This is a genomic window from Curtobacterium pusillum, from assembly GCF_013359865.1.
GTDB lineage: Bacteria > Actinomycetota > Actinomycetes > Actinomycetales > Microbacteriaceae > Curtobacterium > Curtobacterium pusillum.
This window is the reverse complement of the sequence record NZ_JABMCE010000070.1, coordinates 1-113,000: the sequence shown is the minus strand read 5'-3', so window position 1 is coordinate 113,000 and position 113,000 is coordinate 1. Positions and strand designations below refer to the sequence as shown.

Sequence of the window (113,000 nt, the reverse complement as noted above, 5' to 3'; positions counted from 1 at the left end):
CGACGCCGCTCGTGACCGCCCGTTCGAGCGCGAGCCGCGACGAGCTCACGACGGCGACCGCGGCCACCCGGGCGGCGCGCTCGTCGTGATCGGTCGAGAGTGAGCGGATCACCGCGGCGATCCTGGCCTCGCTGACCTCGAGGACCTCGAGGAACACGGCCCAGTACTCCGGATCGGCGCGGATCAGCCGGTAGAGCCCGAGCGACCGTTCCGTGTCCGGGCCGTACACGGACTCGCTCCACGCCGCGACGACCGAGTCGACCGACGGCACGCCACGGCTGCGCAACGAGGTCATGAACGCCTCCGTCACCGCCGCGTAGACGGGGTGGATCCAGCGCGCCTTCGACGGGAACCACCGGTGGAACGTCCGCCGCGAGACGCCCGCGGCCTCGCGGAGTTCCTCGACACCGAGCGCTGTCGTGCCGGCCGCCAGGACCGCATCGGCGCAGCGTGCAGCCGCGGCGAGCTGGCGGGCATCGAGCAGATCCGTCACACCAGGACCGTACCGGAAACTCCAACTGGCACTTTGTGCCAAAAAGCGTATCGTGGCAGTCGGCCGCGAGACACGCGGCCGTCTCGATGTGGAGGACACACCATGAACGCAACCGCCGGATTCGACCGGGTCGACCTGAGCGGCAAGAGCATCATCGTGACCGGCGGCGGCAGCGGGATGGGGCGAGCGGCGGCGCAGCTCATCGCCTCGCGCGGCGCCTCGGTCACCGTCGTCGACCTCGCCGAACCGGGGGGCAACGAGACGGTCGCCACCATCACCGCCGCGGGCGGGACCGCGCAGTTCGTCCGCGCGGACATCACGAACGAGGACGACACCGCCGCCATGGTCGAGGCAGCCGTGAGCGCGTACGGCAGCCTCGACGGCGCGTTCAACAACGCCGGCATCATCGGAGCGGGAGCCCCCATCACGGAGTTCTCGCTCGCCGACTGGAACAAGACGATCACGATCAACCTCACCGGCGTCTTCGTGTCGATGCGTGCCGAACTGCGCTGGATGACCGAGCACGGCGTCAAGGGCTCCATCGTCAACACCTCCTCCGCGGCCGGCGTCATGGCGTACCCGAACCTGCCGGCCTACGTCGCGAGCAAGCACGGCGTCGTCGGACTGACCAAGCAGGTCGCCGTCGACTACGCCGCGAAGGGCATCCGCGTCAACGCGGTGCTCCCCGGCTCCACGATGACCCCGCTCGCAGCCGAGTCGTTCGCCGACCCGGAGCTCAAGGCCAAGGCCGAGTCGGCGCAGCCGATCGGCCGCCTCGGCGAGCCGGAGGAGATCGCCGAGATGGCCGCCTGGCTGCTCTCCGACGCCTCCTCCTTCGTCGTCGGCAGCGCGATCGCGGTCGACGGCGGCGTCACCGCCGCGTGAAGCCGCCCATGTGACGGACTGGAGGCGCGGTGCCGGCCGGTGCCGCGCCTCCAGTCCGCCCCGTCCCGCGTCGCGACCCGGGCTGCCTTCGCCCGTCAGCTCGCCTCGTCCGGACCGCCGGAGGGTGCCCCGCCGCCCATCCCGCCGGTGGCCTCCTGCTGCTCGACACTGTTCGCGTAGTCGTTGCTGGGATCGCGGTAGATGGTGTGCACGTGGCCCCAGCCGGAGGTGCTCACACCGTCGACGTCGGCACCCGCGGAACCGCTCTGCGACTGGAAGCCGACGGAGACGTTCGGTCCGGAGATCGAGAAGTCGATCCCGTCACCGGTGCTCAGGTCGTAGGTCGTCTCGCCGGACCACGGTACGGGCGCAGAGCGCCGGTCGACCGAGCCCCTGCCCCGCTGCTACGGCCGGTCTGGACCTCCGTGGCGGCGCCGGCGGCGCACCGCCGTGCCGACGAGACCGGCGAGGAGCAGGGCGGCCGCGACTGCGATCGGGATCCCGATGGAAGACCCTGTGTAGGCGAGGGGCCCGCCCGACCAGGCGGGAGACTCGTCGGAGGCGGCGGTACCCGAAGCGGAACCGCCCGAGTTCGGTCCGGCGGGAGTGGTCGGCGTCGGCGTCGGCGTCGGTGTCGGCGTCGGCGTCGGTCCTGGGTCGTAGACGTTCGTGAACCGGCAGTCGGCATCACCGAGTGCGGCGACCGTGACCGAGGTCGCGGCTGTGAAGTCGCCCGCCGATCCCGCGGCGCACTCGAGCGACCCGAGGCGGTACCCACCCGGCCCGGACTCGGAGAGGTCGTACCGAGTGCCGGGTCGCACGAGCAGCGATGCGCCCGCTTCGGAGCCGGTGACGGTCGTCGGCGCCAGCCCCGCCGGACCGTCCACCGGCACGGCGGTGAGCGACCAGTCCGACGCGGACGCGCTGCCGCCGTCGACCACCTTCGCCAGCGTCAGTCGCGCGGTCTGGTTGACGGCGACGCATCGCACCCATTCGCCGAGCGCGACGCTGATGCCGCCATTGGTGCCGTCGTCGTCGGTGCCGATCCAGGCCTCGCCACCGGTGTCCTGCGGGTCACAGGTCCAGCTCCCGGTCGAGCCCGCAACGGTCGCCGCAGGATCCCGGTAGTCCAGTTGCGCGTACCTGGGGTCACCGTCGGACTCAGAGAGGGCGTACTCGACGTCGGGCGTCACCGTGCCCGTGGCAGCCGGCGTCCCCGTCGCACCGCTCGGGCCGGCGGCTGCACCGCTCCCCGTCGGCGGGGTCGCGGTCAGCGTCCACGACGTCGGCGCTGCATCGCCGCCCTCGACCTCCTTCACGAGGGTGAGGCGGGTGTCGCACTGCACGGTGTTCGTCACGATCGCGGAGTTGTCGCCGGCCGCGAGCGCGGTCGGCCCCAGCGGCCGCGGACTGCCGTTGACCGTGAGCGCCGTACCGGTGACGGTGCAGAGCGGGAGGGAGATCTCAGTGTCCTCGCCGATGTCGACGACCTGCCCCTCCTGGTACCCGCCGTACTCGGCGCCGAAGTCCGCGGCGGCGCCGTCGAGACTCAGGGCGGCGCCGATGCCGGTCGGCTGCTGACCGTGCGGGTAGGTCCTGCCGTTCACGTCCCAGACCTTGTCCACGTGCAGCGTTGCAGGGACGACCGTGGGAGGAGCCTGGTTGTACACGACGCAGCTCACCCCCTGATCGCCGCGCATGGACAGGCTGAACCCGGGACCGGTGGATGCGGCGGTGGCCGTGACGCTCGCGCCCGTGGCGATGTCCCGGCAGGCCGTCGCCGACGGGATGAAGCTGTACCCGGCCTGCCCGGCGGTCGGCTGCTCGGTGACCTGGAGCGTCGTGCTGCTCGCGGGCGTGGGGAACTCCAGCGGGATGTTCACCGCACCGGTCCCCTCCGCGGTGGTGCCCGCCCCGCCCTGCACCGTCACCCCGGCGGACGCGGTGACGCCGAACGTCCACCCGCCCTCCGGGACGGCGTCCGCCACCGTTCCGCCGTCGGGCACGACCTCCTTGACGACGGTCAGCGTCGGGATGCAGTCGCCCTGCGCGACAACCTTGAGCTGCGCGCCCACTGCCGCGTAGTCCGCGGTCTGGAAGTAGTCCTGTCCGGCCACGGGTCCGGAGACGGCGGCGAGGTTGTCCGCGGAGGCGCTGGTCCCGGAACCGACGCCCATGGCGACGACCCGCGTGCCCTCGGCCTTCAGGGCGTTCGCCGAGAAGATCCCGTTCTCGACGGCGGAGAAGCGGGTCGAGCCGGTCGTGGTCTCCGACCCGGAGACGGTCGGGTTCCCGTCGGTCACCATGATCGCCTCGTCGAAGCGCTGTCCCGACGACGCGACCGAGTTGAAGGCCGCGTCCCAGTTCGTGTACTGACCGGGCGGTTGCGTCAGGGCCTGGATCCGGGCGTTCACCGCCGACGCCTGCGCCGCGGTCGCGACCGGGGTGGAGGGGATGCTCTCGGTGGCACCGGTGCCGAAGGTGAACACCGCGACCGAGGACGGTGTGCCCTGGAGCGACGAGACGAGCGTCTGGGCCGCCTGCTTCAACTGCACGAACTGCGCCGGGGTCACGGACGCGGAGAAGTCCAGGATGAGTGCGACGTCCAGTCCACAGACGCCCTTCGGCGTCGGGTCGACGCGGGAGTCCTGCCAGACGCCCGTGGACGCCTGGTACTGCGCCGACCCTCCGGCGGTGTTCGGGCTCATGAACGCGGTCCCCGACGAGTACGTCTGGCCCGGCTGCATCGCGGGCGTCACGAACCGGTACGGCGACGAGGTGAACGGCCCCGTCAGTGCGCCGAGGGTGAGCGTGTCGTTCGCGACGAACCCGGCCGGCGCCGCCGCCTGACGGACTGCGAACCGCCGGCCCGCGTTCGCGCCGCCGGGAGCGGTGTCCGGCACCGTGAAGGAGCAGTCCCCGTCGGCGTCCGACGTGCAGCGGGCCCACGGCTCGTCGATCGCGGTCCCGCTCGTGGGGTCCGCGAGCTGCAGCACCACTCCGGGAAGCGCGGTCGCCACCGTCGTGGCGTCCCGGTCCGCCCCGGTCGGCACCGTGATGACCGACGACGATTCGGTCGGCGTCGGCACGGCCGCGCCCGCCGGGACCGCGATCCCCAGGGCGGCGCCGAGCGTCGTGACGAGCGAGACGACAGGTAGCGCGAATCGCAGCCGCCGTCGTCCGGAAACCAGTTCGTTCTGCCCCCGCATGGGCGACACCATAACCCCGCGGAGTGCGTGAGGAAAGGGTTTGCGGACAACGAGGAGAACCGCCCGGGGGCCGAGGACGTTCGAGCGTGTTCTGGGAAGATCGACCGATGCGCGTCGATCGAGTCGTTCCGAACCTGACGGTCACCGACCTGCGGCGGGCGGTCGCCGAACACTCGGAGGTGCTCGGCCTCCGCGTGCTCATGGACCATGGGTGGATCGTGACACTCGGCGACGACGACGGCCATCAGCTCAGCGTGATGACGCGAGACGCCTCGGCGCCGGTCAATCCCGACGTGTCCGTCTTCGTCGACGACGTCCACACTGCGCTGTCACGGGTGGAAGCAGCCGGCCTGGATGTGGTGCATCCGCTGACGAACGAGCCCTGGGACGTCACACGCTTCTTCTACCGCACCTCCGACGGCCGGGTCATCAACGTCGGGACGCACACGGACTGACCCGGCCCCGACCGCAAGACGGTCGAGGCGCAGAAATCGCGTAGTTGCTTGCGGCGTCGTGGGCGATCCTGGAGGCAGCGACGGCCGCGCGGGCTCCTCGAACCCGCTCTGGCACATCTCGACCGCATGGACCGGGGCTAGTTCGACCCCCACAGCTTCTCGAACCGCGTCGTGAAGTCGGCCGGCCCGTACCATTCGCCGGATGCTTCGGCCGCTGACGTCAACGCGATGTCGCCGACGTTGTCACGGGTGAAGAGCCGGAACGGGATGTCGTAGGACGGGACCGTCTGCTTCGTCATCAGTCGGAGCGCCGCGTCCGCCTCGGCCCACCCCTGGTACGCGACCGCCTGGCCGGCGTCGACGGAGAGGAAGTTCTTGTTCTTGAGCATCGCGAGTCCGCCGCCGATGGTCGCGGCCGTCGAGGCTCCCTTGATGCTCGCTGCACGCCCGCTCTGCTGCACACCGCCCTGGACGGGTTGCAGGAACTGGTCGAACTCGGAGATCACGTAGTCCGCGTCGGGGTTCTTCAGGAGCACCGAGCTGGTCGAGGACGGGATGAGGGAGAAGTTCGCCGACGACACCGGGTTGGTCGTCACGGTGCAGGCGGGGCACTGGGACGCGAACTCCTTCTTCGCTGCGGCGATGTACTGCTTGGTCGAGGGCGAGTCGGTGTCCTGGGTGACGACGACGTCGGCCTTCCCGCCGGAGTCGACGATGATCCAGTCCGCGATCGCCTTCAGCTCGTCGCTCGCAGGGTCCGTCAGGTACGCGAGCGTGCTGGAACCCGGGTGCGCCCCGTCCGGCACCTGGTCGGTGACGAGCACCGGGATGCCCTTCTGCTGGGCGGCGGTGAGGGTGTTCGCGGCGAGCGCGTACGGGACCGATTCGGTGATGATCGCCCCGGCGTCCGCACTCGTCGCCTGGCTGATGCAGCCGTTGATCGTCGACGGGTTCGAGTTGCCGTTGCAGATCTGCACGGACACGCCCACCGACTTGAGGGCCGCGGTGAGCGCCTTGCCGGTGACCAGGAACTGCGACGTCTCGACGAACGGCACCCAGTAGACGGTCTTGCCGCGCAGGGAGGCGATGTCGGGGATCGAAGCCGTCGGGACCTTGTAACTGCTCTGCGGGGATTCGAGCTTCTCGACCTTCGCCGACAGCGTGCTGTCGGCGGTGCTGGACGATGCGGTGCTCGACGCGGAGGACACGGTGCTGCACCCGGCGAGCGCCGTGAGCAAGGCTGTTGCGAGGGCGATCGCGGCGATCCGCTGACGGGCGCCCTGGGTGTGTTCGGTGGTCATTGCCGGCCCTTCTGACTTCGTTGGCAGATCGGTGCGCATGACCCGGAGGCGACGTCGATGTCGTTCCGCCTGGGCGGATCCGGATCACTAGTAATGTTAATGTAACTATATCTACTGCGTTCCGCAACGGTCGTCCCGGCCGCGTCCACGCGGTCGCGCGGGTCCAGGCGGTCGCGCGGGTTCAGGCGCTCACGCGAAGACGACCGTGTGGTTCCCGTGGCGGATGACGCGGTCTTCGCTGTGCCACTGCACGGCGCGTGCGAGCACGGAGCGCTCGACGTCCGCACCCCGTCGTCGGAGATCGACGGCGGTGTCCGCGTGCGTGACCCGGACGACGTCCTGCTCGATGATCGGCCCCTGGTCGAGGTCCTCGGTCACGTAGTGCGCCGTCGCGCCGATCAGCTTCACGCCGCGTTCCTTCGCCTTCGCGTACGGCCCCGCACCGACGAAGGCGGGGAGGAAGGAGTGATGGATGTTGATGATCGGCACGTCCACCTGTTCGATGAACTCCGCGGAGATGATCTGCATGTACCTGGCCAGGACGATGAAGTCGACGTTGCCCTGCAGGAGCCGCAGGTGTTCGGCTTCCGCCGCGGTCTTGTCCGGTCCGCCGGACGGGACGTGGAAGAACGGGATCCCGAAGCCGCGGACCTCGTCCGCGGTGTCCGTGTGGTTCGAGATCACCATCGCGATGCTGACGGGCAGCTCACCACGACGGTGCCGCCAGAGCAGTTCGAGCAGGCAGTGATCCGACTTGGACGCGAAGATCGCGACGCGTTTCGGGGCGCTCGTGTCGCGCAGCGTGAACCGGAGGTCGAACCCGTCGGAGAGCCGCGAGGACAGGGCCTCGTCGATGTCCGGCAGGACGGCGCTCAGACCGGGAACGCTGAACTCCGTGCGCTGGAAGAACTGCCCGCCGTCGGGGTCGTCGGAGTACTGGTCGAGCGAGACGATGTTCGCGCCGAACCGGCCGAGGACGCTCGCGATGCTCTCCACGATCCCCGGGCGGTCCTGACCGTCGACGATGAGCGTGGCGACCGCGGCCTCCCTGCCGCTGTCGCTCGGGACGCTGGTGACCGTTTGCGCGATCGTCATCGTGCGGACTCCTTCCGGAACTCCTGGATCCACTCCGCGGTCGCACGCAGGCCGCCGAACGTGTAGAAGTGCAGCGCGATCGCGCCGTGGCGGTGCTCGTCGTACTTCGCCGCGAGCTCGGTGATGAACCGGTCGGGCCCCGCGGTGCCGAGCAGGTTGGTGATCGAGAACCCGTACTTCTTCGCGATCCCCGCACTGGTGCCGACGCCGAAGCGACGGGCGTAGCCCACGAGCCGCTTGATGCCGGCGGGACCGGGCACGCCGATCCGGATCGGCAGGTCGATGCCGCGCTGCCGGACCCCGTCGACCCAGCGCAGGACGGCGTCGACATCGAAACCGAACTGGGTGATGATCTCGCCTTCGGCTCCGGCCTCGGCGATCGCGGCCACCTTCTGCTCGAGGGAGGACCAGAGGTCCGCTTCCGGGATCAGGGGATGACCCTCCGGGTACCCGCCGACGCCCACGCACCGGACCCCGTACCGTCCGACGATCCCCGAGGTGATCACGTCGATCGCTCCGTCGTACGGTCCGATGGGTTCAGGGGGGTCGCCCGCGATCACGAACAGCGAGTCGCTCGTGCCGTCCGCGTGCAGTGCGCCGACGAAGTCGTCGAGTTCGTCGCGGTCGGCGATCCGCCGCGCGGAGATGTGCGGGACCGGGCGGAAGCCGGCGTCGCGCACCGCCCGTGCCGCTGCGCGCCGCATCCCGGCGTCCTCGTTGCCGAGGAACGTGACGTTGATGCGCGTCCCCGGTGGCAGCGACGGTGCCGCTTCGAGCATGGCGTCGACGTCCTTCGCGGTCATCTCCACGGAGAAGTCGGCGAGGATCGGTCGCACGTCGGTGCCGGTGCCGGTGGTCGGACTGCTCATGCGCTCGGCATCCCCTGCTCGGTCACGCCACCGCGGTGTTCGCGCGGTACTGCGTGCGGGCGAACGAGTCGAACGGCGACGGCTGCACGGTGGCCCGGATGCGCGGGAACCCGAGATCTGCGTCGGCAGCGGTGCCGGCTCCGGGATGCTCGCCCCAGACGACCTCGACCTCGCTCCCGGGCTCCGCGAACGCGTCCTCGATCACGGAGAGCGCGAGGATCGTGCCGAGGGGACCGATGGTCGCCGTCCAGAACGTCATGCCGGCGAGCTCGCCCTTCGCCTCGATGCGGTACCGGCCGTAGCTGAGCCGGAAGTCGAGGCCGCCGCCGAACACGCGGTCCACGTCGTCGCGGTTCAACACGAGCGTCACCCGGCTGCGGTGCACCTCGCTCTTCGCCGCGAGGAGTGCGTCGCGTCCGATGAAGTCGTGGTCGAAGGAGACCGAGCGTCCGTACCCCAGCTCCCACGGGGAGAGGTAGTAATCCTCGATGTCCTCCGAGAAGAAGCTCCCGTTGAGCGGCTTCTGCCCCTCGTACGAGAACAGGCTGAGCGATCTGCGGTAGTCCTCGAGCGCCGGGTCCGTGTAGATCGCCGGAGTCGGCGTCGGGATCCAACCGCTCTCGATGCCGTTCGTGAAGTACGCCAGCCCGCCGACCTGCTCGATGCCCGACGGAGCACCCGCCGCGAGGAGTGCGTCCTTGACCGCCTGGTGGTCCTCGTAGCGACCGATGAACTCGTACCCCGCCTGGCCGGCCATCCCGTGCCGGAGGGCACGGATGTGCTTGCCGGCGAGCACGACCGGCTGCGAGTGGAAGAACTTGATCTCCGGCAGCGGGCCGCCGAACGCACGCGCGACGACCTCCATCGCGAGCGGACCCTGCACCTGGTAGCGGAACAGCTCCGGGTCGCGGTCTTTCCTGACCGACGAGTCCGGGTCGGTGTCGAACGCGACGTCGTACCCGCCCTCGGCGCCCCAGTACTTGACCCAGTTCTGCGCGGCCGGGACACCGCTCAACGTGTACGCGTCCTCCGCCTCGCGGAGGAGGATGCCGTCGACGATGATGTTGCCGTCGTTGGCGACGGGGATGAACTGCTTCGCCTGGTCCACGGCGAACTTCTCGTAGTTGTTCGCACTCACGTCGCTGAGGAGCCGGGTCGCGTCGGGTCCCTCGATGCGGGTGTCGAACATATGGTACGAGAGGTCGAACAGGGCGACTCCCGAACGCCACGCCTCCTGCTCCGCGCTCCAGCCGGCGTACTCGGGAGCGACCACGGGCACCGACCACGGCGACACACCTGGCTTCCAGAGGAGGTTGATCGCGGACCCGGCCTGATCGATGCCGTCCTGCACGCTGGGAGTGGCCATGGGAGTCTCCTGCTCATCATCGAGTGGTTACGTTTATGAAACCATACGCACCTCCCTCGGTAGGCTGTCAAGAGTGACGGGGCAAACAGACGACGAATCGATCGCGGACTTCGCCGATGCCGTGCTCGACATCGCGCGGAAACTGGCGCTCCGAGCTCCGGATCGGCGCGAGATCGTGCCCCTGACCGGCACCGAGGTCGACGTGATCCGCGAGATCATCCGGAACCCGGGCACCAATGCGACGCAGATCGCCGCAGCGACGAGGCTTCGGCGGAGCAACGTCAGCGCGGCCATGCGCGTGCTCGAGTCCCGGGAACTGATCATCAAGGAACAGGTCGCCGAGGACGCACGGTTCGTGCGGCTGACGGCGACGCCGTACGCGATCGAGAACGTCGAGAAGATCCGCGCGCTCTGGGTACGACGGCTGCGTGCACTACCGCCCGCACTGCTCGCGGAGGCCGCCGCCGCGCACGAGCTGCTGGAACGCGTGAACAGTCACATGGAGGCCTAGGTGTCGTTCCCCGTGAGGTTGTGAACGCGGTCTGATGGGGTCCTGCCGCCGAGGCCGGTGTGGGGTCGGTGGTGATTGTAGTGATGCAGCCAGTCAGCGTAGGCGGGACCGTTATCGGTCATCACCGCCTCGATCGCGCACCCGGCTTGGTCGAAGAACTCTCGAGCGCGCCGCCAGAACCCGATGACGGTCTCGGTGCGCTCATCGCCGTGGATCTCAGAGAACACCAGCCGGGAGTGGTCATCGACCGCGTGGTGGAGGAACGCGTAGCCGCGACCACGTTTGCCACTGTTCTTGCGTCCTTGGACCTTGCCCAGCGTAGAAAGCGTTGAGGCCGTACCCGAGCAATTCGGGTACGGCCTCTGATCAGGTGTTTCTCGGTCGGGCTGACAGGATTTGAACCTGCGACCCCTTGACCCCCAGTCAAGTGCGCTACCAAGCTGCGCCACAGCCCGTGAGTCCGGTGAGGGACCCAGCCACCCGCGTCCGACCGGAGCGCGGAGCAGCCCGACCAGCATAGCGGACGCCGGGCCCCTCCATCACCACGGCGAGTCGCACCCGGAGTGCAGGTGCGAGCGCTCAACGGCCGCCCGGCCGCACCACCTCTCGCCGCGCCGCCAGCCACGGCAGCGCGAACCCGGCGAGCAGCCCGCCGAGTCCGTCCGCCGCGAGGTCCCCGATCGTGTCGACGTACCCGACGGCGACGGCCGAGTCGACGTAGGTGTGGCCGGCCCACTCCCCGACCTCCCACACGGCACCGATGCCGAACCCTGCGATGGTCGCCAGCACCACTGCGATCGGCTGCCGCGCACGTTCCACCGTGGACACCGCGCCGACGTCGGACCCGATGACGTACGCCACCGCCGCGAGCACGCCGGTCAGCAGGACGTGCACGACCTTGTCCCAGAGGAACACCGTCGTGTACCACTCGAGGACGCTCGACCACCCGGAGACGAGCACGAGCACGCACACGAGCACGTCGAACGCCGGCCGCAGCCCGAGCATCCTCGGCACGACGACGCCGAGCAGGCACAGCGACATCACCGCGAACGAGGTGCCGCCCCACCCGATCACCGCGACGACGAGGCTCACGAGCGTCAGCGCCCGCACGACGTCGGCGACGAGGAACCGCGGCCGCAGGAACGTCGGTCCGAGCGAGGCGATCACGACGCCCACCGGACGACCGCGTGCACGGCCGCGTGGTCGGACGGCCAGACACCGCCCGGCCGGCGGTCCGACACGGCGACCCGTTCGACGGTCGCCTCCCCCGTCACGAGCACCCCGTCGATGCGCCGGCCCCCGACACGCTGACGCGCGTAGTGCGGGTACGTGCCGTAGGGCTCGGTCACCTGTCTGGAGGCGCGGCTCCAGCTGTCGACGACGCCCGCCTCCGCGAGGCCTCGCCATGGGGCGGAGCCCGCCGCGCAGTTCCAGTCCGCCATCACGACGGCGGGCAGGCCGCGTTCCCGGACGATCCGACCGAGGAGTTCGGCGGACCGCAGTCTGGCCCAGGGCGACAGGACGTCGAGGTGCGTGGCGAGTGCGGTGAAGCACGCGCCCGTGGCACGGTCGCGGACGACCGCGCCGACGACGTGCCGCGGGAACGCGGTCCCCCAGCTCCGGGAACCGCGCCGGTGCGGGCGGCGGGAGAGCGCCCACGACCGGCGCTCGACGACTTCGACCCGCGAACGGTCGAGGAACAGCCCCACCTGTTCCCCGCCGCCGCGGCGTCCGCGCCCGACGAGCACGGGTTCCCAACGCGACCCGAGGGCGGCCGTGAGGTCCGCGGACTGGGCGGGCAGCGCCTCCTGGACGGCGAGGACGGTGGGAGCTTCGGAGGTGACGAGCGCGACCACGGCGTCCCGCCGGAGCGCCCACGAATCGGGGTGCCCGGTGGGCCGCGGGACCCGGCGGCGGACGTTGAGCGTCATGCAGTGCACCTCGGGCGGCTGCACCGCGCCGATGAGCGGGCGGTCGTCGTCGGGCATGCGTCCCTTCTACGAGACGACACCCGTCGGATTCCCAGGGACGTTCGCAGACGGCTCGTAGGGTGGCTCGATGCGTTCCGGCCCCACCTCCCGTGTCCTCCTCGCACTCGCGGCCACCGGGCTGCTGCTCGGAGCCGCCGGGTGCACCGGAGGACGACCGGGAGCCGCGCGGCCGACGCTCGCGGAGGCCCGGGCCGACACCGTGACGGTCGCCGCACAGTCCGACGCCGCCGAACGCTCCGTCCGGACGAGCCGTGCCCTGTTCGGGACCGCGCCCGGGGCCGTGGTCGCGCCCGGCGACGACCCGGACGCGGTCCGATCCGCGGCGAGCGCTGCGGAGGCCGCGCACGTGCCGGCACTCCTCACCGGCTCGAGCGGTGCCGACGTCGCTCGCGAGCTGCACCGGCTCGGCGCCGACTGGTACGAGGCCGAGGGCGACGTCTCGATCGACACCGACGTGCCGGAGCGGGACGCACCGGACGGTGGTCACGCGCCGGCGTCGAGCCGGGCCTCCAGGACGGCCACCGTGGTCGTGGCGGACGCGCGTGCGGAAGCCGCAGCCGTGGCGACCGCGAAGGCCGCGGGCGCGCGGGTGGTGACCATGCCGCGCGGGGTGACCGACCCGGCAGCGGCGCCCGGTGTCGTGACGGCGCTGCACGAGCGGGCCGACCACCCGACGGTGCTCGTCGGGGCTGCCTTCGGCGCGCTCGGTGACGCGGAGTGGACCGTGCGCGCAGCGGAGAACGGCTGGCAGCTGCCGAACGGCGGGCAGCGTCCGTTCGACGGGCACCGCTACGTCGCGCTGTACGGCGCGCCCGGTGCACCCGCGCTCGGTGTGCTCGGTGAGCAGGGCCCCGAGGCGACGGTGCAGCGCGCACGGTCCGTCGCGGCCGGCTACGAGGGCCTCGGCGACGTGCCGGTCACGCCCGCGCTGGAGGTGATCGCGACCGTCGCCGCAGGCGATGCCGGACCGGATGGGGACTACTCCTCCGAGCTGCCCGTGTCGACGCTCGAGCCGTACGTGGACGCCGCGCACGACGCCGGGATGCCGGTGATCCTCGACCTGCAGCCGGGGCGCGCGGACTTCCTGTCGCAGGCGAAGCGGTACGAGTCCTTGCTGGCCGAGCCCGGTGTGTGGCTCGCGCTCGACCCGGAGTGGCGCCTCGGGCACGACCAGGTGCCGTTGCAGCAGATCGGGAGCGCGACGGCATCCGAGGTGAACGAGGTGTCGTCCTGGCTCGCACAACTCGTGCGGGCGCAGGGGCTGCCGCCCAAGGCGCTCGTGCTGCACCAGTTCCGGCTGTCGATGGTCCAGGACCGGTCCGCTCTGCAGGAACACCCGGAACTCGACCTGCTCATCCACGCGGACGGGCAGGGGTCGCAGCCGGACAAGCAGGCGACGTGGAAGGCCTTGCACGCGGACGCCCCGTCGGGCGTGCACTGGGGTTGGAAGAACTTCACCGACGAAGACCAGCCGATGCTGTCGCCGCAGCAGACGATGGCGGACGTGTCGCCGACGCCGTCGCTGGTGACGTACCAGTAGCAGGTTGTCCACGGTCTGCAGGCGCGACCCGCTTCCGTCGGTCGGTGCTGACAGCATGGGGTCATGTCTGGTCTCGGTCTCGGTTCCCCCGCTGCGTCGCCCGCTCCGCCGTCCGCCGAGATCCGGGCGGAGGCGCAGGAGGCGCTGCACGCCCTGACCGGGCGTCCGGACGCGGTCTTCCACCCCGGCCAGCTCGAGGCGATCTCCGCCCTCGTGGAGCACCGGCAGCGCGCCCTCGTCGTGCAGCGCACCGGCTGGGGCAAGTCGGCGGTGTACTTCCTCGCGACCCTGCTGCTCCGGCGCCGCGGCGGCGGCCCCACCGTGCTCGTGTCCCCGCTGCTGGCGCTCATGCGCGACCAGGTCGCCGCGGCGGGCCGCGCCGGTGTCCGCGCGGTCTCGATCAACTCCGCGAACGCGCACGAGTGGGGCGAGACCCAGGCCGCCCTCGCCCGCGACGAAGTGGACGTGCTCCTCGTCTCCCCGGAACGGCTCAACAACCCGAAGTTCCGCGACGAGCAGCTACCGACGCTGATCGCCCGGATGGGGATGCTCGTCGTCGACGAGGCGCACTGCATCTCGGACTGGGGCCACGACTTCCGGCCGGACTACCGGCGGCTCGCCGAACTCATCCGGTCGCTCCCGCACGGGGTGCCCGTGCTCGCCACCACCGCGACGGCGAACGAGCGCGTGGTCGAGGACGTCGCCGAACAGCTGACGGCCGGCCCGGACGACCCGGTCTTCACCATCCGCGGATCACTGGCGCGGGCGTCGCTCCGCCTGGGCGTCCTGACGCTCCCCGACGCCCGGCAGCGCCTCGGCTGGCTGCTCGCACACCTCGGGGACCTGCCCGGCAGCGGGATCATCTACACGCTGACGGTCTCCGCTGCCGAGGACATCGCCCGGCTCCTGCGTGAGAACGGGTACGCCGTCCGTGCCTACACCGGCCGCACCGACACCGAGGAGCGCGAGCAGCTCGAGCAGCAGCTCAAGGGCAACGAACTCAAGGCCCTCGTCGCCACGAGCGCGCTCGGGATGGGGTTCGACAAGCCCGACCTCGGGTTCGTCGTGCACGTCGGCGCGCCGTCCTCACCCGTGGCGTACTACCAGCAGATCGGTCGCGCCGGCCGTGCCACCGACAACGCGGACGTTCTCCTGCTGCCCGGTCGGGAAGACCAGGAGATCTGGCAGTACTTCGCGAGCGCTTCCATGCCGACACAGGCGCGGGCGTCCGCCGTGCTGGATGCGCTGTCCGCGTCGTCATCCCCCCTGTCGACCGTCGCGCTCGAGGGCCTGGTCGACATCAAGCGGTCCACGCTCGAACTCCTGCTCAAGGTGCTCGACGTCGACGGCGCCGTCCGACGGGTCACCGGCGGGTGGGTCGCGACCGGGCAGCCGTGGGAGTACGACGCACCCCGCTACGAGCGTGTCGCGGCCGCCCGCGCTGCCGAGGCCGCGTCGATGCTCGGCTACGAGTCCACCTCGGCGTGCCGGATGCAGCTGCTGCAGCAGGACCTCGACGACCCGTCCGCCGAACCCTGCGGGCGGTGCGACAACTGCGCCGGCGTCTGGTACCCGTCCTCGGTGTCCGACTCCGACGCATCCGGGGCTGCTGCGGCGCTCGACAAGGTGGGCGTCGAGATCGCTCCGCGGGCGCAGTGGCCGTCCGGCATGGCGGCGCTCGGCGTGCCCGTCCGCGGCAAGATCGGCCCCGACGAGCTCGTGCAGCCGGGCCGCGCCGTCGCCCGCCTCACCGACCTCGGGTGGGGTGGGCCGCTCCGGGCGCTCTTCGGATCGGGTGCGCCGGACGCTCCGGTGTCGCGCGAACTGGTCGACGGCTGCGTCCGGGCGCTCAAGGACTGGCCGTGGGAGACCCGACCGACGGGGGTCGTGGCGATGTCGTCGCGTTCCCGTCCCCAGCTCGTGGCGTCGCTCGCGCAGGCGTTGTCCTCGATCGGACGGCTGCAGTTCCTCGGGACGCTCGGGCGGAACGGTGGCACACCCCGAGGGGACGGTGCGACGAACAGCGCCTACCGGTTGTCGGGCGTGTGGGACACGTTCGTGGTCGGTCCGACGCTGGCTGCGGCCCTGCAGTCGCACGAGGGACCCGTGTTGCTCGTGGACGACCTCGTGGACAGCCGGTGGACGATGACCGTGGCGGGGCGGGAACTGCGGCGGGCGGGGGCGTCGGCCGTGCTGCCGTTCGCGCTGGCCACCGTCGCCTGACCGCAGCCGCGTCTCAGACGGCGCCGATCGCGTCCAGCTCGGCCACCGCGTCCGCCGGCAGGGCGAAGGCCGCCGACGCGACGTTGTCGCGCAGGTGCGCGACGGAGGAGGTGCCCGGGATGAGCAGCATGTTCGGCGAGCGCTGCAGCAGCCACGACAGCGCGATCGTCAGACGGGACGCCCCGAGCCGCTCGGCCACGGCGTCGAGCGTGCCGGACTGCAGCGGGGAGAAGCCGCCGAGCGGGAAGTACGGCACGTAGGCGATGCCCTGCTCGGCGGTGGCGTCCACCAGGGCGTCGTCCTCGCGGCGGGCGACGTTGTACATGTTCTGCACGCAGACGACGGGCGCGATCGTCTGCGCTTCCGCGAGCTGTTCGGCGTTCACGGTGGAGAGGCCGAGGTGTTTGATCAGCCCCTGCTGCTGGAGTTCGGCGAGCGCCTCGAACTGCGGCGCGAGGCTGCCCGGTTCCGGCGCGTCGAACCCGCCGACGCGGAGGTTCACCACGTCGAGCCGTTCGAGTCCGAGGTTGCGGAGGTTGTCGTGCACCTGCTCGACGAGCTCGTGCGGCTCCCGGGCGTGCGGCCATCCGCCGTCGGCGTCACGGCGGGCACCGACCTTCGTGACGATGTGCAGGCCGTCCGCGTACGGGTGCAGTGCCTCGCGGATGACCTCGTTCGTGACGTGCGGCCCGTAGAAGTCCGCCGTGTCGATGTGGGTGATGCCGAGCTCGACCACCGTGCGGAGGACGCGGACCGCCTCCGCACGGTCGGCGGGCGGGCCGAAGACGCCGGGACCGGCGAGCTGCATGGCGCCGTACCCGACGCGGGTGAGGTCGAGGTCGTCGGCGAGGCGGTACGTGCCGCCGGGGAGTGTCGTGTCCGTCATGTCGACCACGATGCTCCGGGACCGGACGCACGGGCAGGTCCCCCTCGACCCTGGGACCACGAGGACCAGGACCGGACCGGTCGGCGGACCGTAGCATCGACGGTGTGAGCGACAACACGCTGGGCGAGTACCTCCGGGCACGGCGCGAGCTCGTGAGCCCGGAGGACGCCGGGCTCCGCGTGACGGGTGTCCGGCGGACACCCGGCCTCCGCCGCGAGGAGGTGGCCACGCTCGCCGGCATCAGCGCCGACTACTACCTCCGGTTGGAACAGGGCCGGGACCGCAACCCGTCGGCCCAGGTGCTCGACGCGATCGCCCGGGTGTTCGGCCTCGACGCGACGGCGTCCGCGTACCTCCGGACCCTCGCCGACACGTCCCTCACCCGTCGCCGGACGCCCCGGCCGCAGTCGGCTCGGACGGTGCCGTCGGGAACGCTGCAGCTGCTCGACGTGGTCGCGCTGCCCGCGTTCGTGGAGAACCGCGCGTTCGCCGTCCTCGCCGCGAACGCCCTCGCCACCGCGCTGGCCCCGGGGATGCGGGCCGGCGAGAACCGGCTGCGCACCATGTTCCTCAGTCGTGCCGACCAGGAACGCTACCCCGACTGGGAGCACCAGATGGGCGGGATGGTGGCCTCGTTCCGGTCGTCCATCGGTGCCGACGTCGACGACCCGGCGATCACCACCCTCGTCGGTGAGCTGTCGCTCGGCAGCGAGGACTTCCGACGCCTGTGGGCGCGACACGACGTCCGGCCCCTCGGCGGTGGCACCGTGCGGATGTGGCACCCGGAGGTCGGCGACCTGGAGCTCCGCCGCGAGAAGCTCGGCATCGGCGGTACCGACGGGCAGCTCCTCGTCGTCCACCACGCCGAACCGGGGTCGCCCTCCGCCCGCGCCCTGGCACTGCTCGGAAGCCTCGCCGCGACGACCGTCTAGCGTCGGCCGGGCTTCGGGAACGTCGCCCGCATGTGGTCCGTGGTGAGCACGTCCCCGATGCCGATCATGAGCAGCGAGAACACGATCTGCTCGATGACCATCCAGAACGGGTAGAGCCCCGGGATCGCCGCCACCACGAGCGTGACGACCGGGAAGATCCGGCTGAACAACCGCAACCGCTGGTACGCCCAGTAGTACCCGAGCTGCGCACGCCACGCGAACACGTAGAGCGTCAGGGTGATGAGCAGCACGACGGTCGCCCGGAACCACACCGCCCACGGGATGGTCTGCCCGGCCCTCGTGAGCAGCACGGCGACGACGATCGCCGCGAGACCCACCACGGTCTCGGCGACGAGCAGCCAGCGGATCCAGCGGAACGACCGCACCGTCTCCGGATGCTCGAGCATGTCCTCGCGGATCACGTACCCGGCCTGCCGGCCGCCGGCGAGCCGGTCGAGCCGCAGGCGGCACCACAGGCGGTCGGCGAGGGCACCGAGCCCGGCGTTCTGCTGCGTCACCGTCCCATCGTGCCGTATCCGGCGCCATGGTCCGGCACCGCGCCTCCTGGACGGTCCTGGAGGCGCGACGCGCGCTGCTCCGCCGGCCCACCCGATCCGCGGGTCGGGTCCGTCAGTCCGTGGGGATCAGCGACGCACCGCCGATGACCTCGCCGGTGTCGGGATCGCGGATCACGAGCGCGCGGACGTCGTCGGGCAAGACCTCCGGCGTCGTGATCGAGAGGGACTGCTCCGCGGTGTCGATCGGGATGCTCCCGACGTCGACCGCTTGCCCACGATCGGCCCAGAACCCACGCTGCTCCCCCACCACGATCCCGTTCGACAGCACGACTCGCACCGTGCTCAGGTGCTGGTTCGGAGACCACACCTGGAAGTGGTCGAAGGAGATGAACAGGCCGAGGTCCGGGTCGTCCTCGATCCGCACGTGGCCCGTGATCCCACGGTCGATGGGGAGCAGGTCGCCCTCGACGGGTGGGACGCGCTGCCACCACGGGGCGATCGGCGATTCGCCGCTGCCGGAGTCCGACCCCGGTTCCGGGACGGGCGCACCGAGCACGTTCGACGGCGGGGTGAGCGCGCCGCCACCGCTCCCCTGCTCGGCGAGCGGCGTGGTGCTCGGCACCGGCCGGGTCCCACCGGCCCGCCGCTCGGTCTGCAGGGTGCTCCAGGCGAGGACGAGCGCGACGGCGGCGATCACCCCGACGGCCACGAACAGCCATCGACGTCTCGCCCCCGTCACGCTCGAACCCCCGCTCGGTCTCAGCGCTTGCGGCGCTCGCGGACTCGCATGTTGACGATGATCGGCGTGCCCGAGAAGCCCCACACCTCGCGGAGACGCCGGGTGATGAACCGGCGGTACTGCGGGTCGAGGAAGCCCGTCGTGAAGAGCACGAACGTCGGCGGCTGGCTCGACGCCTGGGTACCGAACAGGATGCGGGGCTGCTTGCCACCCCGGACCGGGTGCGGGTGCTCCTGCACGAGCTCGGCGATGAAGGCGTTGACCTTGCCCGTCGGGATGCGGGTGTCCCACGACTCGAGGGCGGTCTCGAGCGCCGGGACGAGCTTCTCGAGGTGGCGGCCGGTGCGGGCCGACATGTTCACGCGCGGCGCCCAGGCCACGTGCGCGAGGTCCTGCTCGATCTCGCGCTCGAGGTAGCGGCGGCGGTCGTCGTCCAGCAGGTCCCACTTGTTGTACGCCAGGACGAGGGCGCGACCGGACTCGAGGACCAGGTCGATGATGCGGAGGTCCTGCACGGAGATCGGCTCGGTGACGTCGAGGACGACGACGGCGACCTCGGCCTTCTCGAGGGCGGCCGTCGTGCGGAGGGAAGCGTAGAAGTCGGCGCCCTGCTGCAGGTGCACGCGCTTCCGGATGCCGGCCGTGTCGACGAAGCGCCAGACCCGTCCGCCGAGCTCGATCTGCTCGTCCACCGGGTCACGGGTGGTGCCGGCGAGGTCGTTCACGACGACGCGCTCTTCACCGGCGGCCTTGTTGAGCAGCGAGCTCTTGCCGACGTTCGGACGGCCGAGGATCGCCACGCGACGGGGACCGCCGACCTCCTGCTTGGCGACGGCCGACGTGTCCGGCAGCGTCTTCACGATGAGGTCGAGGAGGTCCGCGACGCCACGCCCGTGCAGGGCCGACACCGGGTGCGGCTCCCCCAGACCGAGGTTCCACAGCTCGTACGCGTCGAGGTCGCGGCGGTCGTCGTCGGACTTGTTCGCGACGACGATCACCGGACGGTCGGTTCCGCGGAGCATCTTCACGACGTGCTCGTCGGTGGCCGTGATGCCGACCGTGACGTCCACGACGAAGAGCACGGCGTCGGCGAGGTCGATCGCGACCTCGGCCTGCGCGGCGACCGAGGCGTTGATGCCCTGCGCGTCCGGCTCCCACCCGCCGGTGTCGACGAGGGTGAAGCGCTTGTCGTTCCACTCGGCCTTGTACGAGACGCGGTCGCGGGTGACGCCGGGGACGTCCTGCACGACGGCTTCACGGCGGCCGAGGATGCGGTTGACGAGCGCCGACTTGCCGACGTTCGGACGGCCGACGATCGCGAGCACCGGGTACGCCGGCAGGTAGGTGATGCCGTCCTCGCCGAGCTGCCCGGCTTCGAGCAGGGCGACGTCTTCCTCGTCGAGCTCGTAGTCCTCGAGCCCGGCGCGGAGCGCGTTCGCCCGCTGCTCGGCCTCGGCCTCGTCGAGTCCGGCGAGCCGCTCGCCGAGCGCGTCGTCGTACTCGGGGAAGTCGTCGTTCGCCGGGTTGTCGTTGTCCAGCTGCGCCATGGTGGATTCCTCGTGAGCGGCCCTGCGGCCGCGGGTGATCAGTTCGTGGCCGTGCTTCGGGCCAGCTCGACGACCGCCTGCACGGTCTGGTCGAAGTCGAGGTCGGTGGAGTCGAGCGTCGTGACGCCGTCCGCGGCGTTCATGAAGTCGACGACCTTCGCGTCCGCGGCGTCCCGACGGGCGAGTGCAGCGGAGGTCTCGGCGGCCGACTGGGTCGTGACCTCGGCCGAGCGCCTGGCCATCCTAACCGACTCGTCGGCCGTCAGGAGGATACGGACTTCGGCGTCCGGGGCCACCACGGTGGTGATGTCACGCCCCTCGGTGATGATCCCCCGGGCATCCGTCCGTCGCATGACCTGGCGGAACAGCTGCACGAGACGCTGCCGGACCTCGGGCAGCTTCGCGATGTGGGCGACCGCGGCGGTGACCTCCGGCGTCCGGATCGCGTCCGTCACGTCGGTGCCGTTCACCCGGACGAAGTAGTCGTCGGGGTCGGTGCCGATCTCGTAGTCGAAGGTGTCCCAGCTCCCGAGCACGGCGGCGGGGTCGTCGAGGTCGACGGCCTGCTGCAGGGCGTGCCACGCGAGGGCGCGGTAGGCGGCCCCGGTGTCCTGGTAGCCGAAGCCGAGCGCGCGGGCGGCCGCACGTGACACGCTCGACTTGCCGCTGCCCGCGGGGCCGTCGACCGCGACGACGAACTTCGCGACGTACGCGCCGTCGGCGAGGCCGGCGGGGAGCGGGTCGCGCGTGGAACCGGGTTCGCCGCCGCCCTGGCCGTCCAGGCCGCCGGCGAGGTCACCGCCGCCGATCGGACCGGGCTGGTCGCCCGGCGTCGGCAGACCCGTGTCGGGTCCGTCCGGCCCACCGGTCACACCGGAGTCCTGCGCTTCGTTCACGCCCATGCTGCTGCGATCCTCCATCCGCGGCCCTCGAGTTCCTCGACGAGCCGCTGTTCCTGCTCGGGCACGACCGACACCTCGACGATGCCGATCTGCGCGCCCGGTGAGTGCTCGAGGCGCATGTCCTCGAGGTTGATGCCGATCTCCCCGATGAACGTGAGGAGGGCGGCGATCTGCCCGGGGGTGTCGTCGACGAGGACGACCACCTGGGCGAAACGCTTCGTGGTGCCGTGCTTGCCCGGCAACCGTTCGACACCGCGGTTGCCCGCGGCGATCGTCTCGGCGATGGCGCGCGGCGCGCCGGACGCCGCGGGGTCGTCGAGCGCCTCGAGCACACGGTCGAGGTCGGCCCGGAGGTCGGTGAGCACCGGACGGATCCGCTGGGCGTTCGCGCCGATGATCTGCACCCACAGCCCGGGGTCGCTCGCGGCGATCCGGGTGACGTCACGCACCCCGCCGCCGGCCAGGCCGAGTGCACCGTCCGGAGCGTCGCGCAGCCGCGAGGCCATCAGCGTCGACACGAGCTGCGGCGTGTGCGAGACGTACGCCACCGCGAGGTCGTGCGACTCCGGGTCCATCGGCACCACGGTCGCACCCACGTCGAGCGCCAGGTCCTCGACCACGGCGGCGCGCTGGTACGTGATGTCGTCGTGCCCGGCGATCACCCACGGCTGCCCGACGAACAGGTCGGCGCGGGCGGCGGTCGGGCCACTGCGTTCCCGCCCGGCCATGGGGTGCGAGCCGATGTAGCGGCTGACGTCCGCACCGGCGGCACGGAGGCTCGCGAGCGGCCCGGACTTCACGCTCGCCACGTCCGTCACGACGGCGTCCGGGTAGGCCGCCAGTTCACGCTCGACGACGGACGCCACGACGTCCGGCGGGACCGCGACCACGACGAGCTCCGGGTCGTCGCCGTCGGCCGGCCGACGCCCGGCGCCGTAGTCCACGGCGAGTGCGAGTGCGGCCGGCGACACGTCGTCCAGGACGACGTCGACCCCCTTCTCGCGCAGCGCCAGCCCGATCGAGGCACCGAGCAGCCCGGCACCGACGACCCGCACGGGTCCGCGGAGCCGCCGGTCGATGTCCGGTTCGGCGTGCGGGGCGGTGGCGTCGGTCACCCGGCAAGCCTACCGATCGTCAGTCCGACGACTCTTCGCCCTCCGCGACCTGTGGAGAACCCTTCGCTTCACGGGCGATGCGGAGGAGCTTGCCGAGTTCGACCGTCGAGAGCTCACGCGTCTTCCCGATCGGCAGCGACCCCAGGTGCAGCGGACCGAACGAGCGACGGACGAGTTCGAGCACCGGGTGGTCGACCTCGTCGAGCATGCGGCGGACGATGCGGTTGCGACCCGAGTGCAGCGTGATCTCGACGAGCGACTCCCCGCGGGAGGACTCGAGCAACCGCACCTTGTCGGCGGCGATCGGCCCGTCCTCGAGCTCCACGCCGTCGAGCAGCCGCTGCACGGTCGCCGGGTTCACGTTGCCGCGGACCTTCGCGATGTACGTCTTCGTCACGCCGAACGACGGGTGCGCGAGCACGTGCGCCAGGTCACCGTCGTTCGTCAGGACGAGCAGCCCGGAGGTCTCGGTGTCCAGACGGCCGACGTTGAACAGACGCTCCTCGTACCGGTCGACGAACTCGGACAGGTCGCGTCGGCCGCGCTCGTCCTGCAGGCTCGAGACGATGCCGGTCGGCTTGTTGAGGAGGACGTAGCGGCGCGAGGTGTCGATCTGCACCGGCACGCCGTCCACCGCGATCTCGTCGGTCTGCGGGTCGACCCGGCGGCCGAGCGCGTCGACGACCTCGCCGTTCACGGTCACACGGCCCTCGACGATGAGGTTCTCCGCGACGCGGCGGGACGCCACGCCCGCAGCGGCGATGACCTTCTGCAGGCGCTCACCGTCGGCCTGGAGGCTCGGTGCGGCTCCGGCGGTCGCCGTCCCGTCCGCCGCGTCCCAGTCCGGGATGATCGGGCGCTCGGGCGTGCCCTCGAGCGGCTGGCCCTGCTGGTCGCGGGCGCCCTCGGGCTTCGGGGTCGTGCGACGGTCGGTGCCGCGTGGTCGGTCGCTGTTCCGCGGACTCGTGGTGCCGCCGACGTAGCGACGGCCGTTGTGCCAGACGCGGCTCTGCTGCCCGTCGGGCCCGCGACGGTCGTCACGGCGATCGTCACGGCGGTCGTCGTCGCGGCGCGGTGCGCTCCGGCGGGCTCCGCCCCCACCGCGTCGGTCGTCGTCGCGTCCGCGGTACCCACCGGCGCCACGGTCGTCTCGGTCGGTGCGGTCGGTGCGGTCGTTGCGTCCGCGGTACCCACCGGCGCCGCGGTCGTCGCGGCTGACGAACCCGCTGCGGTCGCCACCGCGTCGGTCGTCGTCACGACTCACGAAGCGGCCGTGGTCTCCGCCGGACCGCTCGTCGCGCCCGCGGTACCCGCCCCCGGCGCCACCGGCGCGATCGTCACGCCCGCGGTAGCCGCCACCGGTGCCACCGGCACGGTCGTCGCGCCCGCGGTACCCGCCACCGGCGCCACCGTCGCGCCCCCGGTACCCGCCGCCGGAACGGTCGTCGCCGCCGCGGTACCCACCGCGCTCGCTGCCGCCCCGGTACCCGCCACGGTCGTCGTCACGGCGCGGCGAAGCGCCTCGGTACCCGCCGCGGTCTCCGCCGCGGTCGTCGTCACGCCGGCCCGAGGCAGCACGGTCGTCGCGCCCCCGGTACCCGCCGCCGGAACGGTCGTCCCCGCCGCGGTACCCACCGCGGTCGCTGCCGCCCCGGTACCCACCACGGTCGTCGTCACGGCGCGGCGAAGCACCTCGGTACCCGCCGCGGTCTCCACCACGGTCGTCGTCTCGGCGGCCCGAAGCAGCACGGTCGTCACGCCCCCGGTACCCACCCCGGTCGTCGCGACCCGCGTCCCCGTACCGGCCACCCGCACGGCCGGAGCCCGCGTTGCGGTCGCGTGACGCGCCTCCAGGCCGACCCGAGCCCGCGCGGCCACCCGCACCGCCCCGTGGGCCGCCTCGTCCGTGTTCCTCATGAGCGGCCATCGGGGATCCCTTCGTTCTGCCCGAAGCCGTCGGCACCGTCGTCCAGGAGGGGCGAGATGAGCGGCAGCTCGTCGAGCGAGTTGATGCCGAGCTGCTGCAGGAGCAGACCGGACGTGACGTAGTTGATGGCGCCGGTCTCGGCGTCCGTGAACGACTCCTCGATGAGTCCTCGGGCGACGAGGGTGCGGACCACCCCGTCGACGTTCACGGCGCGGATCGAGGCGATCTGCGAGCGGGTGATCGGCTGCTTGTACGCCACCACCGCGAGGGTCTCGAGCGCGGCCTGCGAGAGGCGGGAGGGGCGTTCGGCCTCGACGAACTGCTCGACGACGGCGTCGAGGTCCTGTCGGACGTAGAAGCGCCAGCCGCCGCCGACCTCGCGGAGCTCGAACCCGCGGCGGATCGTCCCGTCGACACCGTCGAAGTCGTCGACGAGCCGCTCGATCGCCTGGCGGACGGCGGGCACCGGGGCGCCGACCGCGGCACCGAGGGCGACGAGTGACTGCGGCTCGTCCGCGATCATCAGGATGGCCTCGAGCTGCCGGTCGATCGGGATCTCCGGGTGGGCGACGTGCGCGTCCGGTTCGTCGCGCTCCTCCCGCCCCTCGTGCAGCTCCTGCTCGATCGCGCGGGCGTCGCCGATCTCGTCGGCGCCGCCGGGTTCGGCGCTGGACGTGTCGTGCACGTCATCCGTCATAGTCGGCTCCCAGGTTGGCGAGGCTCTCGTCGGACCAGTCCTCAGCGGTCCAGCGGAGCGTCAGCTCCCCGAGCGGTTCCAACTGTTCGAACGAGATGGACGCGTTCCGGTACAGCTCCAGGATCGCGAGGAAGCGAGCCACCACGATACCCGTCTCCGAGACGCCGGCGACCAGCTCGCGGAACGAGACGTCCTCGTCGGCGCGGGTGCGGAGGATGGAGACGACGATCGCGGCCTGCTCCCGGATGCTGACGAGCGGCGCGTGCAGGTGGTCGAGCCCGACGGTCGGGATCTCCCGCGGGGCGAACGCCAGGGTCGCGAGCGCTGCGAAGTCCTGCACGGACAGGGTCCACACGAGCTCGGGCGTCCGGGCCCGGAACCGCTCCTCGAGACGGACGCTCCGGACGTGCCGACGCGATTCGTCCAGCCAGCGGGAACCGAACCAGTCGGCCGCCTGCTTGAACGCGCGGTACTGCAGCAGTCGCGCGAACAGCAGGTCGCGGGCTTCGAGGAGGGCGACGTCCTCGGCGTCGACCAGCTCGCCCTGCGGCAGCAGTCCGGCGATCTTCAGGTCGAGCAGGGTCGCGGCGACGACGAGGAACTCGCTGGCCTCGTCGAGTTCGTCCTCGGACTCCGCCTGCCGCACGTACTCGATGAACTCCCCCGTCACCGCGCCGAGCGACACCTCGGTGATGTCGAGCTCGTGCTTCGTGATGAGCGAGAGGAGCAGGTCGAACGGCCCGTCGAAGTTCCGCAGCCGCACCCGGAACCCGGGCGCGGTCGTGGTGCCCGCCGGCGCGGGGCTGGTCTCGGGGTCGCCGGGGGCGTCGTCAGGCGACGGCGCCACGCTCGACGAGCTCCCGTGCGAGCTGCCGGTACGCGTGCGCGGCGGCGTGGTCCGGAGCGGTCTGGGTGATCGGCCGGGCGGAGACGGTGGCGTCCGGGAACTTCACGGTGCGCCCGATCACGGTGTCGAGGACCTTCTCGTCGAAGGTGTCGACGACGCGCTCCATCACCTCGCGCGAGTGCAGCGTCCGCGAGTCGTACATCGTCGCCAGGATGCCGTCGAGCTGCAGCGCCGGGTTGAGCCGGTCGCGCACCTTGTCGATCGTCTCGATGAGCAGCGCGACACCGCGCAGGGCGAAGAACTCGCACTCGAGCGGGATGAGCACGCCGTGCGCCGCCGTGAGGGCGTTCACGGTGAGCAGTCCGAGCGACGGCTGGCAGTCGACGAGGATGACGTCGTAGTCGTTCGCGACCTTCCGCAGCACGCTCGCGAGGATCTGCTCTCGCGCGACCTCGTTCACGAGGTGCACCTCGGCCGCGGACAGGTCGATGTTCGCCGGGATGACGTCGAGGTACGGCGTGTTCGTCGGCTGGATGACCTGGTGCGGGTCCTTGATCGACCCCATCAGCAGGTCGTACACGGTGGGGATGTCGTGCGTCCGCACGCCGAGCCCTGCCGACAGGGCACCCTGCGGGTCGAAGTCCACCGCGAGGACCTTCCGGCCGTACTCCGCGAGCGCCGCGCCGAGGTTGATCGACGTCGTGGTCTTGCCCACGCCGCCCTTCTGGTTGCAGAGCGCGATGATGCGAGCGGGACCGTGACCGTCGAGCTCCTCGGGCACCGCGAACTGCCGGACGGGCCGTCCGGTCGGACCGTAGGTGGTCTCGCCGGTTCCGGGGCTGGTCGTCGGGTTCGTGCTCACCCCGTCATCGTACCGGCGACCCGCCGTGGCGCCGGGCCGCACCGCCGCCTCGGCGAGCCGACGGGGCGGGCCTGCGCCGTGCCTCCGGGTCTGGAGGCGCGGGTCATGCCCGGCGCAGCGCCACCCGCATGCTGTCCACGCGTTCCGAGATGACGGCGTCCGCCGTCCAGCGCTGCTGGAGTCGCCCCACCAGCTCCTGCACCTGCGTCTGGTCGAGGCCCGGGTGGAGCGCCAGGCCCACGGTCAGCTCCGCACCGGCGAACCGTCCGAGCGGGTCCCCGGGCGCGAGCTCGACCCGCGCCACCGAGCGCTCCCCCACGATGGAGTCGGCGAACGCCCGGGCGACCTCCGGGTCCTCGAAGCAGGGGGTCCACGGCACGTCCTGCCCGATCGCCCACACCGCGGGACGGCGGAGCACGAACTCGGTCGGAGCCGTCGGGTCGAGCACGACGAGCTGGGTCTCCTCGCTCGCCGCAGCCATCGCGACGCGCCGGGACTCGACCGGGACGGGCCGGGCGTCGGCGTCCCAGCTCCGCATCGCGTCGACCGAGGTGAACGCCGGCATCACGCTGCGTCCGTCGGGTCCGGCGACCGTGACGATCGAGAGCTCCTGGGTCTTGTCGACGAGCTTGCCCTCGTCGGTGTGGCCGACGTCGCCGGCTTCCGCGACGAGCGGGATGAGGAGCCGCGCGGTGCGGAGCGCGTCGACGACCGCCCGCTGGGAGCCGCCGTCGCGCAGGGCGGAGATCGCGGCCACGAGTGTCGGGTCGGCGAGGCCGTCGTCGTCGTCGAAGGTGGTGTCGTGCTGCTCGAACGTCCGGCCGGCCCACGCGAATCCCGCGGAGTCGGCCGCTCCGCCGGGAGTGTGCGCGTCGTGCCGGGCACCGTCCGGGTGCCCGGCACCTTCCGGCGCGTCCGGTCCGGCGCCGCGGCCGTTCGAGATGCCCGCCACCCGGCTACTCCGAAGCGATGTCGAGGGCCGCGGGGAGCGTGAACGCCCCGGAGTAGAGCGCCTTGCCGATGATCGCGCCTTCGAGGCCGTTCGGCACGAGCTCGCGCAGCGCCCGGAGGTCGTCGAGGGTCGAGATGCCGCCGGAGGCGACCACGGGCTGGTCGGTGCGGTCGCAGACCTCGCGGAGGAGGTCGACGTTCGGCCCCTGCAGCGTGCCGTCCTTCGTGACGTCGGTCACCACGTACCGGGCACAACCGGCTTCCTCGAGGCGGTCGAGGACCTCCCACAGGTCGCCGGCGTCCTCCGTCCAGCCACGGCTCGCGAGCGTCGTGCCGCGGACGTCGAGGCCGACGGCGATCTGCTCGCCGTACTTCCGGATCACACGGGCGGCCCACTCCGGGTTCTCGAGGGCGGCCGTACCGAGGTTCACGCGCGCGGCCCCCGTCGCCAGCGCAGCCTCGAGCGAGGCGTCGTCGCGGATCCCGCCGGAGAGTTCGACGGCGACGCCCTCGACCTCGTGCACGGCGTGCGCGATGACCCGGCGGTTGTCACCGCGGCCGAACGCGGCGTCGAGGTCGACGAGGTGGATCCACTCCGCGCCCTGGTCACGCCAGGTGCGGGCCGCCGACACCGGGTCGCCGTACGAGGTCTCGCTGCCGGCTTCGCCCTGGGTGAGGCGGACCGCCTGACCGTCGACGACGTCCACGGCGGGGAGCAGGACGAGGGGCGGGGTGGCGATGAGGTCGGTCATGGTCCTGTCGGTTTCGTTGCGGGTCGTGCTGGGGGCGCTCAGAGCGAGTCGACCCAGTTGCGGAGCAGCCGGATGCCCGGCTCCCCCGACTTCTCCGGGTGGAACTGGGTCGCGGTGAGCGGGCCGTTCTCCACGGCGGCCACGAACCGCTGCCCGTGCTCGGCCCACGTCAGCCGCGGGGCACGGAACGGGCCGTACGCCTCGAGCGGGAAGTCGGTCACGCCGTACGAGTGCACGAAGTAGAACCGCTCGTCGTGGAGACCGTCGAAGAGCACGGAGTCCTCCGGCGCCTCGACCGTGTTCCACCCCATGTGCGGCAGGACCTCGGCCTGGATCTCCTCGACCGTGCCCGGCCACTGCCCGAGCCCCGCGACGTCGGCGCCGCGCTCGATGCCCCGCGAGAACAGCACCTGCATGCCGACGCAGATGCCGAGCACCGGACGGCCGCCCGCCAGACGGTGGTCGACGATCTCGCCGCCCTGCACCCCTTCGAGCTGGTCGATCACGGCGGCGAACGCGCCGACGCCGGGCACGAGCAGCCCGTCGGCCCGCAGCGCCGCCTGCTTGTCGGCGGTCAGCGTGACGTCGGCTCCGGCGCGTTCCAGGGCCTTGGCCGCGGAGTGCACGTTGCCCGACCCGTAGTCGAGGACGACGACGTTCGGCTTGGCGCCCCCGGTGTTCGCGCCCCCGGCGTTCGTGCCCCCGGTCACAGCGCGCCCTTCGTGGAGGGGATGCCGTCGACGCGCGGGTCGAGCTCGACCGCCCTGCGCATCGCCCGGGCGAACGCCTTGAACTCGGCCTCGGCGATGTGGTGCGGGTCGCGGCCCTCGAGCAGGCGGACGTGCACGGTGATGCCGGCGTTGAACGTGATCGCCTCGAACACGTGGCGGACCATCGAGCCCGTGAAGTGCCCGCCGATGCGGTGGAACTCGAAGCCGGCGGGCTCCCCCGTGTGCACGAGGAACGGACGGCCCGAGACGTCCACGACGGCCTGGGCCAGTGCCTCGTCCAGGGGCACGAGGGCGTCACCGTAGCGGCCGATGCCGGAGCGGTCGCCCAGTGCCTGCTTGATCGCCTGGCCGAGCACGATGCCGGTGTCCTCGACCGTGTGGTGCACGTCGATGTGGGTGTCCCCCGTCGAGCGCACGCGGAGGTCGATCAGGGAGTGCTTGCTGAACGCCGTCAGCATGTGGTCGAAGAACGGCACGCTCGTCGAGATGTCGGACGTGCCGGTGCCGTCGAGGTCGAGCTCGAGCTCGATGCTCGACTCGCTCGTGCTCCGGCTGATCGTGGCGGTGCGCGCGGTCATGCTGCAACCCTAACCGGCGGCTGATCGGCGGCGACGCGGCGCATGGCGTCGAGGAAGGCCGTGGTCTCCTCTTCGGTGCCGGCGCTCACCCGCAGGTGGTTCGGGATGCCGAGGTCGCGGACGATGACGTCCTGTTCGAGCAGGGCCTCGAACGCGGCGTGCGGGTCGGCCACGCCGCCGAACAGGACGAAGTTCGACCAGGTCTCGTACGTGCGGTAGCCCATCGCCCGGAGTTCCGTGACCATGCGGTCGCGCTGCTGCTTGATGTCGTCGACCATCGCGAGCATCTCCGGCGCGTGCCGGAGCGCCGCGACCGCTGCCGCCTGGGTCAGGACGGACAGGTGGTACGGCAGCCGGACGAGGCGGATCGCGTCGATGACGGCCGGGTGGGCGGCCATGTACCCGACGCGGGCACCGGCGAACGCGAAGGCCTTGCTCATGGTGCGGGACACGACGAGACGCTCGCGACCGGGGAGCAGCGTGAGCGCACTCGGAACGTCGGCCGGCATGAACTCGGCGTACGCCTCGTCCACCATCACGATGCCGTCGGTCGCGTCGTACGCGGCCTCGATCGTCTCGATCGGCAGCGGGGTCCCCGTCGGGTTGTTCGGGCCGCAGAGGAACACGATGTCGGGCCGGTGCTCGCGGATCGCGGCGACGACCGTCTCGGGTGCGATGCGGTACTCGTCGTCACGCTGCGCCGGGATCCACGTCGTGCCCGTGCCCGAGGCGAGGATCGAGTGCATCGAGTAGGTGGGCGGGAAGCCGAGCACGGTGCGGCCCGGACCGCCGAAGGCCTGGAGCAGCTGCTGCAGGACCTCGTTCGAACCGTTCGCGGCCCAGATCTGCTCGGCGGTGAGGTCGTGCTGGAGGTAGTCCGCGAGCGACTGACGCAGCTCGGTGAACTCACGGTCGGGGTAGCGGTTCACGGTCGCGAGTGCCTGTCGGATCGACGCGACGATGTCCTCGGCCACGTCGGCGGGCACCGGATGCGTGTTCTCGTTGACGTTGAGCTGCACGCGGACGTGCTTCTGCGGGGCGCCGTACGGGCTCTGCCCGCGCAGGTCGTCTCGGATCGGGAGGTCTTCGAGCGTGAATGCCACCGATCCATCGTAGGCCGCGTGGCCGGTCGGGAGACCGGCCGTCCGGACGGTGCTCAGGTCCGCTACTTCGTCGAGGCGTACTTCGCGGGGATCGCGATCTGCTCGCCGGCCTGCAGCCCGGAACCGTCGAGGGCGTTGAGGCTGATGACGTCCTGCACGAAGTCGCGCGGGTCGGCGTTCGGCGCGGTCTCCTCCGCCAGCTGCCAGAGCGTCTCGCCCGGCTGGATGGTGACGGTGTCGAAGTGGACGTTCGCCTGGGTGTTGCCGGCGGACGCCTGCCCGCCGTTCAGCACGGCGAGGGCGACGCCCAGGAGCAGTGGGATCGCGGCGAGCGTCGTGAGGACGATCCGACCGCGACGCGTGAGACGCAGGCGCGTACGCACGGCGGGCGACGCAGTGCGCTGGAGGTCAGCGATGGCGATGGTGCTCATGTCGTTCTTGCCTTCCCGTTCGGATGAACCGAAGTCCTGTACCGAACATAGTTTCGAATGCGAGGCCGCACAAGTCCTGTGCGGAGATTTCCGGGGGGATTTCTGCCGACACGCTCGAACAGGTGTTTGTCCGGTCACGATCGGTCGGATACTGTTTCGATCGACTGGGACGAGTCAAGCGGGGACCACCGACATTCCCGTGGGCACGGCCTCGGCACCGACGAAGGGCGAGACGACGTGGCGGACGAACTGCGGGGCCAGAAGCCGTTGACGGCGAAGCAGCAGGCGATCCTCGACGCGATCCGTGCGTCGATCGCCAGCCGGGGGTACCCGCCGAGCATGCGCGAGATCGGTGACGCCGCGGGCCTCTCCTCGCTGTCGAGCGTCTCCCACCAGCTCGGGCAGCTCGAGCTCGGCGGCTGGATCCGCCGCGACCCGAACCGCCCGCGTGCGCTCGAGGTCCTCGTGGACGAGCCGACCCCCGACGTCGAGGGGCCGGACGTCGACGCCACCACCCTCGTGCCGCTCGTCGGGCGCATCGCCGCCGGTGTCCCGATCACCGCCGAGCAGCACGTCGACGAGATCGTGCCGCTCCCCCGTCAGCTCGTCGGCACGGGCGACCTCTTCATGCTCAAGGTCGTCGGCGAGTCGATGATCGACGCCGCGATCTGCGACGGGGACTGGGTTGTCGTCCGGTCACAGCAGACGGCTGAGAACGGGGACATCGTCGCCGCCATGCTCGACGAGGAAGCGACCGTCAAGGTCTTCCGGCAGCGCGACGGCCACACGTGGCTGCTGCCGCGCAACACGGCGTTCGAGCCGATCCTCGGCGACGCGGCGACCGTGCTCGGCAAGGTCGTGGCGGTCCTCCGCTCGGTCTGACCCGGCGTCCGTCAGCGGAGCCGCACGGCACGACGCGGGGCGAGCGGGGTCAGCCGACGACGCCCCGCCCCACGCGGCCGCGAGCCGGCGGGGCGGACCCGCGCCGCGCCTCCAGGCCGACGCTGCTGCCGCTCAGCGCTCCCTCAGGACGCGACGGGCGCGACCACGAACGGGTCGAGCTCGGCGACCTGGCGCTGGAAGACCCGCACCTGCAGGCGGGTGCCGTCCTCGACGTAGTCGACGGCCTCCACCGCTCCCGCGTCGTGCAGCGACGACACGAGGTCTCCGCGGTCGTACGGGATCACGACGGTGAGCGACACGTCGGGTTCGGGGAGCCGGGCCTCGATCGCCTCGAGCAGGTCCCGGATGCCCTCGCCCGTGCGCGCCGAGACGAACACGGCGTCGGGGACGAGGCCCACCAGCACGAGCCGCTGCGACTCGTCGATGAGGTCGGACTTGTTGAACGCGACGACCTCGGGGATGTCCCTGGCTCCCACGTCTCCGATGACGTCCCGGACGGTCGCCAGCTGGGCGGCGGGGTCCGGGTGTGAGCCGTCGACGACGTGCACGATGACGTCCGCCTCGCCCACCTCCTCGAGCGTGGACCGGAACGCCTCGACGAGCTGGTGCGGCAGGTTCCGGACGAAGCCCACGGTGTCCGCGAAGGTGTACTCGCGCCCCTTGGCGGAGCTCGTCCGGCGCACGGTCGAGTCCAGCGTGGCGAACAGCTGGTTCTGCACGAGCACGCCCGCGCTCGTCAGCCGGTTGAGCAGCGATGACTTGCCGGCGTTGGTGTACCCGGCGATCGCGACGCTCGGAACCTCGTTGCGGTTGCGCTCGGCGCGCTTCGCCTCACGCGCGGGACGGAACGAGGCGATCTGCCGGCGGAGCTTCGACATCCGGGTGTGGATGCGACGTCGATCGAGTTCGATCTTGGTCTCACCGGGACCACGCGAGCCCATGCCCGCACCGCCGGAGACCTGACCACCGGCCTGTCGGGACATCGACTCACCCCAACCGCGGAGTCGCGGGAGGAGGTACTCGAGCTGTGCGAGCTCGACCTGCGCCTTGCCCTCCCGGCTCTTCGCGTGCTGGCTGAAGATGTCGAGGATGACGGCGGTGCGGTCGATCACCTTGACCTTCACCACGTCCTCGAGCGCACGACGCTGGGACGGCGCGAGTTCCGTGTCCGCGATCACCGTGTCGGCCCCGGTGGCCTTGACGATCATCGCGAGTTCCTCGGCCTTGCCCTTGCCGAGGTACGTCGACGGGTCGGGGTTCGGTCGGCGCTGCAACAGCCCGTCGAGCACCACGGCCCCCGCGGTCTCGGCGAGTGCGGCGAGTTCGCGGAGCGAGTTCTCGGCGTCGGCGGCGTCGCCGTGCGGGTACACGCCGATGAGGACGACCTGCTCGAGCCGGAGCTGCCGGTACTCGACCTCGGTGACGTCCTCGAGCTCGGTCGAGAGGCCGGCGACGCGGCGGAGGGCCGCACGGTCCTCGCGGTCGTACTGGTCGCCGTCACCCGTCCATTCGCGGTCGTCGACCGATCGTGTCTGGATCGCCTGCGCCGGCGCGAAGATCGATGAGGGTGCTTTCGAGTCCGCGTTGCGCAGGACCCGTTCGACGACACCGGCAGCGCTGTCGTCGATCGTTGGTCGGTCGTTCTCGTGGGAGTCCGTCATGCTGTCCACAGGGTACCGCTGCCGCGCCCGGGACACACGGGGTTCCCGGTACGGTTCATCCATGGCGAACGACCACTACTTCTCTGCGAGCCCGTCGTCGGAGACCCGCGAGCGCCAGGTCCACGTGACACTGGCCGGCCGGCCCCTCACGTTGACGACGGCCGCAGGGGTGTTCAGCCCGGACGGCATCGACCGTGGCACGCGCGTCCTGCTCGGTTCCGTTCCGCCGCCCGCGCGCGACGGCGCACTGCTCGACGTCGGCTGCGGCTGGGGTCCGATCGCGATCACCATGGCGCTCGAGTCCCCCGATGCGCAGGTGTGGGGCGTTGATGTCAACGAGCGGGTCCTCGGCCTGGCCCGGGCGAACGCGGCGGCCGCGGGAGCCGGCAACGTCACGATCGCGCTGCCGGACGACGTCCCCACGGGCCTGCGGTTCCGGACCATCTGGTCGAACCCGCCGATCCGCGTCGGCAAGGACGAGTTGCACCAGATCCTGCTCACGTGGCTCCCCCGGCTCGAGCTCGGCGGCGACGCATGGCTGGTCGTGTCGAAGGACCTGGGCGGTGACTCGCTGCAGCGCTGGCTGCGGGACGCCCTCGATCCGGGCTTCCACGTGGCACGTGCCTCGACCGACAAGGGCTTCCGCGTCCTGCGGGTCCATCGCGCCGCGGAGTAGCGAGGCAGCGGCGCCGGACGGGAGGCGCTGCCCACGTGACCGACGTCGGCGCGGCGATCCGCGCCTCCAGTCCGGTGAACGTGGTCGGGTCAGACCGTCAGGTCACCCGAGAAGACGAGTTCCGCCGGACCGGAGAGCGCGACGTGCTCGCCGTCCTCCGCCGCGAACATCCGAACCGTGACGACCCCGCCGGGCACCCGCACGCGCCAGGTGTCGGGCGCGCCGTTGCCGGCCCAGTACCGCGTGGCCAGCGCGGCCGCGACGGCACCGGTGCCGCACGACAGCGTCTCGCCGCTGCCCCGCTCGTGCACGCGCATCGTGATCTGCCCGACACCGTCCTGGACGAGCGGGTCGCCGGGCAGGACGAACTCGACGTTCGCGCCGTCCGCCGGCACGGGGTCGAGGACGGGGACGTACGTCAGGTCGACGTCGGCGAGTTCGTCCTCGGTCGCGACGGCGACGACCACGTGCGGGTTGCCGACGTCGATGCCGAGACCGGGGCGGGCGTTGTCGAGGTTCTTCGCGCGGACGAGCACGTCGTCGGAACCGCCGCCCTCGATGCCGAGGCCCCACCGACCGAGGTCGGCCGAGAAGCCGTTCGTCGTGCGCTGGATGTCGACGAGACCCTTGCGGCTGCCGACGGTGAGGGTCCCCCCGGGGGCGAGGTCGACGAGACCGGACTCGGTGAGGTACCGGGCGAAGACGCGGATGCCGTTGCCGCACATCTCGGCGACGGTGCCGTCGGCGTTGTGGTAGTCCATGAACCAGGTCGCTGCCGGGTCCTCGGCCACGAGCGCCCGCCCTTCCGGCAGTGCTTCGGACCGGACGGCGCGGATGACGCCGTCGCCGCCCACACCGAAGCGCCGGTCGGCGATCGCGCGGATCCGCTCGGGGGTCAGGTCGACCGTGGCGTCGGGGTCGGCGAACAGGACGAAGTCGTTGCCGGTCCCCTGGCCCTTGGTGAAGTGCAGCTCGGTCACGGGACGATCCTACGGGCCGCTTCCGTGAGCGCGGCCCGGTCGGCGCCGGTCACGTCGAGGACCTCGGCGTCGGCGTACCGCCGGAACCAGGACACCTGCCGGCGCGCGTACTTGCGCGTCGCGATCGCGGTGGCCTCCACCGCCTGCTCGACCGTGGCGTCACCGCGGAGGACCTCGAGCGCCTGCGAGTACCCGATCGCCGCGCGAGCGGTCCTGCCCTGTTCGAGCCCGTGCTCGCGGAGCCCGCGGACCTCGTCCACGAGGCCGGCGCCGAACATCCGCGCCGCCCGCGCGTGCAGGCCGGCGACGAGCTGCGCGCGTTCCCGGTGCAGGTGCAGGATCCGCGCGGGTCGCCATGCGCGCGGCGCGGACGGGAGGCTCGGGGTCACGACCTCGGATCGGCTCGCGATCTCGAGTGCCCGGATCAACCGCCTGGGGTTGCGTGCGTCGATCGTGGCCGCGGCCGCGGGATCGAGCGCCCGGAGTCGCTCGAGCAGGATGCCCGGGCCCAGTTCCTCGTGCTCGCGTTCGAGTCGTGCGCGCAGCTCGGGATCGGTGCCGGGGAACGCGAGGTCGAACAGGACGGCGGACACGTACAGGCCACTTCCGCCGACGAGCACGGCGACGCCGCCCCGCTGGTGGACGGCCTCGATGTCGGCGCGGGCGTCCCGCTGGTAGGCGGCGACGCTGGCTTCGTCCGTGACGTCGAGGACGTCGAGCTGGTGGTGCCGGATGCCGCGCCGATCCTCGACCGTGAGCTTCGCCGTCCCGATGTCCATGCCGCGGTAGAGCTGCATCGCATCGGCGTTGACGACCTCCGCGTCACGACCCGAGGCACGGAGACGCTCGGCGATCGCGATGCCGAGGTCGGACTTGCCCGTGCCGGTCGCTCCGACGACGGCGATCAGATCGGCGTCGAGGCGCTCGTCGGGCAGGGTCGCCGGGGCATCGCGGTGCCCGTCGGACGCCTGCTCGTGCCCGTCGCCGCGCCCCGCCGGGTCAGCGGCCGACACGGAGCGTGGGCAGACCGAGCGACACCGGTCGCGGACCGTCGCCGGGCGCTGCCGGGGTCGGGACGCCGCAGCTCTCGGCCTGCGCGCGGTCCCAGGCGTCGCCCGCACGGGTCCGGCGGATCCGCAGGGGTCCCTCGTTGTCGGCGATGAGGAAGTGCGGAGCGCTCCGCGTCACCTCGACCGTCACGACGTCACCGGGGCGCGGGACCTCGGACCCCTCCGGCACGGCGAAGTGCACGAGTCGGGAGTCCTCCGCGCGACCGGACAGCCGCCGGGTCTCGTCGTCCTTCTTGCCTTCGCCGGTGGCGACGAGCACGTCGACGCTGCGCCCGACCTGCTTTGCGTTCTCCTCGGCCGTGATGCGCTCCTGCAGCGCCGTGAGGCGTTCGTAGCGCTCCTGCACGACGTGCTTCGGGAGCTGGTCGGCCATCGTCGCCGCCGGCGTGCCCGGTCGGATCGAGTACTGGAACGTGAACGCCGAGGCGAACCGGGACCGCTCGACCACGCGAAGCGTGTCCTCGAAGTCCTCGTCCGTCTCGCCCGGGAACCCGACGATGATGTCGGTGGAGATCGCCGCGTGCGGGATCTTCGCCCGCACCCGATCGAGGATGCCGAGGAACCGTTCGCTCCGGTAGCTGCGGCGCATGGCCTTGAGGATCCGGTCCGAACCGGACTGCAGCGGCATGTGCAGCTGCGGCATCACGTTCGGGGTCTCCGCCATCGCGTCGATGACGTCGTCGGTGAACGCTGCCGGGTGCGGGCTGGTGAACCGCACGCGCTCGAGGCCCTCGATCTGGCCGGCAGCGCGCAGCAGCTTGCCGAACGCCTGCCGGTCGCCGAACTCGACACCGTAGGAGTTCACGTTCTGACCGAGCAGCGTGACCTCGATCGCACCGTCGTCGACCAGTGCCTGGATCTCGGCGAGGACGTCACCGGGGCGACGGTCCTTCTCCTTGCCGCGGAGCGACGGGACGATGCAGAACGTGCACGTGTTGTTGCAGCCGACGGAGATCGACACCCATCCGCTGTGGGTCGAGTCGCGCTTCGTCGGGAGCGTCGACGGGAAGACGTCGAGGGCTTCGAGGATCTCGATCTGCGCCTCGTCGTTGTGCCGTGCCCGCTCGAGCAGGGTCGGCAGCGAACCCATGTTGTGCGTCCCGAACACCACGTCGACCCACGGTGCCTTCTCGAGGATGACGTTCTTGTCCTTCTGCGCGAGGCACCCACCCACGGCGATCTGCATGCCGAGGTGCTCGCGCTTGATGCCCGCGAGCTGGCCCAGGTTGCCGTACAGCCGGTTGTCCGCGTTCTCGCGCACGGCACAGGTGTTGATGACGACGACGTCCGCCTGGTCGCCATCGGCGGCGACGTACCCGGCGGCCTGGAGCGAGCCACTCAGCCGTTCGGAGTCGTGCACGTTCATCTGGCACCCGTAGGTGCGGACTTCGTAGGTGCGGGGGCGCGCTTCGACGGTGGCCATGGTCGTCCCAGTGTAAAACCGTCGACCGCTACTCGAAGCGCACGGATCCGCGCGGACCGCCGGGTGACCGTCCGCCGCCGTCGAGGGCCCGCTCGACCGCGATCCGGACGACGCCGCCGTTGTAGCCCTTGCGCATCAGGAACCCCGAGAGCCGCCGCTCGGCCGTCGCCCGGTCGAGCCCGCGGAGCTGTCCCGCACGCTTCTGCGCGAGTTCGATCGCGCGGATGAACTCGTCGTCCTCGTCGTCGGCGGCCGCGTCGAGAGCGGCGTCGATCGCGACCTGGTCGATGCCGCGACGCCGGAGTTCGGCGACCACGCCCTGGCGGCCGAGGCCCTTCCGGTCGTGCAGCCGGTCCACGAGGTCGGTCGCGAGCGCGACATCGTCGATGAGCCCCACACGGGTGAGTCGCTCGATCTCGTACTCGACGACGTCCGGGTCGAGGTCGTTCCTCGTCAGCATCGTCCGCAGTTCGGACTCACTCACACCCTTGCGACCGAGCGCGCGCATGCTGAGCCGCTCGGCGTCGGCGCGCTGCTCGTCGACCGGTCGCGGCGCGTCGGCCGGGTCGATCTCGGCGCCACCGTCGATGGCGAACACGGACGCTGTCGAGGCATCCGCCGTGCCGTCTTCGTCGTAGCCGTCCTGTTCGGCCCGAGCACTCCGGCCACTGCCGTCGCCGACGACGGGCGACAGCCACTCGGCCTGCGCACGCGTGCCCTGCCACTCGGCCTCTGCCCGCGCGCCCTGGACGGGCAGCGGGACCGGTGCATCGGCGTCGGCGTCGGCGTGGACGGGCCCGGCATCCGCGCCGGAGCGGCGACGGGACCGCGCACCGAACAGGTCGGTGACCGGTGCGAGGTCCTCGTCGCCGTGCTCGGTCGTCACGCGCCCTTGCGCTCCGCGATCTTCGGCGCGATGGAATCGACCGGCGCTTCGGCCGACTCGACCTGCGCACCCCCGACACCGAGCTTGGCGAGGATCTTGCCCTCGATCTCGGCCGCGATCTCCGGGTTCTGGATCAGGAACGAACGCGAGTTCTCCTTGCCCTGCCCGAGCTGGTCGCCGTCGTACGTGTACCAGGCGCCCGACTTCTTGACGATGCCGTGGTCCACGCCGAAGTCGAGCAGCGAGCCTTCTCGCGAGATGCCCGTGCCGTACAGGATGTCGAACTCGGCCTGCTTGAAGGGCGGCGCCATCTTGTTCTTGACGACCTTGACACGGGTCCGGTTGCCGACGGCGTCGGTACCGCTCTTGAGCGTCTCGATGCGTCGGATGTCGAGGCGGACTGACGCGTAGAACTTCAGCGCCTTACCGCCGGCGGTGGTCTCCGGGCTGCCGAAGAACACGCCGATCTTCTCGCGCAGCTGGTTGATGAAGATCATCGTGGTCTGCGTCTGGTTGAGGCCACCGGCGAGCTTGCGGAGCGCCTGCGACATGAGTCGTGCCTGGAGACCGACGTGGGAGTCACCCATCTCGCCTTCGATCTCGGCACGGGGCACGAGCGCGGCCACGGAGTCGACGACGACGAGGTCGATGGACCCCGAACGGACGAGCATGTCCGCGATCTCGAGCGCCTGTTCACCGGTGTCCGGCTGGGACACGAGCAGCGCGTCGATGTCGACACCGAGCTTCTTGGCGTACTCGGGGTCCAGCGCGTGCTCGGCGTCGATGAACGCCGCGATGCCGCCGGCGCGCTGGGCGTTGGCGATCGCGTGCAGCGTCAGCGTCGTCTTACCCGACGACTCGGGGCCGTAGATCTCGATGATGCGACCGCGCGGGAGACCACCGATGCCGAGCGCGACGTCGAGCGCGACCGAACCGGTCGGGATGGTGGCGACGGGGGCGCGCTCGTCCGAGCCGAGGCGCATGACCGTGCCCTTGCCGAACTGCCGGTCGATCTGTGCGAGAGCGGTCTCGAGGGCCTTCTCGCGGTCCTGGGGTGATGGCATGGGGTGCTTCCTTCGTGCTCGGTGTCGGCCGCCTGTAGGCTGTCGCGTCCACCCCGGCCGGTGGTGCAGGGCCGGTCCTTCTGCGACAAGGCATCGGGCTGTTCCCGATGACTTCGAACCTAGGGCGGGCCACCGACATCACTGCCTGCGACCGCGCGATCTGTGGACGAGTTCCTCGAACAGCTCCGCTGTGGAGGAAGCTACCACCGATCGAACACGCGTTCGAGCAACACGCCGAACAGAGTTTCGGACGACGGTGTCCGGCCGGTTCAGTCCCGAGGCTCGGCCAGCCCCTTGCCGTGCCGCTTCTCCTGCGGCACGTCCTGCGAGTCGCACAGCGCCTCCCACACCCGTCGAGCATCGATCCCCGCGTCGAGGGCGTCCGCCGCCGATCGGCCACCGAGTTCCTCGAGCACGACGTCGCGACTGACGACGGCACCGTACGCCTCACCGAACACCTGGTCGACGGCTCGCCAGAACTCACTCACGCGCATCGTTCCAGCGTAGCCACGCCGCCCCGCCCGGTACGACGAACGCCCCCGCTGGCGAACCAGCGAGGGCGTCCGGAGAGCGGTGGCGTCAGCGCACCGCGAGGTCGTTGTCGAACTCGGCGACGAGGTCGTCGGGGAGCGTGTCGGGGACCGGGGTGAGTCCTTCGACCACTGCGAGGCGGTCGCCGACCTCACGCATGATGGTCGAGATGGGGGTGTCCAGCGCGTCCGCGACGGACGCGAGGATCTCCGAGCTGGCTTCCTTCTGCCCGCGCTCGACCTCGCTGAGGTACCCGAGAGCCACGCTGGCCTTGGACGCGACCTGACGGAGGGTCCGGCCCTTCTGCAAGCGGAAGTCCCGCAGAACGTCGCCGATTTCCTGACGAACGAGAACCATGAGAACTCCTCCTCTCTGTCGTCTCCGCGCCCGCTCGGTCTGGTTGGCCGAGTTCGGGTTCAGCAACACTAGCGTTGCCGGTTGCAGCATGCTAGCCACGCCGACTGCTCTACTGCTGGAGATTGCGTGAGATGTAACCCAGCGGAAACGGGACCTATTCCCGTGCCCGGACCGTGGACGACATCCGTGCCAGGAGTTCGGAGACGGTCGCGTGCCGGATTGCGTCACGGTCTCCGTCGATGTGCAGCTCGTACGCGGTCGCCCCGTCGGCGTCGGCGAGCCCCACGAAGACCGTCCCGACCGCCTTGCCGTCCTGGGGATCGGGTCCGGCCACGCCGGTCGTACTGATCCCCCACGTGGCGGGCTCGCCGTCGATGCTGAACGCCGTCCGCGCACCCGCCGCCATCTGCCGTGCGACCTCCGGGTCGACGGCGCCGTTCGCCTCGAGCAGCGCAGGGGACACCCCCAGCAGCTCGTGCTTGATCGGCGTCGCGTACGCCACGACTCCCCCACGGACCACGGCGCTCGCCCCCGGCACGTCGACGAGCGTCGCGACGACGAGGCCACCGGTGAGCGATTCCGCGACGGCGACGGTCTGACCACGCGCGGTCAGTTCCGCGATCAGTCCCGGTGCGACCGGGACGGGAGGCGCGGCCCGCGTCGGCAGTTCGTCGTCCGTCACGCTGTGGCCCGGTTGTGCTTCCATGCCTGCCAGAGGTAGTCGATGCCGCTCAGGAGAGTTGCCAGGAACGCCGCCGTCATGAGGATGCCGTTGACCCAGTGCGCCCAGTCGCCGACGAGGTTCCACCACGGGAACAGCGCCGCGGTCAGGGCCACGGCCTGCAGCACGGTCTTGATCTTGCCGCCGCGGCTGGCCGGGATCACCCGGTCCGAGAGCACCGCGAACCGGAACACCGTGATGCCGATCTCCCGCACCATGATGAGCACCGTCACGTACCACGGCAGTTCGGCAAGGATCGAGAGGGCGACGAGCGCACCCCCGATGAGCACCTTGTCGGCGATCGGGTCGACGAGCTTGCCGAAGTCGGTGACGAGGTTCTGCCGACGGGCGATGATGCCGTCCGCACTGTCCGTGACGATCGCCACGACGAACACCACCGCCGCCCAGATGCGCAGCGGACCGTCGTGGCCGGCGTCCGCGAGCAGCAGCACGAAGAACAGCGGTGCCATCAGGATGCGCACGACCGTGATGATGTTCGCGACGTTGCCCGTCGACGCCGGGCCGGGGCCCTTGCGGAGGAGACGGCCGCGCCACGGGAAGCGTGCGCCGTGCGTGGTGTCCGTGCTGTCCGAGGCGGTCATCGCACTCACTCCCTGCCCGTCAGTCCCCACGCGTCCTCATCGGGCTCGTCGTGCACCTCATCGTACCCGCGGGTCATGTCGCCCACCGGGTCGACGCCGTAGCGGTCACCGTCGCCGTCGTCGGACGGCGGAGGGGTCGGGACGGCCGGGGCCGCGGCCGACGGCGGCTCCTCGCCGCGCAGCTTCGCCAGCACGGCCGGGAGTTGGTCCGCCGTGACGAGCACGTCGCGGGCCTTCGACCCCTCCGACGGTCCCACGATGTCGCGAGACTCCATGAGGTCCATGAGGCGACCGGCCTTGGCGAAGCCGACGCGGAGCTTGCGCTGGAGCATCGAGGTGGACCCGAACTGCGTCGACACGACCTGCTCGACGGCCGCGAGCAGCAGTTCGAGGTCGTCGCCGATGTCGGCGTCGATCTCCTTGCGCTCGACCACGGCCTGGACGTCCTGGCGGTACTCGGGGCGGGCCTGGCGGGTGACGTGCTGGACGACCTCCGCCACCTCGCTCTCCTGCACCCAGGCGCCCTGCACGCGGAGGGACTTCGAGGAGCCCATCGGCAGGAAGAGCGCGTCGCCCTGCCCGATCAGCTTGTCGGCCCCCGGCTGGTCGAGGATGACCCGCGAGTCGGTGACGCTGGTGACGGCGAACGCGATCCGCGACGGGACGTTCGCCTTGATGAGACCGGTGATGACGTCGACCGACGGCCGCTGCGTCGCGAGCACGAGGTGGATGCCCGCCGCACGCGCGAGCTGGGTGATGCGGACGATCGACTCCTCGACGTCACGGGGGGCGACGAGCATGAGGTCCGCGAGCTCGTCGACGACGACGAGCAGGTACGGGTACGGCTTGAGCTTCCGCTCGCTGCCCGCGGGCAACACGATCTCGTTGTTCTCGATCGCCTTGTTGAAGTCGTCGACGTGGCGGAACCCGAACGAGGCAAGGTCGTCGTACCGCATGTCCATCTCCTTCACGACCCACTGCAGCGCCTCGGCCGCCTTCTTCGGGTTCGTGATGATGGGCGTGATGAGGTGCGGGACGCCCGCGTAGATGGAGAGTTCCACGCGCTTCGGGTCCACGAGGACCATGCGCACCTCGGACGGCTTCGCGCGCATGAGCAGCGACGTGATCATCGAGTTGATGAACACCGACTTGCCGGAACCGGTGGAGCCGGCGACGAGCAGGTGCGGCATCTTCGCCAGGTTCGCGACGACGAACCCGCCCTCGACGTCCTTGCCGACGCCGATGGTCATCGGGTGCTTCGACTTGCGGGCGGCGTTCGAGCGGAGCACGTCGCCGAGGGAGACGGTCTCGCGGTCGGTGTTCGGGATCTCGACGCCGATCGCGCTCTTGCCGGGGATCGGCGAGAGGATGCGGACCTCGTTCGAGGCCACGGCGTACGACAGGTTCTTCGACAACGCGGTGACGCGCTCGACCTTCACGCCCGGGCCGAGCTCGATCTCGTAGCGGGTGACCGTCGGCCCGCGCGAGAACCCGGTCACCTTCGCGTCGACCTTGAACTCGGTGAGGACACCGGTGATCGCGGCGACGATGTCGTCGTTCGCCTGGCTGCGCGCCACCGACGGCGATCCCGAGCTCAGCGTGGTGGCGGCCGGCAGGCGGTACGGCGCCGACGGGTCCTCGTCGGCGCCGGCCACCGGCGGGAGACCGTCGTCCGACGCGGCGGCGTCCGGCACGGGGTCGTCTGCCGGGAGGGACGGGGAGACCACCGGGGACACGGTCGCGTCCGGCCGGACCACGTCGGGCTCGGCGGGGCGCTCCGGCACGGTGGTGCCGAAGTCGCGGAGCGCCTGCTCCGCCACCTCGAGGTCGTGCTCGACGGAGTCGTTGAGGTTGACCGAAGCGGGCTCGGCGGGAGTGTGGTCGATCAGGCCGGCGGCCGCGCCCGCGTTCGGGCTCGCGGACGGTGCCGGGGGGAGGTTCGAGGTCGCTCCGCTGATGACCGGGCTGTCGTAGGCCGGGTCTTCCTCTCGACCGGACTTGTTCCGACGCCACCACGGGATCGTGCCGCCCTCGCCGTCGCCGTCGGCCTCGGCCTTCTGGTCGTCGAAACCGAGGTCGTCGAACAGCTGGAAGTCGGTGTCGCCCTTCGTGCCGCGCTTCTTCGGCTTCGCGCGGGCCGCAGGCGCCTCGGCAACCGCCTCGTCCGCCTCGGCCGCGGGGGCCGGCGCACCGAACAGGTAGGCGTACAGCTCGTGGAGCCGACGCCCGAGCTTGTTCGGCGGGGTCTTCGTGATGATGAAGAGCGACAGGACGAGCAGCACGATCGCGACCGGCACGGCGACCCACGCAGTGGCGATCGTCACGAGCCACCCGATGACGACCCAGCCGATGACACCGCCGGCGGCCGCCAGCGCGGGCATGCCGTCGGCCGCGCTGGGCTGACCGCCGAAGACGTGGCAGAGCGACGAGATCGACACGAGCAGGAGCCCGAGGCCGATCCCGATCCGGGTGTTGTCGTGCACCGATGCCGGGTGCCGGAAGAGCCACCCGGCGAAGACGACCATGATCACGGGCAGCGCGAAGGCCAGACGGCCGAACAGCCCGCCGAACGTGTACGCGTCGAGCGCCACCGAGACGGAGTTCGTCGGGTTGAGCCACTCGACGACCGCGCCGGCGATCGCGAGGACGAACAGCAGGAACGGGAACCCGTCGCGCCGCTGGTCCTTCTCGAGGGTCTCCTTGCCGAGCAGCCGGAACATCGCGCCGAGCCCGTGCGCCATGGCGAGCCAGGCGGTCACGAGGGGGTTCTGCTCACGGAACACCGGCGTCGGTGCGGCCTGCGGCAGCTTCTTCGTCGTGGCCTGGGTGCGCGACGTCCCGCGCGTCCCGCTCCCACGGGACGACGAGGACGCGCGCGAGCGCGTGGTCGACTTGGTGCCTCCGGCCATGGGCAGAACCCTAATCCCCACTCAGGACAATCCGAGGAAGGCCCACCGGTCAGTACCGGATCGCATCGATCACCTTCACCCGCACCGCGAGGATCGCGGGCAGGAACCCGGCGAGCGCCCCGACGAACACCGCGGACCCCACGCCGACGAGCGCCGCCTCGAGCGGGAACGGTGCGCCGCCGACCTCGACACCGCTCGTGACGAGGCCGCGGACCGTCGCGTTCCCGAGCACCGCCGCACCGAGCATCACCCCGACCGCGCCGGCGACCAGCGTGCCGAGTACGTTCTCGAGCAGCACCGCGACGAAGATCCGTCCGGCCGACGCCCCGACTCCGCGCCGGATCCCGATCTCACGGATGCGCTGCCGAACGCTCACGAGGGACACGTTCAGCAGCCCCAGCCCGCCGAGCACGAGGACGAGGACTGCGACGCCGGCGATGACGTACCGCATCGCGCCGAGCGGGTCGCCTTCCACCGAGCCGGCGGCGTCCATCCGGCTGGCGTCGACCGACACGTCGCCGCCGACCGCACGCTCGGCGTCGCTCGCGATCCGGTTCGCGAGCGCCTTCGCACCGCTCTCCGGGATCCAGACCTCGAAGGTGCGCTGGTTCCCGTCGTCCGAGCCCGGGGCGACGCTCGACGTCGCGACCGAGTTCGACAGCTGGTAGAACATCGGGTCCGTGTCCCACTCCGCGGACACGTACGAGCCGACGACGACCGCCGTCACACCGGGGGCCCCGGGCAGGCGGACCGTCGGGTGGGTGACGACATCCGCACCGCCGAGCCGGTCGAGGAAGGCCTGGTTCACCACGATCGCGGGCGCGAGCCGATCGCGGTCGGACTCGGCGAACCACTTCCCCGACGCCATCCGCAGGCGGTGCATCTCGGCCCACGGCGGGTCGACGGTCATGCCCTGGACCTCGGCGACGCCGTCCGGGAACTGGATGCGCCGCGACGTGTAGGTGGCCTCGGTGGCGTACCGCACGTCGTAGCGTTCGGCTGCGGCGCGGAGTTCCCGGTCGACCGCGTCCGCCGTGGCCGGGGCCGCCGCGCCGGTCCCGTCGCCCGAGGTCGACGTACCGGTGATGCTGTACGTCGCGGGGCGACCGCCGTACTGCTCGTTGAACGCCGCCGTCACGCGCTCAGCGAGGGAGCCGAAGCCGACGACGACCGCGAGGGACGCCACCGCGATGGTGACCCCGACGAGGCTCAGGACGACGCGGCCGCGGTGCACGCGCAGCTCTTGCCACGACTCGACGAGCGTCCCGACGACCGTCGTCACCACGCGGTTCACGCGCTCACCACCGGATCCGCTGCGGCGCCGACGGTGTCGGCCGCATCCACGATCAGACCGTGGTCGATCCGGTGCACGACGTCCGCGCGCGCGGCGACCGCGGCGTCGTGGGTGATCGTCACGAGAGCCGCCCCGGTGTCGGCGGCGACGGTCTCGAGGAGTTCCATCACGACGCGGCCCGTGTCGACGTCGAGCGCCCCCGTCGGTTCGTCGGCGAGGATCAGTCGGGGAGACCGGACGAGCGCACGGGCGATCGCCACGCGCTGCTGCTCGCCGCCGGAGAGACGGTGCGGCTGCGTGTCGGCACGGTCCGCGAGACCGACACGATCGAGCATCTCCAGTGCGAGCCGTCGCCGGGCCCAGAACGCCCGCCCCGTCGCGTAGAGCAGCGGTACCTCGACGTTCTCGAGCGCGGTGCGCCCCTGGAGCAGGTTGAACTGCTGGAACACGAACCCCACGGACTCGCCGCGCATCCGGTCGCGGCGCAGGGAACCGCCGCGGCCGACCTCGACGCCGTCGAACTCGTGCACGCCCTCGGTCGGGGTGTCGAGCAGGCCGAGCACGTTGAGCAGGGTGGACTTGCCGGACCCCGACCGGCCGACGATCGTGACACGGCTGGCCGCTTCGACGTCGAGGTCGATGCCGCGCAGGATCTCCAGCATGGATCCGTCCGGCAGCTCGACCGACTTCAGCAGACCACGCACGCGGACGAGGCTCATCCGATCACCACGGAGCCGTCGTCCACCACGGAACCGTCGTCGGCGAACTCGTCGTCCGGCGCCTGTTCCTTGCCCGGCACGAACTGCAGGACGGTGTCACCCTCGGCGAGCCCGCTCTTCACCTCGACGCTCTCGCCGTCGTTCAGCCCGAGCACGATGTCCTTCTCGATGCGCTCGCCGGCGTCGTCGACCACCGTCACGACGCCCTTCTGCGCGGTGCCGTGCACAGCAGTGGTCGGGAGCGTGAGGACGCCCTCCGCCTTGCCGGCCGGGACCGCGACCGTGACCTCGAGTCCGGGGAACACGGTGACCCCGCCCGGCACGTCGCACTCGAGCTGCGTTCCACCGGTGGAGCCCGAACCGCCCGACCCGTCGCCGGACTCGTCCGACGCGGCGCCGTCCGACGGCGCCGCGCTCGTCAGCGAAAGGTGCGTGCAGGTGAACGGCGCCGGGCCGTCCTTCACCGTGACGGTCGCCTGAGACGGCCGTGCGGTCAGTCGGTACAGCTGCGCGGCGTCGAGGGTCGCGGTCGCGCGGTAGGCCTCGGGCGCGATGCGGGCGACGGTGTCGGCAATCGCGACGGGCTGCTTCGTGACGAGGTCGAGCCCGGAGACCGTGCCGGAGGCGGGGGCGACGACGGTCGAGAAGGTCACGGTCGACGGCAGCGGTTCGCCCTGGTCGGTCGTGTCCGTGGACGGTGTCTCCACACGGACGTCGATGACCGGCGCGCCCTGCTCCACGTGTTCGCCGTTCGCGACGAACACCTTGTTGACGGTCCCCTCGACCGGGGTCCGGACGGCCGTGGACGCGACCGACCGGATCGTGCCCGTCGCCTCGACGTCGTTCACGATGTCGCCCGTGGTCACCGTGACGGTCGGGTCCTCGATCGCGCCGGTCGGGGCCGCATCCTCACCCTCGGACTGGGCCGCGAAGAACGCGAGGCGGACGAGGGACACCGCGATGGCGGCGAACAGGAGGAACTTCAGGCCGGGCCACACCCAGCGACGCAGGACGGTCACACCGGAATACTAGCGTCTGAAATGGCAGCACATGACCAAGGTGCCCGGACGCGACCGGAGGCACGGCGCGCGTCCCTCGGGAACGCGCGCCGTGCCTCCAGGAAGGGGTGCGCGTCAGCGCTACGCCTCGATGACCACCGGGACGATCATCGGCCGGCGGCGGTGCTTGGTGTTGACCCAGCGCCCCACGGTCCGGCGCACGACCTGCTGGAAGGCGTGACCGTCCCGCGTGCCGTTCGCGGCGGCTTCGGCGAGGGCCTTCGCGATCTGCGGGCGGACCTCGTCGAAGACCGACTCGTCCTCGGCGAAGCCACGCGACTGGATCTCCGGACCGACGACGCACTGGCCCGTGGTGAAGTCGACCGCGCAGAAGATCGAGATGAAGCCCTCTTCCGCGAGGACCCGACGGTCCTTGAGGTCGGCGTCGGTGATCTCGCCGACGGTGGAACCGTCGACGTACACGTACCCGATGTCGAGCTGCCCGGCGACCGTCGCGACGCCGTCCTTGAGGTCGACGACGATGCCGTCCTGCCCGAGGATCACGTTGCGCGGCGGCACACCCGTCTGGATCGCCAGGTCGGCGCTCGCGTAGAGGTGACGGTGCTCGCCGTGGACCGGCAGCACGTTCCGCGGCCGCAGGATGTTGTAGCAGTAGAGGAGTTCGCCGGCGGACGCGTGGCCGGAGACGTGCACCTTCGCGTTGCCCTTGTGCACGACCTTCGCGCCGAGCTTCGTCAGTCCGTCGATGACCCGGTAGACCGCGTTCTCGTTGCCCGGGATGAGCGAGGACGCGAGGATGACGGTGTCGCCCTCGCCGATCTCGATCTGGTGCTCGAGGTTCGCCATGCGCGCCAGGACGGCCATCGGCTCGCCCTGCGACCCGGTCGACATGTAGACGATCTGGTCGTCGGGGACGTTCTTCGCCTTCTTCGTGTCGATCAGGACGTCGTCCGGTACCCGGAGGTAGCCGAGCTCGGCGGCGATGTTCATGTTCCGGATCATCGAGCGACCCATGAACGCGACCTTGCGGTTCGCGGCCGCGGCGGCGTCGAGGACCTGCTGCACGCGGTGCACGTGCGACGAGAAGCTCGCCACGACGACCTTCTTGCGGGCGCGCGTGATGATGTTCTCGAGGACGGGTCCGATGTCCCGCTCGGGCGCGGTGAAGCCCGGCACGTCCGCGTTCGTCGAGTCCGGCAGGAACAGGTCGACGCCCTGCTCGCCGAGGCGGGCGAACGCACGGAGGTCCGTGATGCGGTCGTCGAGCGGGAGCTGGTCCATCTTGAAGTCGCCCGTGTGCAGGACCCGACCGGCGGGGGTCGTGATCGAGACGGCGAGTGCGTCCGGGATGGAGTGGTTGACGGCCACGAACTCGAGGTGGAACGGGCCGATCTGCTCGGTCTGGTCCTCGGCCACGACGAGCGTGTACGGCTTGATCCGGTGCTCCTTGAGCTTCGCCTCGACGAGGGCCAGCGTCAGCGTGGAGCCGATCAGCGGGATGTCGTCGCGGAGCTTGAGGAGGTACGGGACGGCACCGATGTGGTCCTCGTGACCGTGCGTGAGCACGACGCCGAGGACGTCGTCGAGGCGGTCCCGGATCGGCGCGAAGTCCGGCAGGATCAGGTCGACCCCGGGCTGGTGCTCCTCGGGGAAGAGCACACCGGCGTCGACGATGAGCAGCTTGCCCTCGTACTCGTAGACGGTCATGTTGCGACCGATCTCACCGAGTCCCCCGACGGGGATGACGCGGAGGGTGCCGGCTTCGAGCGGCTGCGGTTCGGAGATCTGTGTGGGCATTCGGTCCTACGGATTCGGGCGACGCGCGTCCTGCGCGCCGCGGTGTTCGACTAGCGGGTGGTGCCTGGCACCTTCGGCAGAGCGCCACCGGCCGCTGCGTTGCGGTCGGGGCGGAAGTTGGAGAAGTCGGCGCCGGGGATGTCCCGGACGGCTTCGAGCGAGGTCTCGATGGCGTACGCCTCGGAGTCCTCGGGACCGACGAGCGGCAGACGGACGCGCGGGCTGCCGATCCGGCCGAGCCCGTGCAGGACGTACTTCGCCGCGACCGTACCGGGCACGTGCGTCATCACGGCGCGGACGAGCGGTTCGACGCGCTTGTGCTCGGCGGTCGCGGTCGCGAGGTCGCCGCGGTTCACGGCGTCGACGATGGTGCGGTACGGCGTCGACGTGATGTTCGCGGTCACACCGATGAGGCCGGTGGCACCGATCGCCAGGTGCGGCAGCACGTTCGTGTCGTCGCCGGAGAAGTACATGAGATCGGTGTTGTTGAGCACCCGGGACACCTCGGCGAAGTCGCCCTTGGCGTCCTTCACGGCGAGGATGTTGGGGTGGTGCGAGGCGCGCACGATCGTCTCGTACGTGATCGGGATGCCCGTGCGACCGGGGATGTCGTACAGGATGACCGGCAGGTCGGTGGCGTCGGCGATCATCCGGAAGTGGGTGAGCACGCCCGCCTGGGTCGGCTTGTTGTAGTACGGGGTGACGATCATCACACCGTCGGCGCCGGCCTTCTCGCTCTGCTTGTAGAGGTGGATCGCGTGCGCGGTCTCGTTCGAGCCGCCGCCGGTGATGATCTTCGCGCGGCCCGCGGCGACGGACTTGCCGACCTCGACCAGACGGAGCTTCTCGGGGTCGGTGAGGGTGGACGTCTCACCGGTCGTGCCGGTCACGACGATGCCGTCGGCACCGGCGGTGATGCAGTCGTCGATGTGCTGCTCGACACCGGGCCAGTCGACCTCGCCGTCAGCCGTGAACGGGGTCACGAGGGCGACGAGGACCTGACCGAAGGGATTCTCACGCGGGGACACGGGCACCAGCGTACCGGGGATGCGCCGCGGTTCGGCCGTCCGCGTGCACGGTGGCCGTCCGTCGGTACCCGGCATTATGCGGCCTGGAGGCGCGGCTCGCCCCCGTCACGCCCGTCGCCACTCCAGGAAGCGGTAGCGGGTGCCCTCGTTGCGGGTCTCCTGCCACGGCCCCTCGTCGACGAGGACCCACGCGTCGTCGAAGGACGGTGCGACGGTGTCGCCCGGCACGTCGACGTCGATCACCGTCTCGGAGACGCGGTCGGCGAAGGGCATCGCCGCGGCGTACACCTGCCCACCGCCGATGACCCACACGGGTTCGTCGGTGTCGAGTGCCGTGGCGAGGTCGTGCACCACCTCGGCGCCGTCGGCAGCCCACTCCTCGTCGCGGGTCAGCACGACGTTGCGGCGGCCGGGCAGCGGTCGGAAGCGCTCGGGCAGCGAGTCCCAGGTGCGGCGCCCCATCACGACGGTGGCGTCACCGGTGACGAGCCGGAAGTGGGTGAGGTCCTCGGGCACGTGCCACGGCATCCCGCCGTCGGCACCGATCACGCCGTTCACCGACCGAGCCCAGACCATGCCGACGCCCCGGACGGGCTCGGACCAATCGGCGGCGGAACCCATCAGACCGCGACCGCGGCCGTGATCGCCGGGTGGTGGTGGTAGCCGACGACCGTGAAGTCCTCGTACTCGTAGTCGTCGATCGAGTCGCGCGGGGCGAGCTCGAGCGTCGGGAGCGGGTAGGCCGTGCGGGACAGCTGCTCCTCGACCTGCTCGACGTGGTTGTCGTAGATGTGGCAGTCGCCGCCGGTCCACACGAAGTCACCGACGCCGAGCCCGGTCTGCGCCGCGATCATGTGGGTGAGCAGCGCGTAGGAGGCGATGTTGAACGGGACGCCGAGGAACATGTCCGCGCTGCGCTGGTAGAGCTGGCACGAGAGCTTCCCGTCGACGACGGAGAACTGGAAGAAGGCGTGACACGGGGCGAGCGCCATGTCCGGCACGTCGGCGACGTTCCACGCCGAGACGATGAGCCGGCGCGAGTCCGGGTTCGTCCTGATCTGCTCGATGACCTGGGCGATCTGGTCGATGTGCTCCCCCGACGGCGTCGGCCACGAGCGCCACTGCACGCCGTAGACCGGACCGAGGTCGCCGTTCTCGTCCGCCCACTCGTTCCAGATGCGGACACCGTGCTCCTGCAACCACCGGGCGTTGCCGTCGCCGCGGAGGAACCAGAGCAGCTCGTACGCGACGGACTTGAAGTGCACGCGCTTGGTCGACACGAGCGGGAAGCCCTTCGACAGGTCGTAGCGGAGCTGCGCGCCGAACAGGCTGCGCGTCCCGGTGCCGGTGCGGTCGCCCTTGGGCGCTCCCTCGACGAGGACGCGACGCAGCAGGTCCTCGTAGGGGGTCGCGACGGTGGGGTCGGGCTGCACGATCTCGCTGTCGGTCACACACAGAAGACTACGTCGGCATGAGTAGCGTTGCGGGCAAGGAGGCGCACATGGCGGAACCGCCGCTCTCGATCCTGGTGGCCGGCGCGTCCGGCTTCATCGGCACACCCCTCGTCCGCGAGCTGCGCGAGGCCGGTCACCACGTGACCACCCTGGTCCGCCGTGAACCCCGCACCGCGACCGAGTTCCGCTGGTCCCCCGGCACCCGGCACCTCGACCCGGCGATCGTCGACGGCGCCGACGTGGTGGTCAACCTCGCGGGCGCGAACATCGGCAGGCTCCCGTGGACCGAGACGTACGAGCAGGAGATCCTCCGGTCGCGCGTGACCGCCGCCGAGACCCTCGTGGAGGCGATGCGCCACGCCGCCGTACCACCCCCGCTGTTCCTGTCCGGTTCGGCGTCCGGCGTCTACGGTGACCGGCCCGCCGACGTCCTGCACGACGACGCCGCCGCGGGGACCGGGTTCCTCGCAGAGGTGTGCACCGCGTGGGAGGCCGTTGCGGACGCCGCCCCCGACGGCGTCCGCGTCGTCACGCTCCGCACCGGCATCGTCGTGGGTCAGGGCGGAGGTGCGCTCGCTCCCCTCGTCGCGCTGACGAGGGCAGGACTCGGCGGACGGCTCGGGACCGGCGGCCAGCACTGGCCGTGGATCGCGCTCGACGACGAGGTCGGCGCGATCGTGCACCTGGCCACGAGCACCGACGCTGCGGGTGTCACCGGTCCGGTGAACCTCGCCGGTCCCGAGCCCGCCACCTCCGACCGCATCACCAGGCGCGTCGCCGAGGACCTGCACCGGCCGTACCTGTTCCGCATCCCGGAGTTCGCGCTCCGCCTGCTCCTGCGGCAGGCGGCCGACGAGATGCTGCTGTCGAGTCAGCAGATGGTTCCGACGAAGCTCCTGGAGTCCGGGTACGTCTTCCGGTACGCGCGCGCCGAGGACGCGGTCGACGCGGTCTTCTGACCCGGCCCTGTCCGGACGGGAGGCGCGTCACGGGCCCGCTCCGCCTCCGGTCCGTCAGACGCGTGCCCTGGTGAGCGCTTCGCGCATCGCGGCACGCGCCCGCTTGCGGTCACCGGCGGCGTCGTACACGACGCCGAGTCGGTACCAGCCGCGCCAGTCCGACGGGTCGGTCTCGACGGCCGCCTTGTACGTGGGGAACAGCTCGTCCGCGGCCTCGCGCGTCGGACGCCCCGAGGGCCGCACCGGGACGACGTCCGCCGGTGCCCCGCCCTCGCCTTCGAGCCGCGCGCCGAGCCGGGTGATGCGGACGCCGAACCGGAACTCGAGCACGAGCAGCAGCGCCCCGATCGCGGCGACGACGAACAGCGCGACGCCGATGCCGATGCCGATCGGGATGCCCGTCGCGATGAACGCCACCGCGCGCTGCCCGACCAGGACGATGTACAGCGCGAGCAGGACCGCCATGAGGCTGGCGCCCCAGAACGGCGAGCGGAGGGAGCGGGTGAGGCGCACGACGGATCAGCCGATGCCGAGGACGCTGCCGAGCCCGACCGTCAGGCCGCGCATCGACCCCACGGCGGACAGCGCCGCGCGGACGCCGGCCACGTAGGCGACGTCGTCGTTCGTGTCGTGGCGGATCGTCAGGGTCTCGCCGGGGCCGCTCAGCAGGACGTCCTGCACCGCCTTCACGCCGGGCAGGCGGAGCGAGTGGATCGGGACGCTCGCGACCTGCTGGCCGCGGGCACGCTGGTCGACGTGCGGTGCCTCGACCGGGCCGACGTCGCGACGTGCCTCGGCGATGAGCTCGGCGGTGCGGACGGCGGTGCCCGACGGGGAGTCGATCTTGCCGGCGTGGTGCGTCTCCACGATCTCGACCGAAGGGAACCAGGGCGCCGCGATCGTGGCCAGGTGCGTGCCGAGGACGGATCCGATCGAGAAGTTCGGGACCACGAACACGCCCTGCTCCGGACGCGCCTCGAGCCCGGCGCGGAGCTTCGCCAGGCGGTCCCCCGACCAGCCGGAGGTCCCGACGAGCACGTTCGCACCGCTCGCGAGGGCGTTGTCCACGATCGCCGGGCTCAGCGCCGGGACGGTCACGTCCACCACGACCGCCGCTCCCCCGAAGACCGACGGGCCGGCCTCGTGGGCGCCGTCCTTGGACGACAGGCTCGCGACGAGCTCGAACTCCGGGAGTTCCTCGACGACGGAGGCCACGAGGCCCCCGAGACGACCGGTGGCGCCGACGACGGCGACGGGAGTGACCATGCCCACCATCCTAGGATCGACGCATGACGCTCGAGGTCAGGACCGTACCGGCAGACATCCCCGAGGTCGACGACCTGCTCGACGCCTACCTCGACGAGCGCGAGGCGACGTTCCCCGCCGCGCAGGGCTCCTACTCGCGGAAGCGCACCCCGGCCGCCGAGTTCACGCCGCCGAACGGCACCTTCGTCGTGGCGTACGACGGTGGGCATCCGGTGGGGTGCGGCGGGCTGCGGCGGATCCCGGACGACGGCGTCGACGTCCGGTTCGAGGTGAAGCACGTCTTCGTCACCGCAGACCGTCGCGGGCGCGGCGTCGCCACCGCCCTGATGGACGCGCTCGAGGCCGGGGCCGCGGAGCTCGGGGCGACGGCGATCGTGCTCGACACCAACGACTCCCTCGTCGCCGCGGGGTCGATGTACCGCGGCCGCGGGTACGACCGGGTCGAACCGTTCAACGACAACCCGAACGCGACCGCCTGGTACCGCAAGTCGGTGGGCTGAGGTGATCCGCGCCTCCTGGACGACACGCGCCGTCCGGAGCCGCTAGACGGGCTGGTCGACGGGCAGGCCGGTACGGAGCTCCACCGGCAGGTGCGCCAGGTCGTTGAGCGCCACGACCTCGGCCGGCTTGGCCGAGCGGATGCGGATGATCGTCAGTGCCGTGTGGGCGACGTTGGTCCCCATCCAGCGCCACTCCGGGGCCTGGAACGCCTCGCGCACGAACCAGCCGATGACGGCGTTGTGCGTGATGAGGAGGTCGTGCCGGTCCTCGCGCGCGGGCGTGAACCACTCGGCGACGGCATCGCCCATCTGGGCCTGCCCGGCGATCACCTCTTCCTCGGTGATCGACCCGTAGAAGGCCTTGTAGGCGCTCGGCATCTCCGGGGTCGGCCCGGACGGGATGCAGTCGAAGAGGAGCGTCGACGGCTCCGGCTCGATCGCCGGGAGCCGCTGCGCGAGGAACGACGCGGTCTCGCTCGGCGCCTCGAGCGGCGAGTGGTACACGCCGTCGAAGGGCACGCCGCCGAGCCGGTCCGCCACGAGCATCGCCTGCCGCTTGCCACGCTCCGAGAGCTTGCCGTCCCGCAGCCCGTGTTCCGCGTCCTGGTGTTCCCCGTGCCGGACGAGGTAGAGGTAGTGCGACATGTCCGTGTTCAACCGCCGATCCCGATCGAGGCCGCGAGTTCGTCCTGCCGGACCGCGCCGACGACCGAGGTGATCGTCGGGCGGGTCAGGAGGTCTCGTGCCAGGTCGAGGACGTCGTCGGTGGTGACACGGTCCACGCGCTCGAGCGCGGTGGCGAGGTCGGTGAACTCCCCGGTGCCGAGCTCGGACCGGCCCAGTCGGGTCATACGCGCGTCGGAGTCCTCGAGCGAGAGCGTGAGCGCCCCCTCGATCTGCCCCTTCGCGCGACGGAGCTCGTCGGTCGTGACACCGTCGTCGACCATGCGGCGGAACTCGGCGTCGACGATGTCGATCACCCCGGCGACGTTGTCCGGAGCACAGCCGGCGTAGACACCGAACGCACCGTTGTCCAGGTAGGCGGGCGCGAACGAGCTCACCGCGTAGGCGAGTCCGCGGCGCTCCCGCACCTCCTGGAAGAGGCGGGAGCTCATGCCGCCGCCGAGGACGGCGTTGAGGACGCTGAGGATCGGACGGCGCTCGTCGCGGAGGTCGAGGCCCTGCGAGCCACGGAGCATACTGACCTGTTCGGTCGGGCGGTGCACGACCGAGAGCTTCGGGATCGCCGGGTCAGCGACCGGCTGGGGCGTGCGGCGGGCCAGCGGCGAGGCTTTGGGCGCGCCCTGGAACACCGCCTCGACCAGGTCGCGGAAGCGGTCGTGGTCGACGGCGCCGGCAGCGGTGACGACGATCCCGTTCGGGGCGTAGTGCTCGCGGTAGTGCGCGAGGACCTCATCGCGCTGCACTGCGCGGATGCTCTCCGGCGTGCCGCCGATCGGCCGGCCGAGGGCGTGCCCGTCGAAGGCCGCGGCGAAGAACGCCTCGCCGGCGACGTCGGCCGGGTCGTCCGCGGCCATCGCGAGCTCTTCGAGGATGACGCCCCGCTCGACGTCGAACGCGGCGGACTCGAGCACGGAGCCGGTCACCATGTCACCGATGACCTCGACCGCCATCGGCACGTCGGCGTCGCGGACGCGGGAGTAGTAGCAGGTGTACTCCTTCGCGGTGGCGGCGTTGTGCTCGCCGCCGACGGAGTCGAAGGAGATCGCGATGTCGAGCGCCGAGCGCTTCGCCGTGCCCTTGAACAACAGGTGCTCGAGGAAGTGCGTCGAGCCGTACTGCCCCGCGCGTTCGTCGCGCGAGCCGACGCCGACCCAGAAGCCGAGGCTCGTCGAGCTCGCTCCGGGCATCGCCTCGGTCAGGACCCGCACGCCGGACGGCAGGACGGATCGGCGAACGAAGGCGCCCCCGGACGTCAGGAACGACGTGTCCGGGGCCTCGAGCGGCAACGGCACTGGGTGGTTCATCGCAGACGAGCCTACTGATCTCCCTTCGCACGACCGCCCAGTTTCCACAGCCGCTCACGATGTCACTCGAAGTGGGGTACATCGAAGGAGGATAGAAAGACTCGTCTGTCTGTCCTCCTTGTGGTACAGTACTTCTACCGGATCGGAAGCCCCCCTAGATCCCGATCCGGTGGCTCGGGACATCAGTCCTGCGCGGCGTACGAGTCCCCCCGCTCAGCCGCGGAGCCGATGAGTCCAAGGAGCCACGCTGTGACGGTCGATTCCCCCCAACCGGCCGTCCAGCGTCTCCTTGGCCCGAGCACGAACCTCGCGTCGCCGGACGGGTCGAGCGTCCCCCCCGACTCCCCGCTCCGGCGGCGCGAAGGTCCGTGTCCTCGAGACGGCGACACGCCTCTTCTACGAGGAGGGCATCCACGGCGTCGGCGTCGACCGCCTCATCTCCGAGGCCAGCGTCACGAAGGCGACGTTCTACAAGCACTACGGCTCGAAGGACAACCTGATCCTCGCCTACATCCGGACGCAGCACGAGCGCGTGCAGCAGCGGATGGAGCAGCTCATCGCGGACGCCGGTTCTCCCGACGATGCCGTCCGCGCCTGGGTCGCCGCCCTCACCGACGAGGTGAACGAGCCGGAGTTCCGCGGCTGCGCGTTCCTCAACGCCGCCGCCGAGTACCACGACCCGCGCGACCCCGTGCGCGAGGTCGTCGCCATGCACCGCGACTGGTACACGGGACGTCTGGCCGACCTGCTGCAGGACGCCGGACACGCCCTGCCGGGCGACGGCGCGGACGAGCTCATGCTCGCCCGCGACGGCGCGATGTCCGGCGCCTACGCCGGTGACGCGATCGCGGCGACGGCTGCCCTCGGCCGCGTCGTCGAGCGCGTGCTCGCCGCCTGACGCGCGCCGCCTCCCCGAAAGCGACAGGCTGCCGCCGGAGCCCCACGCACTTCTGTCGCTCACGCAGCACCGACGCGACCACTTCGCGGGCACGCGTCGCCTTCGCGACCGTCTGTGGGCCGGGAGGCACGGGCCGGCCCCGCACCGCGCCTCCAGTCCGCGGCGTCCGCACGTCCGCGGGTCCGCCCGTCCGCACGTCCGCCGGTCCGCCGGTCGGCACGTCCGCCGGCAGGCCCGCCCTCGCTGGCCCACCCGCGAAAGCGACGGTCTGCCGCGGGAACCCCGCGTGCATCTGTCGGCGCGCCGGCACAGACCGAGCGGCTCCGCGCACGGCTGTCGCTTTCGCGCACCGAGCCCGAACCGAGCCCGAACCGAGCCCACGGGTGTTGGCTGGGCGCATGGCCAACGACCCCAACTGGAACCTCCCCGAGGTCCCCGCATTCACCCTGACCAGCCCGGACTTCGCCGACGGCGACGTGCTCCCGACGTCCGCCCGGGGCACCGATGCCGGCGGCGAGGACCGATCCCCCGCGCTCGAGTGGTCCGGCGCGCCCGAGGGCACGCAGAGCTACGTGCTCACGGTGTACGACCCCGATGCCCCGACCGGCTCCGGCTTCTGGCACTGGAGCCTCACGGACATCCCGGCGTCCGTCGGCTCGCTGCCCGCCGGCGCCGGGACTGACGACGCGCTCCTGCCGGCCGAGGCCCTCCGCCGCCGCAACGAGTTCGGCACCGACACGTACCTCGGCGCCGCTCCGCCCGCCGGGCACGGCCCGCACCGGTACTTCTTCACGCTGAGCGCCCTCGACGTCCCGGTCCTCGAGGCTCCGGCGGACGCGACGCCCGCGGTGGTGGGCTTCCTGCTCCGCGAGCACATCCTCGGCCGCGCGCAGCTCGTCGGCACGCAGGAGACGCCCGCCGCCTGACGTCGACCCGTCGTCCGAGCCCGGAACGGCGAACGGCCGCCACTCCCGAGGGAGCGGCGGCCGTTCGTGCACGGACGCGGGAGGGATCAGCCCTCGGCCGGGTCCTCGTTGTGCTTCTCGTGGCCTTCGCGACCCTCGGTGTCCACCTCGTCGGCGACGACCGGCGCGAGCGACAGCTTGCCGCGGTCGTCGACCTTGGTGACCTCGACGAGGACCTTCTGGCCGACGCCGAGGACGTCCTCGACGTTCTCGACCCGCTTGCCGCCGGCGAGCTTGCGCACCTCGGAGACGTGGAGCAGTCCGTCGCGACCCGGGAGGAGCGACACGAAGGCGCCGAACGTCGCGATCTTGACGACCGTGCCGAGGAACTGGTCCCCGATCTCCGGGTTCGTCGGGTTCGCGATCGCGTTGACCTGGGCGCGGGCGGCCTCGGCCGACGGACCGTCGACGGCGCCGATGTACACGGTGCCGTCGTCCTCGATCGAGATGTCGGCGCCGGTCTCGTCCTGGATCCCGTTGATCGTCTTGCCCTTCGGGCCGATCAGCTCGCCGATCTTGTCGACGGGGATCTGCACCGAGATGACGCGCGGCGCGGTGTCGGCCATCTCGTCAGGGGCGTCGATCGCCTCGGTCAGCACGCCGAGGATCGCGGAGCGCGCTTCCTTGGCCTGCTTGAGGGCGGCGTCGAGGACCGACGAGGGGATGCCGTCGAGCTTCGTGTCCAGCTGGATGGCCGTGACGAAGTCCGAGGTGCCGGCGACCTTGAAGTCCATGTCGCCGAGGGCGTCCTCGGCACCGAGGATGTCGGTCAGCGCCGCGTAGCGGGTCTGCCCCTCGACGGTGTCGGACACGAGGCCCATCGCGATGCCCGCGACCGGGGCGCGCAGCGGCACACCGGCGTTGAGCAGCGACAGGGTCGAGGCGCAGACGGAGCCCATCGACGTCGAACCGTTGGAGCCGAGGGCCTCGGACACCTGACGGATGGCGTAGGGGAACTCCTCGCGCGACGGCAGCACCGGCACGAGCGCGCGCTCGGCGAGGAAGCCGTGGCCGATCTCGCGACGCTTCGGCGAACCCACACGACCGGTCTCGCCCGTCGAGTACGGCGGGAAGTTGTAGTGGTGGAGGTAGCGCTTCTTCGTGACGGGCGAAAGCGAGTCGATCTGCTGCTCCATCTTGAGCATGTTCAGCGTGGTGACGCCGAGGATCTGCGTCTCGCCGCGCTGGAAGATCGCCGAACCGTGGACGCGCGGGATCACGGCGACCTCGGCGTCGAGCGGGCGGATGTCGGCGAGGCCGCGACCGTCCATGCGGACCTGCTCGGTCAGGATGCGGCCGCGGACGACCTTCTTCGTGACCGACTTGTACGCGGCGCTGACCTGGCTGTTGGCGACCTCGGGCAGCGTGCCCGCGGTGACCTGCTCGGCGATGGCGGCCTTGACGCGGGCCTTGAGGGCGTCGTCGGCGTCCTGACGCTCGAGCTTGCCGGCGATCTTGTAGACGTCGCCGAGCTCGGTCAGGGCGAGCGACTCGACGGCCGCGTAGACCTCGGGCGCGTAGGGCGGGAAGACCGGGTAGTCCTGGATCTCCTTCGCCGACTGCGCGGCGAGCTTGGCCTGGGCCTCGACGAGGGACTTGAGGAACGGCTTCGCCGCCTCGAGGCCCTGCGCGACGATGGCCTCGTCGGGCTTCGTGGCGCCGCCCTGGATGAGGTCCCAGCTGCGCTCGGTGGCCTCCGCCTCGACCATCATGATCGCGACGTCCTCGTTGCCCGCCTCGTCCGTGACGACACGGCCGGCGACGGTGAGGTCGAAGACGGCCTCGGCGAGCTGCGACGCCTTCGGGAACGCGACCCACTGGTCACCGATGAGCGCGAGGCGCACACCGGCGATCGGGCCGGAGAACGGCAGACCGGAGATCTGCGTCGACGCCGACGCCGCGTTGATCGCGAGCGCGTCGTAGAACTCGTCCGGGGCGATGCTCAGGACGGTGATGACGATCTGGACCTCGTTGCGGAGGCCGTCGACGAACGACGGACGCAGCGGCCGGTCGATGAGACGGCAGACGAGGATCGCCTCGGTGCTGGGACGTCCTTCGCGGCGGAAGAACGAACCGGGGATCTTGCCGGCGGCGTACGAGCGCTCCTCGACGTCGACGGTCAGCGGGAAGAAGTCGAATCCTTCACGCGGGTGCTTGCCGGCGCTGGTGGCCGAGAGGAGCATGGTCTCCTCGTCGAGGTACGCGGCGACCGCGCCCTGCGCCTGCTGTGCGAGCCGACCGGTCTCGAACCGGACGGTGCGCTTGCCGAACTTGCCGTTGTCGATGACGGCCTCGGCGAACTTGATCTCGGGACCCTCCAAAAGGGTGCCTCCTTGATGTGTTCGGCAGGCTGGGGCGACGGCACCCGATGGTGCGTGCGCGCCGAAGGGATCGGGACGCATGTCTGGCCAGCAGTAGAAGCACTCGGGAAACCGTCCGGCCCGCGAGCCACCACCGATGACCAGCTCCGTGCCCGGCCTGCGCAGTGTTTGTCTGACGCCCGGGGAAACGGTCCCCGGACGGGATGGACTTTACCAGTCCACAGCGAATCAGCGGCGAGGCTCTCGGCGAACGGGCGTGTCCTCGATAGCCTGCTGTCATGCGCCTCACCCCCTCCCGGGGCTTGTTCGTCGCGGCCGCCGTGGTCGTCGGCGCGCTCGTCGCCCCCGTCGTCACCGCAGTACCGGCGAACGCGACGGAGTACCCGAGCTGGCAGGACGTGCAGCGCGCGAAGGGGAACGAGCAGACCAAGAAGACCGAGATCGCGCGGGTGCAGGCTGCGCTCGAGGCGGCTCAGGCCGCCGCCGCGGCCAAGTCGAAGGCGGCGCTCGACGCCTCGGAGAAGGCGGACCGGGCCGAGGCGGAGCTGGCCTCCGCCACCCAGGCCGCCACGAGCCTCCAGGCCCAGGCGGAGCAGGCGGCGAAGACCGCCGACCGCGCGCAGCAGCGCGCCGGACAGCTCGCCGCGAACCTGTACCGCGACGGCAGCTCCAGCCAGATGACCTCGCGCATCGCGACGGCGAAGAACCCCGACCAGCTGCTGTACCAGCTCGGCGCGCTCGACCAGCTCTCGTCGACGTGGGCGGGCGTCATGGACGACGCGTCCGTGGCGGCGAAGACCGCGTCGTCCCTCCACGACCAGGCGACCCGCGCCGAGGCCGAACGCGCGGACCTCGCGGACGCGGCCGAGACGAAGGCCAGCGCCGCGAAGGACGCCGAGGCGGCGGCGAACGCCGCGGTCGAGGACACGCAGGAGCACAGCGACGAGCTGTACGCACAGCTCGCCTCGCTCAAGGACACGACGGCGAAGACCGAGGAGCGCTACCAGCTCGGCCAGCGGGTCGCCGCACAGAAGGCGGAGCAGCTGCGGAAGCGACAGGCCGCCGCTGCAGCCGCGGCCGCCGCCACCCCGAGCGGGAACACCAGCAGCGGAGGCACGTCCTACCCGAGCACGGGCGGCGTCGTGGTCGACCCCGCCGGCGCGCAGGCCTACGCCCGGAGCGCGATCGGCGCCTACGGCTGGGGGTCCGACCAGTTCTCGTGCCTCGTGTCGCTGTGGACGCAGGAGTCCGGCTGGCGGGCGAACGCCCTGAACGCGTCGAGCGGTGCGTACGGGATCCCGCAGTCGCTCCCCGCGGAGAAGATGTCCGCCGCCGGCGCCGACTGGCGGACGAACGCCGCGACGCAGATCAACTGGGGACTCGCGTACATCAAGAGCGCCTACGGCTCCCCGTGCGGCGCGTGGAACCACGAGATGAGCGTCAACCCGCACTGGTACTGAGCGGGAGCGCGCGGCGCAGCACCCGGCCGTCGGCGCAGCGGCCGACCGTCAGCGCTCCACCAGCCGCAGCGCCTGCAGCGGGCACATCGCCGCTGCGTCCGCGGCCGCCGCGACCTCCTCCGGCCGCAGGGGGACGTCCCGCGTCCCACCGCCGTCCCGGGCGATCGGGTAGCCCCACTCGTCCCGCGCCAGCCGCTCCGCGAAGAGCTCCGTGCAGAGCCCCCGACCCCGGCACCGGGTCCAGTCGACGTGCAGTGCCGTCATCGCGCACCTCCCGCGTGCAGGCACCGGCCGCCGAGGTGCGCCTGCACGTCGTCCCGGAACACGCCCATCGCGCTCCGCACCATCCGTGCCACACCGTCCGGGTGGTGGCACGCCCCGCGCCCGTCGACGAGCGCGGCCACCCGTCGGACCTCCCCCACCAGGTCGGCCGCCGGTCGGCCGGAGGCCAGCACCGCGAGGACCTCGGCGATCCGCGGCAGGCCGTTCACGCACGGCCCGCACCGCTCCGCCGAGGCCTCGGCGAGCGCCGCGGCGATCCGCGCGGTCACGACGATCGGACAGGTCCGGTCGTCGAGCACCGCGAGCACACCGGCTCCCGGAGCCGCGCCCCACGGCGCCAGCCCCTCGACGTCGAGGGTCGCGTCGAGCGCGGCCGCCGGCACCCAGGTGCCGCCCCACCCGCCGACCAGGACGGCGCGCGTCCGTCTCGGCTCGGCGACGTCCAGCCTGGAGGCGCCCAGCAGTTCACCGAGCGGCGCACCTCCGGCGGTCTCCAGCACCACTGCCCGCGACGGGTCGGTCACGTCGCTGACGGTCACGAGGCGCGTTCCGGGAGCTGTCACGCTACCGATGCTCCGCACCCACCCCGCTCCGTACCGGGCGACGAGCGCCGCCTGCGCCAGCGTCTCGACGTTCGAGACGAGCGTGGGACACCCGCTCGGCCCGCGTTCGGCGAGTCGGACGATGCGGTCCTCGGGGAGACCCCTGCCGCCGGCGACGGCGGACGCGAGCGCTCCGGCCTCGCCGGACACGAACGAGGTGTGCGGCAGTGGCCGGACGTCGATCGCGACGGGATCGGGTGCGGATGCGCCCCGTGCGGCTCGCGTGGTCCGCTCGTCGATCGCCCGGTGGACGTGCGCCGCCAGACGGTCGCTGGTCACCACGACGGCCTCGGCGGCACCGACCGCGAGCGCGGCGACGACGATTCCGTCGAGCACGAGGTGCGGTGCTCGTTCGAGGAGCACGGCGTCCTTGCGGCTCGCGGGCTCCCCCTCGGCTGCGTTCCCGATGACGATCGGGGCACGGCGACCTCGCGTCCGGTGCGACTGCGCGGCGACGACGGCGAGCTTGCGGGCCAGCGGGAACCCGGCGCCGCCGCGGCCGTCGACGCCCGCGAGGCCGAGCTCGTCGATGATGCCCGGGCCGATCGCCGGCAGCGCGCCGTACGTGCGTTCGTGCTCGTCGAGGCGTGGGCCGGCCGCGGCGAGGAGTCGCTGGGTCCCGGTCGGCGGGAGGACGGTGTGCGGGACGGTGACGGTCATCGGACGACCTCCAGACGGGCCGAGCGGAACTCGGTGACACGGGCGGTGCAGCGCCAGACGACCGCGCCCAGGACCGCGGCGGCGCAGACCCCGGCGATCACGAGGAACCACGCCGAGGTGCCGTCCGTGCCCGTGCCGATCGCGTGCGCCATCGCGACCGGCCACATGGCGTAGGCCACCCAGTGCACCGCGCGGAACGCCCGGGGACCGATCGCGCGCCGGAGCAGCGCCGTGACGACGAGGACCACCAGCAGGTCGACGGCGAGCGTCCCGAGGCCGAGCCAGAACCACCGGTACGAGCCGGCGAACGGGACGACGGTGTCGACGAGGCGGAGCTCGGCCTCGGTGTCGAGCAGGAGCGACGCCACGTGCACGACGACGAGGACGGTCGACGTGAGGGCGACGTCGCGGTGCACGAGCTGCACGGCGAACCGCGGCAGTCCGGGCAGCGGTCGACCGCCGCGGGTGACGATGCCGAGCAGCACGGTGAGCGTCAGGAGCAGGACCGCGGCGACACCCGTCCCACGGCCGATCACCCAGAGCGCCGTGTCCATCAGGCTGCCCTCCTGGCGTCCTCGCCGGGCCAGCCCCCGAGTCGGACCACGGAGCCGTCCGCGGCCACGAGCCGTGCCGCACGACCGCTCCGCCGGAGCATCTCGGCGGCGGCGTGCCCGCGGACGATCGCCGCGGTCGTCATGGTGTTCGCGGTGATGCACGACGGGGCGACGACCGTCACCGATCGCCAGACCGGTTCGGCCGGCAGGCCCCACCGCGGGTCGAGGATGTGGTGCCGGGCGTGCCCGTCCTGCTCCCACCGGCGCTTCTGCGTGCTCGACGTCGCGACCGACCAGCCGGAGGCGATCCGCACGTGGTCGGCCGGGTCGCCGTCGAGGTCCTGCACCCGCACCTGCCAGCCGCCGGACGGTTCCGGGCCGGCCGTGGCGACGTCCCCGCCGAGGGAGACGAGCGCCCCGATGCCGAGCCGGGCGGTGATGCTCGCCGCCGCCATGTCGGCCGCGGCGGCCTTGGCGGTGGCACCGAGGTCGAGCGTGACGTCCTGCGGCACGCGGAGGAAGGTACCGGAGAGCAGGACGCGCTGCCACGCCGGTCGGCCGTCGAGCGCACGGGCGATCGCCTCGGGCGTGGGGACCGGCGGTGCGTCCGCGAACGCGGCGTCGTACCCGAGGGACACCATGCGGGCGCCGAGGGTCGGGTCGACGTCGCCGTCGGTGGCCCGGGCGGCGTCGAGTGCCTGGTGCACGAGGGCGGCCAGGAGCGGCGAGACCTCGGCGCCCCGGACGAGGTCGCCGGCGCGGGCGACGAGTTCGGAGTCGCTCCGGAAGCGGCTGCAGGCGGCGTCCACGGCAGCGGTGACCCGGCGGACGCAGGATTCGGCCTCGGCGAGGTGGCGGCGGTCGCGGTGGTCCAGGACGACGCGGGCGGTGGTGGTCCAGAGGTCCCACTCGGTGGCGGCGCGCACGGTCACGACCCCGTCGTCGTGGCGTCGGAGGTCCCCGTGCCGCCGGTGCTGCCCTGCGTCACGCCCTGGTCGGTCGACGTCCCGCTCTCGGTCGACGTCCCGCTCGTCGTGCTCTCGGTCGACGTCCCGCTCGTCGTGTTCTCGGTCGTGCCGGCCTGCTCGTGCCCGAACCACAGCCCGACGCCGGTGACCATCGCGACCACGAGCCCGCCCGCGCCGACGAGCGCACTCGTGATCCGGGCTGATCGCCTGCCGTTCCCTCTGGTGTCCATCGGTCCTCCTCGTCGTCATGACGAGGTTCCCGGGCGGATCGATGAACAGGCAGGGGACCGACTGCGCCCGGACCCGACGATCCCTGTGGGCGGCCTAAGAGCGCTGCGGCCTAGTGGCCGAGGCCACCCAGCAGGGACGCGAAGTCTGCGGTGGCGGGGAGTGCGTCGGCTTCCTGCGGGGTCCGACGGGAGGCGCGGATCGCCCAGGCGAGGTCGTCCCCCGCCCGGCGGATGCGTCCGTCGAGCGCCGCCGAGTCACCCTCGCTCCCCCAGTCGTCCGTCGCGGCGAACACGCCCGTCGGGACGACCGCGGCACGGAGGTAGGCGAACACCGGACGGAGCGCGTGCTCGATCGCGAGCGAGTGCCGCGCGGTCCCCCCGGTCGCGCCGAGCAGGACGGGCATCTCCGCGAGGGAGTCCTTGTCGAGCACGTCGAGGAACGACTTCGCCAGGCCGCTCACGCCCGCGGTGAAGATCGGCGTGACGAACACGACCGCATCGGCCTCGACCACGGCGGCCATCGCCGCGGACAGTGCCGGCGCCGCGAACCCGGTGAGCATCGCGTCGGTGATCTCGTGCGCCAGCGGACGCAGGTCGACGTGCAGGACGTGCGCCGTGCCTCCAGGACCCGTCGCGCTCGGGGCGGCGAGCGACGCGACAGTGGCCTCGGCGAGGCGGTCGGCGAGCAGGCGGGTGGAGCTGGGCTCGGAGAGCCCGGCGGAGACGACTGCGATGGTGGTCATGGTGGGTCCCGACTTTCGATGCGTTTGCATGAACATCGTACTCAACCGAGCGTCGGGCGCAACCATTCCCGGGAACGAGGAACGCCCCGGTCCTCACGAGGAGGACCGGGGCGTTCGGTCACGCAGTGTCTGCGAGTCGACTAGCGACGCAGGCCGAGACGCTCGATGAGCGCACGGTAGCGGTTGATGTCGACGTCGGAGAGGTAACCGAGGAGACGGCGACGCTGACCGACCATGAGCAGCAGACCACGACGCGAGTGGTGGTCGTGCTTGTGCTCCTTGAGGTGCTCGTTCAGGTCGTTGATGCGACGAGTCAGAACGGCGACCTGGACCTCGGGGGATCCGGTGTCGCCCGGGTGGGTCGCGTACTCTTCGATGATCTCCTGCTTGACCTTCGCGTCAAGTGCCATGGATGATCCCCTTCCTGTCCGTTGCGCGGTGCCCATGCCGAATGCATGAGCGCTCTTTGTCCGCGGCCGTTCGACGGCAACCGGAGAAGACTACCAGAGAGTCAGGCCGTCCGAGCACGCAGCCGGCGCCGACGTGGCGCGGGAAGCAGGCTGCGCACGAGTCCGACGAGGGTCGCACCGAGCAGGCCGCCGAGGCCGTTCGAGAGCACGTCGCGCGGGTCGGCCACGCGGTAGGGCAGGTACACGGCCTGGGCGATCTCGATACCCGCGGACAGGGCCACCCCGACGACCGCACCGAGGATCCACCAGCGACGCGGCAGCCACAGCGCCGCGAGCATCCCGACCGGGACGAACATGGCGATGTTCGCGAGGAACTCCGTGCGCTCGTACGTGAACCACGCGCCGTGCGGCAGCTGCTGAACCCAGGCGATGGCGTGCAGGACGAGGGAGTTCTGCGCCGACGTGAACACCTGTGGTGTCAGCGTCATCCGCCAGATCACCCAGGCGTACGCCGCGGTCAGGGCGAGGAGGAGGAGCTTCCGGAACATCCCGCAAGTCTGGGGCACGGTCCTGGCAGGAACCGGCACCACGCCTGGGGGAACGCCCAGCGGGTCTGGGCGCGTGGGGATCGCACCTGCGAGCATGGACGCATGCCGAGTCTCGAGGGAACCCGCGCACGCCGCAGCCCCGGCCGTCGCCAGTGGACGTGGATCGGGATCGCGGCGGTCGTCGCCGCGGCGCTCGTCGTCGCCCTCGTCCTGGTCCTCCCCCGCGGCACGGACAGCACCGGGCGGCACGTCGCGGAACGGAAGTCCGCGTCGGAGGCGTTCCCCGGCGGCCTCGCGCAGCAGCCCGCCGACGAGAACCAGCCCGGCAAACGCGCGTCCGAGGCCCTCGCCGAGGGCGACGACTCGACCGCCGCGAAGATCTCGGTGATCGCTGACAAGCCCATCGCGACGTGGCTCACGAACTCGTCGACCAGCGAGACCCGCGAGACGATCCGGGACGTCGTACGGAGCAGCGAGGAGCAGGGGAAGACCCCCGTGTTCGTGCTCTACAACGTGCCCGACCGCGACTGCGGCAGCTACTCCAAGGGCGGCACGTCCGCGGACGAGTACCTGCCGTGGGTCCGCGCCGCGGTCGACGCGATGGCGGGGTCCGGGGCCGTCGTGCTGGTCGAACCCGATGCCATCGCCCAGATCCAGGTGTGCAAGCGTCTCGAACAGGACCGACTCCCGCTCCTCCGCAAGGCCGTCGACGAGCTCACCGGCCACGGCCTCACCGTCTACCTCGACGGCGGGAACGAGAACCGGGTGCCGACCGCCACGATGGCGAAGTGGCTGCGCCTGGCCGGGATCGACGAGGTGCAGGGGTTCTTCACGAACGTGTCGAACTTCTACCGGGTCGACCAGGAGCGCGCCTACGCCGACGCGCTCGCGGACGCGATCGGCGGTGACCCGCACTTCGTCATCGACGTCTCGCGCAACGGTCAGGGCTGGCGCGGCACGTGGTGCAACCCCGACGGCGCCGGGCTCGGGCAGGCGCCGCACGTCACGCGCGGCACCACGCGACTCGACGCCCTGCTCTGGGTGAAGACCCCCGGGCTGAGCGACGGCACCTGCAACGGGGGTCCGGCGGCCGGGCAGTGGTGGGAGTCCTACGCGCTCGCGCTCGTCGAGAACCGCAAGCGCGACTGACCGCCCTGTCGGTGCCCGGTGGTTGCATGACGCCATGACCCCGTCCGACCGCATCCGATCCGTCGTCCCGCCGTACCTGCTCCGCGCCGTCGCCGACGCCGAGCGCTTCCCCCGGGCAGCGTCGGCTGCGCGGACCGCCCTCGCGTCCCTCGACACCGTCCAGCGTCCCAAGCACGACCACCGCGTCCGACCGCAGGGCGTCAGCGGTGCCGTCGACCGATCCCCGCAGCGGACGATCTCCGACGCGAAGGGCTCGACCACGCTCCCCGGCACCCCGGTACGGCACGAGGGCGACCCGGACTCCGGCGACGCCGCGGTGGACGAGGCGTACACGGGCCTCGGGGACACGCACGCGTTCTGGCTCGAGGTGTTCGACCGCGTGTCGATCGACGGCGCCGGACTCCCGCTCGACGCCACGGTGCACTACGGGCAGGACTACGACAACGCGTACTGGGACGGCAGCCGGATGGTGTTCGGTGACGGCGACGGCGAGGTGTTCAACCGCTTCACGATCGCGGTCGACGTCATCGGGCACGAGCTCGCGCACGGCGTGACGCAGTACACGGCCGACCTGACGTACGAGGGGCAGTCGGGCGCGCTCAACGAGTCGATCAGCGACGTGTTCGGCTCGCTCGTCGCCCAGTACGCCGCCCGGCAGACCGCCGAACAGGCGTCGTGGCTCATCGGCGAGGGGCTCTTCACGGACGCGGTGCACGGCGTCGCGCTGCGGTCGATGCGCGCTCCCGGCACCGCCTACGACGATCCGGTGCTCGGCAAGGACCCGCAGCCGGCGACGATGGCCGGGTACGTCGACACCACCGAGGACTCCGGCGGCGTGCACACGAACTCGGGCATCCCGAACCACGCCTTCTACCTCGCGGCGACGGCGATCGGCGGCAACGCGTGGGAGGGCGCGGGGGCCGTCTGGTGGGACGCCCTCACCTCGGACGCCGTCAGCGCGTCGATCGACTTCGCCGGCTTCGCGACCGTGACCGTCGACGCCGCGCGCGCCCGCTTCGGCGAGGGTTCCGCGCAGCACACCGCGGTGCAGGACGCCTGGCGGACGGTGGGCGTGCTCGACTGACCCGCGCCGGGTGGCCGGCGTACGTTCGGGGCATGCACATCGACGTCCGCCGCACCGGAGGGCTCGCCGGCACCACGCGGGGCTGGCGCGTCGACACCGACGTCTGCGAGGACCCGGCCGGCTGGTCCGACCTCGTCGAGGCGCTCCCCCGCGCCGCTCCGTCCGAGCCAGCACCGGCCGTGCGTGACGACTTCACGTGGACGATCACGGTCGAGCGGACGACGGTGTCGATCCCGGGCAGCCGCCTGGACGGCCCCTGGGCCGCCCTCGTGACGCGCGTCCGCGACGAGGGCACCCCGGTCTGAGACGGGAGGCGCGGGGCGGACCCGCCCCGCGCCTCCCGTCCGCCCCGTCCCGTCCCGTCCCGGCCCGCGCCCGCGCCGCACGCGCCCGCGCCGCACGCCGTCTCGCGAAAGCGACAGACTGCCGCCCGCGATCCGCGGAAACCTGTCGCCTTCGCGGGACGGACGGAACGCGCTCGCAGGGCGCTGTCGCTTTGGCGTCAACAAGGGACGCCCTACGGCCGCGCCCGTCCGCCCCGTCCCGTCCCGTCCCCTCCCGCGCCGTCAGTCGACGTCGATGACGGTGAGTCGACGCGTCGGTCGCGTCATCGCGACGTAGACCGCGGCCGCTGCGCGCGCCGCATCCGAGCCGACCCGCTCCGGGTCGACGAGCAGCACGCCGTCGAACTCGAGGCCCTTCGCGTCCGCACCGGTGAGCACCGTGACCGACCCCGGCCGCGGCGACCCGAGGGAGCGGACGTCCGCCTCGGTCCTGGCGAGCCGGCGTCGTACGGCGTCGACGTCGGCCTCCGGCACGATGACACCGATGGTCCCGCTGCCGATGCGCTCGCGCTCGTCGTCGACCACGCGGGCCACGGTGTCGAGCACGTCGCTCCGGCCCACTCGTACTCGGGACACGGGGTCGCCGTCGCGCACCGCCTCGGTCCGGGTGATCGCGAGCCCGGCGGCGTCCGCGAACGCGCCCGCGGCCTCGACGATGGACCGCGGGGTGCGGTAGTTGACGGTGAGCTCCTCGACGCGGTGCGCGATCGGCACCTGCGGCGCGCGGCCGCGGCGACGACGGGCGAGTGCCCCGACGACGTCGTCCCACGTGCGGGCGGCTCCCGGCGAGGAGCCCTGCGCCATGTCCCCGACGATCGTGAACGAGCGAAGCGGGTTGCGGCGGGCGAGCACGCGCCACTGCATCGGGGAGAGCTCCTGCGCCTCGTCGACGACGATGTGCCCGTAGGTCCACTCGCGGTCCTCGGCGGCTCGCTCGGCGGTGGTGCGACCGTCGCCGCCCTCGGCGAAGGATCCGGCGACCTGCTCAGCGGTGACGATGCCCTCGACGCCCATGTTCTCGATCGCCTGACGGGCGTTCTCGATGTCACGGTTCCGGCTGGCCTTGGCCGCGCGCTTGGCGGCCCCACCGGTCGGGTCGAACGGGCCGAGGAGTTCGGCGGCCTCGTCGAGGAGGGGGACGTCCTCGACCGTGAAGCCGGCACCGCGGTCGCGGAGCAGCAGTGCGCGGCGCTCCGGGGTCCAGTGGGGCGTCAGCGAGGCGAGCCAGTTCGGCCGGGCGTACAGGTCCTCGAGGAACTTCTCGGGCGGCAGCGGCAGCCACGCCGTGTTGAGCAGCACGCGGGCGTCGTACGAGGAACGGATGTCCTCGCGCAGGACCTTCTCGTCCGCCTCGTCGACCGTGGTGCCGCGCTCCCGCAGCTGGTCGGCCAGCAGGCGGGTCATCGCGTCGAGCGCGATCTTGTTGAACGTGACCCGGGCGACGTTGTGGGGCTTCCCGCGGTCCTGCGCGCGCTTCATCGCGTCGGCGACGAGCTCCGGCGGGACGACGAGCCGCTCGCCCTCGACGTCGAGCGTGACCGAGGCGGTGGGTACGACCTGTCGGGACTTCACGGCCCGGCGGAGCAGCTGCGCCATCTCTGCCGACCCCTTGACGGCAGCGACGTCCCGCTGGTCGTGGCGGGTGGCGTGCACACCCGGGTACAGCGACCCGAGGGACGCCATCACGACGCCGGTCTCGCCGAGGGACGGCAGGACCTGCTCGATGTAGGTCAGGAACGCGGGCGACGGGCCGACCATGAGCACGCCGGAACCCCGGAGACGCTCGCGGTAGGAGTAGAGCAGGTACGCGGCGCGGTGCAGCGCCACGGCGGTCTTGCCGGTGCCGGGGCCGCCCTGCACGATGAGGACGCCCTCGAGCGGGGAGCGGATGATGCGGTCCTGCTCCGCCTGGATGGTCGCGACGATGTCCGTCATCCGCCCGGTGCGCTCGGCGGTCACGGCCGCGAGGAGTGCACCCTCGCCCTGCAGGTGCGTGCGCTCGTCGTCGTAGAGCGCGGCGTCGAAGACCTCGTCCTCGATGCCGACGACGCTGCGGCCGGCGAGCGTCAGGTGCCGGCGGGCGCGCATGCCCATCGGGTGCGCGGCGGTCGCCTGGTAGAACGCGCTGGCGCCGGGCACACGCCAGTCGAGCAGGAGGGGACGGTGCTCGCGGTCGCGCAGGCCGACACGGCCGATGTACCGGAACGCGTCCTCGTCACTGTCGGGCTCGGACACCTCGAGCCGGCCGAACACCAGCCGGTCCCCGACGCGCTCGAGCGTCGCGATGGTGTCTTCGTAGAGCTGCGCGTAGGCGTCGCGCTCACTGCGGCTCTGGTGGTTCCCACCGACCGCTTGACGGCGGGTCTCGGCGAGTCGCTGCTCGGCCTCGGCGGTCAGCTCGTCGAGTCGGGCGAACAGCCCGTCGACGTAGCCGCGCTCGCGGTCGATCTCGGTCGGTTCGGACACACGCCACCCTTCGGGAACAGGGGAACCCAGTGTAGTCCCCCTGCCCCGACGGGTGCTGCCGCGGTGCGTCCCGCGGCGGGTGTCACATCTCTTCGTGCGTGTCCGGGTCGCCGTCCCACAGCCGGCCGCGCTCCAGGGCCGAGATCGCCGCCACCTCGTCGTCGGTCAGCTCGAAGCCGAACACGTCGAGGTTCTCGCGCTGCCGTGCCGCATCGCCGGACTTCGGCACCGGGACGGCGCCGAGCTGGACGTGCCAGCGGAGCACGACCTGCCCCGGGGACACCCCGTGCGCGGCGGCCGCGTCCACGATCGGCTGCTCGCTGAGGAGCTCCGACCGCTTCGCGAGGGGGCTCCAGCTCTCGGTCACGATGCCGAGCTCCTGGTGCACCTTCCGCAGTGCCGCCTGGGGGAAGTACGGGTGCAGTTCGACCTGGTTCACCGCCGGTGCCACACCCGTGGCGTCGACGATCCGGTGGAGGTGCTCGGGCGTGAAGTTCGAGACGCCGATCGAGCGGACCTTCCCGCTGTCGCGGAGGTCGACGAACGCCTTCCAGGTGTCCACGAACTTGTCCACCGTCGGGTTCGGCCAGTGGATGAGGTACAGGTCGACGTGGTCGAGACCGAGGTTGCCCAGGGTCTCGTCGATCGACCGGTGCGCTTCGTCGTAGCCGTGGTGACGACCGGGGAGCTTCGACGTGACGACGAGGTCCTCCCGGACGACCGACGACTCGCGCACGGCCTTCCCGACGGCGTCCTCGTTGCCGTAGTTCAGCGCGGTGTCGAGCAGGCGGTACCCGCTCGTGATCGCCGTGCCGATCGCCGCCGCACCCTCGTCGCCGTTCAGGCCGTAGGTACCGAGGCCGAGCTCCGGGAAGCGGTGGCCGTCGTTCAGCTCGATCGTCGGGGCGCCGACCTGCATCAGCGGACTCCGAGCAGGTCGATGATGAAGATGAGGGTCTTGCCGGACAGGAAGTGGCCGCCGCCGGCCGGCCCGTAGGCGAGCTCCGGCGGGACGACGAGCTTGCGGCGCCCGCCGACCTTCATGCCGGGGATGCCCTCCTGCCAGCCGCGCACGAGGGCCGCGAGCGGGAAGTCGATCGGCTCGCCACGGTTCCAGGAGCTGTCGAACTCCTCGCCCGTCTCGTACTCGACTCCGGCGTAGTGCACCTTGACGGTCGAGCCGGCGCTGGCCACGTCGCCGGAGCCCTCGACGATGTCGGTGATCACGAGCTCGGTGGGGGCCGGGCCCTCGGGGGCGTCGAACTCGGGCTTGCTGTTCAGGTCAGTCATGCAGGCAAGTCAACCAGAGGGCGCCGCCCGCGCCCCGCAGGCCCCAGAATGGTTCCACCGTGACATCATCCACACCGACCGACGAGCGTCGACGACGACTCCTCGCGGACCTCACCCCGCTCCGCCGCTCCCCCGCCTTCGCCCGCCTGTGGGCCGGTACCGCCATCGCGGGCATCGGCACCCAGATGACCACGGTCGCCGTCGGCCTCGAGGTCTACGAGATCACGCACTCGACGTTCGCGGTCTCGCTCGTCGGCGTCATCGCCCTCGTGCCGATGATCGCCGCGGGCCTGTACGGCGGCATGCTGTCCGATGCGTTCGACCGCCGCACCGTCGCGCTCTGGTCCGCGATCGTCGCCTGGCTCGCGGTCGCGCTCATCGCCACGCACGCCTGGCTCGGTTTCCACAGCGTCGCGCTCCTGTACGTCCTCGCCACGGTGAACGCCGTCGCGGCCACCGTGAACGGCGCTTCCCGGGCCGCGATCGTCCCCCGACTCGTGGGCGTCGACCTCCTGCCCGCGGCGAGCGCCCTCGGCGGGATCGCGGCCGGACTCCAGGTCACGGTGGGTCCCGCGGTCGCCGGTGTCCTCATCGCCGCGGTCGGCTTCGCCCCGACGTACACCATCGACGTGGTGCTGTTCAGCTGCGCGTTCCTCGGGGTGTTCACGCTGCCGCGGATGGCGCCCGAGCACGGCGCCCTGCGGCCCGGGCTGAGCTCGCTCGTCGAGGGAGCGCGGTTCCTCCGGAGGTCCCGGAACATCACCATGACGTTCGTGCTCGACATCATCGCGATGACCTTCGGCCAGCCGCGCGTGCTCTTCCCCGCGATCGGTGCGCTCGTCATCGGCGGCGGAGCGGTCACGGTCGGGGCGCTCACCGCCGCCTACGCGATCGGTGCGCTGGTGTCGAGCGTGTTCTCCGGGCCGCTCGGACACGTCCGCCGCCAGGGCGAGGCGGTCGGCTGGGCGATCACCGTCTACGGCGGCGCGATCGCCCTGTTCGGGGTGGTGATCGCGTTCGCGCACGCGCTCGGCGGACGCTCCGGCGAGGCCTTCGACGTCGGGATCCTGCCGGCCCTCGGCGGCGCGGCGCTCTTCCTCGCGGTGGCGGGCGGCGCCGACAACGTCAGCGCGGTGTTCCGCGGCACGATCCTGCAGGCCGCAGCGCCGGACGGGATGCGCGGGCGCCTGCAGGGCATCTTCACGGTCGTGGTCACCGGTGGCCCGCGCGTCGGCGACCTCTACGCGGGACTCGTCGTCGCGGCAGGCATCGCGTACCCGCCGATCATCGGCGGCGTGCTCATCATCGGGCTCGTCGCGCTGCTCCTGCGCCTCGTCCCGTCCTTCCGCCGCTACGACGCCCGCCACCCCCACGCCAACTGACCGCGACTCCCGCGCCCGGTGCCGGTTCCGGTTCTGGTTCTGGTTCTGGTTCCGGTTCCCCAGAACACCGGTGTTCATGCATGGAACACCCGCGTTCCGCGGCGCGGAGCGCGAACACCGGTGTCTTGCGCAGGCACCAACGCGACCAGCACGCGCACGAACGCGACCGGACGGCGGACTGGAGGCGCGGCGCGGGCCCGCACCGCGCCTCCAGGACCGCACGTGTCGGGTACCGTACAACGCATGCCGGACAGCGCGTCGCGCGACCTCCAGCGGACGGGAGTCCGCGCCGTCGTCCGTCGCACCTACCACTCGGTCATCCGGCACCGCGTCGTCGACGCGGCCGCGTCGCTGACGTTCTTCGCGCTGCTCACCGTCTTCCCCACCGCGCTCACCGTCGTGTCCGCGCTCTCGATCGTCGACCGGCAGGGCGACAGCCTGTCGGACATCATCGAGGTGCTCGGCTTCATCGTGCGACCCGAGACCGCCGCGCACCTCGAGAGCCCGCTCCGGCAGCTGCTCACGCTCGACAACCCGTGGCTCGGCTTCACGATCGGCGTCGTCCTGACGCTGTGGTCGCTGTCCGGGTACGCCACGGCGTTCGGTCGGGCGATGAACACCGCGTACGAGGTCGAGGAAGGTCGGCGCATCTGGAAGTTCCGCAGCATGATGCTCCTCGTCACGCTGCTGGTCATGGTCGGCGGGGCGATCGCGATCGTGATCCTGCTCGGGACGCCGACGATCTCCGCCGCGGTCATCCGGCAGCTGGACTGGGCGCCGTGGATCGACGACGCGTGGAACGTCGTGAAGTGGCCGGTCCTCGCGGTCGACCTCGTGGTGATGGTCGCCGTGCTGTACTACGCGACGCCGAACGTGAAGACGCCGCAGCTCCGCTGGGTGTCCGCCGGAGCCGCGTTCGCGATCGTGACGTGGGCGCTCGCGACGCTGGGGTTCGCGATCTACGTCGAGACGATCGGCGGCGGGAACAAGGCGTACGGGTGGCTCGGTGGCGGGATCCTGCTGCTCGTGTACCTGTACATCTCGAACTTCGTGCTCGTCGTCGGCGGGGAGCTCGACTCCGAGGTGATCCGGATGCGGCAGCTGCTCGCCGGCATCGAGGCGGACGAGTCGATCCGGCTCCCGCTGCGGGACGTCACGCGCAACTTCACGCTCGCCCGTTGGCGCGACGCGGACATCGCCGCAGCCCACCACGTCCGGACCGCGGCGGCGCGGCGGGAGTCCGACGAGGAGCCGACGCCCGTCGAGCAGCACCTGCGCGAGATGTCCCAGCAGGTGCGTGTCGGCGAGACGCCCCTGCCGTAGCGCGCCCGGCGGGTCCGGCCGGCCGCCCGTCGGGCCCGGCCGCCCGCAAAATGCAACTGTGGCGGTGACTCGCAGGGGTATACCGCTGCGGGCAACCGCCGAGGTTGCGTTTTGCGGGTCCGCGGGTCCGCGGGTCCCCGCGCCGCTCAGCGCTCGCGCGCGGCCCGGTCCAGCATCTCCTCGGTGACGACCGGGATCGCCCCCGTGGCGAGCTCGATGCCCGACAGACGAGCCGGCGACAGGACCCGCTGCACCTGGTCCTCCTCCATGAGCCCCGCCGCCGTGACGAGCGTCGCGATCGGCGTCGAGGTCGTCAACGCCGTGTGCGCGATCGACGCCGCGGCCGCGTACCCGATGTACGGCGTGAGGGCGGTGACGACGCCGACGTTCGTGTCGACCTGCGCCGCGAGCTTCGCCTCGTTCGCCTCGATCCCGGTGACGCAGTTCTCACGGAGCGTCGCGCACCCGCTCGCCATCCACTGCAGCGACTGCAGGATCGAGTGGGCGATGATCGGCTCGAAGGCGTTGAGCTGCAGCTGCCCGCCCTCGGCAGCCATCGTCACCGTGGTGTCCGCCCCGGCGACCGCGAACGCGATCTGGTTCACCACCTCGGGGATCACCGGGTTGACCTTGCCCGGCATGATCGACGACCCCGCCTGCCGAGCCGGCAGCGTGATCTCCCCCAGGCCGGCCTGCGGCCCCGACGCGAGGAGGCGCAGGTCGTTGCAGATCTTCGAGAGCTTCGCGGCGCTGCGCTTCACCGTGCCGGACAGCGTCATGAAGACGCCGGCGTCACTCGTCGCCTCGATCAGGTCCGGCGCGGTGACGATGTCGAGCCCGCTCGCGACCTGGAGCTGCCGACGGACCTCGTCGCGGTACTGCGGATCAGCGGTGATGCCGGTGCCGATCGCCGTCGCGCCGAGGTTCGTCTCCGCGAGCAGCGGCATCACCGTGCGGAGCAGGACGACGTCCTCCTGGATCGTGTGCGCGAACCCCGTGAACTCCTGCCCGAGGGTCATCGGCACCGCGTCCTGCAGCTGCGTCCGCCCGATCTTCAGCACGTCGGCGAAGGCCCGCCCGCGCTCGGCGAAGGCGTCGGACAGCAGCGACAGCTGGTCGGTGAGGCGCCGGACCCCGAGGATCATCGCGAGCTTCACGCTCGTCGGGTACGTGTCGTTCGTCGACTGGCTGCGGTTCACGTGGTCGATCGGGTGCAGGTACGCGTAGTCACCCTTGTCGCGGCCCAGGAGCTCGAGGGCACGGTTCGCCAGCACCTCGTTCGTGTTCATGTTCGTGCTCGTCCCGGCCCCGCCCTGCACGATGTCGACGACGAACTGCTCGCGGAGGGCGCCGTCGCGGACCTCCTGCGCGGCCCGGTCGATCGCGTCGGCGCGCTCGGCATCGAGCACGCCGATCGCCTTGTTGGCCCGGGCTGCGGCCTGCTTCACGGTCGCGAGCGCCTCGATGAGGTCCGGGTAGACGGCGATCGGCACGGAGGCGATCGGGAAGTTCTCCAGGGCGCGGAGGGTGTTGATGCCCCAGTACGCATCCGCTGGGACCTCCCGCGAACCCAGGGAATCGGTCTCGGTGCGGGTCTGTGCTGCTTCGTTGCCGGTCACGCCCACGAGGGTAGCCCGTCCGGCCGGTCGGGGCCGGGCCGCGGCGCGGGCGGGCGCGTCGCGGCCCGCCCGCGATGTGCGCGGAGGGTGCGGCGACTCCTGCTCGGTCCGCGCGGCCAGCGACGTGACCATGGGACGGACTGGAGGCGCGGTGCAGGCTGGAACCGCGCCTCCAGGCCCCGTCGGGTCGCGTCAGTGCCCGCGGGTCGCTTCAGTGCCGTCTGGTCGCGTCAGTGGAACTGCGGGACGATGAGGTAGATGCCGTAGAGGACGGCGGCGCCGGACACGACGAAGCAGGCGACCGACAGCGACCGGAACCAGCGCATCGCGGGGTTCGCCGCTCCCGGCACCGGGAAGCCGTCAGTCGCCGGGCCGACGGTGCCGTCGTCCTTGACGGTGTACTTGCCGGCGCGGGTGTCGGCGGCGCTCCAGAACCGGAGGCCGATCGAGTAGACGGTGACCACGAAGCACGCGCCGACGAGCGACACGATGGCGACGGTCAGGAACGCGAACCAGTCAATACCCATCAGCGACGACCTCCCTTGCGGCCGGCCATGCGGCGGAGCGTGCGCTCGCGGCTCAGCTCGGCACGACGAGCAGCAACGGTCTCGGCGCGCTTCTTGCGCTGCATGTCGCGCAGCTCCTTGCGGGTGAACACGGCGTTGGCCGCGACGTCGACCTCGATCGCGGCCGCCTGCTCGTGCGGCTTGCGGAGCGACCACAGGTACAGAGCGAGGATCACGACGGCACCGACGAGCGTGTCGAGCACCAGCCCGAGGACGCCGAGACGGGCGATGCCCGAGGCGACCGCGCCGACCGCGGCCGCTGCCGGCAGCGTGATGAACCAGGCGATGACGATCTTGCCCGCGGTGGACCACTGGATCTTCGACCCGCGCCGACCGAGACCGGCGCCGATGATCGACCCGGAGGAGACCTGCGTGGTGGAGAGCGCGAAGCCGAGGTGGCTCGACGCGAGGATCGTCGCGGCGGTGGACGCCTCGGCCGCGAAGCCCTGCGTCGCGCGGATCTCGGTGATGCCCGAGCCGAGCGTGCGGATGATGCGCCAGCCGCCGGTGTACGTGCCGAGCGCGATCGCGAGCGCACACGCGACGACGACCCAGAACTGCACGCCCTGGTCCGTCGACTGCGCTCCGGAGGCGATGAGCGTCAGCGTGATGACGCCCATCGTCTTCTGCGCGTCGTTCGTGCCGTGCGCGAGCGACACCATCGAGCTGGTGAAGATCTGCCCGATGCGGAAGCCGCCCCGCTCGTTCGGGAACACCGGGCGCCTCGTGAGCCGGTACGCGATCCGCGTGGAGAGGAAGGACACCAGCGCCGCGATCACGGGCGAGAGGAAGGCGGGGATGATCACCACGGTCAGCAGGGCCGCGTAGTTCACCGCGTCGAAACCGGCACCGACGATGGCCGCACCGATCAGCCCGCCGAACAGCGCGTGCGACGACGAGGACGGCAGCCCCCGCAGCCACGTGATCATGTTCCAGACCACGGCGCCGATGAGTCCGGCGAAGATCATCTCGGGTGTGATCGCCACACCGCCCGGCCCCTCGTTGATGAGGCCGTGCGAGATCGACGTCGCCACCGCGGTGCTGAGGAACGCACCGACGAGGTTGAGCACCGCCGCGACCGTGACGGCCACCTTGGGCTTCATCGCGCCGGTGGCGATCGGTGTCGCCATCGCGTTGGCGGTGTCGTGAAAACCGTTTGTGAAGTCGAAGAAGAGGGCCAACGCGATGACCAGGACGACTATGAGTGTGATGTCCACCGCGGGCCAGTGTTCCGCATGGGACCGCCCCGTGGCAAACCCTGTTGTTCACGCGGTGTTCACCACGCCTGCGGAGTCGTTCAGGTTGTGAACCATTCCGATGGGAGAATGTACGGATGGACACGGTGGAGCTCCTCATCCTGTTGGTCGGATCGCTCGCCGTGACCGGCTTCGCGCGGGCGAAGGGGTTGCCCGCACCGCTGCTCGTGACGGCCGTAGCGCTCGCGGCGTCGTTCCTCCCCGGGCTGCCCGCGATGGAGATCGACTCCGAGGTGATCCTGACGGTGATCCTGCCGCCGCTGCTCTACTCGGCGGCGCTCGACGTGTCGTGGCAGAGCTTCCGGACCTCGATCAAGCAGATCCGGCGCCTCGGCATCTTCCTCGTCATCATCACCGCGCTCGCCGTCGGAGCGGTCGCGTACGTCCTCATCCCGGACATGACACTGCCGGCCGCCATCCTGCTCGGAGCGATCGTGGCGCCGCCGGACGCCGTGTCCGCCGCCGCGATCGGCCGGAAGCTCGGTCTCCCCCGTCGCGTCATGACGGTGCTGTCCGGTGAGAGCCTGATCAACGACGCCGCCTCGCTGACCCTGGTCCGCGTCTTCACGCTGATCATCGCGGGCACCTCCCTCACGATCTGGCAGGACCTCGGCATCTTCGGGCTCGCGATCGGCGTGGGACTCGCCGTCGGTGGCGTGCTCGGCGTGCTCGTGCACTGGATCCGGATGCGGATCAACGACCCGGTGGTCGAGACGATCATGAGCATCCTGCTGCCGTTCGTCGCGTACATCCTGGCGGAGGACCTCTCCGGCTCCGGCGTCATCGCGGTCGTCACCGCCGGCCTCTACGTCGGCTACAACTCGCCGAAGGAGGGCTACGCCACCCGTCTGCAGGAGCGTCCGCTCTGGACGAGCATCGACGTCATCCTCGAGGGATTCGTGTTCGCCCTCATCGGCCTGCAGCTGAACACCGTCGTGCAGGACCTCGTCGAGAGCGAGCGGAGCCTCGCACAGACGCTCACCGCCGCGGGCGTGGTGCTCGTCGTCGTGATCCTCGTGCGCCCGCTCTTCGTCTTCGAGTCGTACGTCCGGAACCGGATCAACGGGCGTTGGCTCCGCCCCCTGCGCGTCCGTGCGTCCCGAGGCCACCCGAAGCTGCGCTGGCTGCGGGGCACCGCCGAACCGAAGCTCAACTGGCGGGAGCTCACCGTCATCTCGTGGACCGGCATGCGCGGCGTGGTCACCCTCGCCGCCGCCGTGTCCGTCGTCGCGAACCCGACGGACATCCCCGCGCAGGACACCATCTTCATCATCGCGTTCATCGTGACCGTCGGCACCCTCCTGCTGCAGGGCCTGACGCTGCCGTTCGTCATCCGGTCGCTCAAGGTGCAGGACCCGGACGAGGACGACGAGGACATCCGCAGCGAGATGCGCCTCAACCAGCGCACGACAGAGGCCGCGATCGAGTTGCTCGAGCAGCGTCGGCCGGACTGGTCGAAGCAGTTCGGCAGCGAAGCCGTCGACTCCGTCGTGAACCGTCTGAAGGCCCGGCTCGAGCGCCAGGCGGAGACGTTCCGCCGCGACGCCGAGGAAGAGGAGGACGAGGAGCGCAACGCCCCGGTCCGCCTGCGCGGTTCTCAGATCCAGGACATCCGGCGGGAGCTGCTCGACCGCCGCCGTGAGATCGTGCTCGAGGAGCGCGAGAAGGGGAACCTCGACGAGGAGGTCATGCGTCGCGTGCTCGTGACGCTCGACGCCGAGGAGCTGGCGATGGACTCCGCGCAGGCGTCGCGCAGCAGGTCGTAGGGGGAAGGCGTCCGGCGCGCACGCACCCCGTGCGGCGTATCCTGGCGGCCCCACCAAGAACAGGAGCGCATCGCCGAGTGAGCACGCCGCGGAACGACGTCCCCAGGAACAACGACCTCCCGGATCGCGACGGTGGGCCGCGGCTGAACCCCGCTCCGAAGCAGCGTGCGACGCGCCCCTCCACGCGCGGCGGCTCGAAGCCTCGACGGGGTGCGCCGGTCGCCGGCACACGCCCGAACCGTGCCGGCAGCGTCGCCCGCGTCCGCCAGGCACCCGTCCCGGAACCGCAGCGGATCAGCCGCTACCGCCGCTGGTTCGGCACGCTCCACCCCTCGCTGCAGCTGATCGGCCTGCAGTTGTGGATGCCGCTGTTCTTCATCGTCGGGTTCTGCCTCTGCTACGTCTTCGCGTTCCACGCGCCGCACCCGCACGACGTGCCGGTCGGCGTCGTCGGCGGCGACCCGACCCTGTCGGCCGCCGTGCAGAAGGCGTTGCCGGGCGAGTTCGTGTTCCGCACGTACGACTCGCTCGCGCAGGCGAAGCGGGACGTCCTCGCCGGCACGATCGCCGTGGCGTACGACCCGTCCACGAACGAGGTCTTCAAGGCCACGGCGCACCAGTTCCAGGTCGCGTCGCTCGTTCCCGTGACGCTCAGCACCGTCCTCACCGGGATCGGGGTCGCGGCGCCGACCGTCACCGAGCTCGCGCCGCTCCCCGCGTACGACGAGTACGGGACCGTCTCGATGTACGTCATGCTCGCCTGGTGCATCGGCGGCTACATGGTCGCGATGTTCATCGGCATCATGGGCGGCCCGCTCCGGCACCGCACCCGGATGGCCGTCATCGTGGTCGGTGGTCTCGTCATCTCCCTCATCACGAACACCCTCGCCGGCCCCGTCGTCGGTGCGATCCACGGGCACTGGATCGAGCTCGTCCTCATCGCCTGGGGCTGGATCGTCGCGATCGGTCTCGCCGTCAACGGGCTGAGCTACTTCGCCGGCCGGTTCATCGCCGCCCCGGCCATGATCTGCTTCGTCTTCCTGTCGATGCCGTCGTCCGGCGGTGCCTACCCGAAGTGGTTCATGCCCGAACCGTTCGCGTGGCTCAACAACGTCGTCGTCGGCTCGAGCATGGTCGACATGATCAAGCACCAGATCTACGGCGTCGGCCCCTCGTACGCTCGAGGCCTCATCACGATGGCCTGCTACGCCGCCGCCGGTCTCGTGCTCATGTACTTCGGCAAGATGTGGTGGGAACACCGCCGCATCCGTGCGATCGTCAGCGGCCGCACCACGATGTTCCAGGACGCCCAGACCGCCAACCGCGAGTTCCTCGGTCGGCAGCGCGACGCCGAGCTCGAACGGCACGGCCTCACCTCGACCGAGACCGGCACGCTCAGCGTGCTCCGCGACGACGGCTGGGAGGACGAGCGCGCCAACGGCGACGTCTTCATGGGCGGACGCGACGGGCTCGAGATCGAGGCCACGCCGACCGGGCGCGTCCCCGTGGTACGGAACACAGACCGCTCCGGTCCACCGCAGCGGCCGGGAGGCGCGGCGACCGCTCCGCGCACACGTACCGGTCCGCGGGCGGACGGTTCCATGACACCGGGTCGTGCCGACGCATCGGCTCGCTCCGCCGACGGGGCGGCCAGGCCGGGCGGAGCACCGCGTCCGGACGGCTCCGCCGAGCACCCGCACGGCCGCCACGCGGACCGCTGAGGCGCACGCCACGCGTATCCTGGGGGCATGAACCCGCGCATCGCCTGGCACCGCGTCCTCGTCACCGTCGTCGTCGTGTTCCTGGTGCTGACGGTCGGCTTCTACGTCACGAGCGTCGTCCTCGCCCCGGCCGACGGCCGGAACGTCGCCGGGCTGTTCGTCGGCTGGGCCATGTTCGCCATGGTCGGCGCGATCGTGTTCGGCATCATCGACTTCTTCGTGCGCCCGCTCGGCGGCCGGAGCGGTGACGCCGAGGTGATCGCCGCCGCCGAGGAAGCACGGACCGGCAGCACCCGCACCCAGACCCGCTGAGACCTCCCGCGCCCCGGGTCAGCTCGCGACGACGGTCAGCACTCGACGACGTTCACCGCGAGGCCGCCCTCGCTCGTCTCCTTGTAGCGGGCGGACATGTCGTCGCCCGTCTGCCGCATCGTCTCGATGACCGTGTCGAGACTGACCACGTGCCGACCGTCGCCCATCAACGCGATCCGCGCCGCGGTGAGCGCCGTGGTCGCCGCGACCGCGTTGCGCTCGATGCACGGGATCTGCACCAGACCGCCCACCGGGTCGCACGTCAGCCCGAGGTGGTGTTCGAGGGCGATCTCCGCCGCGTTCTCGACCTGCTCAGGACTGCCGCCGAGCACGGCCGTCGCGCCGGCAGCGGCCATCGCACACGCCGAGCCCACCTCCCCCTGGCATCCCGCCTCCGCTCCCGAGATCGACGCGCCGGCCTTGATGAGCGAGCCGATCGCGGTGGCCGTCAGCAGGAAGTCCCGGACGGACGACCGGCCCAGGCCGAGGCTGGCCGTGAGGTGCCGCAGCACCGCGGGCAGCACACCCGCGGCACCGTTCGTCGGTGCGGTGACGATTCGGCCGCCGGCGGCGTTCTCCTCGTTCACCGCGAGCGCGTACACGGCGATCCACTCGGTCGAGGACGCCTCCGTGCCGCGCTCCGTCAGGTGTGCAGCGGCCTCGGACGCCCGACGGCGCACCCCGAGTCGGCCGGGCAGTGTCCCGCGTGCGCGGAGGCCGGCGTCGATGCAGCCGTTCATCGTCGCGGCGATCGCGTCGAGCCCGGCGTCGATCGCGTCGTCATCACGCAGGAGGCGCTCGTGCTCGCGGGCGACCGCGGCGATGCTGCGGCCCGCGGCGGCGGCGACGAGGTCGCTGCCCGTGGCGTACGCGACCCCGGAGCCGGCGCCCGTACCCGTACCGGGGGCGACCGTCTCGTGAGGTGACGCGGCGGCGGGGTCGAGCCGCGCCTCCCGGCCGTCCGCCAGGACCACGAACCCGCCGCCGACGGAGAGCCAGGTCTGCGTCAGGAGGGTCCCGTCGACGCCCTCCGCCCCGAGCGTCATCGCGTTGGGGTGTCCGTGGTGCCGCGCGAACGGCTCGAACGTCATGTCGTGCCGGTGGAACGGGACGGACCCGCCGGGGACCGGCACGGGGTGCGGCCGCTCCGGCCCCGGTTCCGTCATCGCCGCCCAGGTGCCGCGGACGGCGTCCGGGTCGCACGTCTCCGGCTCCGCTCCCCCCAGCCCGGCCAGCACGGCGTCCGGAGTGCCGTGCCCGATGCCGGTTGCGGCGAGGGAACCGTGCAATACGCAGGTCCAGCGCGTCACCTCCGGCAGCCGGTGGCCGAGGGCCGCCCGGAAGCGGGCGGCCGCGCGCATCGGTCCGACGGTGTGGGAGCTCGACGGGCCGATGCCGACCGAGAAGAGGTCGAAGACCGAGACGTGCACCGTCGGAGCCGTCGCGACCGTCGGAGCCGTCGCGGCCGTTGGAGCCGTTGCGGCCGTTGCGGCCGTTGCGGCCGGGCTCAGCACGTCAGGCATCGCCGCGGGCGTGGGTCGTCGCCCCCGGCGTCCGGGTGCGCGCGGCCTGCAGGAACGCCTCGGCCGCGGGACCGGTGGCCGCGGCGACCACGGTGCGGGCGAGCCCGATCGCCGCGTCGAGGGCGGCGACGTCCCCGGCGGGCCCGCCCGCATCCGCCGCGAACGCGGGGGTGTGCGCCACCCCGACGGCCCCCAGCAGGGCGATCATCGGGTGGATCGACGGCACGACCTGCGACACGTTGCCCATGTCGGTCGACCCGCCGACCCGCTCGCCGCCGCCGGCGACCGTCCGACCGAGGGCACGGAGCGCGTCGTCCCAGAGCGCGGCGAGGGTCGGGTCCTGTCGGAGCTCGTCGTAGCGCGGCTCGGCACGCTCGCTCTCCCACGTGCAGCCGGTGGCGATCGCCGCACCCTCGAAGCACGCGAGCACGCGGCGCTTCGCGTCGAGCATGACGTCGAGCTCGTGGGCACGGACCTCGGCACGGACGCGGGTCATGCCCGGCACGATGTTCGTCGCGTCGCCACCGTGCTCGACGAAGGCCGCCACCCGGATGCCGTCGACCAGCTGCTGGCGGAGCAGACCGATGGCGCTGAGCGCCAGGGTCGCGGCGTCGGCGGCGTTGACGGCCTCGTGCGGTGCGGCGGCGGCGTGCGCCACCCGGCCGGTGAACGTGACGTCGAAACGATCGACCGCCTGCGTCCCGACGAGCGAACACGCGACGTCCTCGGCGGCGGCCGTCCCGTGGGCCATCAGGGAGATGGTCGCACCCTCCCACGCACCGCGCTCGAGGAGGATCGCCTTCCCGCCACCGTGCTCCTCCGCCGGCGTGCCCAGGAGCACGACCGTCAGACCGGCCTCGTCGGCGACCTCGGCGAGCGCGAGTGCGGCACCGAGACCCGCCGTGGCGATGACGTTGTGACCGCACGCGTGCCCGATCCCGGGCAGGGCGTCGTACTCCGCGCAGACGACGACCCGGAACGGGCCGGTCCCTGCGACAGCCTCGAACGCCGTCGGGAGTCCGTAGGCGCCGCGTTCGACCGCGAAGCCCGCTCGCTCGGCCTCGGACGCCAGCAGTTCGGCCGCGTGGTGCTCCTCGAACGCCGTCTCGGGGTCGGCGTGCACGGCGTGGCTCACGCGGAGCAGCTGCTCGGAGCGGGCGCGGACGGCCGCCTCGACGCGGTCGGTGAGTGCGATGGGGGCGGTGACGGTCATGTCGTTCCTTCGTGGATCGGGTGCGGGGTGGATCTGGGGTGCTCGGGCGGCGGGGCCTCGGTCAGTGCCAGAGGCCGAGGGCGAACTCGGCGACGACGACCGACAGCAGGTACGAGGTGACGATCGCGACGAGACCGACCGGCACGATCTTCCAGCCGATCGACCTGAGCTTCGGCAGGTCCTTGCCGAGGCTCAGCCCGGCGATGGTGAGCACGACGGTGCAGATCGAGAGGAAGTCCACCGTGTTGAGGACGTCGACGAGCCACGGGCCGATCGGCGAGACGGGACTGGTCACGAGGGCGCCGACGGTGGTGACGACGATGAGGCTGGCGATCTTGCCGCGGGTCAGCCGGTACACGCCGAGTCCGATGAGGACGAGCGCACACATGAGGACGTAGCCGAGCGGGATCTGCCAGGTGAACCCGCCCGCGGCGATCGAGGAGACGACGGTGCCGACGACGACCAGTGCGGGGAGCGAGACGAGCAGGCGGACCCGGGAGCCGGAGGCCGGGGCCTCAGTCGCAGCGGCGGAGCCGACGTCGGTCGCGGCGGTGACGACGAGCGGTGCGGCACCGACGGTGCGCGCCGTCGTTCCGGCCGTGCTCACCGTGGCGCGGCGCGTGAGACGCTCGTAGACCTTCTGCGCGAGCGGCAGGGCGACGTACATGCCGACGTACATGCCGAGCAGACCGGTGATGAGGTTCGACGTCGCGGCGAGCGCGAGGACCTGCTCCTGCATCCCCGGGTGCTCGGCCACGACCGCGGCGACGGCGGCCGCCATCATCGAACCCGAGCCGACCCCCGCTCCCATCGCGAGCGCCAGCGGGTCGAACACGTGGAGGGACGTGGCGAACGACGCGACGATCGTGATGACCACGGCGCCGAGCAGCGTGCCGAACACGTACATCGAGAGGGTGCCGCGGTACTCGTCCGAGTCCGGGCCGAAGCGTTCGCTCACCATCGCGAACGATCCCTCGCGGTCGATCGAGAACGTCGCCCCGATCGTCGCCCGGCCCATCCGCAGCAGGACGGCGAGCGGCAGGGCGAGGACGATCGTGCCGAAGAGGTGGCCGACCTCCTGCAGGAGCAGCGCCGGCCCGGCGTCGACGAGCAGTCCGATGTTCGGGCCGATCGTGACGGACAGCCGGGCGATCAGCAGGAGGACCGCGATGCCCATCACGGCGCTCGCCGCCCGTTGCAGGTCCACGCCGAGCGGACGGAACCGCTGCGATGAGACCACACCGCCGGCGAGGAGACCCCACACCATCGGGAGGACGGTGATGCTCGCGACGCCGATCGGGATGACGGCGGGGCCGACGATCTGCGCGAGCGAAGCGATCACGAGGAGGAGCACGAGCACGATCCAGACGCGCTGGCGTCGTGGTGTCCGAGCGGGGCGGGGCGCGGGGGCGGTGGTACGCCCGGCGGTCGGTGCGGGGGCGGCGGTGTCGGTCATGACGGGTTCCTCCTGATCGGGGAGATCGGCAGCGGGGATGGTCCGTGGTGCGATGCGGGCAACGTACGATCGACGTGTTTCCGGAACGTCACATCGCAGGATCTGCGCGATCAGGGGAGGTTGGATGCAGGATCACAGCCTGTCAGTCGAGGAGCGTCGGCTTCTGCACGCGCTGCAGATCCAGCCTCGGGCACCGTGGTCGGCCATCGCCGCCGCGCTCGGGAGCGACGCCGTCACGGTCGCGCGGCGGTGGACCCGGCTGCAGGAACGCGGGGTCGCGTGGATCGCCGTCTACCGCGCGGCTCCCTCCGTCACCACCGCCCTCGTCGAGGTGCAGTGCCCGCCGTCCGAGACGATGCGGATCGTCGAGGAGCTCACCCGCGATCCCGAGGTGCTCACGATCGACGTCACCACCGGCGGACGCGACCTCCTCCTGACCCTCGTGTGCGACAGCCGCGACGCCCTCGCACGCTATGTCCTCGAACGAATGGGCACCCTGCCGGAGATCCGGGCGCTCCGCACCCACATCGCGACCGCGACGCTCGCCGATGCCCGGAAGTGGCGACTCCGCGAACTCGACTCCACGGAGACCGCCGCGCTGGAGCCCTCCGCTCCCCCGGCGCGTCTGCCGTCCGTCCCGCCGGAGGTCGCCGCGCGGATCCGGGACGTCCTCGCCCGCGACCCGAGGATCACCATCACCGGGCTCGCCGCCGAACTCGGGACGACCCCGCCGCGGGCATCGGCGATGCTCGCCTCGGTGCTCGCCTCGGGCGAGGTCGTGCTCCGGACGGAGATCGCGCGACCGCTCTCGGGCTGGCCGGTGTACGCCTGGTACTTCCTCGACGTCGACCCGTTGCAGCGCACCGCGGCGGTGCAACGGCTGACCAGGCTCGGCGAGTCCCGCCTCGTCGCCTCGATCGTCGGCGGGTACGACATCGCGCTCGCGGTGTGGCTGCGGTCGATCGACGACGTCGCGCGCATCGAGACGTTCTTCGCCGAACACGTGCCGGGAGTCTCCGTCGCCGACCGGTCGGTCGTGCTCCGGACGCCGTACCACCTGCAGAAGCGCATCGACGCCCAGGGACGCTACCGGCCGACCCATCCCGAAGCCGATGCCGAGGCCGACGTAACGGCTCCCGGCCCCTGACCGTCGGGCCCCTGTCCCTCAGGGCTCTGTCCCTCAGGCTCCTGTCCGTCGGACCCCCGGCCGGCCGGACCCGTCGACCCCGGTGCCGGTGAACCCGGCCACCGACGCGTTGTCCTCGGCGAACGAGAACCGCGCCCGCACCGATCCCCCGCGCAGCACCCCCGGCAGCCAGTACCCCGCGTCGTCCCACATCGCGTCGTACGGCACGGCGTCGACCGGGATCCACCGGGGCACGAGTTCGTCACTGCCCGACGGGGTGCCCTGCCAGCGGCGGCAGACGAAGACGTCCGAGACCTGGGACCAGGACGGACGGTACGGGAACCGGTAGTCCAACGTGCCCCGCGCCTCCAGGTCGGCGGCGTCGATCCGCAGGCCGACCTCTTCGAACACCTCGCGCACCGCGGTCTCGACCGCGGACTCCCCCGGTTCCCGCTTCCCGCCGGGGCCGACCAGGCGGCCCGTGCCGAGCCCGCGCCGCTTCTCGCCGAGCAGCACCTGCGGCCCCGAACCGTCGTCGCGGACCAGGTACACGACGACCACCGCGGGGTGCTGGGACTTGCTCTCGTCGCGCGTGGTCACACGACCAGTCTGGCCGATGAAGTGGCGTACGCTCGTTCCATGGCAGGCGTGCTGCGGGGGCACCATGGCTGAGCCCCGCAGGACCGGGCGCAGCCTCGAAGTGCTGCGCGCCGAGGCCGCCGAGGAGATCTCGATGATCGTCGAGCACCGCAGCCGCCAGGGCGAGGACCCGTGGGAGTTCATGCCGACGCTCCCCACCGTCGACGAGCAGGTCGTGCTCATCCTCCGCGCGGATGCCGTCGAGCTCGACGCCGCGATCGGCCAGCGGAGCGCGCAGTGGTCGATGCACCCCGCGTCCGGCCAGGGCACGCGGCTCGGCGAGGAGTACCACCGTCTGCGCCGCATCGCGCTGCAGCACCCCGAGCTCACGCCCGCGGTGTGGAAGCTCATGGGCGCCCTGCCCGAAGCCGGCTAGCTCGTTCCCGGTCGGGCTGCGGTTGGATGGGGTCATGACCGAAACCGTCCTCGCCGTCCTCAACCAGCCCTCCCGCGACGCCGCCCCGCACGACCCCGCCGCGGATGCCTTCACGTTCGCCGGGCCGCTCGAGGAGCACATCCAGGTGCAGGACCTCGGCATCATCCGCGGCGACGGCGTGTTCGAGACCATCACCGTCGTGGACGGGCACCCCCAGGCCGTCGAACCGCACCTGGCACGCTTCGAACGGTCGGCACGGATGCTCGACCTCCCTGTTCCGGACGTCGACGCCTGGCGCCGGGCCGTCGAAGCCGTCTGCGCCGAGCTCGACCCGGTGCGCGAGGCCTTCGTGAAGACCGTGCTCACCCGCGGCGTCGAGGGTGCCGAACGGCCGACCGGGTGGGTCTACGCGGCACCGTCCGGAGACTCGACCGCCGCCCGTACCGAGGGCATCTCCGTCGTCACGCTCGACCGCGGGTACCGACACGACGTCGAGCGGACCTCGCCGTGGCTCCTGCAGGGCGCGAAGACGCTGTCGTACGCCGTGAACATGGCCGCGCTGCGCGAGGCCGCGCGTCGCGGGGCCGACGACGCCGTGTTCGTCTCCACCGACGGCTACGTGCTCGAGGGCACGCGAGCGAACCTCGTCCTGTCGGTCGGCGGCCGGCTCGTGACGCCGCGCACCGACATCGGGATCCTGGCCGGCACCACGCAGGCGGACGTGTTCCGCTTCGCTGCGGAGGCGGGCATCGAGACCGCCTACGAGCTCATCACGCTCGACGACTTCCACGCGGCGGACGCGGCGTGGCTGGTGTCGAGCGTGCGGCAGGCGGCACCGATCCGAGCGGTCAACGGGAACGCGCGGGAGATCGACGCAGAGCTCACGACGCGCATCAACGAGTTCCTGCTGGCGCGCGAGGTCTGAGCGCGGGGCGCGGGCCCGGCGGCCCGGGCCGCGTCACCTTTGCGACACCCCGCGCGTCGATCAACGCGTGGAACGTCGTGGTGCGCCCGTGACGGACTGGAGGCGCGGTGCCAGCCGGCACCGCGCCTCCAGTCCGGTGTGGTCGCTACCAGCGCGGAGTGGTGACGCCCGCCCCGTCGGCGTACTCGAAGACGGACGCGCCCTCGATCCAGACGCGTGTCGCGCGGCTGGTCGCGTCGAGCGGGTCGCCGTCCCAGAGGACGAGGTCGGCGTCGTAGCCCTCGGCCAGGCGACCGACGCGGTCACCGAACCCGAGGAACTCGGCCGGGTTGGTCGTGAGCGCCTCGAGCGCCGTCTGGCGCGGCAGGCCCTCCTTCACTGCGGCGGTCGCCTGGTCGACGAGCATGTTGATCGGGACGACCGGCGCGTCCGTCGTGATCGCGATGCGCACTCCGGCGGCGGCGATCTTCGCGAGGTTCGGGATGCCGCGGTCGCGGAGCTCGACCTTGGAACGGCTGGTGAAGAGCGGGCCGTAGATGACGGGGATGTCCTTCTCGGCGAGGACGTCCGCGATCTTGTGCGCCTCGGTGCCGTGGTTCACGACGAGGCGGTACCCGAACTCCTCGGAGAGCCGGATCGCGGTGGCGATGTCGTCGTGCCGGTGGGTGTGCTGGTCCCAGGCGAGCTCGCCGTCCAGCACGCGGACGAGGGTCTCCTTCGAGAGGTCGCGGGCGAACGGCTCGTCCTTCGCGGCGGCGGCGTCGCGCGCGGCACGGTAGTTCTGCGCCTCGACGAAGGCGTCGCGGATGATCTTGGCCACGCCGAGACGGGTGGACGGCGTCTGGCCCTTGCCGCCGTAGACGCGCTTCGGGTTCTCACCGAGGGCGCTCTTGATGCTCACCGCATCTGAGATGAGCTGTTCGTCGATCGTGCGGCCACCCCAGGTCTTGATGGCGACGGTCTGACCGCCGATCGGGTTGCCCGAGCCGGGCTTCACGACGATGCTCGTGATGCCGCCGGCGAGCGCGTCGCGGAACCCCTCGTCGTCGATGTCGATGGCGTCGATCGCCCGGACGCCGGCCATGTTCGGGCCGGTCATCTCGTTGGTGTCGTTGCCGGCGTCGCCGTTCGCTTCCTCGTGGATGCCGACGTGCCCGTGCGCCTCGACGAACCCGGGGACGAGCCACGCGCCGGCCGCGTCGACGACCGGGAGACCCGGCGGCGGGGTGACGTCGGGTCCGATCGCGGTGATCCGACCGTCTTCCACGACGACGGCGCCACCGTCGAACTCGGGGGCGGAGACGGGGACGACGTGCGCGTTCGTGACGACGAAGGAGTTGCTCATGCCACCACGCTACCGAGGACGAGCGACATCCCCACCATGCATACGACATATGAACTGTTCGCGTCGCAGAACGCGTACCACCTACGTTCGTGGGACCACCACGCCGAACGGATCCGGAGGAACGATGCCCCGCACCGAGCATCCCTGGCCCGCCCACACGACGACCACGCTGCCGTGGCGCAGCGCCGTCCGCGGGCCGCGCCCGGATCGTGAGACGGCTTCGATCAGCGCGTCCGTCCCGCCGCGGATCGCAGACGCGCAGTGGACGCCCGATGCCGACACCGCCGCTCTGCTCGACCGCGCCGCCACCGCCGTGCGGGACCTCGATGAGCACCACGGGACCGGGCTCACCGTACTCGGCGGTGTGCTCGACCGGACGGAGGCAGTCGCGTCCTCCCGCATCGAGGACGAGTCCGCGACCCTCGACGACTTTGCCCGAGCGGCCGTCGGCATCCGGGCGAACAGCAGCGCCACGGCGATGGTCCGCGCCGGCGGCGCCATCGACGGCCTGGTCGCCGCGGCGAGCTCTGGCACGATCACCGAGGACGCGCTGCTCGCCGCCCACCGCAGACTCATGCGGGACGACCCGGTCGACGGTCGGTACGCCGGGCGCTGGCGCGACGTCCAGAACTGGATCGGCGGCGGTCCCACGCCACGGCTCGCACGACACGTCCCACCGCCGCCCGAGCTCGTCCCGGACCTCATGGACGACCTGTTCACGTTCCTGCACCGCCGCGACCTGCACCCGATCGCGCAGGCGGCGATCGCCCACGCGCAGTTCGAGTCGATCCACCCCTTCACCGATGGCAACGGTCGGATCGGCCGAGCGCTCGTCGCGGCGGTCCTGCGCCGTCGAGGGCTCGCACGCGTCGTCACGGTGCCGGTCGCCGCGGCGCTGGTCGCCGAGCGGGACCGGTACTTCTGGCACCTCGAGCGCTACCGGCGCGGTGCCGTCGACGAGTGGATCCGTGACCTCGCGATCGCCATCGGCACCGTCTGCGACGAGGCCACGCTCACCGCACTGCTCCTCGACGAAGTCGCCGCCGATCGTGCCGCGGGTGCGTGCTCCCGCGGCCCGCACGCCGTCGTCGGTCGAGCGCTCGTCGACGACCCCGTGCTGACCGAGGAACGACTGGAGCTCCTGCTCGACGGCGACGAGCAGGCGATCGACGTCGTGACGGACGACCTGTGCCAGGCAGGAGTGCTCCGTCCCGTCACCGAACGACGTCGCCGCCGGGCGTGGTCGACGGTCGCCGCAGCCGACGAGATCGCCGCCTTCGGCGCCCGCGTCCACGCCGCCGTCACACAGCGGGCGAATAGGGTGGGGTGGTGATCAGCGAGCACGCCCAGGCCACCCCGCCCACGGCCGCCAAGCGGCCCACGACACGGACCCACCACGGCATCGACTTCGTCGACGACTACGAGTGGCTGCGGGACAAGGAGTCGCCGGACACGCTGGCCTACCTCGAGGCCGAGAACGCGTACACCGACTCGGCGACGGCGCACCTCGGCGCCCTCCGCGACCGGATCTTCGCCGAAGTGAAGGGCCGCGTGCAGGAGACCGACCTCTCCGTCCCGGTCCGCATGGGCGACTGGTGGTACTTCACGCGCACAGCCGAGGGCAGCCAGTACGGTGTGCACTGCCGCGCACCCATCTCCGGCCCGGACGACTGGACACCGCCCGCCGTGACCGAGGGCGCCGCGACGCTCACCGGCGAGCAGGTCGTCCTCGACGGCAACGCCCTGGCCGACGGCCACGACTTCTTCTCGCTCGGCACCTACGACATCAGCGACGACGGCACCCGCCTCGTCTACGGCATCGACGTCGAGGGCGACGAGCGGTACACGCTGCACGTGCGCGACCTCACGACCGGCACGGACCTCGGCGACGAGATACCGAACACCGGTGCCGGGGCGACGTTCGACCCGTCCGGCCGCTTCGTGTTCTACCCGACCGTCGACGACTCCTGGCGGCCCGACCGGATCTGGCGCCACACCGTCGGCAGCGACGCGACCGACGACGTCGTGGTGTTCGAGGAGCCGGACGACCGCTACTGGGTCGGGGTCGGGGTGACCCGCTCGTCGCAGTACATCGTCATCGAGCTCGGGTCGAAGATCACCTCCGAGGCGCTCGTCCTCGATGCGGCCGACCCGACCGGCGAGTTCCAGGTCGTGTGGCCTCGGCGCGAGGGCGTCGAGTACGAGATCGAGCACGCGATCGTCGGGGGCAGCGACCGGTTCCTCGTCCTGCACAACGACGGCGCCGAGAACTTCGAGCTCGTGGACGTCCCCGCCGACGACCCCACGTCCGAGCGTGACCGCCGAGTCGTCGTGGCGCACCACTCCGAGCGCCGCATCGAGTCCGTGGACGCCTTCGCCGGTCACCTCGCGCTCGAGTACCGGTCAGAGGCGCTCCCCCGTGTCGCCATCATCCCGATCGAGGGCGACGGCTACGGCGATGCACACGAGGTGCCCTTCGACGAGGCACTCTTCTCCGCCGGCCTCGGTGGCAACCCCGAGTGGGACCAGCCGACGCTCCGGATCGGGTTCACCTCGTTCGTGACGCCGTCCGAGGTGAGCGACCTGGACCTCGCGACCGGCGAGGTCACCGTCCTCAAGCGTCAGCCGGTCCTCGGCGGCTACGACCCGGCCGACTACGTGCAGGAGCGCGACTGGGCGACCGCGGACGACGGCACCCGCGTACCGATCTCCCTCGTGTGGCGCCGCGACGCGGTCGACTCCGACCGTCCGGCCCCGCTGCACCTGTACGGCTACGGGTCGTACGAGCACTCCATCGACCCCGGGTTCAGCGTGATGCGGCTCTCGATGCTCGACCGCGGCGTCGTCTTCGCCGTCGCGCACGTGCGTGGCGGCGGCGAGATGGGGCGGCACTGGTACGAGAACGGCAAGACGCTCACGAAGAAGAACACCTTCACGGACTTCGTCGCCGTCGCGTCGCACCTCATCGACACCGGACGGACGTCGTCCGACCGGCTCGTCGCCGAGGGCGGCAGCGCGGGCGGGCTCCTGATGGGCGCGGTGGCGAACCTCGCCCCCGAGCGGTTCGCCGGCATCCTCGCGGCCGTTCCGTTCGTGGACGCCCTGACGAGCATCCTCGACCCCGACCTGCCGCTGACCGTCATCGAGTGGGACGAGTGGGGCGACCCGCTGCATGACGCCGAGGTCTACCGCTACATGAGCGAGTACACCCCGTACGAGAACGTCCGGTCCGATGTGCAGTACCCGAAGATCCTCGCGGTCACCTCCATCAACGACACCCGCGTGCTGTACGTCGAGCCCGCGAAGTGGACGGCCAAGCTGCGGGAGGTCGGCGCCCCGGTTCTGCTCAAGACCGAGATGGCGGCCGGGCACGGCGGTGTCAGCGGTCGCTACGACTCGTGGAAGGAGCGGGCCTTCGAGCTCGCGTGGCTGCTCGACGTCCTCGGGCTGGCCGACGTCACGCCGGCCGCCGCGAACGCGAACCCGATCGCCGCCGGCTGACGTCCGCGCGCGGTGCTGGCGGCGAGCAGGATGCCGGCAGCACCGCGCCGCCGCCGACGACGAGCGCCGTGCTGGCTTACCTGACGAGCACGGGGCTTCCAGCCATGACGAGCGCGTGGCTGGCGGACCTGACGAGCGCCGTGCTGGCAGACCTGACCAGCGCGCCGCTGGCAGGCCCAACGAGCTCGGCTCGCAGGCCTGCGAGCCGAGCCGAAGACAGGGCCGGTCACACACGGTTGAGCGCGTGCACCGCTTCGTCGTACGACTCCTCGGCGAGGCGAACGCGGTCGCCCGCGAGCACGCCGTACCCGAACGTGCCCTCGCCCCCGTGTTCGGCGATGCCCGAGTGCACCCGCAGCACGTCGAGCGCGTGGAGTGACCGCACCCGCTCCGTGAGGACGTCGGCAGCGTCCCCGATGCGCTTCCACAGTGCGTGCGGGAACGCGTCGTCGCCGAGGACGTCCATCGCCATACGCGCCCGGGTCGCCGCTCGCCAGGCGTGCTCGGTCGCCTCACGCGCAGCGGCTTCGCGGTCGAGCACGGCGGAGGAGTCGTCGTCCTCCCCCAGGGCGTCGCGCACGAGCTCGCGGACCCGGGGCTTCTCGATCGCGGACACGTCCTGTGCGACCTGCTTCGGCGGGCGGAGCGCCCACGCGGTCGGGGCCGGCCGCTCCGCGGCGTCGTCGAGCACGTCGAGGAGCTCGAGGAACGGCTCGCCCTGCAGGAACGCGACGACGTCGCGCACGGCGACCGCACGCCGCTCCCGCGTCGCCGCGAGGATGCGTTCGCGGGTCATCACGTCGACGAGCGCGTCCTGGGCCGGCGTGGACGCGCGGGGCAGACCGTCGACGAGGTACTCCGCCAACGCAGCGCGCGCGGTCACGGCCGCCAGTCCCTCCGCCGCGTCAGCGGCGCGATCGACGGCGTCGGTCTCGGGGAACGCCGGACGGTACGACCCGATGACCGCCGCGATGCCGAGTGCTGCAGCGGCCGTCTCGCGGAGGTCGGCCTGTCCGCCGGACCGGAGCAGGGCCTCCTGGGCGAGGAGCGTCGCACGCAGCTTCCGGAGTCGCTTCGTGAGCGCGCGGGCGGCGGTTCCCCTGTCAGGCTTGTCGGCTGTCTGGAGGCGCGGTGCGGGTGCTCCTGCCAGCCCGCGTGCCAGCTTGGACGAGACGGCGGCGGGGGCGGCGCCGACGGCCGCGAAGCGTCCGTCGAGCGCCGAGAAGAGTTCGTGGGCGACCTGCGTGTCGACGTCACCGACGGTCTCCACCTCGACCTCGCGCCACGTGCGCGGCGCCTCGGGTGCGTCGTCGTCGAGTCGCTGCGCGACGACCTGGTCGTCGGCGAGTTCGGCGATCTGGTCGCCGTCCTCGTCGAGGAGCCGGGTGACCGTGCGTGTGGTCGTGATCCGGACGACCGGTCGCAGTTCGCGACCACGGCGCTCGGTGAACAGCGCCGCGAGGACCTCGTCGGGCACCGTGTCGGCGTCGTCGGTGAGCGGGAAGTGTTCCTCGTGCCGGACGGTGTCGGACGCCGCGCGCTTGATGTGCCAGCCGGCGTCGGGGCCGCCCGTGCGACGCCGGACGGTGACGTGCGAGGCCACGAGGTCGTACCGCTCGGTGTCCCAGTACGTCGCGTCGAGTTCGAACGGTTCCTGGTGCTCGGTGCGGAGGATGCCGCCGGCGCCGATCAGGTCGGGGAGGTCCCCGCCCTCGGGCAGGTCGTAGGTGCGCTCGATCTCGAGGTGCGTGTCGCTCACGCGATCTTGTCTACCAGGGGTTCCCCGTGCTGCTCGACCTGGGCGGCCGCTCCTGTGGAGAACTTCGTGACGACGATCCCGACGATCACCGTGGCGACCGGTGTCAGGACGACGAGGAAGGGCCAGACCCGACCCGGCGCGTAGGCGTACAGGGGCGTGTAGTGCAGTGCGTCGACGAGGAGCGGCGCGACGAGCACGATCCACGCCCACCTGCGGCCCGCGGTGGCGACGAGCCACGCGACGAGCCCGGCGAGCGGTGGGAGCACCTCGATCGGCAGGTCGGTGTCCGGCCCGAGCAGCGGGTACACGACGAGGCCGAGCGCAGCCGCCGCCATGATGCTCGCGCCGAGTCGACGCCGCCGGATCGGGACGCCATCGAGCAGGAGGATCGCGGTGACGAGCGCAGCGCCCGGCAGGAGGTACTGCAGGACGAGCCAGCCCACCTGCGCCACGAGGAGGTCGAACGTGCTCGAGTACTCGTAGTTCGGCAGCATGATCACCCAGACCGGAACGGCGAGGAACGAGAGGAACGCCAAGCCGACCAGGACCGGGACGGTCCGGATCGTGTGCGGTGCGGGACGGACGTGGAGCGGTGCTGCGGTCATGGATTCCCCCCATGTGGATCGGTGTCCGGCGCGCCGGTGGAAGAGCGCCGTGGTGAGTGCGCCGAACGCGAGGGCGGTCGGCGAGAGTTCGAGCTCGCGAGCGTCGCGGACGTCGGCGAGCCACTGCTCCCGACGGACCTCACGGTGGGCGGCGGGCGAGACGGCGACCGCCGCCTCGACGATGATCCGATCGAGCGCGCTCACGACGTCACCGGCCGGGCGCTCGGGCGAGGTCGACGTGCACCGCGCGCCGATGCCTCCGACGCGACCGCCGTCGCCTGGCGGGCGTCCAGGAGGTCCCTGGCCGCTTCGGCCCCCTCGGCCGTGAACTCGTAGAGCCGACGCCGCGGTCCGGGACGGTCCGCATCGTCGTCCCACGAGGACCGGATCCATCCGAGCCCCTCGAGTCGTTCGAGGATCGGGTAGACGGTGCCCGCCTTCCGTCCCGTGGCCTTGATGACGAGCAGCCCCCACGCGGCACCGTCGGTCGAGAGCAGTGCCTCGAGCACGTCGAGCGTGGGCGCGGTCACACGCTGGATCGGTTCCATGCGGTCAACCTACCTATATCGATTAAGTACCGCAAGGCCCCCAGATGCACGGGTTACCCTGAGCCCATGAGCGAGACGATCACCCGCGACGCGTTCGTGCCGGAGGCCGGCGCCGTCACGATGTTCACGACCAGCTGGTGCGGCTACTGCGCCCGACTGAAGAACCAGATGTCGAAGGCCGGCGTGCCCTACCGCGAGGTCGACATCGAGCAGACGCCGGGCACGGCCGAACTCGTCGCCGAGGTCAACGGCGGCAACCAGACCGTGCCGACGCTGGTGTTCCCGGACGGCAGCACGGCGACGAACCCGTCGCTCGCCGAGGTCCAGTCGCGCATCTGACACCGAGGCGGCCACACAAGACACCGGTGTTCGCGGGACACACCTCCGCATGCGAGGGTGCGGCGCACGAACACCGGTGTTTTGCGATCCGGGCCTGCCCTACCGCGCGCCGCGCTCCAGCGCCTCGGTCAGCAGCGCCGCCATCGCGTCGAGCTGGATGTCACCGGAGTCGACGATCTCCTCGTCGGAACCGTCGAGCGCCCGGGCGGCCAGGGACGCCTTCGAGTCGATGAGCTCGGCGATCTTGGTGTCGATCGTCTGCGCGGCGATGATGCGCCACGCCGTGACCGGCTCTTCCTGACCGATGCGGTGCACGCGGTCGATCGCCTGGGTCTGCTCAGCCGACGTCCACGACAGCTCCGCGAGGACGACGTTCGACGCCACCTGCAGGTTGAGACCGACGCCCGCTGCGGTGAGCGAGCAGACGATGACGGCGACGTCGGGGTCGTTCACGAACGAGTCGATCTCGGCCGTGCGCTGCGCCGGCGTCTGGTCGCCCCGGACGGTCGCGGTGCGGAGGCCCCGGCGGGCGAACACTTCCTCGGCCTGGTCCATGACGTCGAGGTGCTTCGCGAAGAACACGACCTTGCCGACGTTCGAGGCGAGCTGCGCCGCGTAGTCCGCCGCGAGCTGCGCCTTCGCGCGACCGATGCGCCGCACCATCGAGAACACGTTCTCACCGGTGGACGAGGCGTCCTGGTCCTCGAGCTCCCAGCGGGCGACCTGCCGGACGAGCTTGTGGTCGATGCCGACGTCCGGGTCCTGGCCGGTGCGTGCGTCGAGCGCCTGGTGGTACCGCTTGACGAGCTTCGCGGTGAGCTCGCGCTCGGCGTCGCGGATGGAGCGACCGACCTCGTCGTCGAGCTCGACGGGGATGTCGGCGATCCGGCGGGCCGGGATGTCCGCCGCGACGTCGACCTTGCGGCGCCGCACGATGCCCTGGTCGATGACGGCCTTGCGCGCCTCGACGAAGAAGCCAGGGTCGGCCGGGGTGAGGCCGATCTCCTCGAGCTCGTTCATGAGCTTCGCGCGGGGCTTCTTGTCGTCGATCCAGCCGAGGTACTCCCAGATCGTGCGGAAGTCCTCGACCGAGTTGATGAGCGGCGTCCCGGTCAGGGCCATGAGCAGCGGTGACGCGGTGCGCGCGCGGATCGCCTCGGCGAGCTGCAGCACGAACCTCGACCGCTGCGAGTCCTTGTTCTTGATGAAGTGCGCCTCGTCGACGACCATGCCCTTGAACCCGAAGTTCGCGAGCCAGCCCGCGTGCCGGTCGAGGATCTCGTAGTTCACGATGACGATGTCCGCGAACCCGTCGAGGTCGTCCCCGTCACCGTGGATCACGGTCGACGTCCGGTTCGGCACCCACCGGGACGCCTCGCGCGCCCAGTTCGTCTTGACCACGTTCGGCACGACGACGAGGAGCGGGAACGCGTTCGCGGCGTCGGCGGCGAGCAGCGACTGCGCCGTCTTGCCGAGACCGGGCTCGTCAGCGAGCAGGAACGTCCGGTGTCCCTGAGCCGCGGCGGCGATGAGTTCCGCCTGGTGCTTCATGAGCGTGGTGCCGGACTTCGAGTGCAGCGTCGCGGGCTCCGGCAGCGGCATCGTCGCCGCTCCCCCGCCCGCGCCGTACTCGAACGACTTGAAGAGCGGACCGAACAGCTCCCAGTTCGCCAGGCGTCGCGGGTGTGCGACGGGCTGGTCGGCGAGCGCGAAGTCGGGCGCGAGGAACGGGTTCGCGAGCTGCCGCTGCACGACCGCCTGCGGCACGACCGAGCGCACCGGGCTCTCGACCGTCGGAGACGGCTCGGCGGCGATGACGAGTTCCTCGGGCTGCAGTTCCATACCGCCGGCGATCATCATGTCGCGCTTCACCGTGCGGGTGGCCTCGCTGACCGAGGCCTCTTCCGTGAGGAGCTGGATGACGCTCGTGTCACGTGCCGCGGTCTTCGCGAGGATCGTCGCGACCCCGTCGAGCCGCTTGAGCTGCTCGGCGCGCTGCGCGTCGGTGAGCTCGGTGTCCGCCTTGACCCGTGCGCGTTCCTCGCGCATGAGCAGGGCGACCGCCTGGAACTTCGAGCGGTTCGACGCCTTGAGCGGTCCACGCTGCGCCGCCGCCTCGACCTCGCGCACGGCGCGGGCGAGGACGGGGATGACGCCGTCGTTGTCGAGCGGCCTGGTGCGACGCGACGCGGTCCGCGTCCCGCCGGCTGCTCGCCGGGTGCCTGATCGAGCCAACGCTCCTCCTGTTCCGCCCGTTCGCGCCGGGCGAGCCGCCCGTCGGGGCGGAAGTCCTGAACCGGTGCCTGCACGGCTCCGGTGTCCGCGGGCCACCGTGGCCCGCCGCTTCGCCGGTCCCCGCCTCGGGACGTGGAGTCCCGCGGACCGTTCCCATCGCGGCCACCGGGTGGGTGCCGGATGCGACGGTCCGCGCCGGGAGCCGGCGCCGTCACACGCACGTGAAGCCCCCTCGGGACGCTCACGGACCCGGTTCCCACGTCGGTCAAGCGACCGACTGCTGCGTCCGGAATCGACGCGGCACGCGGGAACGCGGTGCGTGCACGGCCAGTTTACTCCCCGACCACCGACGGAGGCGACTCGGCGTCGCCCGCGCGAGTCGCGCCTCCCGTCCGGCCGACGCGACCACCGGTCGGTCTGGAGGCGCGGCTCGTCCCCTCCACGCGCCTCCCGTCCGCCGCCGGTCGCGCCCACCCCGCCGAAGCGACAGTCCTCGGATCCCGGCACCGCCCACCCCGCGAAAGCGACAGATTCGCGCTGGGATCCAGCCGGAAGCTGTCGCTCTCGCGGAACCAGCCCCGCGCAGCCGCCACCCAGCCGCCAAGCTCCCCCGCCCCGGCCCCGGCCCCGGCCCCGGCCTCGCGGCGGCGGATCAGACCTGCGGAGCGGAACGCGGACGCACGAGCCCGTCGGACGGGACGATCGGCGTCACCTCGACCAGCGCTGCCTGCGTCGCCGCGAGCAGTTGCTCCGCCGTGTGGATGCCGGTCGCCGACCCGGTCGTCGCCTGCCCGCCCGCGTGCGCGAGGAGCTGCGCGCCGATGGCCGGGCCGATCCGGTCCGCCTGGTCGGGGTTCCGCGCGACCCAGTCCCGAGCGACGGCGTCCGCGAGGCGCTCCGCCGCTGCCCCGCGCTCGGCGTCGCCGCGCGAGCGGTGCCACAGCCCGGTGACGACGAGGTGCGCGACCACCGCGCCGATGTCGCGCACGGGGAAGCCCCAGCCGGCGGTGTCGATGTCGAGGAGACCGGAGATCCGCCACGGCTCGTCCTCGTCGACGAAGATCTGCTCGAGGTGCAGGTCGCCGTGCACGACCTGCTTCGTGGCCGTCGCCCAACCGATCGACCTCCGGCCGATCGCGTCGTAGAGGCGGTCGATCTCCTCGGCGTCCTGCGGCAGCGCGGCGACGAGCGTCCGTCGGTGCCAGTCGGCGTGGTCCATGGCGTCCGCGCGGGCCTGCTGCGTCGTCGGGACCGTCGCGATCCGACCGGTGAGCGCCGCGAGGGACGCCACGAAGCGCGGGTCGTCGGCGATCTCGAGGATGCGGCTGCCAGCGGGGACCCCGCGGATGCGCTCGAGGACGAGGAGCCCGTCCCCTCGGCTCGAGAGGACCCGCGGCACCGGCAGCCCGGCGGCGACGAACTGTTCGTGCGACTTCTCGATCGGGGCGACCCGGTGCGGGCGCACGACCTTGAGGAACACGGTGCCCTCGACCGCGTCGACACGGACCACGGCACGCTTGCCCGGCCGGTACGCCGCCACCGTGAGGGTCGGGTCGGTGACGGGCATGCCGAGCGTGGTGAGGAGCTCGGCGACGGCGTCGCGGTACGTCACCTGCGGCAGCACCGGCAGCCCGGGGTCGTTCGGGTACGCCCACACCGAGACGGGGTCGCCCGTGGCGGGGTCGGTGACGATCGCGCTGTTCTGGTCGTGCGCGCCACCGGTGTCGACGTAGGTCAGGACGGTGGCGCGCTGGCCGTTGCGGTCCACCGTGTCGACCTCGTACCCGTACAGGTACCCGTTGCCGGAGGGTTCGACCGAATGGGCCCGCGCGGCCACCACGGAGGTCCCGGAGCCGGCGAAGGCCTGCGGGATGACGCGCTCATGGTTGGGCCACACGACACCAGTCAACCGGACCGCGCGGGATTCGTCGCCATCGTGCACGGCTCGGCGTGCGCACCGTGGCTACCGTGGTCGTCGTGAACCCGGTCGCGCGCCTCCGCAGCTCCAGTCGCACGCCCTTCCTGCAGGTCGTGAAGACGGCCGTCGCGGTCGTGGCCGCCGTGCTGCTGTGCCGGGTGCTCATCGACGGACCGTTCCCGACGTTCGCCGCGATCGCCGCGCTGCTCGTGGTGCAGCCGAGCATCAACCAGTCGTTCGTGAAGGGACTCGAGCGGAGCGCAGGGGTCGTCCTCGGGGTCGTGCTCGCCACCGGGTTCCACCTGCTGTTCGGCGACTCCGTGTGGGTCGTGCTGCTCGTCATCGTGCTCGCGATCCTCATCGCGTGGGCGCTCCGGCTCACCCCGACGTCGGCGACCCAGGTCGGCATCAGCGGGATGCTCGTGCTCACCGCCGGCGTCGTCACCCCGAACTACTCGGCGGACCGGATCCTCGAGACCGTGCTCGGTGCGATCGTCGCCCTCATCGTGAACGCCGTGATCGTGCCACCGGTGCTCCTCGGGCCGGCGCACCTCGCCGTCGCCCGACTCGCCCGGGACACCGCGGCGGCCTTCGAGCGGGTCGCGATCGGCCTCACCGAGGGCTGGGACCACGGCCGCTGGCACGAGGCACTGCTGCAGGCCCGGGCACTCCGGCAGCAGCACGCGCGCGCGGAGGCCTCGCTGACCGCGGCCCGCGAGTCCCTCGCGATGAACCCCCGCGGCGGCCGCCACCGCACGATCCTCGAGGAGGACATCGTCGTCGCCGAGCACCTGCGCGTCCTCGTCACGCGCGTCACCGGCATGACCCGGGCGATCCGGGACAACACCGCGCCGGACCTCCGGGCGGACCCGGTCGTGGGCAGCATCGCGACCGAGGTCGCCCGGATCGGGGCCGACGTGCGGGCGCTGAGTGCGCGGGTCGCGGCGGCGGACGTTCCCGTGTCGACGGCGGCCCTGTCGGGCCCGTCAGGTCCCACAGGTCAGAAAGGTCCGGCAGGTTCGGCAGGCCCGTCGGGTCCGTCGGGCCTGTCCGCGCCGGACGTCGAGCCCGGTCCGGCGCTGACCGCTCCGCTCGAGGTGATCCGGCCGAACTCGCGGCACTGGGTGCTCATCGGGGCGCTGCTCGAGGACATCCGGCGCGTGCGCGAGGAACTGCTCGGCGAGGACGACTGACGCGACGTGCGTCATCGACGCGACATGCGTCATCGACGCGACATGCGTCATCGACGCGACACGCGTCGTGGACGCGCCCCGTTTCGGCCTGGAGGCGCGGGACGGGCCCGCCCCGCGCCTCCAGGCCCACGGATGGACGGGTCTCAGCGGATGGCCGCTGCCGCCTCCGCCGCGGAGTGCACGATGTCGTCCCAGATGGTCGCCGTCGGCACGGACGCATCGCACGACACGACCTCGGCCTGCGCGAAGCGGTCGATCTCGGCGGCGGCCGCGTCCACCCCCGCCGCACGGGCGGCGCGGCTCGCGACGTCCGGGACGGCCCCGCGTAGTTCGGCGACGACGCGGTCGCGGCGGACGTCCTCCATGTCGCCGAGCACGCCGATGCCCTTCCAGGCGGCGTCGAGCTCGGCACGCAGACGGACGAGGGCCGGATGTTCCGGCGAATGGTCCATGGTGCCCCCAGTGCGGACGCAGCGTCGGGTACGCGTCGTCCGATGCGAGGCTAGCAAGGACACAAGAAGTCCTCACGTCCCACGAACGAGGGACAGACCGTTCTACCTCGGACCGCGCGGGACTGTGACGAGATTCAGCGAGATCGGCCGAGGAGCACCCATCCCGTGCCCGTTCGATGCCACCATGGGTCCGAGGAGGTCGCTATGCGCCTGTTGGTGGTCGAGGACGATGACGAGATGCGTGCACTCATGGAGCGCGGGCTCGCCGCTGAGGGGTACCGCGTCACCGCGGTCGAGAACGGGGTCGAGGCGCTCATCGCGCTCGGCGAGCAGGCGTTCGACCTCGCCGTCGTGGACGTCATGATGCCCGGTATGTCCGGATTCGAGCTCGCACGGCGCATCCGCGAGCGCGAGGACCCCGTACGGATCCTCCTCGTGACCGCGCGCGACGCCGTCGACGACCGGGTGTTCGGCCTCGACGCGGGTGCGGACGACTACCTCACGAAGCCGTTCGCCTTCGCCGAGCTCACAGCCCGGCTCCGCGCTCTCGGTCGTCGCGAGTCCGCCGGTGCCCCGCGCACGATCGAGGTCGGTGACGTCGCCATCGACTCCGAGGCACGCCGCGTCTCGATCAAGGGCCAGCGGGTCGCCGTGAGCCCCACCGAGTTCGCGCTCCTCCGGCTGCTCGCACGCTCCGTCGGCACCGTGGTCGACCGGCCGAAGATCCTCGAGGAGGTCTGGGACGGCTCGCAGCACGTCGACCCGAACGTCGTCGAGCAGTACATCTCGTACCTCCGGAAGAAGCTGACCTCGCACGAGGCCACGGTCGCGATCTCCACCGTGCGCGGTCGCGGATACCGGCTCGACCTGCTCGGGGCGTGACCGGTTCCGGGCGGGGCCTGATCCGTCCGTTGCGGAACCTGTCGCTCCGGGCGCGGATCACCATCGGTTCCACGGCGATCGCAGCGGTGGTCATCGTGCTGCTCGTGCTCGTCATGCGGTTCCAGGTGGTCAGCGTCGTGGCGAGTGCCACCCGCACCCTGCTCGACGCCGATGCCGACCCGTACGTGGCGACGCTCGAGGTGGACAGCGATCCCGATCTGTCGCCGCCCGGCAACGCCCAGCTCGTCGCGGTGGTGTCCCCGTCCGGCGACATCACCCTGTCGACCATGCCGCCGCGGGTCGAGCGCGCCCTCGGCAGCCTGACCTCGACCAAGGCCGGTACCTCGCTCATCCGGGTCTCCGGGTCGGAGTACCGCGTCGTCGTCGAACACCCGGTGAACCAGGCCGGGCGGTGGACCGTCGTCGCGGCACGCAACTCGCAGGCCGAAGCCATCGTCGTCGACGACCTGACGTCCACGCTGTCGCTCACCGGACTCGCGATCCTCGTCGCGTTCGGCATCGCCTCGTGGGCGCTCGCCACCGCCGCGCTGCGCCCGGTGAACCGGATGCGCCGCGAGGCAGAACGTCTCTCCGTCGCCCCCGAGCGCGCCGAGCTGCCCGTCGGACCCGCGCAGGACGAGCTCGCGTCCCTGGCGACCACCCTGAACGCCTTCCTCGCCCGCACCCGCCAGGCGACCGAGCGCGAGCGCCAGATGGTCTCGGACGCGAGCCACGAGCTCCGGACGCCCCTGGCGATCCTGACGACCCAGCTCGACCTCGCCTCGCTCGACGGGGAGGATGCCGCCGCCCTCGCCGCCCACATCGAGCGCGCCAAGCTCAGCGTGGCGCGGCTGTCCCGCCTGGCGAACGACCTGCTCGCGCTGTCCCGGATCGAGGAGTCGGAGCGCCGCGAACAGGACGGCGGCGCACCGACCACGACCGGCTGGTTTGACCTCGGTGACGAGGTGATGTCCGCCGTCGACCGCGTCCGGCTGATCGCCTCGGCGAAGGACATCACGGTCGACTTCGAACTGGAGCCCCCGGTCGCGGTCGGAGGCTCCGGCCCGGGCATCGGCGGCGGCACCGTGGAACCGCGGTACCGGCTCGACACCGGCGGGATGGCGCAACTCGTCACGAACATCGCCGGCAACGCCGTGACAGCGCTCCCCCGCGGCGGCGGGGTCTTCGTCTCGTGGCGCAGTGCCGGCGGCGAGGGCGTCCTGCAGATCACCGACGACGGACCCGGTGTCCCGGAGTCGTTCATCCCCGTCGCGTTCGACCGGTTCACCCGGCCGGACGAGGCCCGGAAGTCGCGCCCGAACCCCGACCCCACGACCGGCGGCATCCCGCTGCCCGGCGGTTCCGGGCTCGGGCTCGCGATCGTGCGCGCCGTCGCGGAGCGGGCCGGGGGCACGGCGTCGCTCCGGAACGTCCGCTCCGGCGGGCTCGAGGTCACGGTCCGGATACCCGAGGCGTCGTAGCCGCGGGCGTGGACGTGCACCGTCACTGGAAGTCCCGCGATCGCGTCCGCACGGACAGGGACAGGTGCTCGATCCGGTCGGCCACCAGGTTCACGACCCCGTCCGGCGAACGCTCGAGGATCCCCCGCACGACGACCGCCGGCGATTCCCGCGCGACCCGCCGGTAGCGCCCCCACACCCCGACGCTGCAGATCACGTTCACCAGCCCGGTCTCGTCCTCGACGTTCATGAACGTGATGCCCGAGGCCGTCGCCGGACGCTGCCGGTGCGTCACGATCCCGCCGACCTCGACCCGCCGCCCGGTCTCCGCCGTCGCGGTGTCCTGGACGCTGAGCACCCCGCGGGCGACCAGTCCGTCCCGGACGTGCCGCACGGGGTGGTCGTCGGTCGTCATCCCCGTGGACCACATGTCCGCGATGAGGACGTCCCCGCTCGTCATCTGCCCGAACAGCGGAGGCTGCACCGTCACCCCGGTGCCCGGCAGCTGGTCGGGGCGCTCCGCCGCGGCCTGGGCGGCTGACCACATCCCGCCGCGACGGTCGACCCCGAGCGCGGCGAAGGCGTCGGCGGCGGCGAGCGCCTCGAGCTGCGCCGTGGTCAGGCCGACCCGTCTGGCGAGGTCGGACATGTCGGTGAACGGACCGTGGGCATCCCGCTCGGCGACGATCTTCTCGGCACTCTTCCGTCCGAGCGACGAGACCTCGGCGAGGCCGAGCCGGACCGCGAACGCGCCGTCCCGCCGGTGCCGTGCCGTGTCGTCCGGGACGGATGCGTCGAACGGCAGCACCGGGGGCTGTTCCTCGGCCAGGCAACCGTCGTGACCCGTCGCGCGGTGGTGCGCTGTGCCTCCCGGCCCGTCGGGGCCGTCTGCACCGTCGGCCGCCCCGCCGGTGTCCAGGGGTTCCAGCCTGGCGTCCACACCGGACCGCAGGATGTCGGGCCGCAGCACCCGCACGCCGTGCCGCCTGGCGTCCGCCACGAGGGTCTGCGGCGAGTAGAACCCCATCGGCTGCGCCCGGAGCAGCGCCGCCAGGAACGCCCCAGGGTAGTGCAGCCGCATCCAGGCGCTCGCGTAGACGATGAGCGCGAAGCTGATCGAGTGGCTCTCCGCGAAGCCGAAGTTCGCGAAGGCCTGGATCTTCGCGTAGATGGCGTCGGCGTCCTCGCCGTGGATGTCGTTCGCCGCCATCCCCGCGTAGAGCTTCTGGCGGAGCCGGTCGATCTTCTCGTGCCCGCGCTTCGACCCCATCGCGCGCCGGAGCAGGTCGGCGTCGTCCCCCGAGCAGCCGCCCACCGCGATCGCCATCTGCATCAGTTGTTCCTGGAACAGGGGCACGCCGAGGGTCCGCTCGAGCACCGGTTCGAGCGACGGGTGGATGTACGTGATCGGTTCCTCCCCGGTGCGGCGGCGGATGTAGGGGTGGACCGCGCCACCCTGGATCGGCCCGGGACGCACCAGGGCGACCTCGATCACGAGGTCGTAGAACCGCCGCGGCTGCAGCCGGGGCAGGGTGCCCATCTGCGCCCGGGACTCGACCTGGAACACCCCGATGGTGTCCGCCCGGCACAGCTGGTCGTAGACGCCCTGTTCCTCCTTCGGGATGGAGTGCATGTCCCAGCGTTCCCCGCAGTGCTCGTCGGCGAGGTCGAAGCAGTACTGCAGCGCGGCGAGCATGCCGAGCCCGAGCATGTCGAACTTCACGAGCCCCATGTACGCGCAGTCGTCCTTGTCCCACTGCAGCACCGTGCGGCCGTCCATCCGGGCGTGCTCGATCGGTACGACCTCACCCACGGGCCGGTCGGTGAGCACCATGCCCCCGGAGTGGATGCCGAGGTGCCGTGGGAACCCGAGCACCTGCTGCGCCATGTCCACCACGGCGTCGGGGATGTCGTGGTCCTGGCTCTCGGTCACCGATCCCCACCGCTCGACCTGCTTCGACCAGGCGTCCTGCTGGCCGGGGCTGTGCCCGAACGCCTTCGCCATGTCCCGCACGGCACCCTTCGGCCGGTACGTGATGACGTTCGCGACCTGGGCGGCGTTGAACCGGCCGTACTTCTCGTAGACGTACTGGATCACCTCTTCGCGCCGGTCGGAGTCGAAGTCGACGTCGATGTCGGGTTCCTCGTCGCGCATCGCCGACAGGAACCGCTCGAACGGCAGGCCGTACCGGATCGAGTCGACCGCCGTGATCTCGAGCAGGTAGCAGACCGCCGAGTTCGCCGCCGACCCGCGCCCCTGGCAGAGGATGCCGCGTTCGCGGGCGTACTGCACCATGTCCCGCACGATGAGGAAGTACCCGGGGAAGTCCTTGTCCTCGATCACCGAGAGCTCGCGTTCGATGCGCTCCCGTTTCTGCGGGTCCACGCCGTCGGCGCTGCCCGGGTAGAACCGGCGGCCGCCGCGCCAGGTGAGTTCCCGCAGCCAGGACATCGTGGTGTGCCCGTCGGGGACGTCGATGTCGGGCAGCCCGGGCTTCACCGTCTTCAGCCGGAACCCGAGCTCGTCGGCGAGTTCGACACTGTGCTCGACGGCTCCCGGGTAGCGCGCGAACCGCCTGGTCATCTCCGCCCCGGAGCGGAGGTGCGCCGTGGGGGCGGCCGGCAGCCACCCGTCGATCTCGTCGAGGCTGCGCCGGGCCCGGACCGCGGCGAGCGCCGTCGCCACCGGGAACCGGTCGGGGGTCGCGTAGTGCACGTTCCCCGTGGCGACCGTGGGCAGCGCGTGCTTCGCGGCGAGCGCGGCGAGGGCGTCGTTCCGCGCGGTGTCCATCGGGTCGCCGTGGTCGATGAGCTCGACGACGACACCGGCCGTGCCGAACCGGTCGAGCAGGGCGCGCAGGGCGTCCTCGGCCGCGGTCTCCCCACCGCGCTCGAGCGCCTGCCGGACGGCGCCCTTCCGGCACCCGGTCAGGACCCGCCAGTGCCCGTCGGACCGTGCAGCGAGGTCGTCGAGGTCGTACCGCGGCCGACCCTTCTCGGCGCCGGCGGCCAGGTGGGCGTGCGTGACGGCGCCGGCGAGCCGGTGGTAGCCGTCCTGCCCGTCCGCGAGCAGCAGCAGGTGTGTCCCCTCGGGGTCGGGCACGCCGTTCTGCGGCTCGGTGAGCCCGAGGGACAGCTCGGTGCCGTACACGGTCGCGACGGTCGGGTACGCCTCGGCGACCTCGGCCATCCGTGCGGCACCGTAGAAGCCGTCGTGGTCGGTGAGCGCGAGTCCGTGCAGGTGCAGCCGTGCGGCCTCTTCGAAGAGGTGCTCCGGCCCGCTCGCACCGTCGAGGAAGCTGAAGGTGGAGTGCGCGTGCAGCTCGGCGTACGGCACGACGGGCACCCCGCCGTCGTCGGGCACCGGTGGGGTCGCCGGTGCGTAGGGCTCGCGCTTGCGGGACCACGCGGGGCTGTCGCCACCGTCGCCGTCGTGGGTGCTGCCGGGGTTCCGCTTGTCGGACAGGGCGCGTTCGAACTGCGACCACGGGATCGGCGGGTTGCTGTAGCCCATCAGCGCTCACCCGCTCCCGCGATCACGCCGCGCACCCACGCGGTCACGTCGCCACCGCCTCGGCCCACCAACGGTGGTCGGCGAGCACCAGGTACCAGGCACGCCCCTCGGCGTCGACGAGCTGCAGCCGGTGCAGTCGTCTGCCGCCGGCTTCCCACCAGCGCACGACGAGCGGCCACGGCCCGGCCCACGCCGTCACGGAACCGAACCGGCCGCCGCGCTCCCCCTCGGCCCGGAACCGCGCGGGCACCCCGGTCAGGGTGCCGCGGTCGTCGACGTCGACGGTGTCGCCGTCGTCGCCGACGACGTCCACCGGGCGCGGACGGTCGAGCACGGTCGCCGGTGGCGGTCCGGGCAGCCTGCCGGGCCAGGGACGATCACGGACGGTCGCCAGGGCGCGCTCGCCACCGACGGGCGCATCGCCCCACGGGACGAGCACGACCCGTTCGGCCAGGGTGCGGCCACCGCCGATCCGCGGGGTGACCACCCCGTCGTGCCCGACGAGCCCCTGCACGCGCGCGAGTCCGTGGTGCACCCGTTCGTCGGGGCCGGTCCCCCAGAGCCCACGCTCGTGGTTCGCCATGTCGTCCACCGCGACGGGTTCGAGCACCACCTGGACGACGGGGGCCTCGAGCCCGGTCGGGTCGACCCCGCCGGCGAGCTGCCAGCGCACCCGGTCGACCACGTCGGCGGCGTCGAACCACCGCGGGTGCACCCACGTGCGCTCGAGCAGGATGTCCCGCTCGTCGACGATGCCGACCCGGATCGTCGTGGCCACGAGTCCCGCTGCCCGGAGCCGCGCGGCGAAGTCGTCGGCGGAGCGCCGGAACGCGAACGCGATCTGGTCGGCACGGTCGAGCGGCGGTTCGAACGCGGCCTCGACCCGGAGTTCCGGCGGTACCGACCGCGCGGCGACCTCTCTCGGGTCGCGGCCACCGGCGAGCCGGTGCAGGAACGCCCCGGCGAGCCCGAACCGGTCGCGCACCTGCTCGTCGCTGAGCGCGGCGAACTCCCCCAGGGTCTGGATGCCGAGCCGTCCGAGCAGCATCGCCAGGTCGGCGTCGCCGAGCACCGCGAGGGACAGCCCGGACAGGAACGGCGCCGACCCGTCCACGGGCACGATCCGGACCCGCTCCCCCGGACGTGCGGGCCGGGCCCGTGCGGCCTGCTCGGCGGCGAACGGGGTGTCGGCGACCCCGGCGCGGACCCCGGGAGCGCCGTGGTCCGCGGCGATCCCCGCGAGGGTGGCCGCGGCGGCACGCTCCCCGCCGTAGTACCGGGCCGGGCCGCGGGAGCGCAGCGCGAGGGTGCCCGGCCGGAGCACCTCGACCCCGGGGACCGCCGCCTCGACCGCGCGGATGACCGGTTCGAACGCCCGGTGGTCGAGGGCGTCGTCGTAGGGCTGCACCACGAGCTCGGGGCAGCGTGCCTGCGCCTCGCGCACGCGGAGCCCCCGGATCACCCCGTGCTGCCGAGCGCTCGCGGAGCTGGCGTACACCTGCCCCTTCACCACGAGGGCGAACGGCCGCTCCGGGGGTTCTCCGGCGGCGCGGGCGGCGGCGATCACCGGCCAGTCCGGGCACCACAGCACGATCGTCCGGGTCGGGGGTGGTTCGGGCAGTGCACCGCCTCGGGCGAGGGCGTCGGCACGGATCGACCGTGCATCGGGCACCCCGGCCCCGGCGCTTCCCCCGGCCTGACCGTGGGACCCGGCGAGGGCACCCGTGACGCGGGAGCCGGCCGTGCGGGTCCGACCGCCACCGCGGGGGCTCACGACGCCACCGCCACGGGACGCAGCACGGGCGTCGT

The 113,000-nt window shown here is 71.8% G+C and carries 106 protein-coding genes, 1 tRNA gene and 1 pseudogene (1 of these 108 running past the window's edge); 31 read left to right on the top strand and 77 right to left on the bottom strand.

The window, feature by feature from the left end; translation table 11 throughout:
• Positions 1 to 493 carry the 5' portion of a TetR family transcriptional regulator gene (locus HP507_RS07860; protein WP_175351223.1) on the bottom strand. 92 nt of this gene lie to the left of the window's left edge, so only the first 493 of its 585 coding nucleotides appear in the window; it begins with the start codon at positions 491 to 493; its stop codon lies beyond the left edge, outside the window.
• Between the two features lie 102 nt (positions 494 to 595).
• Here HP507_RS07860 and HP507_RS07855 point away from each other — a divergent pair, with 102 nt between their 5' ends.
• Positions 596 to 1,378 carry an SDR family NAD(P)-dependent oxidoreductase gene (locus HP507_RS07855; protein ID WP_175351222.1) on the top strand — a complete coding sequence of 261 codons (783 nt, stop codon included), beginning with the start codon at positions 596 to 598 and terminating at the stop codon, positions 1,376 to 1,378.
• A gap of 95 nt (positions 1,379 to 1,473) precedes the next feature.
• Here HP507_RS07855 and HP507_RS07850 read toward each other — a convergent pair.
• A pseudogene (locus HP507_RS07850) lies at positions 1,474 to 1,728 on the bottom strand (DUF3500 domain-containing protein); the annotation flags it as partial.
• Between the two features lie 54 nt (positions 1,729 to 1,782).
• Positions 1,783 to 4,587: a VWA domain-containing protein gene (locus tag HP507_RS07845; protein ID WP_175351221.1), complete on the bottom strand. Its 2,805-nt coding sequence runs from the start codon at positions 4,585 to 4,587 to the stop codon at positions 1,783 to 1,785.
• A gap of 107 nt (positions 4,588 to 4,694) precedes the next feature.
• On the opposite strand from HP507_RS07845, the gene HP507_RS07840 reads away from it, so the two are divergent.
• Positions 4,695 to 5,042: a VOC family protein gene (locus HP507_RS07840; protein WP_175351220.1), complete on the top strand. Its 348-nt coding sequence runs from the start codon at positions 4,695 to 4,697 to the stop codon at positions 5,040 to 5,042.
• 137 nt (positions 5,043 to 5,179) lie between these two features.
• Here HP507_RS07840 and HP507_RS07835 read toward each other — a convergent pair whose 3' ends face one another.
• From HP507_RS07835 to HP507_RS07820, 4 genes are all read right to left on the bottom strand, one after another.
• Positions 5,180 to 6,343: a sugar ABC transporter substrate-binding protein gene (locus HP507_RS07835; protein ID WP_175351219.1), complete on the bottom strand. Its 1,164-nt coding sequence runs from the start codon at positions 6,341 to 6,343 to the stop codon at positions 5,180 to 5,182.
• Positions 6,344 to 6,532: 189 nt separating this feature from the next.
• Positions 6,533 to 7,438 (bottom strand): formyltetrahydrofolate deformylase, encoded by a 906-nt coding sequence (gene purU, locus HP507_RS07830; protein WP_175351218.1) that lies wholly within the window; start codon positions 7,436 to 7,438, stop codon positions 6,533 to 6,535.
• Positions 7,435 to 8,307: a methylenetetrahydrofolate reductase gene (locus HP507_RS07825; RefSeq protein ID WP_175351217.1), complete on the bottom strand. Its 873-nt coding sequence runs from the start codon at positions 8,305 to 8,307 to the stop codon at positions 7,435 to 7,437. The genes purU and HP507_RS07825 overlap by 4 nt, the downstream gene beginning before the upstream one ends.
• A gap of 22 nt (positions 8,308 to 8,329) precedes the next feature.
• On the bottom strand, positions 8,330 to 9,673 hold the full coding sequence (locus HP507_RS07820; protein ID WP_175351216.1) for an aminomethyl transferase family protein: 1,344 nt from the start codon (positions 9,671 to 9,673) through the stop codon (positions 8,330 to 8,332).
• A 73-nt stretch (positions 9,674 to 9,746) separates the two neighbouring features.
• On the opposite strand from HP507_RS07820, the gene HP507_RS07815 reads away from it, so the two are divergent.
• Positions 9,747 to 10,184, top strand: a complete 438-nt coding sequence (locus tag HP507_RS07815; RefSeq protein ID WP_175351215.1) for a MarR family winged helix-turn-helix transcriptional regulator — start codon at positions 9,747 to 9,749, stop codon at positions 10,182 to 10,184.
• Here HP507_RS07815 and HP507_RS18540 read toward each other — a convergent pair.
• From HP507_RS18540 to HP507_RS07795, 4 genes are all read right to left on the bottom strand, one after another.
• Positions 10,181 to 10,501, bottom strand: coding sequence for a DDE-type integrase/transposase/recombinase (locus HP507_RS18540; RefSeq protein WP_175351241.1), 321 nt, complete (start codon positions 10,499 to 10,501; stop codon positions 10,181 to 10,183). The two genes, HP507_RS07815 and HP507_RS18540, sit on opposite strands and share 4 nt — an antisense overlap.
• A 64-nt stretch (positions 10,502 to 10,565) precedes the next feature.
• Positions 10,566 to 10,639, bottom strand: a tRNA-Pro gene (locus HP507_RS07805).
• Between the two features lie 124 nt (positions 10,640 to 10,763).
• A complete protein-coding gene (locus HP507_RS07800) occupies positions 10,764 to 11,351 on the bottom strand; it encodes a DUF2238 domain-containing protein (protein ID WP_175351214.1) in 588 nt (195 codons plus the stop codon).
• The gene (locus tag HP507_RS07795; protein ID WP_175351213.1) at positions 11,348 to 12,172 is read right to left on the bottom strand and encodes an endonuclease/exonuclease/phosphatase family protein; all 825 of its coding nucleotides are present in this window, start codon (positions 12,170 to 12,172) and stop codon (positions 11,348 to 11,350) included. Before HP507_RS07795 ends, HP507_RS07800 begins: the two co-directional genes overlap by 4 nt.
• A gap of 70 nt (positions 12,173 to 12,242) precedes the next feature.
• On the opposite strand from HP507_RS07795, the gene HP507_RS07790 reads away from it, so the two are divergent.
• Positions 12,243 to 13,715 (top strand): hypothetical protein, encoded by a 1,473-nt coding sequence (locus tag HP507_RS07790; protein ID WP_175351212.1) that lies wholly within the window; start codon positions 12,243 to 12,245, stop codon positions 13,713 to 13,715.
• Between the two features lie 63 nt (positions 13,716 to 13,778).
• Positions 13,779 to 15,938, top strand: coding sequence for a RecQ family ATP-dependent DNA helicase (locus HP507_RS07785; RefSeq protein ID WP_254700994.1), 2,160 nt, complete (start codon positions 13,779 to 13,781; stop codon positions 15,936 to 15,938).
• A 13-nt stretch (positions 15,939 to 15,951) separates the two neighbouring features.
• Here the strand turns inward: HP507_RS07785 and HP507_RS07780 are convergent, their stop codons facing one another.
• Positions 15,952 to 16,824, bottom strand: coding sequence for an oxidoreductase (locus tag HP507_RS07780; RefSeq protein ID WP_175351211.1), 873 nt, complete (start codon positions 16,822 to 16,824; stop codon positions 15,952 to 15,954).
• Between the two features lie 104 nt (positions 16,825 to 16,928).
• Here HP507_RS07780 and HP507_RS07775 point away from each other — a divergent pair, with 104 nt between their 5' ends.
• Positions 16,929 to 17,756, top strand: coding sequence for a helix-turn-helix domain-containing protein (locus tag HP507_RS07775; protein WP_271207131.1), 828 nt, complete (start codon positions 16,929 to 16,931; stop codon positions 17,754 to 17,756).
• On the opposite strand, the gene HP507_RS07770 is transcribed toward HP507_RS07775, so the two are convergent.
• The 6 genes from HP507_RS07770 to HP507_RS17840 all read right to left on the bottom strand — a co-directional run bounded on the left by HP507_RS07770 (position 17,753) and on the right by HP507_RS17840 (position 23,352).
• Positions 17,753 to 18,274, bottom strand: a complete 522-nt coding sequence (locus HP507_RS07770) for a hypothetical protein (RefSeq protein WP_175351210.1) — start codon at positions 18,272 to 18,274, stop codon at positions 17,753 to 17,755. The two genes, HP507_RS07775 and HP507_RS07770, sit on opposite strands and share 4 nt — an antisense overlap.
• 112 nt (positions 18,275 to 18,386) lie before the next feature.
• Positions 18,387 to 19,013, bottom strand: a complete 627-nt coding sequence (locus HP507_RS07765) for a hypothetical protein (protein WP_175351209.1) — start codon at positions 19,011 to 19,013, stop codon at positions 18,387 to 18,389.
• Positions 19,014 to 19,033: 20 nt separating this feature from the next.
• Positions 19,034 to 20,560, bottom strand: coding sequence for a ribosome biogenesis GTPase Der (gene der / locus HP507_RS07760; RefSeq protein ID WP_175351208.1), 1,527 nt, complete (start codon positions 20,558 to 20,560; stop codon positions 19,034 to 19,036).
• A 38-nt stretch (positions 20,561 to 20,598) separates the two neighbouring features.
• Positions 20,599 to 21,213: a (d)CMP kinase gene (cmk, locus tag HP507_RS07755; RefSeq protein ID WP_376984706.1), complete on the bottom strand. Its 615-nt coding sequence runs from the start codon at positions 21,211 to 21,213 to the stop codon at positions 20,599 to 20,601.
• 239 nt (positions 21,214 to 21,452) lie between these two features.
• Positions 21,453 to 22,577, bottom strand: a complete 1,125-nt coding sequence (locus HP507_RS07750; protein WP_175351206.1) for a prephenate dehydrogenase — start codon at positions 22,575 to 22,577, stop codon at positions 21,453 to 21,455.
• A gap of 19 nt (positions 22,578 to 22,596) precedes the next feature.
• Positions 22,597 to 23,352 (bottom strand): pseudouridine synthase, encoded by a 756-nt coding sequence (locus HP507_RS17840; protein WP_246328593.1) that lies wholly within the window; start codon positions 23,350 to 23,352, stop codon positions 22,597 to 22,599.
• Between the two features lie 498 nt (positions 23,353 to 23,850).
• Here HP507_RS17840 and HP507_RS17835 point away from each other — a divergent pair, with 498 nt between their 5' ends.
• Positions 23,851 to 24,420 carry a hypothetical protein gene (locus tag HP507_RS17835; protein ID WP_175351205.1) on the top strand — a complete coding sequence of 190 codons (570 nt, stop codon included), beginning with the start codon at positions 23,851 to 23,853 and terminating at the stop codon, positions 24,418 to 24,420.
• Between the two features lie 70 nt (positions 24,421 to 24,490).
• Here HP507_RS17835 and scpB read toward each other — a convergent pair whose 3' ends face one another.
• From scpB to HP507_RS07695, 9 genes are all read right to left on the bottom strand, one after another.
• Entirely contained in the window at positions 24,491 to 25,201 is a 711-nt protein-coding gene (scpB, locus tag HP507_RS07735) for an SMC-Scp complex subunit ScpB (protein ID WP_217508584.1), read from the bottom strand.
• A complete protein-coding gene (locus tag HP507_RS07730) occupies positions 25,191 to 26,048 on the bottom strand; it encodes a segregation and condensation protein A (protein ID WP_175351204.1) in 858 nt (285 codons plus the stop codon). Before HP507_RS07730 ends, scpB begins: the two co-directional genes overlap by 11 nt.
• Entirely contained in the window at positions 26,032 to 26,910 is an 879-nt protein-coding gene (locus tag HP507_RS07725) for a ParA family protein (RefSeq protein WP_175351203.1), read from the bottom strand. The genes HP507_RS07730 and HP507_RS07725 overlap by 17 nt, the downstream gene beginning before the upstream one ends.
• 103 nt (positions 26,911 to 27,013) lie before the next feature.
• Positions 27,014 to 27,862 (bottom strand): SseB family protein, encoded by an 849-nt coding sequence (locus HP507_RS07720; RefSeq protein WP_271207134.1) that lies wholly within the window; start codon positions 27,860 to 27,862, stop codon positions 27,014 to 27,016.
• 4 nt (positions 27,863 to 27,866) lie between these two features.
• Positions 27,867 to 28,613, bottom strand: coding sequence for a bifunctional 1-(5-phosphoribosyl)-5-((5-phosphoribosylamino)methylideneamino)imidazole-4-carboxamide isomerase/phosphoribosylanthranilate isomerase PriA (gene priA / locus HP507_RS07715; RefSeq protein WP_175351202.1), 747 nt, complete (start codon positions 28,611 to 28,613; stop codon positions 27,867 to 27,869).
• A gap of 38 nt (positions 28,614 to 28,651) precedes the next feature.
• Entirely contained in the window at positions 28,652 to 29,323 is a 672-nt protein-coding gene (gene hisH, locus HP507_RS07710) for an imidazole glycerol phosphate synthase subunit HisH (protein WP_175351201.1), read from the bottom strand.
• Complete coding sequence (hisB, locus tag HP507_RS07705) at positions 29,320 to 29,922, bottom strand: imidazoleglycerol-phosphate dehydratase HisB (protein WP_175351200.1); 603 nt, start codon at positions 29,920 to 29,922, stop codon at positions 29,320 to 29,322. The genes hisH and hisB overlap by 4 nt, the downstream gene beginning before the upstream one ends.
• Positions 29,919 to 31,025: a histidinol-phosphate transaminase gene (locus HP507_RS07700; RefSeq protein ID WP_175351199.1), complete on the bottom strand. Its 1,107-nt coding sequence runs from the start codon at positions 31,023 to 31,025 to the stop codon at positions 29,919 to 29,921. Before HP507_RS07700 ends, hisB begins: the two co-directional genes overlap by 4 nt.
• 62 nt (positions 31,026 to 31,087) lie before the next feature.
• Complete coding sequence (locus tag HP507_RS07695; RefSeq protein WP_175351198.1) at positions 31,088 to 31,456, bottom strand: LysM peptidoglycan-binding domain-containing protein; 369 nt, start codon at positions 31,454 to 31,456, stop codon at positions 31,088 to 31,090.
• 237 nt (positions 31,457 to 31,693) lie between these two features.
• Between HP507_RS07695 and lexA the strand changes: the two genes are divergently transcribed.
• Positions 31,694 to 32,338: a transcriptional repressor LexA gene (gene lexA, locus HP507_RS07690; protein WP_175351197.1), complete on the top strand. Its 645-nt coding sequence runs from the start codon at positions 31,694 to 31,696 to the stop codon at positions 32,336 to 32,338.
• Positions 32,339 to 32,481: 143 nt separating this feature from the next.
• Here lexA and hflX read toward each other — a convergent pair whose 3' ends face one another.
• The gene (gene hflX / locus HP507_RS07685; RefSeq protein ID WP_175351196.1) at positions 32,482 to 34,020 is read right to left on the bottom strand and encodes a GTPase HflX; all 1,539 of its coding nucleotides are present in this window, start codon (positions 34,018 to 34,020) and stop codon (positions 32,482 to 32,484) included.
• A gap of 61 nt (positions 34,021 to 34,081) precedes the next feature.
• On the opposite strand from hflX, the gene HP507_RS07680 reads away from it, so the two are divergent.
• Positions 34,082 to 34,696: a class I SAM-dependent methyltransferase gene (locus HP507_RS07680; protein ID WP_175351195.1), complete on the top strand. Its 615-nt coding sequence runs from the start codon at positions 34,082 to 34,084 to the stop codon at positions 34,694 to 34,696.
• Positions 34,697 to 34,785: 89 nt separating this feature from the next.
• Here the strand turns inward: HP507_RS07680 and dapF are convergent, their stop codons facing one another.
• From dapF to HP507_RS07595, 17 genes are all read right to left on the bottom strand, one after another.
• Complete coding sequence (dapF, locus tag HP507_RS07675) at positions 34,786 to 35,676, bottom strand: diaminopimelate epimerase (RefSeq protein WP_175351194.1); 891 nt, start codon at positions 35,674 to 35,676, stop codon at positions 34,786 to 34,788.
• Positions 35,673 to 36,611 carry a tRNA (adenosine(37)-N6)-dimethylallyltransferase MiaA gene (miaA, locus tag HP507_RS07670; protein ID WP_175351235.1) on the bottom strand — a complete coding sequence of 313 codons (939 nt, stop codon included), beginning with the start codon at positions 36,609 to 36,611 and terminating at the stop codon, positions 35,673 to 35,675. The genes dapF and miaA overlap by 4 nt, the downstream gene beginning before the upstream one ends.
• Before the next feature lie 64 nt (positions 36,612 to 36,675).
• Positions 36,676 to 38,169, bottom strand: coding sequence for a tRNA (N6-isopentenyl adenosine(37)-C2)-methylthiotransferase MiaB (gene miaB / locus HP507_RS07665; protein WP_175351193.1), 1,494 nt, complete (start codon positions 38,167 to 38,169; stop codon positions 36,676 to 36,678).
• 28 nt (positions 38,170 to 38,197) lie between these two features.
• Complete coding sequence (locus HP507_RS18360; RefSeq protein ID WP_175351192.1) at positions 38,198 to 39,055, bottom strand: regulatory protein RecX; 858 nt, start codon at positions 39,053 to 39,055, stop codon at positions 38,198 to 38,200.
• Positions 39,052 to 40,119, bottom strand: coding sequence for a recombinase RecA (gene recA / locus HP507_RS07655; protein WP_175351191.1), 1,068 nt, complete (start codon positions 40,117 to 40,119; stop codon positions 39,052 to 39,054). The genes HP507_RS18360 and recA overlap by 4 nt, the downstream gene beginning before the upstream one ends.
• 269 nt (positions 40,120 to 40,388) lie before the next feature.
• Positions 40,389 to 40,613 carry a DUF3046 domain-containing protein gene (locus HP507_RS07650; protein WP_175351190.1) on the bottom strand — a complete coding sequence of 75 codons (225 nt, stop codon included), beginning with the start codon at positions 40,611 to 40,613 and terminating at the stop codon, positions 40,389 to 40,391.
• Positions 40,614 to 40,698: 85 nt separating this feature from the next.
• Positions 40,699 to 41,007, bottom strand: coding sequence for a helix-turn-helix domain-containing protein (locus HP507_RS07645; protein WP_058742950.1), 309 nt, complete (start codon positions 41,005 to 41,007; stop codon positions 40,699 to 40,701).
• 154 nt (positions 41,008 to 41,161) lie between these two features.
• Positions 41,162 to 41,713 carry a CinA family protein gene (locus HP507_RS07640; protein WP_175351189.1) on the bottom strand — a complete coding sequence of 184 codons (552 nt, stop codon included), beginning with the start codon at positions 41,711 to 41,713 and terminating at the stop codon, positions 41,162 to 41,164.
• Complete coding sequence (pgsA, locus tag HP507_RS07635) at positions 41,686 to 42,330, bottom strand: CDP-diacylglycerol--glycerol-3-phosphate 3-phosphatidyltransferase (RefSeq protein ID WP_217508583.1); 645 nt, start codon at positions 42,328 to 42,330, stop codon at positions 41,686 to 41,688. Before pgsA ends, HP507_RS07640 begins: the two co-directional genes overlap by 28 nt.
• 5 nt (positions 42,331 to 42,335) lie before the next feature.
• Entirely contained in the window at positions 42,336 to 45,239 is a 2,904-nt protein-coding gene (locus tag HP507_RS07630; protein WP_175351187.1) for an FtsK/SpoIIIE family DNA translocase, read from the bottom strand.
• 49 nt (positions 45,240 to 45,288) lie between these two features.
• Positions 45,289 to 46,533 (bottom strand): ABC transporter permease, encoded by a 1,245-nt coding sequence (locus HP507_RS07625; protein ID WP_175351186.1) that lies wholly within the window; start codon positions 46,531 to 46,533, stop codon positions 45,289 to 45,291.
• Entirely contained in the window at positions 46,530 to 47,252 is a 723-nt protein-coding gene (locus HP507_RS07620) for an ABC transporter ATP-binding protein (protein ID WP_175351185.1), read from the bottom strand. Before HP507_RS07620 ends, HP507_RS07625 begins: the two co-directional genes overlap by 4 nt.
• Entirely contained in the window at positions 47,249 to 48,271 is a 1,023-nt protein-coding gene (locus tag HP507_RS07615) for an efflux RND transporter periplasmic adaptor subunit (RefSeq protein ID WP_175351184.1), read from the bottom strand. The genes HP507_RS07620 and HP507_RS07615 overlap by 4 nt, the downstream gene beginning before the upstream one ends.
• Positions 48,272 to 48,391: 120 nt before the next feature.
• Positions 48,392 to 50,068, bottom strand: a complete 1,677-nt coding sequence (locus HP507_RS07610; protein WP_175351183.1) for a ribonuclease J — start codon at positions 50,066 to 50,068, stop codon at positions 48,392 to 48,394.
• Positions 50,069 to 50,118: 50 nt separating this feature from the next.
• Positions 50,119 to 51,096 carry a 4-hydroxy-tetrahydrodipicolinate synthase gene (dapA, locus tag HP507_RS07605; RefSeq protein ID WP_175351182.1) on the bottom strand — a complete coding sequence of 326 codons (978 nt, stop codon included), beginning with the start codon at positions 51,094 to 51,096 and terminating at the stop codon, positions 50,119 to 50,121.
• 105 nt (positions 51,097 to 51,201) lie between these two features.
• Positions 51,202 to 51,672 carry a dihydrofolate reductase gene (locus tag HP507_RS07600; RefSeq protein ID WP_254700993.1) on the bottom strand — a complete coding sequence of 157 codons (471 nt, stop codon included), beginning with the start codon at positions 51,670 to 51,672 and terminating at the stop codon, positions 51,202 to 51,204.
• 44 nt (positions 51,673 to 51,716) lie between these two features.
• Entirely contained in the window at positions 51,717 to 52,547 is an 831-nt protein-coding gene (locus HP507_RS07595) for a thymidylate synthase (protein WP_271207142.1), read from the bottom strand.
• 20 nt (positions 52,548 to 52,567) lie between these two features.
• Here HP507_RS07595 and HP507_RS07590 point away from each other — a divergent pair, with 20 nt between their 5' ends.
• Positions 52,568 to 53,509: a TIGR01777 family oxidoreductase gene (locus HP507_RS07590; protein ID WP_254700992.1), complete on the top strand. Its 942-nt coding sequence runs from the start codon at positions 52,568 to 52,570 to the stop codon at positions 53,507 to 53,509.
• 54 nt (positions 53,510 to 53,563) lie between these two features.
• On the opposite strand, the gene HP507_RS07585 is transcribed toward HP507_RS07590, so the two are convergent.
• Both HP507_RS07585 and HP507_RS07580 read right to left on the bottom strand, forming a co-directional pair.
• On the bottom strand, positions 53,564 to 54,022 hold the full coding sequence (locus tag HP507_RS07585; RefSeq protein ID WP_376984572.1) for a tetratricopeptide repeat protein: 459 nt from the start codon (positions 54,020 to 54,022) through the stop codon (positions 53,564 to 53,566).
• A gap of 6 nt (positions 54,023 to 54,028) precedes the next feature.
• Positions 54,029 to 54,775, bottom strand: a complete 747-nt coding sequence (locus tag HP507_RS07580; protein WP_254700991.1) for a 4-hydroxy-tetrahydrodipicolinate reductase — start codon at positions 54,773 to 54,775, stop codon at positions 54,029 to 54,031.
• Positions 54,776 to 54,798: 23 nt separating this feature from the next.
• Between HP507_RS07580 and HP507_RS07575 the strand changes: the two genes are divergently transcribed.
• Positions 54,799 to 55,275 carry a GNAT family N-acetyltransferase gene (locus HP507_RS07575; protein WP_175351179.1) on the top strand — a complete coding sequence of 159 codons (477 nt, stop codon included), beginning with the start codon at positions 54,799 to 54,801 and terminating at the stop codon, positions 55,273 to 55,275.
• 42 nt (positions 55,276 to 55,317) lie between these two features.
• Here the strand turns inward: HP507_RS07575 and HP507_RS07570 are convergent, their stop codons facing one another.
• Both HP507_RS07570 and HP507_RS07565 read right to left on the bottom strand, forming a co-directional pair.
• On the bottom strand, positions 55,318 to 55,920 hold the full coding sequence (locus tag HP507_RS07570) for a histidine phosphatase family protein (RefSeq protein WP_175351231.1): 603 nt from the start codon (positions 55,918 to 55,920) through the stop codon (positions 55,318 to 55,320).
• An 8-nt stretch (positions 55,921 to 55,928) separates the two neighbouring features.
• On the bottom strand, positions 55,929 to 57,263 hold the full coding sequence (locus tag HP507_RS07565) for a M16 family metallopeptidase (protein ID WP_175351178.1): 1,335 nt from the start codon (positions 57,261 to 57,263) through the stop codon (positions 55,929 to 55,931).
• 289 nt (positions 57,264 to 57,552) lie between these two features.
• Between HP507_RS07565 and HP507_RS07560 the strand changes: the two genes are divergently transcribed.
• The gene (locus tag HP507_RS07560) at positions 57,553 to 58,161 is read left to right on the top strand and encodes a TetR/AcrR family transcriptional regulator (RefSeq protein ID WP_175351177.1); all 609 of its coding nucleotides are present in this window, start codon (positions 57,553 to 57,555) and stop codon (positions 58,159 to 58,161) included.
• A gap of 398 nt (positions 58,162 to 58,559) precedes the next feature.
• Complete coding sequence (locus tag HP507_RS07555) at positions 58,560 to 59,087, top strand: YbhB/YbcL family Raf kinase inhibitor-like protein (protein WP_175351176.1); 528 nt, start codon at positions 58,560 to 58,562, stop codon at positions 59,085 to 59,087.
• A gap of 86 nt (positions 59,088 to 59,173) precedes the next feature.
• On the opposite strand, the gene HP507_RS07550 is transcribed toward HP507_RS07555, so the two are convergent.
• Positions 59,174 to 61,447 (bottom strand): polyribonucleotide nucleotidyltransferase, encoded by a 2,274-nt coding sequence (locus HP507_RS07550; RefSeq protein WP_175351175.1) that lies wholly within the window; start codon positions 61,445 to 61,447, stop codon positions 59,174 to 59,176.
• A gap of 278 nt (positions 61,448 to 61,725) precedes the next feature.
• Between HP507_RS07550 and HP507_RS07545 the strand changes: the two genes are divergently transcribed.
• On the top strand, positions 61,726 to 62,907 hold the full coding sequence (locus HP507_RS07545) for a coiled-coil domain-containing protein (protein WP_175351174.1): 1,182 nt from the start codon (positions 61,726 to 61,728) through the stop codon (positions 62,905 to 62,907).
• 48 nt (positions 62,908 to 62,955) lie between these two features.
• Here the strand turns inward: HP507_RS07545 and HP507_RS07540 are convergent, their stop codons facing one another.
• From HP507_RS07540 to HP507_RS07505, 8 genes are all read right to left on the bottom strand, one after another.
• Positions 62,956 to 63,171 (bottom strand): ferredoxin, encoded by a 216-nt coding sequence (locus HP507_RS07540; protein ID WP_175351173.1) that lies wholly within the window; start codon positions 63,169 to 63,171, stop codon positions 62,956 to 62,958.
• Positions 63,168 to 64,451: an NADH-ubiquinone oxidoreductase-F iron-sulfur binding region domain-containing protein gene (locus tag HP507_RS07535; protein WP_175351172.1), complete on the bottom strand. Its 1,284-nt coding sequence runs from the start codon at positions 64,449 to 64,451 to the stop codon at positions 63,168 to 63,170. Before HP507_RS07535 ends, HP507_RS07540 begins: the two co-directional genes overlap by 4 nt.
• Positions 64,448 to 65,005, bottom strand: a complete 558-nt coding sequence (locus HP507_RS07530; protein ID WP_175351171.1) for a ferric reductase-like transmembrane domain-containing protein — start codon at positions 65,003 to 65,005, stop codon at positions 64,448 to 64,450. Before HP507_RS07530 ends, HP507_RS07535 begins: the two co-directional genes overlap by 4 nt.
• Positions 65,005 to 65,937: an FAD:protein FMN transferase gene (locus HP507_RS07525; RefSeq protein ID WP_175351170.1), complete on the bottom strand. Its 933-nt coding sequence runs from the start codon at positions 65,935 to 65,937 to the stop codon at positions 65,005 to 65,007. The genes HP507_RS07530 and HP507_RS07525 overlap by 1 nt, the downstream gene beginning before the upstream one ends.
• A complete protein-coding gene (locus tag HP507_RS07520) occupies positions 65,934 to 66,203 on the bottom strand; it encodes a hypothetical protein (protein WP_175351169.1) in 270 nt (89 codons plus the stop codon). Before HP507_RS07520 ends, HP507_RS07525 begins: the two co-directional genes overlap by 4 nt.
• 110 nt (positions 66,204 to 66,313) lie before the next feature.
• The gene (locus HP507_RS07515) at positions 66,314 to 66,946 is read right to left on the bottom strand and encodes a CE1759 family FMN reductase (protein ID WP_175351168.1); all 633 of its coding nucleotides are present in this window, start codon (positions 66,944 to 66,946) and stop codon (positions 66,314 to 66,316) included.
• Positions 66,947 to 67,086: 140 nt separating this feature from the next.
• Positions 67,087 to 67,356, bottom strand: coding sequence for a 30S ribosomal protein S15 (gene rpsO / locus HP507_RS07510; RefSeq protein ID WP_022902140.1), 270 nt, complete (start codon positions 67,354 to 67,356; stop codon positions 67,087 to 67,089).
• A 101-nt stretch (positions 67,357 to 67,457) separates the two neighbouring features.
• The gene (locus HP507_RS07505; protein WP_175351167.1) at positions 67,458 to 67,904 is read right to left on the bottom strand and encodes a VanZ family protein; all 447 of its coding nucleotides are present in this window, start codon (positions 67,902 to 67,904) and stop codon (positions 67,458 to 67,460) included.
• A gap of 102 nt (positions 67,905 to 68,006) precedes the next feature.
• Between HP507_RS07505 and HP507_RS07500 the strand changes: the two genes are divergently transcribed.
• The 3 genes from HP507_RS07500 to HP507_RS07490 are packed head-to-tail and all read left to right on the top strand — an operon-like array spanning position 68,007 to position 70,442.
• Entirely contained in the window at positions 68,007 to 69,053 is a 1,047-nt protein-coding gene (locus HP507_RS07500; RefSeq protein WP_175351166.1) for a glycoside hydrolase family 6 protein, read from the top strand.
• A gap of 34 nt (positions 69,054 to 69,087) precedes the next feature.
• The gene (locus HP507_RS07495) at positions 69,088 to 70,137 is read left to right on the top strand and encodes a M4 family metallopeptidase (protein WP_175351165.1); all 1,050 of its coding nucleotides are present in this window, start codon (positions 69,088 to 69,090) and stop codon (positions 70,135 to 70,137) included.
• 32 nt (positions 70,138 to 70,169) lie between these two features.
• A complete protein-coding gene (locus HP507_RS07490) occupies positions 70,170 to 70,442 on the top strand; it encodes a protealysin inhibitor emfourin (RefSeq protein WP_175351164.1) in 273 nt (90 codons plus the stop codon).
• A gap of 261 nt (positions 70,443 to 70,703) precedes the next feature.
• Here HP507_RS07490 and HP507_RS07485 read toward each other — a convergent pair whose 3' ends face one another.
• The 3 genes from HP507_RS07485 to HP507_RS07475 all read right to left on the bottom strand — a co-directional run bounded on the left by HP507_RS07485 (position 70,704) and on the right by HP507_RS07475 (position 74,237).
• Entirely contained in the window at positions 70,704 to 72,947 is a 2,244-nt protein-coding gene (locus tag HP507_RS07485; RefSeq protein WP_175351163.1) for a HelD family protein, read from the bottom strand.
• 82 nt (positions 72,948 to 73,029) lie between these two features.
• A complete protein-coding gene (locus HP507_RS07480) occupies positions 73,030 to 73,866 on the bottom strand; it encodes an aldo/keto reductase (protein ID WP_175351162.1) in 837 nt (278 codons plus the stop codon).
• On the bottom strand, positions 73,866 to 74,237 hold the full coding sequence (locus tag HP507_RS07475; protein ID WP_175351161.1) for an FKBP-type peptidyl-prolyl cis-trans isomerase: 372 nt from the start codon (positions 74,235 to 74,237) through the stop codon (positions 73,866 to 73,868). The genes HP507_RS07480 and HP507_RS07475 overlap by 1 nt, the downstream gene beginning before the upstream one ends.
• A gap of 59 nt (positions 74,238 to 74,296) precedes the next feature.
• On the opposite strand from HP507_RS07475, the gene HP507_RS07470 reads away from it, so the two are divergent.
• Positions 74,297 to 75,619, top strand: coding sequence for an MFS transporter (locus HP507_RS07470; protein ID WP_175351160.1), 1,323 nt, complete (start codon positions 74,297 to 74,299; stop codon positions 75,617 to 75,619).
• Positions 75,620 to 75,862: 243 nt separating this feature from the next.
• Positions 75,863 to 76,942: a YihY/virulence factor BrkB family protein gene (locus HP507_RS07465; protein ID WP_175351159.1), complete on the top strand. Its 1,080-nt coding sequence runs from the start codon at positions 75,863 to 75,865 to the stop codon at positions 76,940 to 76,942.
• Between the two features lie 146 nt (positions 76,943 to 77,088).
• Here HP507_RS07465 and HP507_RS07460 read toward each other — a convergent pair whose 3' ends face one another.
• The 3 genes from HP507_RS07460 to HP507_RS07450 form a co-directional block, all read right to left on the bottom strand.
• Positions 77,089 to 78,561 carry an aspartate ammonia-lyase gene (locus HP507_RS07460; RefSeq protein ID WP_175351158.1) on the bottom strand — a complete coding sequence of 491 codons (1,473 nt, stop codon included), beginning with the start codon at positions 78,559 to 78,561 and terminating at the stop codon, positions 77,089 to 77,091.
• Between the two features lie 230 nt (positions 78,562 to 78,791).
• Positions 78,792 to 79,088, bottom strand: a complete 297-nt coding sequence (locus tag HP507_RS07455; protein ID WP_175351157.1) for a hypothetical protein — start codon at positions 79,086 to 79,088, stop codon at positions 78,792 to 78,794.
• The gene (locus HP507_RS07450) at positions 79,088 to 80,344 is read right to left on the bottom strand and encodes an inorganic phosphate transporter (protein ID WP_271207145.1); all 1,257 of its coding nucleotides are present in this window, start codon (positions 80,342 to 80,344) and stop codon (positions 79,088 to 79,090) included. The genes HP507_RS07455 and HP507_RS07450 overlap by 1 nt, the downstream gene beginning before the upstream one ends.
• Positions 80,345 to 80,460: 116 nt before the next feature.
• Between HP507_RS07450 and HP507_RS07445 the strand changes: the two genes are divergently transcribed.
• From HP507_RS07445 to HP507_RS07435, 3 genes are all read left to right on the top strand, one after another.
• The gene (locus HP507_RS07445) at positions 80,461 to 82,149 is read left to right on the top strand and encodes a cation:proton antiporter (RefSeq protein WP_175351156.1); all 1,689 of its coding nucleotides are present in this window, start codon (positions 80,461 to 80,463) and stop codon (positions 82,147 to 82,149) included.
• A gap of 77 nt (positions 82,150 to 82,226) precedes the next feature.
• Positions 82,227 to 83,870, top strand: coding sequence for an ABC transporter permease (locus tag HP507_RS07440; RefSeq protein ID WP_175351155.1), 1,644 nt, complete (start codon positions 82,227 to 82,229; stop codon positions 83,868 to 83,870).
• Positions 83,871 to 83,897: 27 nt separating this feature from the next.
• Positions 83,898 to 84,182 (top strand): hypothetical protein, encoded by a 285-nt coding sequence (locus tag HP507_RS07435; protein WP_175351154.1) that lies wholly within the window; start codon positions 83,898 to 83,900, stop codon positions 84,180 to 84,182.
• Positions 84,183 to 84,217: 35 nt separating this feature from the next.
• Here HP507_RS07435 and HP507_RS07430 read toward each other — a convergent pair whose 3' ends face one another.
• The 3 genes from HP507_RS07430 to HP507_RS07420 form a co-directional block, all read right to left on the bottom strand.
• Positions 84,218 to 85,612, bottom strand: coding sequence for an L-serine ammonia-lyase (locus HP507_RS07430; RefSeq protein WP_271207147.1), 1,395 nt, complete (start codon positions 85,610 to 85,612; stop codon positions 84,218 to 84,220).
• Between the two features lie 85 nt (positions 85,613 to 85,697).
• Entirely contained in the window at positions 85,698 to 86,918 is a 1,221-nt protein-coding gene (locus HP507_RS07425) for a M20 family metallopeptidase (RefSeq protein WP_175351152.1), read from the bottom strand.
• A gap of 61 nt (positions 86,919 to 86,979) precedes the next feature.
• The gene (locus HP507_RS07420; protein WP_175351151.1) at positions 86,980 to 88,374 is read right to left on the bottom strand and encodes a DUF3100 domain-containing protein; all 1,395 of its coding nucleotides are present in this window, start codon (positions 88,372 to 88,374) and stop codon (positions 86,980 to 86,982) included.
• Positions 88,375 to 88,498: 124 nt separating this feature from the next.
• Between HP507_RS07420 and HP507_RS07415 the strand changes: the two genes are divergently transcribed.
• Positions 88,499 to 89,521, top strand: a complete 1,023-nt coding sequence (locus tag HP507_RS07415; protein ID WP_175351150.1) for an Lrp/AsnC family transcriptional regulator — start codon at positions 88,499 to 88,501, stop codon at positions 89,519 to 89,521.
• Positions 89,522 to 89,554: 33 nt separating this feature from the next.
• Here the strand turns inward: HP507_RS07415 and HP507_RS07410 are convergent, their stop codons facing one another.
• Positions 89,555 to 90,100 (bottom strand): 8-oxo-dGTP diphosphatase, encoded by a 546-nt coding sequence (locus tag HP507_RS07410; RefSeq protein WP_217508582.1) that lies wholly within the window; start codon positions 90,098 to 90,100, stop codon positions 89,555 to 89,557.
• 64 nt (positions 90,101 to 90,164) lie between these two features.
• Here HP507_RS07410 and HP507_RS07405 point away from each other — a divergent pair, with 64 nt between their 5' ends.
• Together HP507_RS07405 and HP507_RS07400 are read left to right on the top strand one after the other, a co-directional pair.
• Entirely contained in the window at positions 90,165 to 90,515 is a 351-nt protein-coding gene (locus HP507_RS07405; RefSeq protein ID WP_175351148.1) for a tryptophan synthase subunit alpha, read from the top strand.
• Between the two features lie 34 nt (positions 90,516 to 90,549).
• Entirely contained in the window at positions 90,550 to 91,440 is an 891-nt protein-coding gene (locus tag HP507_RS07400; RefSeq protein ID WP_175351147.1) for an aminodeoxychorismate lyase, read from the top strand.
• 145 nt (positions 91,441 to 91,585) lie between these two features.
• On the opposite strand, the gene HP507_RS07395 is transcribed toward HP507_RS07400, so the two are convergent.
• Positions 91,586 to 92,785, bottom strand: a complete 1,200-nt coding sequence (locus HP507_RS07395; RefSeq protein WP_175351146.1) for an amidohydrolase — start codon at positions 92,783 to 92,785, stop codon at positions 91,586 to 91,588.
• Positions 92,786 to 92,909: 124 nt separating this feature from the next.
• Between HP507_RS07395 and HP507_RS07390 the strand changes: the two genes are divergently transcribed.
• Positions 92,910 to 94,118, top strand: coding sequence for a Fic family protein (locus HP507_RS07390; RefSeq protein ID WP_175351145.1), 1,209 nt, complete (start codon positions 92,910 to 92,912; stop codon positions 94,116 to 94,118).
• Entirely contained in the window at positions 94,118 to 96,286 is a 2,169-nt protein-coding gene (locus HP507_RS07385) for a S9 family peptidase (protein ID WP_376984709.1), read from the top strand. The genes HP507_RS07390 and HP507_RS07385 overlap by 1 nt, the downstream gene beginning before the upstream one ends.
• Positions 96,287 to 96,512: 226 nt before the next feature.
• Here HP507_RS07385 and HP507_RS07380 read toward each other — a convergent pair whose 3' ends face one another.
• The 3 genes from HP507_RS07380 to HP507_RS07370 are packed head-to-tail and all read right to left on the bottom strand — an operon-like array spanning position 96,513 to position 99,198.
• Positions 96,513 to 98,045: a CYTH domain-containing protein gene (locus HP507_RS07380; protein WP_175351143.1), complete on the bottom strand. Its 1,533-nt coding sequence runs from the start codon at positions 98,043 to 98,045 to the stop codon at positions 96,513 to 96,515.
• Entirely contained in the window at positions 98,042 to 98,854 is an 813-nt protein-coding gene (locus HP507_RS18355; protein ID WP_175351142.1) for a hypothetical protein, read from the bottom strand. Before HP507_RS18355 ends, HP507_RS07380 begins: the two co-directional genes overlap by 4 nt.
• Positions 98,851 to 99,198, bottom strand: a complete 348-nt coding sequence (locus HP507_RS07370) for a PadR family transcriptional regulator (protein ID WP_175351141.1) — start codon at positions 99,196 to 99,198, stop codon at positions 98,851 to 98,853. Before HP507_RS07370 ends, HP507_RS18355 begins: the two co-directional genes overlap by 4 nt.
• 66 nt (positions 99,199 to 99,264) lie before the next feature.
• On the opposite strand from HP507_RS07370, the gene HP507_RS07365 reads away from it, so the two are divergent.
• Positions 99,265 to 99,537: a mycoredoxin gene (locus tag HP507_RS07365; protein WP_070416538.1), complete on the top strand. Its 273-nt coding sequence runs from the start codon at positions 99,265 to 99,267 to the stop codon at positions 99,535 to 99,537.
• A gap of 99 nt (positions 99,538 to 99,636) precedes the next feature.
• On the opposite strand, the gene HP507_RS07360 is transcribed toward HP507_RS07365, so the two are convergent.
• Both HP507_RS07360 and HP507_RS07355 read right to left on the bottom strand, forming a co-directional pair.
• The gene (locus HP507_RS07360; RefSeq protein WP_175351140.1) at positions 99,637 to 101,772 is read right to left on the bottom strand and encodes a DEAD/DEAH box helicase; all 2,136 of its coding nucleotides are present in this window, start codon (positions 101,770 to 101,772) and stop codon (positions 99,637 to 99,639) included.
• A gap of 652 nt (positions 101,773 to 102,424) precedes the next feature.
• Positions 102,425 to 103,669 carry an aminoglycoside phosphotransferase family protein gene (locus HP507_RS07355; RefSeq protein ID WP_175351139.1) on the bottom strand — a complete coding sequence of 415 codons (1,245 nt, stop codon included), beginning with the start codon at positions 103,667 to 103,669 and terminating at the stop codon, positions 102,425 to 102,427.
• Between the two features lie 80 nt (positions 103,670 to 103,749).
• Between HP507_RS07355 and HP507_RS07350 the strand changes: the two genes are divergently transcribed.
• Complete coding sequence (locus tag HP507_RS07350) at positions 103,750 to 104,883, top strand: aromatic acid exporter family protein (RefSeq protein WP_175351138.1); 1,134 nt, start codon at positions 103,750 to 103,752, stop codon at positions 104,881 to 104,883.
• Between the two features lie 143 nt (positions 104,884 to 105,026).
• Here HP507_RS07350 and HP507_RS07345 read toward each other — a convergent pair whose 3' ends face one another.
• Positions 105,027 to 105,335, bottom strand: coding sequence for a hypothetical protein (locus HP507_RS07345; protein ID WP_175351137.1), 309 nt, complete (start codon positions 105,333 to 105,335; stop codon positions 105,027 to 105,029).
• Positions 105,336 to 105,539: 204 nt separating this feature from the next.
• Between HP507_RS07345 and HP507_RS07340 the strand changes: the two genes are divergently transcribed.
• The gene (locus HP507_RS07340) at positions 105,540 to 106,217 is read left to right on the top strand and encodes a response regulator transcription factor (protein WP_175351136.1); all 678 of its coding nucleotides are present in this window, start codon (positions 105,540 to 105,542) and stop codon (positions 106,215 to 106,217) included.
• On the top strand, positions 106,214 to 107,698 hold the full coding sequence (locus HP507_RS07335) for a sensor histidine kinase (protein WP_271207151.1): 1,485 nt from the start codon (positions 106,214 to 106,216) through the stop codon (positions 107,696 to 107,698). Before HP507_RS07340 ends, HP507_RS07335 begins: the two co-directional genes overlap by 4 nt.
• A 22-nt stretch (positions 107,699 to 107,720) precedes the next feature.
• Here HP507_RS07335 and HP507_RS07330 read toward each other — a convergent pair whose 3' ends face one another.
• Both HP507_RS07330 and HP507_RS07325 read right to left on the bottom strand, forming a co-directional pair.
• On the bottom strand, positions 107,721 to 111,191 hold the full coding sequence (locus HP507_RS07330) for an error-prone DNA polymerase (RefSeq protein ID WP_175351135.1): 3,471 nt from the start codon (positions 111,189 to 111,191) through the stop codon (positions 107,721 to 107,723).
• A gap of 43 nt (positions 111,192 to 111,234) precedes the next feature.
• A complete protein-coding gene (locus HP507_RS07325; RefSeq protein WP_175351228.1) occupies positions 111,235 to 112,845 on the bottom strand; it encodes a DNA polymerase Y family protein in 1,611 nt (536 codons plus the stop codon).
• Positions 112,846 to 113,000 lie beyond the last annotated feature (155 nt).

What these genes read in the sequence shown, in the direction of transcription:
- scpB (WP_217508584.1), bottom strand. Translation starts at nt 25,201, where the DNA reads ATGACGGATGACGTGCACGACACGTCCAGCGCCGAACCCGGCGGCGCC.
- HP507_RS07590 (WP_254700992.1), top strand. Translation starts at nt 52,568, where the DNA reads ATGAGTAGCGTTGCGGGCAAGGAGGCGCACATGGCGGAACCGCCGCTC.
- HP507_RS07695 (WP_175351198.1), bottom strand. Translation starts at nt 31,456, where the DNA reads ATGAGCACCATCGCCATCGCTGACCTCCAGCGCACTGCGTCGCCCGCC.
- HP507_RS07540 (WP_175351173.1), bottom strand. Translation starts at nt 63,171, where the DNA reads ATGACGGCACTGCACGTCGACTGGACCCGGTGCCGGGGTCGGGGGCTC.
- der (WP_175351208.1), bottom strand. Translation starts at nt 20,560, where the DNA reads ATGGCGCAGCTGGACAACGACAACCCGGCGAACGACGACTTCCCCGAG.
- priA (WP_175351202.1), bottom strand. Translation starts at nt 28,613, where the DNA reads ATGACCGACCTCATCGCCACCCCGCCCCTCGTCCTGCTCCCCGCCGTG.
- HP507_RS07400 (WP_175351147.1), top strand. Translation starts at nt 90,550, where the DNA reads ATGACCGAAACCGTCCTCGCCGTCCTCAACCAGCCCTCCCGCGACGCC.
- hflX (WP_175351196.1), bottom strand. Translation starts at nt 34,020, where the DNA reads ATGACGGACTCCCACGAGAACGACCGACCAACGATCGACGACAGCGCT.
- HP507_RS07490 (WP_175351164.1), top strand. Translation starts at nt 70,170, where the DNA reads ATGCACATCGACGTCCGCCGCACCGGAGGGCTCGCCGGCACCACGCGG.
- HP507_RS07390 (WP_175351145.1), top strand. Translation starts at nt 92,910, where the DNA reads ATGCCCCGCACCGAGCATCCCTGGCCCGCCCACACGACGACCACGCTG.
- HP507_RS07855 (WP_175351222.1), top strand. Translation starts at nt 596, where the DNA reads ATGAACGCAACCGCCGGATTCGACCGGGTCGACCTGAGCGGCAAGAGC.
- HP507_RS07420 (WP_175351151.1), bottom strand. Translation starts at nt 88,374, where the DNA reads ATGACCGACACCGCCGCCCCCGCACCGACCGCCGGGCGTACCACCGCC.
- pgsA (WP_217508583.1), bottom strand. Translation starts at nt 42,330, where the DNA reads ATGACCGCCTCGGACAGCACGGACACCACGCACGGCGCACGCTTCCCG.
- HP507_RS07845 (WP_175351221.1), bottom strand. Translation starts at nt 4,587, where the DNA reads ATGCGGGGGCAGAACGAACTGGTTTCCGGACGACGGCGGCTGCGATTC.
- HP507_RS07555 (WP_175351176.1), top strand. Translation starts at nt 58,560, where the DNA reads ATGGCCAACGACCCCAACTGGAACCTCCCCGAGGTCCCCGCATTCACC.
- HP507_RS07535 (WP_175351172.1), bottom strand. Translation starts at nt 64,451, where the DNA reads ATGACCGTCACCGTCCCGCACACCGTCCTCCCGCCGACCGGGACCCAG.
- HP507_RS07820 (WP_175351216.1), bottom strand. Translation starts at nt 9,673, where the DNA reads ATGGCCACTCCCAGCGTGCAGGACGGCATCGATCAGGCCGGGTCCGCG.
- recA (WP_175351191.1), bottom strand. Translation starts at nt 40,119, where the DNA reads ATGCCATCACCCCAGGACCGCGAGAAGGCCCTCGAGACCGCTCTCGCA.
- HP507_RS07395 (WP_175351146.1), bottom strand. Translation starts at nt 92,785, where the DNA reads ATGAGCAACTCCTTCGTCGTCACGAACGCGCACGTCGTCCCCGTCTCC.
- HP507_RS07640 (WP_175351189.1), bottom strand. Translation starts at nt 41,713, where the DNA reads ATGGAAGCACAACCGGGCCACAGCGTGACGGACGACGAACTGCCGACG.
- HP507_RS07515 (WP_175351168.1), bottom strand. Translation starts at nt 66,946, where the DNA reads ATGACCACCATCGCAGTCGTCTCCGCCGGGCTCTCCGAGCCCAGCTCC.
- HP507_RS07445 (WP_175351156.1), top strand. Translation starts at nt 80,461, where the DNA reads ATGGACACGGTGGAGCTCCTCATCCTGTTGGTCGGATCGCTCGCCGTG.
- HP507_RS07425 (WP_175351152.1), bottom strand. Translation starts at nt 86,918, where the DNA reads ATGACCGTCACCGCCCCCATCGCACTCACCGACCGCGTCGAGGCGGCC.
- HP507_RS07790 (WP_175351212.1), top strand. Translation starts at nt 12,243, where the DNA reads ATGCGTTCCGGCCCCACCTCCCGTGTCCTCCTCGCACTCGCGGCCACC.
- HP507_RS07835 (WP_175351219.1), bottom strand. Translation starts at nt 6,343, where the DNA reads ATGACCACCGAACACACCCAGGGCGCCCGTCAGCGGATCGCCGCGATC.
- HP507_RS07825 (WP_175351217.1), bottom strand. Translation starts at nt 8,307, where the DNA reads ATGAGCAGTCCGACCACCGGCACCGGCACCGACGTGCGACCGATCCTC.
- HP507_RS07630 (WP_175351187.1), bottom strand. Translation starts at nt 45,239, where the DNA reads ATGGCCGGAGGCACCAAGTCGACCACGCGCTCGCGCGCGTCCTCGTCG.
- HP507_RS07405 (WP_175351148.1), top strand. Translation starts at nt 90,165, where the DNA reads ATGGCTGAGCCCCGCAGGACCGGGCGCAGCCTCGAAGTGCTGCGCGCC.
- HP507_RS07645 (WP_058742950.1), bottom strand. Translation starts at nt 41,007, where the DNA reads ATGGTTCTCGTTCGTCAGGAAATCGGCGACGTTCTGCGGGACTTCCGC.
- HP507_RS07365 (WP_070416538.1), top strand. Translation starts at nt 99,265, where the DNA reads ATGAGCGAGACGATCACCCGCGACGCGTTCGTGCCGGAGGCCGGCGCC.
- HP507_RS07840 (WP_175351220.1), top strand. Translation starts at nt 4,695, where the DNA reads ATGCGCGTCGATCGAGTCGTTCCGAACCTGACGGTCACCGACCTGCGG.
- HP507_RS07480 (WP_175351162.1), bottom strand. Translation starts at nt 73,866, where the DNA reads ATGCAGGTCGGCGCCCCGACGATCGAGCTGAACGACGGCCACCGCTTC.
- HP507_RS07475 (WP_175351161.1), bottom strand. Translation starts at nt 74,237, where the DNA reads ATGACTGACCTGAACAGCAAGCCCGAGTTCGACGCCCCCGAGGGCCCG.
- purU (WP_175351218.1), bottom strand. Translation starts at nt 7,438, where the DNA reads ATGACGATCGCGCAAACGGTCACCAGCGTCCCGAGCGACAGCGGCAGG.
- rpsO (WP_022902140.1), bottom strand. Translation starts at nt 67,356, where the DNA reads ATGGCACTTGACGCGAAGGTCAAGCAGGAGATCATCGAAGAGTACGCG.
- hisB (WP_175351200.1), bottom strand. Translation starts at nt 29,922, where the DNA reads ATGACCGCGCGCACCGCCACGATCAGCCGGAGCACGAGCGAGTCGAGC.
- HP507_RS07415 (WP_175351150.1), top strand. Translation starts at nt 88,499, where the DNA reads ATGCAGGATCACAGCCTGTCAGTCGAGGAGCGTCGGCTTCTGCACGCG.
- miaB (WP_175351193.1), bottom strand. Translation starts at nt 38,169, where the DNA reads ATGGCCACCGTCGAAGCGCGCCCCCGCACCTACGAAGTCCGCACCTAC.
- HP507_RS07505 (WP_175351167.1), bottom strand. Translation starts at nt 67,904, where the DNA reads ATGTTCCGGAAGCTCCTCCTCCTCGCCCTGACCGCGGCGTACGCCTGG.
- HP507_RS07580 (WP_254700991.1), bottom strand. Translation starts at nt 54,775, where the DNA reads ATGGTCACTCCCGTCGCCGTCGTCGGCGCCACCGGTCGTCTCGGGGGC.
- HP507_RS07345 (WP_175351137.1), bottom strand. Translation starts at nt 105,335, where the DNA reads ATGGACCATTCGCCGGAACATCCGGCCCTCGTCCGTCTGCGTGCCGAG.
- HP507_RS07600 (WP_254700993.1), bottom strand. Translation starts at nt 51,672, where the DNA reads ATGGTCTGGGCTCGGTCGGTGAACGGCGTGATCGGTGCCGACGGCGGG.
- HP507_RS07610 (WP_175351183.1), bottom strand. Translation starts at nt 50,068, where the DNA reads ATGCCCACACAGATCTCCGAACCGCAGCCGCTCGAAGCCGGCACCCTC.
- HP507_RS07370 (WP_175351141.1), bottom strand. Translation starts at nt 99,198, where the DNA reads ATGGAACCGATCCAGCGTGTGACCGCGCCCACGCTCGACGTGCTCGAG.
- HP507_RS07575 (WP_175351179.1), top strand. Translation starts at nt 54,799, where the DNA reads ATGACGCTCGAGGTCAGGACCGTACCGGCAGACATCCCCGAGGTCGAC.
- HP507_RS07620 (WP_175351185.1), bottom strand. Translation starts at nt 47,252, where the DNA reads ATGAGCCTCGTCCGCGTGCGTGGTCTGCTGAAGTCGGTCGAGCTGCCG.
- HP507_RS07455 (WP_175351157.1), bottom strand. Translation starts at nt 79,088, where the DNA reads ATGGGTATTGACTGGTTCGCGTTCCTGACCGTCGCCATCGTGTCGCTC.
- HP507_RS07495 (WP_175351165.1), top strand. Translation starts at nt 69,088, where the DNA reads ATGACCCCGTCCGACCGCATCCGATCCGTCGTCCCGCCGTACCTGCTC.
- HP507_RS07330 (WP_175351135.1), bottom strand. Translation starts at nt 111,191, where the DNA reads ATGGGCTACAGCAACCCGCCGATCCCGTGGTCGCAGTTCGAACGCGCC.
- HP507_RS07500 (WP_175351166.1), top strand. Translation starts at nt 68,007, where the DNA reads ATGCCGAGTCTCGAGGGAACCCGCGCACGCCGCAGCCCCGGCCGTCGC.
- HP507_RS07545 (WP_175351174.1), top strand. Translation starts at nt 61,726, where the DNA reads ATGCGCCTCACCCCCTCCCGGGGCTTGTTCGTCGCGGCCGCCGTGGTC.
- HP507_RS07650 (WP_175351190.1), bottom strand. Translation starts at nt 40,613, where the DNA reads ATGCGCGTGAGTGAGTTCTGGCGAGCCGTCGACCAGGTGTTCGGTGAG.
- HP507_RS07565 (WP_175351178.1), bottom strand. Translation starts at nt 57,263, where the DNA reads ATGAACCACCCAGTGCCGTTGCCGCTCGAGGCCCCGGACACGTCGTTC.
- HP507_RS07465 (WP_175351159.1), top strand. Translation starts at nt 75,863, where the DNA reads ATGCCGGACAGCGCGTCGCGCGACCTCCAGCGGACGGGAGTCCGCGCC.
- HP507_RS07680 (WP_175351195.1), top strand. Translation starts at nt 34,082, where the DNA reads ATGGCGAACGACCACTACTTCTCTGCGAGCCCGTCGTCGGAGACCCGC.
- HP507_RS07785 (WP_254700994.1), top strand. Translation starts at nt 13,779, where the DNA reads ATGTCTGGTCTCGGTCTCGGTTCCCCCGCTGCGTCGCCCGCTCCGCCG.
- HP507_RS07340 (WP_175351136.1), top strand. Translation starts at nt 105,540, where the DNA reads ATGCGCCTGTTGGTGGTCGAGGACGATGACGAGATGCGTGCACTCATG.
- HP507_RS07520 (WP_175351169.1), bottom strand. Translation starts at nt 66,203, where the DNA reads ATGGACACCAGAGGGAACGGCAGGCGATCAGCCCGGATCACGAGTGCG.
- HP507_RS07780 (WP_175351211.1), bottom strand. Translation starts at nt 16,824, where the DNA reads ATGACGGACACGACACTCCCCGGCGGCACGTACCGCCTCGCCGACGAC.
- HP507_RS07795 (WP_175351213.1), bottom strand. Translation starts at nt 12,172, where the DNA reads ATGCCCGACGACGACCGCCCGCTCATCGGCGCGGTGCAGCCGCCCGAG.
- HP507_RS07570 (WP_175351231.1), bottom strand. Translation starts at nt 55,920, where the DNA reads ATGTCGCACTACCTCTACCTCGTCCGGCACGGGGAACACCAGGACGCG.
- HP507_RS07435 (WP_175351154.1), top strand. Translation starts at nt 83,898, where the DNA reads ATGAACCCGCGCATCGCCTGGCACCGCGTCCTCGTCACCGTCGTCGTC.
- HP507_RS07530 (WP_175351171.1), bottom strand. Translation starts at nt 65,005, where the DNA reads ATGGACACGGCGCTCTGGGTGATCGGCCGTGGGACGGGTGTCGCCGCG.